Source organism: Enterococcus massiliensis, assembly GCF_001050095.1.
Lineage (GTDB): Bacteria > Bacillota > Bacilli > Lactobacillales > Enterococcaceae > Enterococcus_C > Enterococcus_C songbeiensis.
In genome coordinates this window covers 56,064-171,406 of the sequence record NZ_CVRN01000007.1, presented here as the reverse complement: position 1 = coordinate 171,406, position 115,343 = coordinate 56,064, and the positions used below count along the sequence as shown (strand labels likewise).

Annotated in this window: 106 protein-coding genes, 4 pseudogenes and 1 riboswitch (2 of these 111 cut by a window edge); of the genes and pseudogenes, 87 read left to right on the top strand and 23 right to left on the bottom strand. The window is 37.4% G+C overall.

All coding sequences use genetic code 11. The annotated features are described in order from the left end of the window. Positions 1-729, bottom strand: partial view of a tyrosine-type recombinase/integrase gene (locus BN1875_RS08075; protein WP_002301919.1) — the 5' portion only. Its footprint begins 414 nt before the window's first position; only the first 729 of its 1,143 coding nucleotides appear in the window; the start codon lies at positions 727-729; its stop codon lies beyond the left edge, outside the window. A gap of 38 nt (positions 730-767) precedes the next feature. Next, positions 768-1,502, bottom strand: coding sequence for a helix-turn-helix transcriptional regulator (locus BN1875_RS08070; protein ID WP_002301918.1), 735 nt, complete (start codon positions 1,500-1,502; stop codon positions 768-770). A 231-nt stretch (positions 1,503-1,733) separates the two neighbouring features. Here BN1875_RS08070 and BN1875_RS08065 point away from each other — a divergent pair, with 231 nt between their 5' ends. Together BN1875_RS08065 and BN1875_RS08060 are read left to right on the top strand one after the other, a co-directional pair. Then, a complete protein-coding gene (locus BN1875_RS08065; RefSeq protein WP_002287723.1) occupies positions 1,734-2,009 on the top strand; it encodes a helix-turn-helix domain-containing protein in 276 nt (91 codons plus the stop codon). Positions 2,010-2,106: 97 nt separating this feature from the next. Continuing rightward, complete coding sequence (locus tag BN1875_RS08060) at positions 2,107-4,092, top strand: hypothetical protein (RefSeq protein WP_048604343.1); 1,986 nt, start codon at positions 2,107-2,109, stop codon at positions 4,090-4,092. 75 nt (positions 4,093-4,167) lie between these two features. On the opposite strand, the gene BN1875_RS08055 is transcribed toward BN1875_RS08060, so the two are convergent. Continuing rightward, a complete protein-coding gene (locus BN1875_RS08055; RefSeq protein WP_048604342.1) occupies positions 4,168-4,503 on the bottom strand; it encodes a helix-turn-helix domain-containing protein in 336 nt (111 codons plus the stop codon). A 126-nt stretch (positions 4,504-4,629) separates the two neighbouring features. Here BN1875_RS08055 and BN1875_RS08050 point away from each other — a divergent pair, with 126 nt between their 5' ends. The 18 genes from BN1875_RS08050 to ytpR all read left to right on the top strand — a co-directional run bounded on the left by BN1875_RS08050 (position 4,630) and on the right by ytpR (position 21,813). Next, on the top strand, positions 4,630-4,845 hold the full coding sequence (locus tag BN1875_RS08050) for a helix-turn-helix transcriptional regulator (protein WP_002324259.1): 216 nt from the start codon (positions 4,630-4,632) through the stop codon (positions 4,843-4,845). A gap of 36 nt (positions 4,846-4,881) precedes the next feature. Next, a complete protein-coding gene (locus BN1875_RS08045; RefSeq protein WP_048604341.1) occupies positions 4,882-5,244 on the top strand; it encodes a zinc ribbon domain-containing protein in 363 nt (120 codons plus the stop codon). 45 nt (positions 5,245-5,289) lie between these two features. Continuing rightward, complete coding sequence (locus BN1875_RS08040) at positions 5,290-5,616, top strand: hypothetical protein (protein ID WP_048604340.1); 327 nt, start codon at positions 5,290-5,292, stop codon at positions 5,614-5,616. Between the two features lie 153 nt (positions 5,617-5,769). After that, positions 5,770-6,495, top strand: coding sequence for a hypothetical protein (locus BN1875_RS08035; RefSeq protein WP_048604339.1), 726 nt, complete (start codon positions 5,770-5,772; stop codon positions 6,493-6,495). 506 nt (positions 6,496-7,001) lie between these two features. Beyond that, a complete protein-coding gene (locus BN1875_RS08030; protein ID WP_048604338.1) occupies positions 7,002-8,597 on the top strand; it encodes a type I restriction-modification system subunit M in 1,596 nt (531 codons plus the stop codon). Next, positions 8,587-9,792 (top strand): restriction endonuclease subunit S, encoded by a 1,206-nt coding sequence (locus BN1875_RS08025; RefSeq protein ID WP_048604337.1) that lies wholly within the window; start codon positions 8,587-8,589, stop codon positions 9,790-9,792. Before BN1875_RS08030 ends, BN1875_RS08025 begins: the two co-directional genes overlap by 11 nt. Positions 9,793-9,805: 13 nt before the next feature. Next, entirely contained in the window at positions 9,806-12,955 is a 3,150-nt protein-coding gene (locus tag BN1875_RS08020) for a type I restriction endonuclease subunit R (RefSeq protein ID WP_048604336.1), read from the top strand. Positions 12,956-14,394: 1,439 nt separating this feature from the next. Beyond that, on the top strand, positions 14,395-14,769 hold the full coding sequence (locus tag BN1875_RS08015; protein WP_048604335.1) for a YxeA family protein: 375 nt from the start codon (positions 14,395-14,397) through the stop codon (positions 14,767-14,769). A 102-nt stretch (positions 14,770-14,871) separates the two neighbouring features. Next, entirely contained in the window at positions 14,872-15,237 is a 366-nt protein-coding gene (locus tag BN1875_RS08010) for a YccF domain-containing protein (protein ID WP_048604334.1), read from the top strand. Positions 15,238-15,463: 226 nt separating this feature from the next. Beyond that, on the top strand, positions 15,464-16,153 hold the full coding sequence (locus BN1875_RS08005; RefSeq protein WP_048604333.1) for a Crp/Fnr family transcriptional regulator: 690 nt from the start codon (positions 15,464-15,466) through the stop codon (positions 16,151-16,153). 167 nt (positions 16,154-16,320) lie between these two features. Further along, positions 16,321-17,454 carry a helix-turn-helix domain-containing protein gene (locus BN1875_RS08000; protein ID WP_048604332.1) on the top strand — a complete coding sequence of 378 codons (1,134 nt, stop codon included), beginning with the start codon at positions 16,321-16,323 and terminating at the stop codon, positions 17,452-17,454. Then, on the top strand, positions 17,441-17,653 hold the full coding sequence (locus BN1875_RS07995; RefSeq protein WP_048604331.1) for a PLD nuclease N-terminal domain-containing protein: 213 nt from the start codon (positions 17,441-17,443) through the stop codon (positions 17,651-17,653). Before BN1875_RS08000 ends, BN1875_RS07995 begins: the two co-directional genes overlap by 14 nt. Continuing rightward, positions 17,650-18,573 (top strand): ABC transporter ATP-binding protein, encoded by a 924-nt coding sequence (locus BN1875_RS07990; protein WP_048604330.1) that lies wholly within the window; start codon positions 17,650-17,652, stop codon positions 18,571-18,573. The genes BN1875_RS07995 and BN1875_RS07990 overlap by 4 nt, the downstream gene beginning before the upstream one ends. After that, positions 18,570-19,328, top strand: coding sequence for an ABC transporter permease (locus BN1875_RS07985; RefSeq protein WP_048604329.1), 759 nt, complete (start codon positions 18,570-18,572; stop codon positions 19,326-19,328). Before BN1875_RS07990 ends, BN1875_RS07985 begins: the two co-directional genes overlap by 4 nt. A 148-nt stretch (positions 19,329-19,476) precedes the next feature. Next, positions 19,477-20,196 (top strand): VOC family protein, encoded by a 720-nt coding sequence (locus BN1875_RS07980; RefSeq protein WP_069959639.1) that lies wholly within the window; start codon positions 19,477-19,479, stop codon positions 20,194-20,196. Positions 20,197-20,258: 62 nt separating this feature from the next. Further along, complete coding sequence (locus BN1875_RS07975; RefSeq protein WP_048604328.1) at positions 20,259-20,576, top strand: thioredoxin family protein; 318 nt, start codon at positions 20,259-20,261, stop codon at positions 20,574-20,576. 45 nt (positions 20,577-20,621) lie between these two features. Then, complete coding sequence (locus BN1875_RS07970) at positions 20,622-21,077, top strand: universal stress protein (protein WP_048604327.1); 456 nt, start codon at positions 20,622-20,624, stop codon at positions 21,075-21,077. A 124-nt stretch (positions 21,078-21,201) separates the two neighbouring features. Then, positions 21,202-21,813, top strand: coding sequence for a YtpR family tRNA-binding protein (gene ytpR, locus BN1875_RS07965; protein ID WP_048604326.1), 612 nt, complete (start codon positions 21,202-21,204; stop codon positions 21,811-21,813). Between the two features lie 194 nt (positions 21,814-22,007). On the opposite strand, the gene BN1875_RS13725 is transcribed toward ytpR, so the two are convergent. From BN1875_RS13725 to BN1875_RS07950, 5 genes and pseudogenes are all read right to left on the bottom strand, one after another. Continuing rightward, a complete protein-coding gene (locus tag BN1875_RS13725; protein WP_197076051.1) occupies positions 22,008-22,199 on the bottom strand; it encodes an IS3 family transposase in 192 nt (63 codons plus the stop codon). Next, a pseudogene (locus tag BN1875_RS13920) lies at positions 22,141-22,473 on the bottom strand (transposase); the annotation flags it as partial. The gene BN1875_RS13725 and the pseudogene BN1875_RS13920, both read right to left, overlap by 59 nt. A gap of 18 nt (positions 22,474-22,491) precedes the next feature. Beyond that, entirely contained in the window at positions 22,492-22,917 is a 426-nt protein-coding gene (locus BN1875_RS13715; protein WP_197076049.1) for an IS3 family transposase, read from the bottom strand. Beyond that, positions 22,908-23,591 (bottom strand): helix-turn-helix domain-containing protein, encoded by a 684-nt coding sequence (locus BN1875_RS13710; protein WP_048604325.1) that lies wholly within the window; start codon positions 23,589-23,591, stop codon positions 22,908-22,910. Before BN1875_RS13710 ends, BN1875_RS13715 begins: the two co-directional genes overlap by 10 nt. A gap of 88 nt (positions 23,592-23,679) precedes the next feature. Further along, positions 23,680-24,987, bottom strand: coding sequence for a S1C family serine protease (locus tag BN1875_RS07950; protein WP_048604324.1), 1,308 nt, complete (start codon positions 24,985-24,987; stop codon positions 23,680-23,682). A gap of 362 nt (positions 24,988-25,349) precedes the next feature. Here BN1875_RS07950 and rlmH point away from each other — a divergent pair, with 362 nt between their 5' ends. The 5 genes from rlmH (at position 25,350) to lgt (ending at position 30,034) form a co-directional block, all read left to right on the top strand. Beyond that, positions 25,350-25,829: a 23S rRNA (pseudouridine(1915)-N(3))-methyltransferase RlmH gene (rlmH, locus tag BN1875_RS07945; RefSeq protein ID WP_048604323.1), complete on the top strand. Its 480-nt coding sequence runs from the start codon at positions 25,350-25,352 to the stop codon at positions 25,827-25,829. Positions 25,830-25,995: 166 nt separating this feature from the next. After that, positions 25,996-26,955, top strand: coding sequence for a restriction endonuclease (locus BN1875_RS07940; protein ID WP_048604322.1), 960 nt, complete (start codon positions 25,996-25,998; stop codon positions 26,953-26,955). 272 nt (positions 26,956-27,227) lie between these two features. Further along, complete coding sequence (locus BN1875_RS07935) at positions 27,228-28,349, top strand: IS4 family transposase (protein ID WP_048603023.1); 1,122 nt, start codon at positions 27,228-27,230, stop codon at positions 28,347-28,349. 527 nt (positions 28,350-28,876) lie between these two features. Further along, positions 28,877-29,071: a hypothetical protein gene (locus BN1875_RS07930; protein WP_082147264.1), complete on the top strand. Its 195-nt coding sequence runs from the start codon at positions 28,877-28,879 to the stop codon at positions 29,069-29,071. A 138-nt stretch (positions 29,072-29,209) separates the two neighbouring features. Next, entirely contained in the window at positions 29,210-30,034 is an 825-nt protein-coding gene (gene lgt, locus BN1875_RS07925) for a prolipoprotein diacylglyceryl transferase (protein ID WP_048605301.1), read from the top strand. A gap of 156 nt (positions 30,035-30,190) precedes the next feature. On the opposite strand, the pseudogene BN1875_RS07920 reads toward lgt, so the two are convergent. Continuing rightward, positions 30,191-30,784 (bottom strand): annotated as a pseudogene (locus BN1875_RS07920) (aminotransferase class I/II-fold pyridoxal phosphate-dependent enzyme); the annotation flags it as partial. Then, a pseudogene (locus BN1875_RS07915) lies at positions 30,775-31,980 on the bottom strand (ABC transporter substrate-binding protein/permease); the annotation flags it as partial. The pseudogenes BN1875_RS07920 and BN1875_RS07915, both read right to left, overlap by 10 nt. A 192-nt stretch (positions 31,981-32,172) precedes the next feature. Between BN1875_RS07915 and BN1875_RS07910 the strand changes: the two are divergent. The 3 genes from BN1875_RS07910 (at position 32,173) to BN1875_RS07900 (ending at position 34,563) form a co-directional block, all read left to right on the top strand. After that, on the top strand, positions 32,173-33,246 hold the full coding sequence (locus BN1875_RS07910; protein ID WP_048604320.1) for an iron-containing alcohol dehydrogenase family protein: 1,074 nt from the start codon (positions 32,173-32,175) through the stop codon (positions 33,244-33,246). Positions 33,247-33,586: 340 nt separating this feature from the next. Then, complete coding sequence (locus BN1875_RS07905) at positions 33,587-33,988, top strand: hypothetical protein (RefSeq protein WP_048604319.1); 402 nt, start codon at positions 33,587-33,589, stop codon at positions 33,986-33,988. A gap of 65 nt (positions 33,989-34,053) precedes the next feature. Continuing rightward, positions 34,054-34,563 carry a DinB family protein gene (locus tag BN1875_RS07900; RefSeq protein WP_048604318.1) on the top strand — a complete coding sequence of 170 codons (510 nt, stop codon included), beginning with the start codon at positions 34,054-34,056 and terminating at the stop codon, positions 34,561-34,563. A gap of 115 nt (positions 34,564-34,678) precedes the next feature. On the opposite strand, the gene BN1875_RS07895 is transcribed toward BN1875_RS07900, so the two are convergent. Then, positions 34,679-35,287: a hypothetical protein gene (locus BN1875_RS07895; protein WP_048604317.1), complete on the bottom strand. Its 609-nt coding sequence runs from the start codon at positions 35,285-35,287 to the stop codon at positions 34,679-34,681. Between the two features lie 519 nt (positions 35,288-35,806). Between BN1875_RS07895 and msrA the strand changes: the two genes are divergently transcribed. Continuing rightward, on the top strand, positions 35,807-36,640 hold the full coding sequence (gene msrA / locus BN1875_RS07890; RefSeq protein WP_048604316.1) for a peptide-methionine (S)-S-oxide reductase MsrA: 834 nt from the start codon (positions 35,807-35,809) through the stop codon (positions 36,638-36,640). 30 nt (positions 36,641-36,670) lie between these two features. On the opposite strand, the gene BN1875_RS07885 is transcribed toward msrA, so the two are convergent. Continuing rightward, a complete protein-coding gene (locus BN1875_RS07885) occupies positions 36,671-37,297 on the bottom strand; it encodes an HAD family hydrolase (RefSeq protein ID WP_048604315.1) in 627 nt (208 codons plus the stop codon). A 279-nt stretch (positions 37,298-37,576) separates the two neighbouring features. Here BN1875_RS07885 and BN1875_RS07880 point away from each other — a divergent pair, with 279 nt between their 5' ends. The 11 genes from BN1875_RS07880 (at position 37,577) to BN1875_RS07830 (ending at position 47,367) form a co-directional block, all read left to right on the top strand. Then, complete coding sequence (locus BN1875_RS07880; protein WP_048604314.1) at positions 37,577-37,945, top strand: pyridoxamine 5'-phosphate oxidase family protein; 369 nt, start codon at positions 37,577-37,579, stop codon at positions 37,943-37,945. Positions 37,946-38,274: 329 nt separating this feature from the next. Next, on the top strand, positions 38,275-39,177 hold the full coding sequence (locus BN1875_RS07875) for an FAD:protein FMN transferase (protein ID WP_082147286.1): 903 nt from the start codon (positions 38,275-38,277) through the stop codon (positions 39,175-39,177). Between the two features lie 62 nt (positions 39,178-39,239). After that, positions 39,240-39,848 carry an NADPH-dependent FMN reductase gene (locus BN1875_RS07870; RefSeq protein WP_048604312.1) on the top strand — a complete coding sequence of 203 codons (609 nt, stop codon included), beginning with the start codon at positions 39,240-39,242 and terminating at the stop codon, positions 39,846-39,848. A 14-nt stretch (positions 39,849-39,862) separates the two neighbouring features. Beyond that, a complete protein-coding gene (locus tag BN1875_RS07865; RefSeq protein ID WP_048604311.1) occupies positions 39,863-41,134 on the top strand; it encodes an NAD(P)H-dependent oxidoreductase in 1,272 nt (423 codons plus the stop codon). 143 nt (positions 41,135-41,277) lie between these two features. Beyond that, a complete protein-coding gene (locus tag BN1875_RS07860) occupies positions 41,278-41,988 on the top strand; it encodes a serine hydrolase (RefSeq protein WP_053082154.1) in 711 nt (236 codons plus the stop codon). A gap of 178 nt (positions 41,989-42,166) precedes the next feature. Further along, on the top strand, positions 42,167-43,477 hold the full coding sequence (locus BN1875_RS07855; protein WP_048604310.1) for an NCS2 family permease: 1,311 nt from the start codon (positions 42,167-42,169) through the stop codon (positions 43,475-43,477). A 424-nt stretch (positions 43,478-43,901) separates the two neighbouring features. Then, positions 43,902-44,876 (top strand): SIS domain-containing protein, encoded by a 975-nt coding sequence (locus BN1875_RS07850; protein WP_048604309.1) that lies wholly within the window; start codon positions 43,902-43,904, stop codon positions 44,874-44,876. Continuing rightward, the gene (locus tag BN1875_RS07845) at positions 44,858-45,316 is read left to right on the top strand and encodes a PTS sugar transporter subunit IIA (RefSeq protein ID WP_048604308.1); all 459 of its coding nucleotides are present in this window, start codon (positions 44,858-44,860) and stop codon (positions 45,314-45,316) included. Before BN1875_RS07850 ends, BN1875_RS07845 begins: the two co-directional genes overlap by 19 nt. A 1-nt stretch (position 45,317) precedes the next feature. Further along, positions 45,318-45,782, top strand: coding sequence for a PTS sugar transporter subunit IIB (locus tag BN1875_RS07840; protein WP_048604307.1), 465 nt, complete (start codon positions 45,318-45,320; stop codon positions 45,780-45,782). Between the two features lie 10 nt (positions 45,783-45,792). After that, the gene (locus tag BN1875_RS07835) at positions 45,793-46,539 is read left to right on the top strand and encodes a PTS mannose/fructose/sorbose/N-acetylgalactosamine transporter subunit IIC (RefSeq protein ID WP_048604306.1); all 747 of its coding nucleotides are present in this window, start codon (positions 45,793-45,795) and stop codon (positions 46,537-46,539) included. Further along, positions 46,540-47,367 carry a PTS system mannose/fructose/sorbose family transporter subunit IID gene (locus BN1875_RS07830; RefSeq protein ID WP_082147261.1) on the top strand — a complete coding sequence of 276 codons (828 nt, stop codon included), beginning with the start codon at positions 46,540-46,542 and terminating at the stop codon, positions 47,365-47,367. A gap of 71 nt (positions 47,368-47,438) precedes the next feature. Here the strand turns inward: BN1875_RS07830 and BN1875_RS07825 are convergent, their stop codons facing one another. Then, positions 47,439-48,191 carry a GntR family transcriptional regulator gene (locus BN1875_RS07825; protein WP_048604305.1) on the bottom strand — a complete coding sequence of 251 codons (753 nt, stop codon included), beginning with the start codon at positions 48,189-48,191 and terminating at the stop codon, positions 47,439-47,441. Positions 48,192-48,416: 225 nt separating this feature from the next. Between BN1875_RS07825 and BN1875_RS07820 the strand changes: the two genes are divergently transcribed. The 4 genes from BN1875_RS07820 to BN1875_RS07805 all read left to right on the top strand — a co-directional run bounded on the left by BN1875_RS07820 (position 48,417) and on the right by BN1875_RS07805 (position 53,180). Further along, the gene (locus BN1875_RS07820; protein WP_048604304.1) at positions 48,417-49,430 is read left to right on the top strand and encodes a LacI family DNA-binding transcriptional regulator; all 1,014 of its coding nucleotides are present in this window, start codon (positions 48,417-48,419) and stop codon (positions 49,428-49,430) included. Positions 49,431-49,558: 128 nt separating this feature from the next. Continuing rightward, positions 49,559-50,869 carry a PTS sugar transporter subunit IIC gene (locus tag BN1875_RS07815; RefSeq protein ID WP_048604303.1) on the top strand — a complete coding sequence of 437 codons (1,311 nt, stop codon included), beginning with the start codon at positions 49,559-49,561 and terminating at the stop codon, positions 50,867-50,869. 20 nt (positions 50,870-50,889) lie between these two features. Continuing rightward, complete coding sequence (locus tag BN1875_RS07810) at positions 50,890-52,845, top strand: heparinase II/III family protein (RefSeq protein ID WP_048604302.1); 1,956 nt, start codon at positions 50,890-50,892, stop codon at positions 52,843-52,845. An 8-nt stretch (positions 52,846-52,853) separates the two neighbouring features. After that, positions 52,854-53,180: a cupin domain-containing protein gene (locus tag BN1875_RS07805; protein ID WP_048604301.1), complete on the top strand. Its 327-nt coding sequence runs from the start codon at positions 52,854-52,856 to the stop codon at positions 53,178-53,180. Positions 53,181-53,303: 123 nt separating this feature from the next. Here the strand turns inward: BN1875_RS07805 and BN1875_RS07800 are convergent, their stop codons facing one another. The 4 genes from BN1875_RS07800 to BN1875_RS07785 form a co-directional block, all read right to left on the bottom strand. After that, the gene (locus BN1875_RS07800) at positions 53,304-53,516 is read right to left on the bottom strand and encodes a hypothetical protein (protein WP_048604300.1); all 213 of its coding nucleotides are present in this window, start codon (positions 53,514-53,516) and stop codon (positions 53,304-53,306) included. 28 nt (positions 53,517-53,544) lie between these two features. Beyond that, positions 53,545-54,111 (bottom strand): hypothetical protein, encoded by a 567-nt coding sequence (locus tag BN1875_RS07795; RefSeq protein ID WP_048604299.1) that lies wholly within the window; start codon positions 54,109-54,111, stop codon positions 53,545-53,547. A 14-nt stretch (positions 54,112-54,125) separates the two neighbouring features. Beyond that, on the bottom strand, positions 54,126-54,542 hold the full coding sequence (locus BN1875_RS07790; RefSeq protein ID WP_048604298.1) for a MarR family winged helix-turn-helix transcriptional regulator: 417 nt from the start codon (positions 54,540-54,542) through the stop codon (positions 54,126-54,128). Between the two features lie 120 nt (positions 54,543-54,662). Then, entirely contained in the window at positions 54,663-56,270 is a 1,608-nt protein-coding gene (locus BN1875_RS07785; protein ID WP_048604297.1) for a glycoside hydrolase family 13 protein, read from the bottom strand. Between the two features lie 237 nt (positions 56,271-56,507). Here BN1875_RS07785 and BN1875_RS07780 point away from each other — a divergent pair, with 237 nt between their 5' ends. The 7 genes from BN1875_RS07780 (at position 56,508) to BN1875_RS07750 (ending at position 66,777) form a co-directional block, all read left to right on the top strand. Next, on the top strand, positions 56,508-57,749 hold the full coding sequence (locus BN1875_RS07780; RefSeq protein ID WP_048604296.1) for a sugar ABC transporter substrate-binding protein: 1,242 nt from the start codon (positions 56,508-56,510) through the stop codon (positions 57,747-57,749). Between the two features lie 70 nt (positions 57,750-57,819). Continuing rightward, positions 57,820-58,710 (top strand): carbohydrate ABC transporter permease, encoded by an 891-nt coding sequence (locus tag BN1875_RS07775; RefSeq protein ID WP_048604295.1) that lies wholly within the window; start codon positions 57,820-57,822, stop codon positions 58,708-58,710. Between the two features lie 14 nt (positions 58,711-58,724). Next, the gene (locus BN1875_RS07770; RefSeq protein ID WP_048604294.1) at positions 58,725-59,555 is read left to right on the top strand and encodes a carbohydrate ABC transporter permease; all 831 of its coding nucleotides are present in this window, start codon (positions 58,725-58,727) and stop codon (positions 59,553-59,555) included. A 15-nt stretch (positions 59,556-59,570) separates the two neighbouring features. Continuing rightward, entirely contained in the window at positions 59,571-61,718 is a 2,148-nt protein-coding gene (locus BN1875_RS07765; protein WP_048604293.1) for a glycoside hydrolase family 3 N-terminal domain-containing protein, read from the top strand. A 21-nt stretch (positions 61,719-61,739) separates the two neighbouring features. Then, the gene (locus BN1875_RS07760) at positions 61,740-65,039 is read left to right on the top strand and encodes a GH36-type glycosyl hydrolase domain-containing protein (RefSeq protein ID WP_048604292.1); all 3,300 of its coding nucleotides are present in this window, start codon (positions 61,740-61,742) and stop codon (positions 65,037-65,039) included. 13 nt (positions 65,040-65,052) lie between these two features. After that, a complete protein-coding gene (locus BN1875_RS07755; protein WP_048604291.1) occupies positions 65,053-66,009 on the top strand; it encodes a LacI family DNA-binding transcriptional regulator in 957 nt (318 codons plus the stop codon). A gap of 18 nt (positions 66,010-66,027) precedes the next feature. Beyond that, positions 66,028-66,777: an alpha/beta hydrolase gene (locus BN1875_RS07750; RefSeq protein ID WP_048604290.1), complete on the top strand. Its 750-nt coding sequence runs from the start codon at positions 66,028-66,030 to the stop codon at positions 66,775-66,777. 278 nt (positions 66,778-67,055) lie between these two features. On the opposite strand, the pseudogene BN1875_RS07745 reads toward BN1875_RS07750, so the two are convergent. Next, positions 67,056-67,889 (bottom strand): annotated as a pseudogene (locus BN1875_RS07745) (metallophosphoesterase); the annotation flags it as partial. 195 nt (positions 67,890-68,084) lie between these two features. Further along, a complete protein-coding gene (locus BN1875_RS07740) occupies positions 68,085-68,684 on the bottom strand; it encodes a hypothetical protein (protein WP_069959638.1) in 600 nt (199 codons plus the stop codon). A gap of 248 nt (positions 68,685-68,932) precedes the next feature. Between BN1875_RS07740 and BN1875_RS07735 the strand changes: the two genes are divergently transcribed. From BN1875_RS07735 to BN1875_RS07640, 19 genes are all read left to right on the top strand, one after another. Next, positions 68,933-69,700 (top strand): TatD family hydrolase, encoded by a 768-nt coding sequence (locus tag BN1875_RS07735; protein ID WP_048604289.1) that lies wholly within the window; start codon positions 68,933-68,935, stop codon positions 69,698-69,700. Continuing rightward, on the top strand, positions 69,700-70,278 hold the full coding sequence (rnmV, locus tag BN1875_RS07730) for a ribonuclease M5 (RefSeq protein ID WP_048604288.1): 579 nt from the start codon (positions 69,700-69,702) through the stop codon (positions 70,276-70,278). Before BN1875_RS07735 ends, rnmV begins: the two co-directional genes overlap by 1 nt. 25 nt (positions 70,279-70,303) lie before the next feature. Next, entirely contained in the window at positions 70,304-71,188 is an 885-nt protein-coding gene (gene rsmA / locus BN1875_RS07725) for a 16S rRNA (adenine(1518)-N(6)/adenine(1519)-N(6))-dimethyltransferase RsmA (RefSeq protein WP_048604287.1), read from the top strand. 254 nt (positions 71,189-71,442) lie between these two features. Beyond that, entirely contained in the window at positions 71,443-72,936 is a 1,494-nt protein-coding gene (gene glpK, locus BN1875_RS07720; RefSeq protein WP_048604286.1) for a glycerol kinase GlpK, read from the top strand. A gap of 172 nt (positions 72,937-73,108) precedes the next feature. After that, positions 73,109-73,723 carry a hypothetical protein gene (locus tag BN1875_RS07715; protein ID WP_048604285.1) on the top strand — a complete coding sequence of 205 codons (615 nt, stop codon included), beginning with the start codon at positions 73,109-73,111 and terminating at the stop codon, positions 73,721-73,723. 122 nt (positions 73,724-73,845) lie between these two features. Then, entirely contained in the window at positions 73,846-74,580 is a 735-nt protein-coding gene (locus BN1875_RS07710; RefSeq protein ID WP_048604284.1) for a C39 family peptidase, read from the top strand. A 126-nt stretch (positions 74,581-74,706) separates the two neighbouring features. Continuing rightward, positions 74,707-74,804: riboswitch (THF riboswitch) on the top strand. Between the two features lie 30 nt (positions 74,805-74,834). Then, on the top strand, positions 74,835-75,365 hold the full coding sequence (locus BN1875_RS07705) for a folate family ECF transporter S component (RefSeq protein ID WP_171000760.1): 531 nt from the start codon (positions 74,835-74,837) through the stop codon (positions 75,363-75,365). Between the two features lie 363 nt (positions 75,366-75,728). Next, positions 75,729-77,249, top strand: a complete 1,521-nt coding sequence (locus tag BN1875_RS07700) for an AcpB/EbpR/MafR family transcriptional regulator (protein ID WP_187115926.1) — start codon at positions 75,729-75,731, stop codon at positions 77,247-77,249. Then, on the top strand, positions 77,246-78,604 hold the full coding sequence (locus BN1875_RS07695) for an NAD(P)/FAD-dependent oxidoreductase (protein WP_048604281.1): 1,359 nt from the start codon (positions 77,246-77,248) through the stop codon (positions 78,602-78,604). Before BN1875_RS07700 ends, BN1875_RS07695 begins: the two co-directional genes overlap by 4 nt. A 297-nt stretch (positions 78,605-78,901) precedes the next feature. Beyond that, the gene (locus BN1875_RS07690; protein ID WP_048604280.1) at positions 78,902-79,819 is read left to right on the top strand and encodes a class C sortase; all 918 of its coding nucleotides are present in this window, start codon (positions 78,902-78,904) and stop codon (positions 79,817-79,819) included. Next, entirely contained in the window at positions 79,812-80,693 is an 882-nt protein-coding gene (locus BN1875_RS07685) for a class A sortase (RefSeq protein WP_048604279.1), read from the top strand. The genes BN1875_RS07690 and BN1875_RS07685 overlap by 8 nt, the downstream gene beginning before the upstream one ends. A 74-nt stretch (positions 80,694-80,767) precedes the next feature. Beyond that, positions 80,768-82,324: a SpaH/EbpB family LPXTG-anchored major pilin gene (locus BN1875_RS07680; RefSeq protein ID WP_048604278.1), complete on the top strand. Its 1,557-nt coding sequence runs from the start codon at positions 80,768-80,770 to the stop codon at positions 82,322-82,324. 66 nt (positions 82,325-82,390) lie between these two features. Then, a complete protein-coding gene (locus tag BN1875_RS07675; protein WP_048604277.1) occupies positions 82,391-83,065 on the top strand; it encodes an isopeptide-forming domain-containing protein in 675 nt (224 codons plus the stop codon). Beyond that, a complete protein-coding gene (locus BN1875_RS07670) occupies positions 83,058-89,102 on the top strand; it encodes a BspA family leucine-rich repeat surface protein (RefSeq protein ID WP_048604276.1) in 6,045 nt (2,014 codons plus the stop codon). Before BN1875_RS07675 ends, BN1875_RS07670 begins: the two co-directional genes overlap by 8 nt. A 45-nt stretch (positions 89,103-89,147) precedes the next feature. Next, positions 89,148-89,327, top strand: a complete 180-nt coding sequence (locus BN1875_RS07665) for a hypothetical protein (protein ID WP_048604275.1) — start codon at positions 89,148-89,150, stop codon at positions 89,325-89,327. A 517-nt stretch (positions 89,328-89,844) separates the two neighbouring features. Continuing rightward, complete coding sequence (locus BN1875_RS07660) at positions 89,845-90,222, top strand: hypothetical protein (protein ID WP_048604274.1); 378 nt, start codon at positions 89,845-89,847, stop codon at positions 90,220-90,222. A gap of 242 nt (positions 90,223-90,464) precedes the next feature. Next, positions 90,465-90,857 carry a type II toxin-antitoxin system RelE/ParE family toxin gene (locus BN1875_RS07655; RefSeq protein WP_187115925.1) on the top strand — a complete coding sequence of 131 codons (393 nt, stop codon included), beginning with the start codon at positions 90,465-90,467 and terminating at the stop codon, positions 90,855-90,857. Positions 90,858-90,861: 4 nt separating this feature from the next. Continuing rightward, positions 90,862-91,182: a helix-turn-helix domain-containing protein gene (locus BN1875_RS07650; RefSeq protein WP_048604272.1), complete on the top strand. Its 321-nt coding sequence runs from the start codon at positions 90,862-90,864 to the stop codon at positions 91,180-91,182. Between the two features lie 423 nt (positions 91,183-91,605). Beyond that, positions 91,606-92,784, top strand: a complete 1,179-nt coding sequence (locus BN1875_RS07640; RefSeq protein ID WP_048604271.1) for a glycoside hydrolase family 3 protein — start codon at positions 91,606-91,608, stop codon at positions 92,782-92,784. 49 nt (positions 92,785-92,833) lie between these two features. Here the strand turns inward: BN1875_RS07640 and BN1875_RS07635 are convergent, their stop codons facing one another. Continuing rightward, positions 92,834-94,585, bottom strand: coding sequence for an ABC transporter ATP-binding protein (locus BN1875_RS07635; RefSeq protein WP_048604270.1), 1,752 nt, complete (start codon positions 94,583-94,585; stop codon positions 92,834-92,836). Next, positions 94,578-96,293 (bottom strand): ABC transporter ATP-binding protein, encoded by a 1,716-nt coding sequence (locus BN1875_RS07630; RefSeq protein WP_048604269.1) that lies wholly within the window; start codon positions 96,291-96,293, stop codon positions 94,578-94,580. The genes BN1875_RS07635 and BN1875_RS07630 overlap by 8 nt, the downstream gene beginning before the upstream one ends. Positions 96,294-96,482: 189 nt before the next feature. On the opposite strand from BN1875_RS07630, the gene BN1875_RS07625 reads away from it, so the two are divergent. The 16 genes from BN1875_RS07625 (at position 96,483) to BN1875_RS07550 (ending at position 113,340) form a co-directional block, all read left to right on the top strand. Continuing rightward, positions 96,483-97,253: a putative ABC transporter permease gene (locus BN1875_RS07625; protein WP_048604268.1), complete on the top strand. Its 771-nt coding sequence runs from the start codon at positions 96,483-96,485 to the stop codon at positions 97,251-97,253. Between the two features lie 206 nt (positions 97,254-97,459). Beyond that, positions 97,460-98,623, top strand: a complete 1,164-nt coding sequence (locus tag BN1875_RS07620; protein WP_048604267.1) for a 3D domain-containing protein — start codon at positions 97,460-97,462, stop codon at positions 98,621-98,623. Between the two features lie 304 nt (positions 98,624-98,927). Continuing rightward, on the top strand, positions 98,928-99,818 hold the full coding sequence (locus BN1875_RS07615; RefSeq protein WP_048604266.1) for a hypothetical protein: 891 nt from the start codon (positions 98,928-98,930) through the stop codon (positions 99,816-99,818). Positions 99,819-99,846: 28 nt separating this feature from the next. Beyond that, entirely contained in the window at positions 99,847-100,773 is a 927-nt protein-coding gene (locus BN1875_RS07610; protein WP_048604265.1) for an LCP family glycopolymer transferase, read from the top strand. A 32-nt stretch (positions 100,774-100,805) separates the two neighbouring features. Further along, the gene (locus BN1875_RS07605; protein ID WP_048604264.1) at positions 100,806-101,582 is read left to right on the top strand and encodes a YveK family protein; all 777 of its coding nucleotides are present in this window, start codon (positions 100,806-100,808) and stop codon (positions 101,580-101,582) included. 433 nt (positions 101,583-102,015) lie between these two features. Further along, complete coding sequence (locus BN1875_RS07600) at positions 102,016-102,723, top strand: CpsD/CapB family tyrosine-protein kinase (protein WP_048604263.1); 708 nt, start codon at positions 102,016-102,018, stop codon at positions 102,721-102,723. Between the two features lie 20 nt (positions 102,724-102,743). After that, complete coding sequence (locus BN1875_RS07595; RefSeq protein ID WP_048604262.1) at positions 102,744-103,508, top strand: tyrosine-protein phosphatase; 765 nt, start codon at positions 102,744-102,746, stop codon at positions 103,506-103,508. A 12-nt stretch (positions 103,509-103,520) separates the two neighbouring features. Beyond that, positions 103,521-105,338, top strand: a complete 1,818-nt coding sequence (locus BN1875_RS07590; RefSeq protein ID WP_048604261.1) for a polysaccharide biosynthesis protein — start codon at positions 103,521-103,523, stop codon at positions 105,336-105,338. Positions 105,339-105,349: 11 nt separating this feature from the next. Next, positions 105,350-105,967 carry a sugar transferase gene (locus BN1875_RS07585; RefSeq protein ID WP_048604260.1) on the top strand — a complete coding sequence of 206 codons (618 nt, stop codon included), beginning with the start codon at positions 105,350-105,352 and terminating at the stop codon, positions 105,965-105,967. Next, positions 105,964-106,812 carry an NAD-dependent epimerase/dehydratase family protein gene (locus tag BN1875_RS07580; protein WP_048604259.1) on the top strand — a complete coding sequence of 283 codons (849 nt, stop codon included), beginning with the start codon at positions 105,964-105,966 and terminating at the stop codon, positions 106,810-106,812. Before BN1875_RS07585 ends, BN1875_RS07580 begins: the two co-directional genes overlap by 4 nt. Continuing rightward, on the top strand, positions 106,805-107,644 hold the full coding sequence (locus tag BN1875_RS07575) for a glycosyltransferase (RefSeq protein WP_048604258.1): 840 nt from the start codon (positions 106,805-106,807) through the stop codon (positions 107,642-107,644). The genes BN1875_RS07580 and BN1875_RS07575 overlap by 8 nt, the downstream gene beginning before the upstream one ends. Beyond that, complete coding sequence (locus BN1875_RS07570; protein WP_048604257.1) at positions 107,637-108,740, top strand: polysaccharide pyruvyl transferase family protein; 1,104 nt, start codon at positions 107,637-107,639, stop codon at positions 108,738-108,740. Before BN1875_RS07575 ends, BN1875_RS07570 begins: the two co-directional genes overlap by 8 nt. A 14-nt stretch (positions 108,741-108,754) precedes the next feature. Next, positions 108,755-109,813: an EpsG family protein gene (locus BN1875_RS07565; RefSeq protein WP_048604256.1), complete on the top strand. Its 1,059-nt coding sequence runs from the start codon at positions 108,755-108,757 to the stop codon at positions 109,811-109,813. A 20-nt stretch (positions 109,814-109,833) separates the two neighbouring features. Continuing rightward, positions 109,834-110,952, top strand: coding sequence for a glycosyltransferase (locus BN1875_RS07560; RefSeq protein WP_048604255.1), 1,119 nt, complete (start codon positions 109,834-109,836; stop codon positions 110,950-110,952). Then, on the top strand, positions 110,952-111,947 hold the full coding sequence (locus BN1875_RS07555) for a polysaccharide pyruvyl transferase family protein (RefSeq protein ID WP_048604254.1): 996 nt from the start codon (positions 110,952-110,954) through the stop codon (positions 111,945-111,947). The genes BN1875_RS07560 and BN1875_RS07555 overlap by 1 nt, the downstream gene beginning before the upstream one ends. Beyond that, entirely contained in the window at positions 111,910-113,340 is a 1,431-nt protein-coding gene (locus BN1875_RS07550) for a lipopolysaccharide biosynthesis protein (protein ID WP_048604253.1), read from the top strand. Before BN1875_RS07555 ends, BN1875_RS07550 begins: the two co-directional genes overlap by 38 nt. A 187-nt stretch (positions 113,341-113,527) precedes the next feature. Here BN1875_RS07550 and BN1875_RS07545 read toward each other — a convergent pair whose 3' ends face one another. Together BN1875_RS07545 and BN1875_RS07540 are read right to left on the bottom strand one after the other, a co-directional pair. Continuing rightward, the gene (locus BN1875_RS07545) at positions 113,528-114,205 is read right to left on the bottom strand and encodes a winged helix-turn-helix domain-containing protein (protein WP_048604252.1); all 678 of its coding nucleotides are present in this window, start codon (positions 114,203-114,205) and stop codon (positions 113,528-113,530) included. Next, entirely contained in the window at positions 114,189-114,923 is a 735-nt protein-coding gene (locus tag BN1875_RS07540; protein WP_048604251.1) for a GntR family transcriptional regulator, read from the bottom strand. The genes BN1875_RS07545 and BN1875_RS07540 overlap by 17 nt, the downstream gene beginning before the upstream one ends. Positions 114,924-115,145: 222 nt before the next feature. Between BN1875_RS07540 and BN1875_RS07535 the strand changes: the two genes are divergently transcribed. Then, positions 115,146-115,343, top strand: partial view of an SIS domain-containing protein gene (locus BN1875_RS07535; RefSeq protein WP_048604250.1) — the 5' end (the start) only. Its footprint extends 813 nt past the window's final position; only the first 198 of its 1,011 coding nucleotides appear in the window; the start codon lies at positions 115,146-115,148; the stop codon falls past the right edge of the window.

The window sequence follows — 115,343 nt, the reverse complement described above, 5'->3', positions numbered from 1 at the left end:
TTGAATTATAACGTTACCAAATTCATCTACAGCAAGAGTTTTATTGACATGTAGTTCTTTATTAAACGTATCTATGTCTTTCCACTGTAAAGCGAGTACTTCACTCTTTCTCATACCTGTGTATGCCAATAATCTGAAGAAGGCGTATTGTTTCATGTTACCAAAATCTTTAAAAGCATCCAGTAAATCATTAAGCTCCTCTTTTGAGTAAAATTTACGATTTTTCTCATACTCTTTTTTTCGTGGAAGAAGTGTTTTTTCCATAGGATTATTGTCAATATATTGCATTGCAACCCCGTAGCGTAAAATTTGTGCAGTCTGTTTTCTCATATAGTCGTAACTTTCATATTTACTGTGCCATTCATCTACCACTTTTTGACAATATGGGACAGAGATATTCGATAATTTAAGCTTACCAAATGCTGGAAGTATTTGATTATTTGCGTATCTTACTGAAATTGCGATTGTTGAAGCTTTAACACTGGTACGCTGATGAGCTATCCATTCATTATACAGGTCTTCAAATGTCATATCAGGTGCTTTCTTTTTAACACCGTATAATATTTGATGTCTGTATTCGTCATAATCTTTTTGAGCTTCTTGTTTGCTACTAAAACCTCTTCTCGTAGTATTTATTTTTTCACCAGTTCGTGGATCGGTGGCAATGTGTCCTTTATACATCCACGCCACTTGACCGTTTTTCTTTTTGTACTTTGATATTTTTGCCATGAAATCATCTCCTCTTAGTTTACAAGGAGTACTTACCACTAGATGGTATCACCTCCCTTCATTTTTTTCTTAGTGTATTTTTTCCCAATTGATGAAATCGTTTGTTCTAGCTTGTTTATATTATCAGTAATTTCTCTCACAGCTTCTTCGGGATAAGACATGTCTTTCAATTGAATAGGTAGCCATTCATCTACCATTCTTTCTAGTAGTTCTTCTATACTGCTAGTGAGGAAAAGAATGTTATTGTCAAATTCTTCTATAATAGCATTGATGAATAATTCTTCTATTTTTAAGATATTGAAAAGACTAATTTTTTCAATTTTAACTTTATTACAAGTCTTGTTAGCAATAAATTCTTGCATCTCTGGTTCTAATTTGGAATATCTATCTAGCCATGTATCTAAATTAGAGTGTACTGGCGGGAACTGTTGACGAAGATGCTGGAACAGGTTTTTATCTGGAAATGTTATACCATCTAGTACAATGCTATCTCTATAAAGAATAATTCCCAAAATATATTCTTCTACATTGCCACAAACTAACTCTTCTATACTCATATTTCCCAAATCAGCAATTCGGGATAATCGCTCTGGTATTGGTAAATAGGTTCCCTTTTCCCATTCGTAGATAGTTTTTTTGTCAATCAATTGACCGTTGTTAATCATAAGACCAAATGCTGGTTGTGTTAATTTTTTACTCTTTCTTATAGCTTTTATTTTTGTTCCGAGTATCTTTTTTCGTTCTAAATAATTTATTGGTGGACGCTTTATCATATTGACCACACCTCCTAAAATTAGTATACCTTAAAAAAGGGGTGTTGTAAATAAATTTAACAAAACTATTGACACCCCTTTTTCGTCGAGGTATTATGTGTATGTCGATGAACTGGTAATCATTTTTTGTTTGATTAATCGGTTAATAACAAAATAATTTTATTTTGAGCAAAAAATACGAAGATAATTCTTAGAAAATTTGTTCAAGCAATCACGAAAGGAGGGGGAAATATGTCTCTACAAATCATTGATAGCATTGTTTCTATACAAGTTGAACAACAAGTGAAAGAGATAATTACAGTGCTAAAGCCTATGCTAGAAGACATTATTTCTGGAGTTACTCTAGAGTATATGGACTATCAGCAGGCAAGTGAATATCTAGGTGTATCAGTAGGAACGATTAGAAAATATGTTTCTCAATACGGGTTACCTGTTATAAAAATTGATACGGTCATTAGATTCAAAAAATCTGATATTGATAGTTTCATGGAACGGTATAAAGGTTGAGTAAACAAATAAGACTAAAACATATAGTAATAAAGAGTTTGTTTTTATTATCTGTATGTTTTAGTCTTTAACAGAATTTTATAAGGAGGAAACACCAATGATTAATATTCCAATCAATGTAGATAAAGAAAGACTATTAGAGAAACCAGTTATAGATGATGAAAAAAAGAAAATACGAAAAAGATGTTTAGATAACTACAGAGAAGTTACAAGAGATGAGTTTGTAGAGATACTAAATTCATCACAATCATTTATTCCAAGCAAGACAAAGAATAAAGGCAACAAAAGTGAAGAGTTTTTAGAAACTAGAGTAATTATTCTGGATGTCGATAACACTGTTAAAGATGAGAAGGGGAAGGTAGTAGATTTAAGTAAAGATGATAGTAGATACTTAAGCATAGAAAAGGCTTTATCTATCAATTTAGTTCATAATTCTGCGTTTGCGATACAAAAAAGTATTCGGTACTCTGAAAATCTAGAAAAATTCAAGATTGTCTTTCTATTAAAAGAAGCAATTACTGACTATAGTAAAATGGTTGCTGTTTACGAATACTTGAAAAAAATCATACCCGGGTGTGATGACAATGTAAATGCTTCGAATAGAATGTTTTTTGGAGGATATAAGTCAGATGCAGTGATAATAATTAATGAAGACAACATGTTAGATATTACTGAGCTTCCGATTGATTTTACCATGACATGTTCTAAAAATTGTCAAAGTGATTCAGGGAGAGAGTATGAACTAGTCAATGAAACTGATTTTGTTAAGTTGATAAAAAATGACGACAAAGAAGAAATGAAACAGTGGTTTAAAGACTGCTTGTTTGATTCCTCCGACATGTCTTTCAATGAGATTTATGAAAGATTGTTAACCATTGATATGGATAAATTACTTAAGTCAAGTAAAAACTTAAGATGTTTGTTTCACGACGACCATAATCCCTCTGCTAGTATTTTTACCAGTAAAACTGGGCATTCCATTTTTTATTGTCATTCCAGTAATTGTAGTATCAGTGAAAATTTTATTGGGGTTGTGATGTTAATTCTAAAGAAAGATAGTCGGGTAGAAACATTTAATTGGCTATTAGAGAACCTAGACCTGTATCCTACACATTTTCGAAAATTGAAAGAGGAATCAAAAGTACTTTTTGACACTCTTGAATCAATGGAAGACAAACTTTTCAGGACAATAAGGAATTATCTAGAGGAAATGCGACATGTCTATGATATCTTGCTTTCTGATGTTAATTTTTTTGATGATAGTAAGGAAAGTGTAACTTGTATTTTGTCAGGAGAACAGCTAGCTAAAAAAATGAGTTCTTACTATGGTAAAGCTTATGGCATAGATAAATGTAATAAGTTACTATCATTTATGACATTTATAGGATTGATAAAAAAATTAGATGATGAAGATGTTCCTTTGAAGATGCTCGAATACCTAAATAGGTTAAAGGAAGAGAAAGCGTTAGGAAACTTTAATCATAAGAGAAGCAATGTCTATCGATTAGACGTTTTTAATGCAACTTCTGTGATTCAAAAATTGAACGAAGACATCCTTCCACTTCTGAAAAAATTTCATTTTACATATCAATATTTTTCTTATGATTGGGTTAAGATGTGTTTTAACGAAAAAGAGGCTAAAAGAGTATTTCCTCAAAATTTTCGGTCAGAACTCAGCAAGGAAAAACAATTGATTCTAGATGAGGCACATGAAGTTTTACAGGGCTTATCGTGGCAAGGAACATATATAATGACAGAGAAAGAACTTACTAACACTGTTTGTGAACGTCTACGTAATGTTGGGAATAACAGCGTGGAAAATGCTTTAAAAGAAAACAGAGGCTACTTTGTTAAACAAGGATTCACTCTTGAACGAGCTTCTAAGGATATTAAGAGACTATACAATGTGAAAGCAAGCAGTAGTTTTTTAGTATATCTAGCGAAAGGGGCAGGGATAGATGAAGTAATAAAAGAATTGATATTATCAGGAGTTGGATTAGTTCCTCTTTATCAATTTACAAGTGTAACAAGAGATGATGGACGGAGAGTAAGGAAGAGAAAAGACCCAATTGTATTAAACTAGACAGGTTATCCATAGCTCTTAATCTTATTTCATCTCAATACACCCACCGTTAAAGTTCGGTGGGTTATTTATTTTTCAATCTTTCAATAGCTGATTGCGTTCATTTTCTTGCCTTTTTAATAGCTTCATATAATTAATTGTTCGAACTGCATCTTCAGTGCTAAGAGAGCGATAGAGAGCCAAAAACTCTTCCTCATAATCTACGACAACATTGTCTAGAAAATGGCTTACAGGGGTTCCTAGGGCTCTAGAAAGAGCTGTTAAGCTATCTAAGTTAGGTTCTGTTACAGAATTTTCCCATCTTGCTACTGCCTGTTGTGTAGAGAAGATTTTTTCAACTAATTCTTTTTGTGTCCACCCGAGAGCTTTTCGCTTTTCTCTAATGACCTTTGCATATTGTTTCTGTTTCATTAATACACCCCCTTCTCAGTAGAGAACAACAAGTTGTTGTATTTGTAATGATATTTGAAGTTTTTATGTATTTTATGAGTTGAAATACATCATATTGTTGTATATAACAAAATAGGGGGGAGAATCATGAAAAAAATAAGTAATCTCAGCCGATACAGAAAAGAAAAAGGACTTTCCCAAACTGAGTTAGCCAAAAAAATGAATGTTACACAGCAATGTATAAGTTCATGGCAAACAGGGAGAACGATTCCTAAACCCTATCAAATGAAAATGCTTTCTGAGATATTAAGTGTACCAATAAATGAGCTGTTTTCTGATGTGTTTAATAAAGTAAACAGTTAACTAATAAGCAATTGAATGATTTTAGGAGGAGAAGACATGTATTGTAGAAAATGTGGTAAAGAAATAACAGATGAAAGTAAGTATTGCCAGTTTTGCGGAGCATTACAAGAAACAGATAAGACAACCGGAACAGACACAGTAAAGAAAAGTACTGAGCAGACATTTAGTGAAATGAAGGAACAAATCGTACATGGACAAGAGACAGGGAAGCTGTATTTGATTATTGGTTGGATTTCTATGGTAGTATCGTTAGCATTTATTCCTGTTGTATTTGGTGCAGTTGCTGTTATTATGGGTTACTTATATCGAGAGAAAGATGAACAAATGGGTACGATTTTGATGATAGCAGGGGTAGCTGGAGCCATCTTTGGTGTACTTTTAGGGATGTCAATGTACTGATAATAGGGATAAGAGCAAATTATTTTGGAGATAGGAGATAAAAAGTTGAATAAAGTAAATATGAACAAGAAGTTTGTCATTATAAGTATCGTCGTATTGGCTATTATAGGTATAATTTTTTCAAGAATGACGGGTTCATCTGGACTAGAGAAGTCATCTGTACCATTGGTAACTCAGATTTTACAAGAACAGTACAACTTAAATCGATCATGTGATGATGTGACGATCACTCATGATAATGGTGATAACACGTACCGGGCTAAAGCTACGTTAGACAATGGAAGTGCTATTAATATAAATATAGAATACTACCCAAAGAAAGACCGTGTTTATGTAGAGATACCATATACTGAGGTGTTAATGTTAAATTGATTTAAATATATTATGCATACCGTCCAAACAGAAACTCCTAAAGGTGTAAGCTTACTAAGGAGTTTTTTTGATTCCCTGTAAATAATAGTCTGATGATTGCTGGGAAAATCTTTACATTAGTCACTGTTATAACAGCAGTGTATAGGAGGAAAAATGAAAAAGAAAAAATTATTATGGATTTGTTTGGCAATTTTATTGATGATTGGAGGAATTGAGATATTTACCACATATAGATTAAAAACGAATCAGCCTAAACAATATGTATCAGACATGTTAAATATTATTGAAGAAATAGACTCAGAAATGAAAGCTTTCTCAAAAACTTCTATGGATTTGGGAGAAAGATATGATTTTAAGGGTTTTATGGAAGATAAAATGGACGAGGTATCAAGTAGGGAAATTCCAGAAGGCACACCTAAAGCTGTTAGGGACACCAAAGATACTCTTCTTGAAGCGATTGATAACGTGAACACAGCTTTACTAACTAATGATGTAAAATTATTGGAACAAGGCCAGCTTTATTTTAGTATGGCTCAAGCCATATATATAGAGTTTTTAGATGGAAATATAAAAGAGAAGCCACTTAATGAAAAACTTAATTCATTTGTAGAAACATACACAGCTATACCACCTACTTGGAAACTTGTAAATGAAGATAAAGGAATCACGATAAATACTGATACAGAGATTTCTTCAGATGCTCAATTTTTATCAGATTTATTAGCTAATCTAACAGGTATCAGTAATGCAGTGACAGAGCAAGTTGGTAAAGATATCCCACTTAGGTTACTTGAAAATGGGAAAAAAGATTATTCTGTGGTATTTAAGAACGGACAGGTAACTGATTACAACGAAGTATTTAAAAAAGTTATTGAATAACGGTTTTTCCATCTTTTTATTAATTACCCCACCCCGTTGTTATATGACCGTACTTATACATCTCCAGTAGCTTAGGATAAGCTACTGGGGGTATTTTTTTTTCGGATTTGGAGCCCGACTATATTTATTTGTATCTGAAATGAAACGGAGATAGTTTCATTAAACGTTGATATATAAGTGTTTTAGACTGTTTCAGGTAGTGATTTTAGTGAAAAAATTTTTAAGAAATTTGTATATTTTATACTACTAGACAGTACTGTTTTTTTATGAAAAAATCATATGTAATTGTTTCATATGTATCTGAAATGGTTCTAAAGATAACTATGTAGAAATATAAAAAATAAGTTAACGATCAGTCTAAGTTATATCAAACAACGTTAGACTCCTTTCGCGTAGTTTATTAGCAAGAATAAGTTTCTTTCTTTTTTTTTGCTTTTTCTAAAAGGGAGTATGCTAAAATAAGAGGGTATATAGCAACTTTAAATAAGAGATAGGAGTGTATCTTTTTGGGTGCAGAATTAAATCAGAAGTTATTTAGTGCGGCAGATAATCTCCGTAGTAAAATGGATGCGTCAGAATATAAAAATTATTTATTGGGACTGATTTTCTATAAATATTTATCCGATCGATTGTTGGAACAAGTGGTTCTTTTAGCAGATGAATCCTTAGAGGAATATGATACGGTAAGCAAACAAACGATGTTGTATCGTGAATTACTTTCAGATGAAGAATCAAAAGAAGACCTGATTGCCACAATCGTTGATATTTTGGGGTATTCGATCTCACCAGAGTATCTTTTCAATGTGTTAGCAGATCAAGCAAAACAAGCAATTTTTCAATTGAATGATTTAAATAAAGCATTTGTACAACTTTCAACGACCTATGACCAATTCAATGGGTTATTTGATGATGTGGATCTCCAATCGAAAAAACTTGGGACAGATGAGCAACAACGAAATGTCACGATTACCGAAGTTATCAAGAAATTAAACGACGTAGATGTTTTAGGACATGATGGAGACGTGATCGGGGATGCGTATGAATTTCTGATCAGTCAATTTGCTTCAGAAGCAGGGAAGAAAGCCGGAGAATTTTACACACCTCATATGGTTTCTGATATGATGGCGCAAATCGTAACGCTCGATCAAAAGGAACGACGATTCTTTAGTGTTTTTGATCCAACGATGGGTTCAGGTTCATTGATGTTAAACGTACGTAACTACTTAACACACCCAGATAACGTTAAATATCATGGGCAAGAACTAAATACAACGACATACAATCTAGCAAAAATGAACTTGATTTTACATGGTGTCGACGCCGAAGAAATGAATCTCCGCAATGGGGATACGTTGAATAAGGACTGGCCAACAGATGAACCTTACACATTTGATGCAGTAGTGATGAATCCACCTTATTCGGCTAATTGGTCAGCAGATACGACCTTCTTAGACGATTCTCGATTTAATCGTTATGGAAAATTAGCACCAAAATCCAAAGCAGATTTTGCGTTTCTTCTTCATGGTTTCTATCATTTGAAGGAAACAGGTACCATGGCTATCGTATTGCCACACGGAGTTTTATTCCGTGGCGCTGCAGAAGGGGTCATTCGTCAAAAATTACTAGAAGATGGCAGTATTTATGCTGTGATCGGTATGCCTGCGAACTTGTTCTTTGGTACATCGATTCCAACGACGGTGATTGTATTGAAGAAGAATCGTCAAACTCGAGATGTATTATTCATTGATGCTAGTCGTGAATTTGTTAAAGGGAAAAATCAGAATAAATTATCGGAAGAAAACATTCAAAAAATCCTAGAAACCTACGCTGAAAGAAAAGATGTCGAGAAATACGCTCATTTGGCAACCTTTGATGAAATCAAAGAAAATGACTATAACTTAAATATCCCACGCTATGTAGATACGTTTGAAGAAGAAGAACCAATTGATATGGTTCATGTCGGAAATGACATCAAGAAGATACGACAAGAACAGCAAGTGCTAGAAAAAGAACTTTTAGAAGCTATCTCTTCCCTGCAAACAACACCTGAAAATGAAGCGTGGTTACAAGGTGCGCTGGAGGTGTTCAAACATGAGCAATGATATACAACCAGAAATTCGTTTCCCAGGATTTACGGAAGATTGGGAAGAGCGTAAGCTATCGGAAATGGCAAACTTCTCAAAAGGGAATGGCTATTCTAAGGCTGATTTAGCAGAAGAAGGACATCCTGTCATTTTGTATGGTCGGCTTTATACGAAATACGAGACTATTATTGAAAACGTTGATACCTTTGCAGAATTGAAAGAAAAGTCGGTTATAAGTAATGGTGGAGAAGTCATTGTTCCAGCATCTGGTGAAACCCCAGAAGACATTTCAAGAGCCTCAGTCGTTGATGTTTCAGGTGTTGCTCTAGGTGGAGACTTGAATATCATCAAAACAAAGTCAGAACTTGACCCAATTTTCTTAGCTCTCACAATCTCAAATGGAAGTCAGCAAAAAGAAATGACGAAGCGAGCACAAGGAAAATCCGTTGTTCATTTACACAATTCTGACCTCAAAGAAGTCAACCTACTCTATCCAAAACTTGATGAGCAAGTTAAGATTGGCTCGTTTTTCAAGAAGTTAGACGTATCCATCGCCCTCCATCAACGTAAGCTAGATTTGCTGAAGGAAACGAAAAAAGGATTTTTACAAAAAATGTTCCCTAAAAACGGAGCAAAAGTGCCAGAAATTCGGTTTCCTGGATTTACGAAAGATTGGGAAGAGCGGAAATTGGGAGATGTTTTCTCTGAACGATCAGAACGTAGTAGTGAGGGAGAGCTTATCTCGGTTACAATTAACTCAGGAGTTATAAAGGCAAGTGAACTTGATAGAAAAGATAATTCTAGTGATAATAAATCAAATTACAAGAAAGTTGAAGTTGGTGATATTGCGTATAATTCAATGCGGATGTGGCAAGGCGCAAGCGGATATTCTTCTTATGAGGGGATTCTAAGCCCTGCATATACTGTTATTATTCCTAAAGAAGGAACTGATTCAAAATTCTTTGCGTATGATTTTAAGCGATATGACATGATTCAAACATTCAAGAGAAATTCACAAGGCCTGACATCTGACACATGGAATTTGAAATTTCCAACACTAAAATTAGTCAAGATAATGGTTCCTAGCATTGAGGAACAGAAACAGATTGCTGCATTTTTTGAGAGGCTTGATAATACTATTGCCCTTCATGAGCGCGAATTAGATGTACTAAAAGAAACGAAAAAAGGCTTCTTACAAAAGATGTTTGTTTAGGGAGGGAAGAAGAATGAAAATTAGTCACCGTGAGGAAGCGGAAGTCGAAGAACAGTTGATTCGTGTCCTCGGGGAAGGACATAATCAGTGGACGTATCGTCCGGATCTAAAATCAGAAGAAGATCTTTGGGTTAATTTACGTCAAAAAATCATCTCAAACAATCAAGCGGAACTGAATGATTCTCCTTTGACCGATAAAGAGTTTGAAACGATCAAAACCGAATTATTGCTACGGACGAAAACCCCATTTGATGCTGCGAAATGGTTAAAAGGTGAAAATGGGATGGCTCGGATCACGATTGAACGGGAAGATTCGCAATTAGGTTCTGTCTCACTTATCCTTTATTCCAATCAAGACATTGGTGGAGGAATCTCTACTTATGAAGTGGTCCATCAAATTGCAAAACGTGGAAGTAACATAGAAGCACGGGATCGACGTTTTGACGTCACCTTATTGATCAATGGATTACCGATTGTTCAAATCGAGTTGAAACAAGTAACCGCAAAAGATGGTTTTCATCAGGCCTTTAACCAAATCAAAAAATATGCAGAAGAAGGCATGTTTCGGAACAATATCTTTTCGACCTTACAGTTGTTTGTGGTTTCTAATGAACAAACGACTCGGTATTTTGCAAATGCCTTACCGAAGGATTTACATCCTAAGTTTTTATTTAGTTGGCGAACGAAAGATAATAAAAAGGTAGAAAACTTATATGAGTTTTGCAAACAAGTGCTAAATATCCCGGATGCCCATCGCTTGATTGCGGATTATACGATTGTCAGTGAAGATCAAGACAATAAAACCCTCATGGTGTTACATCCTTATCAAGTGCATGCGATTCAAGCCTTGTTTATTGCCGCAAATAAACATCAATCAGGGTATGTGTGGCATGCGACTGGTTCAGGAAAGACGTTGACTAGTTTTGTATCTACTAAGCTTTTAGCACGAAAATCGGGGATCGATCGAACGATCATGTTAGTGGACCGCAAAGATTTAGATAATCAGACCACCACAGAGTTTACGAAATTTGCTTCGGAATTTAATACGGGGATTTCTTCTGGGAATGCCAAAGCAAATAGCTTGATTGTTGGAACGGGAAGTGCCAAAGAATTAAGTGAAACCCTGTTGGCGGATGCCAATGCGAATGTTGTGATCATTACAACCCGTCAAAAGCTGGATGCCGCATTGAAATATGCAAAGAAACAAGAAGAGAAAAAAGGAACCAATCGCTTCCAAAAATTAATGGGGCAACATATCGTGTTTGTAGTAGATGAGTGTCATCGAGCGTTAAGTGCTGAAAATATGGAAGAAATCAAAAAAATGTTTCCGAAATCCACTTGGTTTGGCTTTACAGGTACACCGATTTTCCCTGAGAATCGGAAACAAGCCAAAGGGCAATTGGCACGTACGACCCATGATCAGTATGGGGAAGTCTTGCACACCTATACCATCAAGAATGCGCTAGAAGATGGCTCTGTTTTAGGATTTCAAGTAGAGCATGAAAACACCGTGGAGCCGACTTCACTAGAGAATAAAATCTATCGGAAATTAAAAGAAGTAGAAACATATGCAGAGTATTCACCGGAACAGATCAATCGTATGATTGATCAAATGGAGCCTGTCAAAAAAGAAAGTTATTTGGACCCTACTGTTTTTGAAGCAGATGAACATATCCAAAAAGTCATTCATAAAATGTTCCGTCCAGACAATGCCTATACAAAATTTGATTTTCGAAATGGCCGTCCAACGAAGTCTGCGATCTTAACCACGAGTTCCATTGACATGGCCAAAAAGTATTATCGAGCGATCAAAGAAATGACGAAAGAGCCCGATTGGTTAACAAAAGAGTTTCCCAATCAGCCCATTCGTGAAGGACGAACGATGGAGGATCCTGATTTCCCACGAATCGCTATTACCTATTCATTAGAAGAAAATAGCCGAGATTCAAGTGCCCAACAAGAAGAAATGCAAAAAATTATTGAGGAATATAATCAGTATTATGATACTGCCTGGTCATTAGCAGACATTGAGCGTTATAACGGAGACATCAATAATCGTTTGGCACGAAAAAGAGCGGAATTCAAACAATTTGGGAAACAAATTGATTTAGTGATCGTAGTGGATCGTCTGTTGACAGGTTTTGATGCCCCTACGATTCAAACGCTATTTGTGGATCGTAATCTAGAGTATGCAGGATTGATCCAAGCTTTTTCACGTACGAATCGTACGTATCCTGATAAGACAAAAGGATTGATTGTGACGTTTCGTAAGCCAGCCACAATGGAGAAGAATGTCGAGGATGCGACAAAACTGTATTCAGAAGCAAAAGAAGAATCGGGTTTGATTTATCCAAGTTATCAGGAATCCAAAAAAAGATTCAAACAAGCATATGGTAAGTTAAAAGAGGTTTCATCCATGGAATCCATTGATGAACATACTCCTCTTGAAACTCGTATCGAATATATCAAAGCATTTCAAGAATTGAATCGTGCGTATGAATCGTTAGTGACTTATGACGATTACAATGATGACATGGTGAAATCTCCAACTTTGAACAATCAAATTCAACTTTTGGAAGAACAAATTGGCGTGTACGAGACCGTGAAGGGTTCCTTAATAGAGGAAGAACCAGAAAAAGAGGGAGAAGATTTTTCAACGATCGAATTTTATAGTGAAAATACCACTAAGTTGTATGATATTGATTCTACTTATATTGATCAATTACTAGGAACTTATGCTGCAAATAGTTCAGATGCACGAGAAGAAATTGAAAAAGCTTTGGCTAAATTGAATAAAACAGAAGGAGTCAAAGAAGTTTACCGACAAATTCTAAATGCATTTGATGTGGGGACTTTAGATAGTAATGAAGATATCTTTGTCATTAAACGTCGCTATTTTACACAAGCAAGTGATGATTTGATTCATGCCTTTTCCAATGAGTGGTTTGTTTCTGAGAAAGAATTACATGCTTCTAATCTGCAATATCTACCAGGTGAAGATCCAATTCCTAATATGAAAGCAATTATCTACAGTAAGGATTACGAAGGATATAAAGCCAAACATCCAGAAGCGAAGCCATTTAAATACACACAAGAAATGAAGCGAGCATGGCGTAAAATGTTAGATGATGAGTTGATTCCCCTTGAAAATGAATTGAGGTAAACGAGAAGAGTTAAGAAAATTGTACGATTCAAAGATGGTAGTAAAGTGGAAGTGTAGAAAATAGGGATAGTTGTCTTTTATTTGTTCATATTTTATAACGAAGTATTTAAGACAGCTATTGAATAATGTTTCCTCCACCTTTTTCATTCATTTACCCCACCCCGTTGTTATATGACCGTGTTTCGAGAGGAATCTATAAAAAGCATAGGCTAACTAGGGGTTCCTTTTTCTTTTGTTTTTTTGGAATCCGCTTAAGTGAAATGTATCTGAAATGAAACGGAGATAAAGTGATTTTTTGCTGTAATGACAAGGTTTTAGCTGTTTCAGATACCATGTAACCCAAAATAGTTTATTGAGAAAATAGGGGAGTATTTGATACTAACTAGTAGGAAAAAATGAGATAAAAATTAAATGGAATCATTTCAGGTAATCTGAAATAAAAAATATACAGCCCTGCGGTACTTTACCTATAGGGCTGTATATATTTTTTTACTCTCAGCGTTTTTGACTCCGTGTCTGACTCCGTTTTATTGATTTTAAATGTTATTCAATGACCATTTAACAGGTCAAATTTGATGTTTTTGACTCCGTATGACGCCGTTTGATATCTAGTGATATAGTGATTTGAGTCTATATCGAACAAGGGAATAATCCAATAAAAAATGATTTAGAATATCAAAATAACAAAAAAGAGGACTACCTGTATTCGTCCTCTTTTTTGACCAGATTTTGACCAGTCTAATTTACATTCTAATATATTCATATGAGCTAATTTTTTGATTAAATGGTAAGTTTTTCCTTGTTTGTTTTAGTTTAAACTAGTGTGTAATTTAAAAATCTATATGGAAGGATTGGTCGGTAATATATTTTATTTTGGTAGTTTATTTAGTTTTGCTATCAAAAACACGCCACGCAACTTGAATACGTTTTTGAATACGATTAGAAAACCAATCAAGATGAATTATCATCAATAAAGAGATTGGCTTTATTCAACAATCGTTGAAATACCAACTATCGTCAATTATCTTTAATGAACTTAACTTTATGACTGAAACAGAATAACTTGATTCCCCAAATAACTTCTCTACCTGCTATTTTGGCTACGGTATTGGCTACGTTCCCGATGATAGTATCTACCGATATATACCGTCAGTCTATAGTAATTTGTTAAATCAAATATTTCTACAAAGCCTATTCCTTTCCTCTGATTCCCAAAAGAGTCATTGTAAGGGTCAGTAGGCTAACATAATATTATATCTAAGCTGAAAATACTGTTTCACAGGTATCTCCAGCTTTTTTACATAACTTAAAAACCCCCGCAGAAACTCACTTTCTCCTTACAAAAACCTTTCAATATTGTTACCGCAGTTTAGGTCTTAAGCCTGATTAGTTAAGAAGCATATTTGTTAATATAGTTATATATTCGAAAGGAGAGAGAGATGAAAACAATCGTAAAAGTAATCGTATCAGTCGGGATTTTTCTTTTGCTTCTATGCGGAGGAAGTTTGTTCTACACCAAAAATTCATCAGGAGAGATGGCTGCTCTTTTAGATCAATTAAATCCGCTTGTACCGGAGAGCGAAGTGTATGTTAAAACGCAGGATCCTGAATCGGTCAATGGATATGGGACCGCAGCTTATAAACAAACAGCTGCGGCTTCTGATGGCACAACGAGAACGTTGGAATTTAATGGGCTCCAAGTATTGAAGAAGGACCGGTATTTAAAATTGATCAATAAAGGTGCTCACGTGGAGACTTATGAAGAGATACCAGAAAAAGAGGTTCCTCAAAAAGCATTAGAAAAAATCAAGTAAAAAATGGGATTAGAGATTTCCTTTCACTCGGTCAAAAGAAGGATGTCTTTCATTTAAAGATATGGTATCTTTAGCATAATCAAAAGAAAAGAGGTTCACGAAATGAGTTGTTTGGGAAATATTATTTGGTTGATTTTTGGTGGCTTGGGAGGCGCAATCAGCTGGTTTTTGGCTGGATGTTTATGGTCGATCACGATTATTGGGATTCCCATAGGAAAGCAATGTTTTAAATTGGCTTCGATGTCCTTGGCGCCTTTTGGTAAAACAGTTGTTTATGAAGGAAATGGCGTTTCCTTTATTTTAAATATCATTTGGTTGTTGGTATCCGGCATTCCATTAGCTTTGGCTCATGTGGCGAGTGCAATTTTATTGGCAATCACAATTATCGGGATTCCCTTTGCAAGTCAGTCATTAAAAATGGCTCGCTTGGCGTTAATGCCATTTGGTGCAAGGATTGTTTCTGAATAAGGGTGAAAATTTAGTCCGGACCATGAAAAGTACGTTGCAAAATAGTAGAAATGGGAAAAAATTGTACACAGTCAAGCTAGTTTTGGCTGTGTTTTTTTGTAAAAAATGGTCTAGCAACAATTAAAATACAAATGTGATTTTATCACCGATAGTTTTTTTAAAATTAGCTATTCTTAAACCAAGAATAGTTTTTTTTTTGAAAAATTAAAAAGACGGGGGAGGCATTATGGAGGACATGAAAGTGCGTCAAAAGGAAGTTAGTGAGAAACTGCCAGTATTAAAAGAAATCAATGAAGCGTTCTTGACACTTGTTTGGGAAAATGCTCTTTGCATCAATGTTCCTAAAGGCGGGAAAGTTATTTACCAAGAAGATTCCTGTCAAGTCGTTCCGTTTTTGATTCGAGGAAATATCCGGAAGTATAAGATTTCTAATGATGGCAAAGAGTTTACTTTGTTTCATATTGAACCGGGGGAATTTTGTTTTTTTAGTGCGGCCTGCAGTATGTATCAAAAGGATTTTCCGGTATTTTCCGAGATTGAAGAAGGAAGTCTGATCTTTTCGTTGCCTCGAGAAATATTTAAGAAATTACTGGCAGACGAAGCATGGCAAAAATATGTAAGTCAGATTTTTTCGAAAAAAATCTTTGAGCTCATGACAACTGTGAGTGAAGTAGTTTTTGATTCTATGCCGCAACGAATCGCCAAGTATTTGCTGCATAATAACAAAAAGAATTTCGTTCAGACAACTCACGAGCGGATTGCTCTTGAACTTGGTTCTGCACGGGAGGTAGTAACTCGTATTTTACGGGATTTTCAGAAAATAGGTGTTTTAGCATTATCTAGAGGTAAAATTCAGGTTATTGAAGTTACTGGTCTGGAAAGAATTGCCCAAGGAGAAAAGCTTTCTTTGCACTAATTAAAAAATTCATCCTACGCATGGAAACCCTTCAAGAGAGTTTCTATGCGTTTTTTTGACTAAACAGTTTCTTGTATCCCATTAGTTGATAAAAAATACTAAAAGTTAACAACTGCTCCATTGTACTACCGTAGAAAACAACGTAAAATTTATGTGAGGTGAGGGAAATGAAGATTAGTTTAGGTGCGGTGATTACAGAAAAGCGAAAAGAAAAAAAGGTAACACAACAGGAATTAGCAGATTTTGTCGGGGTATCTAAGGCGGCCGTTTCAAAATGGGAAACTGGGCAAACGTATCCGGACATCACGTTACTACCGCTGTTGGCTGCGTATTTTGATGTGTCCATCGATTCTTTATTGGATTATGAACCGGAATTGAATCAACAGGAGATTCAACGGATTTATCTTTCTTTACAGAAATCTTTTCAAACCAAATCAGCAGAAGAAGTATTGCAGTCAATCGAAAGCTTCATTCATCGGTATTATTCCTGTTACCCGTTTCTTTTGCAGATGGGCAATTTATTGCTGAATCACTATGATCTGCTTCCTGGAGAAAATCCATTAGAAAAACAGCAGCGCTATATTCCGAAAGCCTTAGATTTATTTATTCGGGTTCGCAGTAATAGTAAAGAGGTTGCGGTGATGGATGAAGCAATGAAAATGCAGGCCTATTGTCTGTTGATTTTGAATCGTCCAGACGATGTGCTGGCGATTTTGGGAGAGTATGTTCCGCCGTATTTGCCGTCAGACAGCTTGATTGCCGGTGCTTTTCAATTAAAAGGAGCGACAGATCAAGCGTTGGCGACAACCCAAAACGGTATTTTTCAGAATCTTTTTGTTTTGTTGAGTGGCTTGACGAATTATCTGCCTTTATTAGTAAAGGAGCCAATTCGTTTTACCGAAACCTACCAGCGAGGAGCAGGACTGATTACTCTTTTTCAAGCCGAAAAAATAAATCCGGCGGCGTTACTGAATTTTTATTTGTCGGGGGCAGTAGGGTATGCGCAAATTGGGGACAAAGCGGCGTTGTTTGCGATTTTGGAAAAAGTCTGTCAGCTGCTAGAAATAAATCCAGTATTACAATTTATGCCGAATGATTATTTTGATCGCATTCAAGAGTGGCTAAACACACAGGCATTGGCTGGACAAACGCCACGGGAAGCCAATACGGTCGTGGAGTCGGTGATTGCCTTTATTTTAACGAATCCATTATTGCTGCCTTATAGGGAAGAAGAAAAAATGCGTGAAATTTTTCAACGAATCGAAGAAGTGAAGGAGGAAAGAAAAAATGAACGGAAGTAAACTTTTTTTAGAAAATTTACCATTGTTGATTCCTGTCATCCTTTTAGAAGTAGGGTTGATGGTCACAGCTTTGCTTCATGTGTTGAAGCATCCAACCTATCGTTTTGGGAACAAAACCATGTGGATTTTGATTGTAGTTTTTCTACAAATCATTGGACCAGTCGTCTATTTTGTTTTTGGAAAAGGAGAAAATGAATGAATCTGCTGGAAATCAAAAATGTCGAGAAAAAATTTGGCGGTAAAACGGTGTTAGATGGTTTGAATTTGGCCGTTCCAGAAGGCAGTATTTTCGGATTTGTCGGAGAAAATGGTGCGGGAAAAACAACGACCATGAAATTGATTTTAGGCTTAGAAGAAGTAACAACTGGTGAAATCACCATCAATAAGGAACCGGTGATTTTTGGGCATACAAAAACAAATCATTATACTGGTTATTTACCGGATGTTCCGGAATTTTATGGGTATATGCGGGGACGGGAATATTTGCAGTTATGTGGTGAAATCACAGGAATACCAAAACAAAAACTTGCTACTAAAATGGAAGAAATGCTGGAATTGGTCGGACTGGCTGCGGAAAAAAAGTTTATTCGCAGCTATTCCCGTGGTATGAAGCAGCGGCTGGGTATCGCGCAAGCCCTATTGAATGAGCCGCGGCTATTGATTTGTGATGAGCCGACTTCGGCACTAGATCCCAGTGGGCGCCAAGAATTTCTTGCATTGTTGGCTTCCTTAAGAGGCAAAGTGACGATCCTTTTTTCTACCCATATTTTAAGTGATGTCGAACGAATCTGTGATTATGTCGGTATTTTGCATCAAGGAAAATTAGCGGTCAGTTCCCCTTTAGCTACACTCAAGGAACTTCATGCGCATCGGCAAATCGAAATTCTTGTAGAAAAACAGCAGGATAAACTGATTGAGCTTTTGCAAACTTTACAGCAGCAGCACCTGATTCAATCTTTTTCTCAAAAAGAGGAAGCAGTTGTTGTCCGTTACGAAGGCTCTTACGAGGAATTATTGCCTCATCTATTTCGTGGATTTATGGAAAAGAAAATTACTCCAGAAATGTTGCGAAAGGTTGAACCTTCATTGGAACAAATCTTTTTGGAGGTCATCAAATGAAAAAGTGTTATTTCTTTACGAAAAAAGAATTATTGGAAAGCTGGCGTACTAAACGAGTTCTGTTGCTTGTTATTATTTTTCTGATATTCGGCTTGATGAATCCTTTGCTGGCAAAGCTCACGCCTGAAATCATGAAATCCGCCTTTGGCTCAACGCTGGTTACGATCCCCGAGCCTACCTCGTTGGATTCATGGACACAATTTTATAAAAATATTACACAGATGGGTATTTATTTGGTGGCGGTTCTTTTCAGCGGCAGTGTCAGTCGAGAGGTTGCCAGTGGTAGTTTGGTGAATTTGGTGACGAAGGGATTGGATCGCTGGCAAATCATTCTTAGCAAATATCTGGTGATGCTTGTGCAATGGATTGGTGCCCTTTTGTTATGTTTTAGCGTTACAGCCGGATATACCCACTACTATTTTCCAGATAATCAAAGCCCGCATATTTTCGCAGGTTTCTTCCCGTTGTTGCTTTTTGGTTGTTTTTTTGTTGCGGTGATTTTATTCGGTTCGACCCTTGCAAAATCCAGCTATGAAGGCTTGTTGTTTACGATTATCGTTACCGCTTTGCTGTATCTCTTACAGCTTTTTGACCGCTTCAAAGCCTACAATCCAATTTCTTTGATCAGTGAGAATATGGCGTGGCTTAAGGGGGACACACTTAGCGATTTTCGTGGTAGCATGATACTTAGTGTTTTGTTTGCCGGCGTGCTTTTAAGCCTGTCTATTCTAGTTTTTAATCGCAAAAAATTATGAAAAGAAACGCTGTTTGCTGCAAAGCAAGCCGCGTTTTTTTGTGGCGACTTTCTGCTCAATTCTTGCCAATATGGTACAATAAACTTTTAACATTGCTAATTTATGCGTAATCAGTTTAAAAAAATTTTAACACAAAAGGAGAAAACGGATGACTTTTCAAATTTCGGCAACGCTCCCTGTCTTTCCCGCAAAAGATTTTAAAGCTACAGTCCAATTTTTTAGAAATCTCGGCTTTAAGAATCAGTATGAAGAAAAACGATCTGGCGGGTATGCAGTCTTACGGTACCATGAATTGGTCTTTCATTTATTTGCTTATAAAAAATTACCCGTTCCTACACCAACGAATATATTATTAGTGATGGTGGAAAATGTGGATGCTTTGCACGATGCGCTGCAGGCGAATTTCAAAGAAAATACGGGGAAAAAGTTAAGCCGTTCGGGTCTTCCAAAAATGAGTTTACCACGAGATCTTAATTCGGATCGTCGTTTTACTCTGACAGATCCTAATGGCAATTATTTTATTTTTGCCCAGAGTTATGAGAAAAAGACAGCTGATGGAATGACGCGACTGGAAAAACTATACAGAGAAAGCAATACCTTGGCTTATTCTCACGAAAGTCCGCAAGAAGCAATCAAGATGATGACACGAGGATTAGAAAGAAGCAATCTGGCTGAAGAGAATGACTGGGTGATTTTTCAAGCCTACGTTTTGCTGGCGGACATGTACGCGTTAGAGGAAAATTTTCAAGAATCTCATGCTTACCTGCAAAAGGCGACAGAGCAGGCAGCAATACTTTCTACATTTGATGAAGCAAGTGACAGTTATCAGTACTACCAAAAATTGCTAAAAAATGCAGAAGAGCAATGAGTTTATCGGACCAAAGGAAAGGTGTATAATTTAACTAGAAAGTAAAGAAAGTAGGCAGATAAATGATTATTCCAAAAAATTTAGAAGAACTAGCAGGATATGTAGAAAAAGGGCAAAACGTCTTTTTCTTTACCGCCGGCTGGTGTGGAGATTGTAATTTTATTAAACCTTATATGCCGGAAATCGAACAAGATTTTCCGGAATGGCAATTTATTGAAGTCGATCGGGATCAATTCATCGATGTAGCGGCAGAATGGAATATCTTTGGCATTCCAAGTTTTGTCGTGATTAAAGATGGCAAAGAAGTTGGTCGTTTAGTAAATAAAGATCGTAAGACAAAAGCAGAAATCGAAACTTTTTTGAACAGTCTTCAAGCATAACCGTATTTCTTGAAAAATGTTTATCAGAATGAGGAGGGAATTGAAATGGAAACACAAGCGTATAAGAATATTTTAGTGGGGATCGACGGCTCGGAACAGGCAAAAGAGGCATTTCGGAAAGCGATCGAGGTGGCTCGCCGAAACGAGGGCAAGGTATATGTTGCAAACGTTATCGATCAACAGCTTTATACGATGATGGGTTATAGTTCTCTCAATCAAAATATTATCGATCAAGAAACAGAAGCAGCAAAAGAAATGATCGAAGAATACAAGGCATACGGTGCATCCGTTCATTTCAAAAATATCGAAGGTATTATTGCTTATGGATCCGCAAAAGAAGCAATGGCAAAGCAGCTGCCGGAAAAATATCAAATCGATTTAGTCATGGTGGGGCAATCTGGACTGAACGCAGTTGAACGATTTATGACAGGTAGTGTAGCAAGCCACGTCATTCGTGAAGCGCCCTGCGATGTGCTGGTGATAACAAACGAAAAAGAATAAAAAAGACTTCATTAATAAGAATTTGAATTTACTCATGCCTTTCTAAGAAGCTGCTGGAAATTTTCATGACGAGTAGTGAAAAGTTTGTTATGATAAGCAGAGAAAATTTTAGGAGGAACAACACGTGATTTTTGCATACAATAAAGAACATGTGGGAGATACTTTGTTGGTGATCACTGAAAACGATCATGGCTTGGAGCAAACAGTGACTCGTAAACTGAATGTTGCCCGCATCCAAACCACTGATGGGACAATCATCGGCTGGAATTTCTTTCATATTTCCAATCATTTAACAATCGACGGCAAGGGACAAGTCGAATTAACAGAAGAACAAGTGACCCGCTTGAATGAATTGATTAATGAAGCAGGTTTTGCTGAAACCTTAATTTATGATTCAGAACCAAAATTTGTTGTAGGTTATGTGAAAACCTGTGAAAAACATCCAGACAGTGACCATTTGTCAATTACAGAAACTCAAATTGATGGCGGAAAAACCTTACAAATTGTTTGCGGTGCGCCAAATATCAAAGCGGGGTTGAAAGTTGTAGTTGCCAAGCCAGGTGCAATGATGCCAGACGGGTTATTGATTTGGCCCGGTATGTTACGGGGAGTTGAAAGCTACGGAATGATCTGTTCCGCACGGGAATTGCACTTACCCAATGCGCCAGAAAAAAAAGGCATCTTAGAATTACCAGAAGATGCTGTTGTAGGTGAAGTTTTTCCAGTAAACAAATAAAAAAAGTTGTGGGCTATGGTTGGCTCCCCGTCAAGTGGACACGGAAATATAATAAAATTTTTAGAGAGCTGTTTGCTAATTTTGTGGCAAACAGTTCTTTTGTTTTTCTTTTTTTAAACCTCGGCTGCGCTCGGTTGCGTATCTCTTAGCTGTGCGAAACAAAGGACATTTCACACAGCTAAGAGATACGATTATTACGCTGCCATTAAAAGCTGTTGGTGAACTTGTAATGGAGTTTTGGATTTCAAGCATCGTTGGTAACGACCATTGTTATAGTAGTTGATGTAATCTTCGATCATCGATACGAGTTCTTCGCGTCTTGTAAATTTATGACGATAGTATTTTTCTCGTTTCAATGTTCCCCAGAACCCCTTCCATTGGCCCATTATCAATACAATGGGCAACACGAGACATGCTTTGTTTCATCCCTTGATTTTTGATTTTAGTTCTCATGTTTTTACTGGTGTACTGAAACCCTCGATCGCTATGAAATAGCGGATGAGCCTCAGGCTCAAGTCGAATCGCTTCGTCAAAGGTATCAAAAGCCAACTTATTATCATTTCTATCGCTAATGATGAATGAAACAATACGCCGATCTGCTAAGTCTAGAATGGCACTAAGGTAAATTTTCTTTACTTGGTTTTTTAGAGTGTACTTGAATTCACTGACATCAGTTAGCTATTTTTCATTTGGTTTATCTGCATGGAAATTTCTATTTAGATAGTTCTTGGCAATATGATAAGGATTATTGGAAGCTTTTGTAATTCCGTTTGGATGGTGTTTGACGGTAGATTTAATTTGAAGACTACGACAAATCCGCAATACTCTTTTGTCATTGACGTGCAAACCAAAGTCTTGGACCAAATCGTCGCGGATTCTCCGATACCCCTTGTCGTTATCTGCTTCATAGATATATCTTACTAGGTCTGCCAAGTGCTCGTTAAAGATAGTTTGAGCTGGTTTTGGTTGCTTTAACCAACGGTAATACGCTGATCTGGAGACGTGTAAAAAATCACACATTCGTTTTATCGAATAACTTTTGAGATCATGGAGTTCCTTAATTGCTTGGTATTCAAAGATATGACGGATGAGTTCTAGTCCCACTTCCTTTCTAACTCCCTGACTTTTTTTAAGAGATCATTTTCCATTTCTAACCGTTTGATTTTGCGTTCTTGTTCAGCCAGTCGATCACGCATTTCTTCTTCAGGTGTCCGACTGGGTTCTGTTCCAGCTCGATGTCCTCGGCGATCTTTTAGGCCGGCTTCGCCCATTTCCTCATATTTTAGTACCCAATTACGTACCTGTTGGTACGATACCTGATACTTGATAGCCGTTTTACCATAGTTATGATCATGCACAATACAATAGTGGACAATTTCCACTCGTTCTTTGAAGGTTGTTTTTCTTGATTGACTCATTTGACTTCCACCGCTTTCTGTTTTGAAGTTTCCATGAGTATTATATATCTTTATCCAATCTCGTAGTTGGTTAAGATGTCTTAGTCCATATTTCTTAGTAATTTCCGACAAACTCCCTAAACCATTTAGGTAATCATTTACAGCCTGAATCTTTGTTTCAATCGTATAGTGTGTATTCTTCCGTCTTGCTAATAAGCCAGTAGGTCCCCCATTCTCATAAAGCATAATCCAGTTACTTAAAGCAGCCCGACTAATGCCTGCAGTGCGAGCTAGGCTGGTCATACTGTCTTCACCATTCAAATAGCTCTCTACTAGTTCTACTCGTTTTTCTGGAGTGAGTTTCATCTTTCTTTGTGGCATACAAAATCCCCCCTATACAGGACTTTTATATTTCAGTGTCCTATATAGGGGGGAGCATATCACTAACCGCAACTTTTTTTATTTGGTATTAATTGTTTCCTTCACTCTGAGAATTTTGTAACGTTGTTTGATCGATGGAAAGTTCGACATCTACGGTTTGTTTTTTTGATTCTCGATAGAAGGTAATTTTTACAGAATCTCCCACTTTTTTCTTGTACAGTGCAGATTGCAATTCTGTTGTTGAAGTCACTTCTTTACCATCAATTTCTGTGATTACATCGTATTGTTTCAAGCCGGCTTTTTCAGCAGGTGTTGCATTTACAACCGAGAGAACGACGACACCATTAGTCAATGAATTAGGAACTTTCAAGATTTGTTCTTGTTGTCCAGAAGAAATCGTTGAAAGGTCGCGCATCGTGATTCCTAGAGCGGGACGAGTTACTTTTCCGTCTTTTTCTAATTGATTGATGATTGTTACTACATCGTTACTTGGAATCGCAAAGCCCATTCCTTCCACACTGACATCAGAAGAAGAGCTGGCAGTGCTGGCGATTTTACTGGAGTTGATCCCGATAACTTGTCCTTCAACATTTACCAGAGGACCACCGGAATTTCCTGGGTTGATTGCCGCATCTGTTTGAATGGCATTGATATTGACTGTTTGTCCAGATTCGGTCGTGTTGGTTACTTGACGATTCATTGACGAAACAATACCGGAAGTCACAGAGTTTGCGTATTGGGAACCTAATGGTGAGCCAATTGCAATCGCAGGTTCGCCGACCTTCAGTTCGCTGGAATCACCAAATGTTGCGACTGTATCAACTTTGTCAGAAGCGATTTTTAAAACCGCCAAGTCTGTGTAAGCGTCGGTACCGACTAATTCAGCTGTTACTTTTGTGCCATCCTTTAAAACGACTTCCAATCCATCTTGTCCTTCTACTACGTGATTGTTCGTCACGACATAAGCATTTTTACCATCTTTTTTATAAATTACTCCACTGCCTTCACTGGTTTCTTCCAAATCTCCAGAAGAGTTGGAGTCAGAAGATTCTTCGGTTCCTTCTTCTTGTCCGAACATTCCGCCCCATGGACTCAATTCAGAGCTTTGGGATTGTTTTTGCAGATTAATTACGGAAACCACCGCATCTTGTACTTTATCCACGGCAGAAGTAATGTCGCTGTCCACATTGACCTTCACGTTGCTGACTACTGTTTCGCCGGCATTATTTGTTGTCCCAGAACTATTGGTGGGATTGCTTCCCGAACCGTTAAGTAGGTAAAAAGCACCAACGATAATCAAAGACCCGACGACACCACCTAACACACCAACGGCAAACCGTTTTAGAAAACCGCCGGAAGTTTTTTTGGATTCAGGATTTACTTCTTTTCTTTGCATCTGTATTCCTCCTAAGAAATTATTCTTATTAATAGTATAGTATCTATTGCTGATTTTAGTCTAATGAAAGAATTTGAAAAAATTATGAAAAAGGTTCGATGAAAAAAGTGTAAAAATGAGGAGATATTTTCCACAAATCATGTGGAAAAGGCTAAAATAAGTAAGAGGATAAGTTCACTAGTTTTATCCACAGGTCTGTGGATAAAGGGGATAAATCTAACCGAAACATACGTTTGCTTTAGAAATACTTAAATAATAGGCTTTTTTATGGTTGTTTCTGTGGATAAACCTGTGACTAATGTGTATAACTTTGTGTGTATCTCAAAGAATAACAAGGCTCGATAAAAAATAAGGAGTAGATTATGAACATAAAAATTATTTCTGTTGGAAAATTGAAGGAAAAATATTTGGTACAAGGAATTGCCGAGTACGTCAAACGCTTGGGCGCCTATGCCAAAATCGAATTGGTAGAAGTCGCCGACGAAAAAGCTCCGGAAAATCTCAGTGAGGCAGAGATGCAGCAGGTCAAAGAAAAAGAAGGGGAACGAATTTTGGCAAAAATTAAAGACACTGAATATGTCTATGCCCTTGCTATTAATGGCAAGAACCCCTCCAGTGAAGCCTTTGCCAAACAAATCGATCAGCTGGGGATTCAGGGGAAAAGCCATTTAACTTTTGTCATCGGCGGCTCCCTTGGTCTGGCAGACAGTGTGTTGACCCGCTGTGATACTCAAATCTCTTTTGGAAAAATGACCTATCCCCATCAATTGATGCGTTTGATTTTGGTGGAACAAATTTATCGCGCATTTCGGATAAATCGGGGAGAACCGTATCATAAGTAGGGAGAAAAAAATTATAAATTATTAGAGATTTTAGAGTAAGAGAATATATCAGTTGTTACTGAAAAATAATATGTGAAAACTAAAATGAAAGGGTACTTGATCATGTCTTATCAGATTTATTTTTTAGTATAAACATGAAAAGAGTAAAAATAATAGGAGGCACATAATGAACCGAGATTGGCAAAAGTTAAAACAATCAGCAAATGGTATTCCAACTCATGATGCATTAATTCCGTATATACTTGAAGTAATTCAGGACGGAGAAGAAGTGACAAAGAATGTAATCCAAGAAAGTGTAACTAACTATCTTCAAATCCCTCCGCATATACTTGAGATAAACTATCCTAACCAACATAATAGTATGAGTATCTTTATTGATAGAATTGGTTGGGCAATCAGTAGCTTATACATTGCAGACTTAGTCGAACGTCCAAGACGTGGTGTATACAAAATCATCGATGATGGTATATCGATACTAAATAAATACGGAGACACGCTTACTAAGAAAGTCCTGGAGGAGCTTCCGGCATTCAAGAATTATAAACAGGAGTTGGCCATTAGAAATGAACGTACTGGTAATACAGCACCTATTCCTGAAACTAATCAGGAAGATGTAAAAGTAGAAGTGGAAAGCTTGATTACGAATCAGAATAATGAGATAGCTATTGAACTTTTAGATAGAGTACGGCAGGTAGAGCCTTCTTTCTTCGAAAAGCTGGTTGTTGATTTGCTTGTAGCAATGGGATACAGCGGCAAAAATGGGGATGCCAAAGTAACAAATCGGATAAATGATGGCGGAATTGATGGAATCATCAACCAAGATCCGTTGGGAACAAGTACAGTTTATATCCAGGCGAAACGATACATGGAAGGAAATACAATTGGTCGCCCTGCTATTCAGTCTTTTTATGGTGCTTTGGCAGGTGTGAATGCTGATCGTGGTGTGTTTATTACTACATCCGGTTTTTCTGGTGGTGCACAGGAATTTGCTAAAAATCAGGGAATTGTGTTAATTGATGGAATCAAGTTAACTGAACTGATGATGCAATATGGTGTAGGAATAGAAGTAGCCAAAGTCTATAAGCAGTTTCGTATAGATAATGATTACTTTGAAAATGAGCTTTGAAAATCTATGTTTACAACTAGTATAAGTGAGTATCAGTCATTTTTTCTAAAATTAATTTGGCTTAATGCAAGTCTAAGATTGTTATTATAAGCTTCCTAAATATCCTTTCTTTACGCTGTTTTTGGTTGGCTAATGTAAGTTCATATTTTTCCACTAGTGTTGCAAAGAAATACTAACTTGTAAAATCCTTGATTTAAAGCTATTCACGCACAAAAAAATCCTTTATACTACTCTTGGATGACTTATCCAAGACCAATAAAAAGGACCTACGTATGGATAAGTATAACTTAAAAACATCATTTCAGAAATGGCTTTCTTCAATAAATCTTGATAATTTATCTGAGAATGCCAAAAATTCAATTCAAACATTCGATTATTACAGTAAGAAACTAGATTTTAGATCAGCTTTAAAGATCCTTCTTCACGCAGTTTATGAGGACTTACCCAGCTATCGAGAAATCAATCGTGCTTTTTTAGATCAACGATTATGCAAAGAAGTGGGCATTGAGTCACTATGCTACAGCTCGCTGTCTCGTAAAACTGCAAAAATTGATCAAAACGTTTTGATGGAGATTTTCACGCAATTGGTAAAAAAAATATCCCAACAAAGACCCAGTTCAAAGACAACAAGCCTACAAATCATTGATTCAACAACAATTCCACTAAACAAAGCATGGTTTCCCTGGGCTAAGTTTCGCCAGACGAAGTCTGGAATCAAACTTCATCTGAATCTCTGTTACCTCGATGAGAACAATCAATATCCAGAAAGCTTCACCATCACAAACGCTAGTGAACACGATCGTACACAGTTCGAAGTGTTAGCTGATAAGACAGAAGCAACTTATGTCGTTGACCGGGGTTACTTCGATTACAAATTACTGGATAAACTGCATGGAGATGGCTATTTCTTTGTGACAAGAATAAAGGGTAATACTAAAATCACTATTCTAGATCAAATTGATGTGACTAAACCTGAAACAACGGATGGTAAAATTATTAGTGATCAGCACGTCATTCTAGGTGGTGGTGTCAATCATGTCACTGAACGATTCAGATTAGTCACTGTACTAACAAACGGGCAAAAACTATTACGAATTGTAACCAATCGGTTTGATGTCACGCCAAATGAAGTAGCAGACATGTATCAGGCACGCTGGCATATTGAACTTTTCTTTAAGCATTTGAAACAGAATCTAACCATCAAACATCTTTATTCACGAAGTGAACAAGGTGCAATAAATCAAGTGATACTTACCCTTATTGCATCCCTTCTAACCTATATGGTGAAGATTGAACTTGAAACGACAGCGACACTCTTTCAGTTGAAAAGATCCTTTCATTATCTGATGTTCGAGCCAGCTGAAAGTTGGTTGGAACTTCATAGATCAGGTTGATTCTCATTGTTTTATCGTCGTCTCTCTTAGTTTTCATTTGAATAAACGTGTAATTTCTGGAAAAATAGTCATCCGTTGCGTAAGCACTCGACTTTTTGGCAATTTTTAACGAGAATTAATTTTCAGACTATTCTGATATTATCTATGCAACACTAGTAATATTTTTCATAGTATACATTTTTAGAAACGGAGAATAATCTTACGGGAACTCGTTATTTTATATGGTCGAGAAATCAACTCTATTTTATTTATTGGGTGCAAAAAAGATGGTAAAAATTGACTGTTTGAATGCTATTAAACTTGAGCCGCAAGTTATCCGTAAGAAACTGATTAGTTATTTTGGCGTTTAATTCTTCCGACAACAAATTTCAATTGTAAGTTAGCTGTTTTTCAAACCGACGATTCGTTCGATTGGATCTAAAAGTAGTGTTTTTCAATGAATTTCCACATTATAAAATTACTTGATACAAATCAATTCACCTTTGTTTGAGATCGGTTATGATTTCACAAAGGAAAGGAGGATGGATATGAAACAAACGGTGAAAATCAAGCAGATGATTTGTACATGTAAAGCAAAAGAGGTCTTTTTCAAATTGATCTCACTGGAGGATGTCGGAAAGGTAAGTTTGGATGTACCTTCTCAAAGTGTCATTATCGAGGTAAAAAAACCTATATCAACCGTTTCGTTGCGAGCGGCACTACAACCAATTCGACTAGACTGACAGTTGTATAGATAAAAGACGGTAAAAAATTCCGAAACTCTTAGAAAGTTGATACTTATCAATTTTGCTGAGAGTTTTTTTGTGTAAACTGACGCTAAGTTGTTTAACGAGCAACAAAATTTAAATGGGGTGGAAATTTTGCTACTTGCAATCGAATCAATTGCGTTGCAGCTAGGACCAATTCATATTCACTGGTATGGGATTATTATTGGTTTTGGCGTGATTATGGCGTATATTCTCAGTGAGAGAGAAGGAAAAAGACGAGGGATTCCAGCAGACTATTTTTCATCGATTGTCATTTGGTTATTGCCAATCGGTATTTTAGGTGCACGGCTGTACTATGTTCTGTTTCGATGGTCCTATTACAGTGCCCATCTTGGAGAAATCCTTCAAATTTGGAATGGTGGTCTAGCGATTTATGGTGGTTTAATTGCGGGCGGGTTAACACTTTTGATTTATAATCGTCTGCATTGGTATTCCTCTTGGACATTTTTAGATATTTTGGCTCCCGGTGTATTACTGGCACAAGCAATTGGCCGTTGGGGAAATTTTATGAATCAGGAAGCTTACGGGCCTAAAACAACGTTGTCTTTTCTGCAATCGTTGCATTTACCTGACTTTATCATAAAAAATATGTTTATTGCTGGTGCTTATCACCAACCGACGTTTTTATATGAATCACTTTGGAGTCTTGCGGGCGTTATTTTGATTTTAGTACTACGTCATCGGAAAAATTTGTTTAAAAATGGAGAGATCTTTTTGACCTATATCATGTGGTACTCAATGGGTCGCTTTTTTATCGAAGGTTTGCGAATGGACAGTTTGTATTTGACCGGGAATCTGCGGGTTTCACAACTACTGTCGGTTCTACTATTTATCGTGGCTGCGCATCTTGTCTTTTTCCGCAGAATCAAGAAACAAGGAACGTGGTATTTGGAGCATCAAAGTGTAAATCTTCTCTAATAGTTTAAGGTCAATGGCGAACATCATTGACCTTGTTTTTGTATTTCATGGGAGCTTGTTTACAGTGAATTTATCGGTGGACTTCAATTATCGAAAAGTCATTGCCAACCATTTTGCACAAGCTCCTGATTATTTATTAAATAGGTAGGATAACAATTACTCTGCTAAATTAGCCGAGAATTCGCGAGTTTCTGATAAAAATGTTAGAGCTTCAATTCGATCAAAGGCTTCTTTTAATGTTGCCATGTCTTGTGTGGCTGCAAGTCTGACGTAGGAATCACCAGTAGTTTCTCCGAAGGCTTTTCCGGGAATTAAAAGGACCTTGGTTTCTTTTAACACCTTTTCGACAAAGGGAACAGAGGTTAGACCTGTTTTCTCGATGTTGATAAATGCGTACATACTCCCTTTGATTGGATGTAAGGAAAGAAATGGGATTTTTTCAACCCGCTGACCGACATATTCTAGCCGTTCTTTAAATACACTTACAATGGGAGGAACCAATTCTTCGTAGTGGGTTAATCCATAGATTCCTGCTTGCTGAGAAGGTGTTGGGGCGGAATAAGTCAGACTTTCATTAATCAATTTGGCAACATCATTAATATAGCTGGGTGCAATCATATAGCCGATTCGCCAGCCTGTCATTGCAAATGCTTTTGAAAAACTGCTAAAAGTAATAGTATTTTCTGGTGCAAATGTTGCCATGGGAACAAAATTATCATAAAAACAAAAAGCTTCATAAACTTCATCTGTCCTTTATTCACAGCATTGATTCCTGCACGAATGATTTCAGCTACATAAGCACCGCTGTTTAGAGAAAGTGCGATACAGCCAGCTGCAACTTTTGACAGATCTAAATTTACGGTGCCTAATCCAATCGGCTCTGTAAGGGTAGAGATACCTTGAAATAAAATTGGTATCCCAAAGTAAACAATAAAAATTTGTACCAACAGAGGTGTGCCGCGGACGTATTCGATATAAACAATCGCTATTCCGCGAAGAATTTTTGATTTCGCTAATTTCATTAATGCAAGGATACCACCTAAAACAGCGCCGAAGGATACACCGATAAATGTCAAAAACAAGGTATAGCCAGCCCCACTTAGATAAAATTTACCATATTTTTGTAAGAAACTTTGGTCATCAGTAAACATGAGAGCAGCAGCATCTTTTTTATATCCATCTAACAAGTGATTGTCATTGATTGTTTTAATTGAAGCATTGACTTTTTCTGCTAAAACGGGGGCTTCTTTTGAAATTGCGATGGCTGTTTCTTTTTCACCTTTAGTAAAGGAAACATCAGTAAAAGCCAGCTCTTTATTTTGTTCAATATAAACATCGGCAACCGGACCTTCTAAAATAGCGGCATCGACTTTATTATTGGTAAGATTCATAACGACATCGGGTACTTTCTGTAACGAAGTCGGGATGGAATTTATCAACTCATTTTGTGCTAACGCTTCTTGTGTCGTTTGTTTTTGAACTGCGACTTTGACACCATCAAAATCATTGACGGATTTGAATTTTTTCTGATCCTCTTTTCTAACAACGACCCGCTGTTGAACCAATTGATAGGAATCAGAAAAGGCAACTTCTTTTTTTCGTTCAGGTGTTGGAGCCATGCCGGAAATAATTAAGTCGATTTTTTCAGTTTTTAAAGCACCAAGTAGCGCATCGAATCCAAATTCTTCAATTTTCAATTCTACGCCAAGATCATCAGCAATCTTTTGCGCGATAGATACGTCAAATCCAACGATCGTATCCTTTCCGTCAATGTCAGTGTGAAATTCGTAGGGTGCATAATCAGCCGAAAGACCTACTACGAGTTCCCCCTTTTTTAAAATGTCTTCATAGATTGGGTCGGTCTCTTCCGCGGATGCGATAGATACTGGAATAACGGTGGATATAGCAAAAAATAGAGAAAGTATTATGGCGTAAATTTTTTTCATTAATGAATCTCCTCCTTAATTCTAAAAATACATAAATATCCTTAAAAACAAAAATAATGAATAAATATTTATTGTTTTTGGATGAGAGTTATCATATCATAGATTAAGTGAGAGGGAAAGAGCTTTTCATAAGTAAACCAAAAAAATTGGAATGTCACGAAAGTATAAGGAGGAGAATGTACGACATTATCATTGATCGTTCGAGGAGCACCGCAAGAATATGAATGCAAGACCCATGCATGGGATGAATTAGAAAATCATTTAATTAGAAGAAATCTAAAAAAGGTAATGGTTCTTCATGGGAAAAAATCTTGGAAAGCCGCCCAGCCCTATTTTCCTAAGTTACAAACGATACAGACACATTTTGTCTATTATGGTGGAGAATGCACTGATGAGTGTACCCAAGAATTAGCCGAAATGGTAAAAAAAGATGAATGGGAGGCAATTATCGCAGTAGGAGGCGGGAAAGTTGCTGATTTAGGAAAGGCTACTGCACATGTTTCCGGTATTCCAATTCTTATTCTACCGACTCTGGCCGCAACATGTGCTGCCTATACACCACTAAGCGTTATGTATCATCCCGATGGTTCGACGAAACGCTTTGATGTATTCCCAATAAGTAATGCCTTGGTGTTAATTGAGCCGGAAGTTATTTTACATGTGCCAAAAGAATTGATGGTTGCAGGAATCGATGACACTTTAGCGAAATGGTACGAAGCAGATGCAATTATTTCTCAATTAACCGTAAAGCCAATTGAGATTCAAGTTGCCGAATTTGCTGCTAAAAAATGTCGGGATATTTTGTTGGAAAATAGCAAAAATGCTTTACTGGCAATGGATCAGTTAACAGTGAATCAAGCATTTCTAAATGTGATTGAAACAAATATACTGGTTGGCGGAATGGTGGGCGGTTTTGGGGATGAGTATGGGCGAACATCGGGTGCTCATGCGATTCATGATGCTTTGACGATTCTTCCCGAAAGTCATACCCAATTACATGGCAATAAAGTGGCGTATGGTGTATTCGTTCAATTAGTCATCCAGCAAAAAATGTCTGAGGTTGATTTTTTATTTCCTTTTTATCGTGAGTTAGGCTTACCCACCTGTTTAAAAGATATGAACATGGAGTTAACAGAGGAAGAGTACGATAAAGTCGCTGAACGGGCAGTAGCAGATGAAACCCTCCATTTTATGAAGGAAACAATCACAACCGAAAGGATTAAACAAGCTATTCTGGACTTAGAAGCGTGGGTAGGAACAAAATAACGTTAGTGTTGTTCACTTCAAAAAATAAAGGTGAAGTGATTTTTTTGTTGATGAAATGTCTAAAATTTTTATCCATAAAGTCATCTGAGAGTTATTTTATCTTCCATCACTTGAATAAAAATCAGTTGTTTACTATAATCAAAGAAAACCACCCTATACTGAATATATAATTGGTAAGAAAAGTTATTCCAATAGTAATCGTAGGTAAATGAGTGGGAATAATAAAGAAACAAGAAAAGCACCTGATTTTTTATTGTTTTGAAAATTTTTTACGCATGAATGAGGCTCTTTTATTAAAAAGGTATCTATATTCGACATTCAACTATTGGAGGAATCTGTAATGAAATGGGATTATTTATGGGAAGGCACATTGGATGAAAAAATCATTGATGCTGGAGAACGATGGTCAGGCGAGGAATTTTTAGCGGAAGATGAACGGGAGGAAATTCCGAAAGAATACTATGAATATTTCAGTTTTTTACAGGAAAGAATGCGCAAAACGTTAGACTTGGAAGCAGAGAATAAGTTGGAATATATTAAAGAAGTCATGTATTTAGATGCGCGGATGGCTTTTTTAGTACGTGAACTGGCGTCCGGGATCAAGGTACCTTTTAGTGATTACATGGAACACGAAAAGAAATTTTATTGGCGAGATTACATTATGAATACCAATTATGGCAAGCACACCATTATTCATCAGTTGTTGATTCTAAGTAAAAATGAACCTAGCGATTATTTTTAAGAACTATTCTTTTTAGGCGAATAAATACGTAAGGCAGTCATTTTCAAAAAAATGGGAGGTGCACAATGAAAATCACGCAATTAACAATCGATATGTTAAAACGAGGGCAAGAGCGGCTGGAGGAGACATTGGGGCAGATGAGTGTGTCTGAGGCAAATACCATGCCGGCACCCTTGATTAAATCGGTCACATGGCTTGTTTGGCATACTGCGCGGGAATTGGATTTTCAAATTTCAGAGCTGAATGGAAGTAGTCCGCTGTGGGTAAGTGCTGGTTGGAGTGAAAAATTTGCGTTGGATCTGCCTGATGATACAGAAGATTGGCGTCATACACCGGAGGAAGCAGCGAAAGTAGTGGTAACGGATAAAAAGTTATTGCTTGATTATTTGACTGCCAGTGTGGATTTTGTGACATCTTATTTTGAAACTGTCAAAGAAGATGAACTTGCAGAGGTGATAGATACGAATTGGACACCAGTAGTTACTCGACAAATCCGATTGGTTTCTGCAATCGATGATGCCGTGATGCATTCTGGTCAGGCAGTTTATACAAGAAGATTGGTTATCGGAAAATAAATAGTCTTCGAAAAAGTAAAAATTAGTGGATTCTTTAAATAAATTTAGATAACATGCAAAAAGTCGCGTTCCTGTAGAGGAAAGCGGCTTTTTTTACGACTGTATCTAGAAAAAATTATTCAACTACCTTTAATAGCTGTTGCGTGTACGTAGGTGTCTGACTGCCAGCTAACTTGTTTATCGAAGCCAAGGCCAAATTTTGTTGCAATTGACCACAGGTGCCTTCAAAAATTAATTCTAATTCCGGCAACTGTAAAAAGTCGGCAGGGTGCATGAGGGAAGGACGCTTTGGCAACGTGATTGCTTGGGAATTTTCTAAAATTTCACTCACGAACTGTGAGCAGAAGAAATGCCAAGGTCGTTTGTTTTCAATATTCAACTTGCATAAAAAAAGACCAAGTAGATTGTAGCGATATTTGTTGCGCATCGTAAGCATGGCGAAAATTTGTTGACGTGCCAATTGCAGAGAGCGTTGATTTACCGGCAATCGAAGCAACAGACAAGGGGTATCAGGATGATTTTTATAAAAACCAACGGCAATATTTTCATCAATAAAGCCAGCGGGTAAAGGGAAAAGGGGTTGCGTACGGGCAAAGCTGTACATTTTTGATAGGCTAGGATCAAAGGATAAAGCAACGTGGGTAAATGTTTCAGCCGTGGTGAAACGGATCGCTTTTGAAGTATAGGTTTCTGTTGCACTTAAAAAAAGATAAATATAAGGCATAGTGTGCTCCTTGTTCGTAATGATGTAATAAATTTTCTTAACAGAAAATTTAATCTGATTCTCACGCCGTATATCATTCCACTAGATAACCTGGAAAAAGAGGAAGTGACATCCTTGTTCGTAATGATGTAATAAATTTTCTTAACAGAAAATTTAATCTGATTCACACGCCCTATCCTCATTCCACTAGATAACCTGAAAAAAGAGGAAGTGACATCCTTGTTCGTAATGATGTAATAAATTTTCATATTCGAGACAATCGTTTGTTAGTATTCTTCCATTTCACAAGTTAAGCAGATGCAGGAATTAAAACGATTGTTTTATAAAAAGTAGCTCAAGCATAGCAAATTAAAGGGAAAAAGCATAGACTTTTCGGAAAATTTAATCTTCTCATGGAGTTCTACGTTCTACGACAAAAAACAATCATTTAATTGGTCACCTTTTAGCCTGATAACGTATAGTAATAGTAAAAGAAAGCAACCATTCAGCAAAACCGGATTTTTACGAGGAGGTGTAGAAATGAAAGATGAGCAAAAAGTAACAAATATACTTTATAATCTGATCCTCAATCCCAATACCCGCGAGTGGGAGCGCAAGGTATTAGTGGAAACGAAAAATGACTTGGAGGACAAAGAGAATTTTTGGGATAAAATCGCAGCTCTCGAAGCAGTTTTGCGACCCCTTGCCCTTAGAAATAATTTGACGCCGGATGTCGCTGATTTTTATTTACAAATCACCAACGACCCTGTTGGTGAAAAAAACTTTGACTGGTCAAAGCATACATTGTCAAACCTTGATTATCAGGAACGGGCAATTTTTGCCGGTGGCTGTTTTTGGTGCATGGTGGAACCTTTTGAAACCCAAAGTGGCATTGTCTCTGTTTTATCCGGCTATACCGGAGGGGACACGACTTCTCCCAACTATGATCAGGTCAGTAGTGGGCTGACAGGACATGTTGAGGCTGTGGAAATTATTTTTGACAGACGGATTATCAGCTATGAAGAATTGGTGGAACTGTATTGGCAGCTGACGGACCCAACGGATGCTTTTGGACAATTTCAAGATCGTGGCGAGCAATACCAACCGATTATTTTTGTTCAAAATGAGAAACAAAGACAAGTGGCGGAAAAATCAAAAAACAAGTTGATCGAATCAGAAAAATACAAGCAGCCCATCGTGACCCAAATCAAAAAAGCCGACACATTTTGGCCGGCAGAAAACTATCATCAACAATTCTATAAAAAGCAACCTAAAAGATACAAACAAATCAAACGAGTCCGACACCAGCTTTTGCTTTACCAGCAGCTAAAAAGCAAACTACGGCAAATTTTCAAGAGGCGCGCAAAAAAGTAAGGTAGTGACAACTAAGATTGTTTTTTCTGATTAAGGAACAGCCAGTAAGTCATTTGGTTGAGAAAGAATCCTCTCAAGGGTCGAAAATTCTTCTGCCGGTTGGGCACCCCAGCCAGCCAAGGCAAACGCCACCTGACTATTTTGCGCACAACGCAGGTCATAAACCGAATCGCCGATGTAAATCGTTTCTTCTGGACGAGCGTGTAATTCTTCCAGCGCTTTTAAAATTGGTTCCGGGTTTGGTTTGTGTTTTTTTGTATCGGAAGCAGTGACAACAACTTCAAAAAAATCCGTCAATTCAAAAGAAGCGAATTCCTTTATCAACTCGTTGCGTAATTTGGAGGTCACAACCCCCAATTGGTACCCGGTATTTTTTAATTTTGTCAAAAGAGGAACAATACCGTCAAAAAGCCGAACATCCGTTGAATGAGCCGCCAGTTTTTCGACCCAAATCGTTAACAAACGTGCCCGTTCCGCTGGAGAATCACTATATCTTTCCAAGGCTTTTTCACCGGGAATTCCTAAAACAAAAGTCAGTTCTGCTTCTGGAACAATTAAGTGCAATTCTTCGTTCAATAGCTCTTTAAGGGAATGCAAAATCGCCTGTTCGGTGTCGATAAGAGTGCCATCAACATCAAATAAAATCGTCTTGATCATTTTATCTCTCCTCGTTTCTGTCCTCGTCAAGTGGTCGTTAACATTCAACTAGTTTTCATTCCTGCAAGTTGTAAAAAGTATAGCAGATTTAGCAGAAATAACAAAACAGCTCTTTGTTTACAGCAAAGAACTGTGCAGAAATAAAATAGGAAATAGGTATATAAAAGAAGTATGTCAGGAAAAACATTCTATTTTTGGTGGCTTTCAAGGGGAGATATTTTACATTTTATATAAAATATGATATCAGTAAGATACATTAATTAGATGGGAGATTTTAGGATGTTTACTGAAACATTTCTAGCAGTTTTAGAGCATGAAGGCGTGGTTACGATTATTTCAAATAACGCAAGTGATTATCATGCAGTCAATACTTGGAATTCGTATGTCAAAGTAGAAGGAAACAAATTATTGATTCCTGCCGCAGGAATGCATAGTGTTGAAGAAGATTTAGCGGTGAACGATCAGGTTTTAGTAACTCTTGGTAGTCGAGAAGTGGAAGGACTGGTTGGACCCGGCACAGGATTTCATGTATCAGGAAAAGCCAGCTTTTTAACTTCCGGAGAAATCGTGGAGCGTATGAAGGAAGAGTTTCCTTTTTTGTCCCGCGTACTTGTGATTGAGGCAACCGGAGTAGAGCAAAAAATTTAGCACTAAAGACAGAAACAGTCGTTGAAACCAACGGCTGTTTTTTTATAATATATATTTTTTTACATATTCCATTGACATAAATATTGGTGAATAGTATTATCGGGTTGTAGAAAATGTGAAAGATAACACAATTATCATCTCTGTCTTCGTTTGTTTTTTGTGAGGAGAGTGCTTTTTTTGCAACTAGAAGTGCTATCCTTTCACAAAAAATGAAATCGATTTCGATTGTTGTGAAAAGGGAACGTTTGTGTAGTTAGAAATGAGTGAAGGCGGTAAAATGCTGAAGGAAAGAAGGGAAAAAGGTGAAGCAAAATCGAAGAGTTCGGCTGATGGGAACGGTAATTGACATCGAGATCGAACATGAGGCTCCGGAAGCTATTTTGGATGAAGTTGTTGCTCGTTTAAAAAATTATGAACAGCGCTTCAGTGCAAATGATTCGGATTCAGAGCTGATGGTGGTTAATAAAAATGCCGGTATTCAAGCGGTGAAGGTGCATCCCGACTTGTATGAGCTGATCAAAATCGGAAAATACCACAGTTGTGCGCCGGCTAGTAATTTAAATATCGCCATCGGTCCCTTAGTCCAAACTTGGCGAATCGGCTTTGATGATGCGAAGGTGCCTTCTCCGAAAACGATTCAGCGCTTATTGGAGGAAACAGATCCGCATAATATTTTGCTAAATGATGACGAGCAATCGGTTTTTTTGACCCATCCAGGAATGCTGATTGATTTAGGGGCGCTGGCGAAGGGCTTTATTGCCGATTTGATTATTGCATATTTAAAAAAGCAGGAGGTTTTCTCTGCATTGATTAATTTAGGGGGCAATATTGTTGTCTTGGGACCCTCTATTCATGGCGATCATTATTGGCGAATTGGTATTCAAAATCCAAAATTGTCCCGTAATCATTCGCTGCTTGCGATAAAAGCATTGAATCAATCAATCGTAACCTCAGGGATTTATGAACGAAGCTTGGAAAGCAACGGACACACGTACCACCATATTTTAGATCCTCATACTGGTTATCCGGCAACGACAGATGTCGCCAGTTTGACGATTTTATCGGAGAAATCCATCGATGGAGAAATTTGGACGACACGTTTGTTTGGCAAGTCCTCTAAAGAAATTCTCACCACGTTAAATCAGTTGGAAAAAATTGACGGGTTACTGATTACCAAGGATGAGCAATTTGCTTATTCAAATGGATTAAAGGAACGGATTGTAAGCGTCTGAGGGTCGGAAAAATCCGGAGGTAGGATGTTTTTGCAAGAAAACAATTGAAAGGAAGTAATAAAATGAAAAAATTTATCGGATTAGTAGGAACCAACTCAGACAATTCGACAAATCGGACGTTGTTGAAATTTATTAAAAAGCATTTTTCAGATAAAGCACAGGTTGAATTAATTGAAATCAAGGATATTCCAATGTTCAATAAACCAGCGGATAAACAATTACCGGATGTCGTCAAAGAAATCGCTGAAAAAATTGATGCCGCAGATGGCGTAATCATCAGCACGCCAGAATACGATCATGCGGTGACCGCTTCGCTGATCAATGCACTAAACTGGTTGTCTTATGGCATTTTTCCTTTTGTTGACAAACCCGTTATGATTACCGGAGCATCTTACGGTACCTTAGGTTCTTCCCGGGCACAGGCCCATTTACGTCAAATTCTTGATGCTCCTGAATTAAAAGCGCGAATCATGCCAAGCTCAGAATATCTTTTGGGACACTCGCTGCAAGCTTTTGATAGTGAAGACAAGTTATTGGATCAAGAACAAGTGGAAAAACTGGAAGAACTGTTTGAAGACTTCTTAACTTTTGTGGCGATCACGGCGCAACTTAATCATGCGCATGAAAGCAACAAAAAAGAAGCGGAAAACTTTAACTGGGAAAAAATTTAAAGGAGTGAAGTAAGATGAAATTTATCGGTATCGTAGGATCAGCAGCAGAAGTGTCTTACAATCGGCTGTTGTTAAAATATATCAAAAAGCAATTTAGCGGACTCTTTGATTTAGAAATCGTTGAAATCAAAGATATTCCGATGTTCAATCAAAGTGACGATCAAACCAATACGCAAGTAATCCAACGATTGAACAATAAAATCAAAGCAGCAGACGGCGTGATTATTGCCACACCAGAACATAACCACACCATTCCTGCGGCCTTGAAGAGTGTCCTAGAATGGCTTTCTTTCAAAGTTCATCCATTAGAAAACAAACCCGTTATGATCGTGGGGGCTTCTTACTATGATCAAGGTTCTTCGCGGGCACAGTTGCACTTGCGCCAAATTTTGGATGCTCCCGGTGTGAATGCCATGGTTTTTCCAGGAAATGAATTTTTGCTGGGTAAGGTCAAAGAAGCCTTTGATGAAAACGAAGAATTAAAAGATCCAGGAACGGTGAAATTCCTTGGCAGTACCTTAGGGAAATTTGTGCAGTTCGTAAAAGTTGTTGCCGTTTTGGAAGGACCAAAACCAAAAGCTGCACCAGAAGACCTTTATGCGACTGGAAAAATCGACACCACGATCGAAGGCGTTGACATGACTGCAGACGATTGGGTGGAACAAGCAGCCAAAGCAGTTAATGCGGTAGAAGGAAAGACCTATGTGAAATTGGATCGCGGAATTTTGACGGTGGATCAATTGAATTATTTTCTGAAATCTATGCCGATGGAATTGACCTATGCCGACAGCAACAACCAATTCTTATATTATAATAAAACCAAACCAGCAGAAGAAATGTTAGCACCACGGGTACCTGCGCAACCAGGGAACCCTCTTGCGAAATGCCATCCGGAAAAATCATACAAAAATGTTAGCTGGGTTATCTCCCAACTACGCTCCGGTGCACAAGATGTCGTGCGGGTACACGTACCAAAACATGTTCCTGAAAAATATATCGTTCACAATTACCAAGCAATGCACGACGAAGAAGGTAACTATGCGGGAATCAACGAATACATTTTAGATTTCAAACCAATTATTGAATGGTACTTGAAACAAACCGGACAAAAATTGGTGGGAGACGTGGACGCTGTATCTGGTGCTTCCAAACAAGAAAAGAAAACCGATGCCGTATCTGGCGCCAGTGAAAAACAAGAAGTAGATGCCGTATCCAGTGCCTCTACGAAGGAAGAAACACCACAACCAGCAGTAGACAGCGTGTCTAGTGCTTCGGTGAAAGAATAAGATAGAAAGACGAAAAACGGACTCTCCTTGAGGGTTCGTTTTTTTCTCTTTACCATAGATTATGTTAAAATAAAGAGGATTTTTTCAATTAGTCTTAATTACTAATCCAAATGACTGAAAAATTGGAAGAAAAGAGGCGGACGATGGCTACTCATGACTCAATTTCACAACCAGCAAGGCCCTTGCTTGATGGATCGGTGATCGAATCAAAGGCAAAACAAGTTGCTTATGGCATTTATTATTTTGCAAGAAAAGAATATCTCTCCAATGCGTATTCGGCACCAATGATTTCAGCAAGTATAATCAAAGTTTTCATTATGGAATATATTTTTGCAAACCAGTTGAATCTGCAAAGGAGCATAAATGGGGAGCCGTTGAACAGCTTGTTACAGCGGATGATTCAAATCAGTGACAACGAGGCGACCAATGCGATTATTGATCAAGTCGGGATGGATGCCCTTAATCAGTATTTTTTACAGGCGGGATACACCGATACAAAAATACAGCGAAAGATGTTGGACACTCAAGCACAGAGCCAAGGAATTGAAAATTACACTTCTTTACCTGATACGATGGAATTTTTGAAAAGAATATATAGTCAGAAAGCAAGATTCCCTTATGGAGAAATGCTGAAGATTTTATTGGGACAGCAAATCGGAACAAAACTGCGAAGTAAATTGCCTGAGAATATTTCCGTTGCCAATAAGACTGGTGAACTATCTGGTGTTGAAAATGATATTGGTTTGGTTTTTGCACCGAATAATCCCTTTGCCATCGTAGTACTGTCAAACGGTGTTTATGACCAGAGTAAGATGAGAGAAGCAATCGGCAAGCTTGCTCTGGCAGCAATGTAAAGAAGTACAAATTATTGAGGCATTTTAATAGCCAATTTTTTGAAACGTTCGGATTCTTCGCTAATTCTCAATTCAATATTTACTTATTATTCCGAATAATATATGATTAAATACGTTCTTTAAGAGAAATATGCACTTATTACGAACAATATTAATTAGTTGATTAGGGGGAAATCAAATGAAGGAAAAAATTCTTTCCTACTTTGAGATCGAGAAATTACATACAACGGTAAAACGAGAAATTTTGGCGGGTTTTACGACATTTATTTCGATGGCGTATATTTTATTTGTCAATCCTACGGTGTTGGGTGCTTCGGGGATGGATGAAGGGGCGGTTTTTACTGCTACCGCCTTAGCTAGTGCAATCGGCTGTATTTTAATGGGGGTACTTGCTCGGTATCCCATCGCCACCGCACCCGCTTTGGGCATCAATGCATTCTTTGCCTATTCTGTCTGTGTCGGAATGGGTATTCCATGGGAAACGGCATTGGCCGGAGTTTTTGTCGCTTCACTGATTTTTATTTTGATTACGATTTTTAAATTGCGGGAGCTGATTATTGATGCGATTCCCACCGATTTAAAATACGCCATTTCTGGCGGTATTGGTTTGTTTATCGCCTTCTTAGGATTAAGCGAAGGTGGGATCATCGTTGCGAATGAATCAACACTGGTTGGTTTAGGCTCCTTTTCTGTTGGAACGACTTGGCTGACTATTTTTGGATTGGTTATTACGGCGATTTTGATGGTTCGTCGGGTACCAGGTGGGATATTTATCGGAATGGTAGCAACTACTGTCCTAGGCTTGATTACAGGCTTGATTTCAATGCCTGAAAAAATTATTTCCGGTGCCCCCAGCTTAGCACCTACCTTTTTAGTTGCAGTCAAACACATTGGCGACATCAATTCCCTGCAACTATGGGTCGTTGTTTTGACCTTTTTATTGGTGACTTTTTTTGATACTGCTGGAACATTGGTGGGATTAGCCAATCAAGCAGGTTTTATGAAAGACAATAAAATGCCTCGTGTCGGAAAAGCATTGGCTTCTGATTCAACTGCGATGCTGGCGGGTTCGCTTTTAGGAACCTCTCCGGTGGGTGCTTATGTGGAATCTTCAGCGGGAATTGCTGTAGGAGGACGTTCAGGATTGACAGCAATCACGACAGGGCTGTTCTTTATCCTAGGCTTGTTCTTCTCGCCACTATTATCGGTCGTTACATCACAAGTCACGGCACCAGCGTTAATCGTTGTGGGTGTTTTGATGGCACAATCTTTACGAGAAATTAAATGGCACGAGATGGAAATTGCCATTCCTTCGTTTCTGATTCTTTTGGGCATGCCGCTAACTTACAGCATTTCAGACGGAATTGCCTTGGGCTTCATTTTCTACCCAATCACCATGATCGCTGCAAAACGAGGCAAAGAAGTTTCACCAATCATGTATGTATTGTTTTTTGTATTTATCGGATTTATGTGGATTCTGAATGTGTAAATGATGGAAAAAATCAGTCTTTGGCTGATTTTTTTTTTGCGAAAAATTTTGTTTGGTTTCTTGAGCTTTTGCTGAAATGGAAGAAACAGCGTCAGGGGATACAATGATTTCTTTTTTACGAAATGTTTTTTGTTTACAGAAAGCGGTCGCTTGAAGCAGACGTTCCCAATAAATGAAATTTGTACTCTAGCTGTATAAGAGTGAATGTATTGTAAAAAAATTGTGGACATAGAAGTGGAAAGAGTAATCAATATCAAAAAAGTAATTGTGTGAATTATTTTTCTGATATTGATTACTTTTTTTGCGTACTTGTTTTTAGAGGAGGAAAAAAAGTATTTTAAGCTTGCAAAATGAATCATAATAAATATAATTAGTATTATAAAGTTATATAACTTTATAATACTAATTGGGAAAGAGTGAGAGTATGAGAAAAGAACACCAGAATCAGATACAGCGCATTATAATTGGTTTGAAGGAAAGAGAAATTGAACAGATTTATTTTGTTGCATGTGGGGGGTCACAAGCTTTATTAATGGCTGGTCAGTATCTTTTTGATAAAGAATTAAGCATTCCGGCTAGTGTTTATACTGCTAATGAATTCATCTACGATCAACCAAAACGATTGAATGAGAAGTCAATGGTTATTTCTTGTTCTCATTCTGGAACAACACCTGAGACGATAAATGCAACAAAATTAGCACGTAATATGGGAGCAATGACAATTTCTTTGTCAAATGAAGAAGAGTCCCCATTATGGAAAGCAGCTGAATTTCCATTACACTATGACTGGGGAGTAGAGGCGGATGTTAGTGACCTAAATAAAGGAATTTTTTATGGCCTACTTTTTAGTATTCTAAATTTCTTTACGAAATCTGATAAATGGGATTCTTGTTTGACTGCTCTAAGTAATTTGAATGACCTGTCAACGAAGGCGAAAGAAAAATATGAAGTATGTGCAAAAAACTGGGGAATAGCCTCAAAAAGAAATAAACTCATTTATACCATTGGTAGTGGAATAAATTTTGGAGAGATTTATTCTACCTCAGCTTGTTGGTTCATGGAGATGCAGTGGATTCATTCAAATGCTATTCATTCTGGAGAATATTTCCATGGACCATTTGAGATCACTGATTATGATGTGCCGTTTATTTTAGTCAAAAGTATTGGTAAAACACGTCACTTAGATCAAAGAGTACATGATTTTATAGAAAAATATACAAAGAGTGTACTTATACTTGATCAAAAGGATTTTGATTTGAGTACAATTGATGAGTCTGCCAAAGAGTACATTGCTGCCATTTTGTCCGGAATTGTCATTCGTCAAATGGTAGAGGAGCTTGCTTTCCAACGAGGGCATTCATTAGAGGTGAGACGATATATGTGGCAAGTAAATTATTAGAAAGTATAGGATTAAAAATGACACTAGCCAAATTTCAAATAATTATTATTTCTCATGCTACTTTATGTAAGGGCTATCTTGATGCGGTCAGACTAGTTCTGAATAGTGAGTGTAAGAATATTGACACTTTGAGCTTCACTGAAAATATGGCAATTGAAGAATTTGAGAGGAGTTTAAGGAAAGCAATAGCCGGAAATGAAACAAAAAAAGTTGTAATTCTCTCAGATATTGTTGGCGGAACGCCTACTAATGTCGCTACAAAATTTATTATAAACGATGAAATCTTGACTGTAGCCGGAGTGAATTTTCCATTACTCCTAGAATTAGTATTGCTACAAGAATCAGGTGATGAAATTTCACAAGAGAGTTTAAGAAAAGTAATCATAGATGCAAGAAGCAGTTTATTTTGTATTAATGATTTTTTGGAAGGGGAGAAATAAGATGATTAAGTTAGTAAGGGTTGATCATCGATTATTGCATGGCCAAGTAATTTTTTCATGGACCAGACAGCTGGAAATCAATCATATTATTATCGCAGACGATAATATTGTCAAAGATTCATTAAGTAAAATGGCACTTACAATGGCAAAGCCGACCGACTGTAAATTAGATATTGTGAAGATTACTGAGGTATCCTCTGTACTTTCTAAATGTTTAGATAATAATATTATGATTCTTGTAAAAGGTCCTAAAGAAGCAAATGAGTTAACTAAATTTGTTCCAGAAGTACAAGCAATAAATTTTGGTGGAATAGCTAAAAAGGAGAATTCTATTTCTTATGGAAAAGCGATTTATTTAAATGAATCAGAATTAGCGGCGACTCAAGAAATGATAAAAAAGGGAATCAACATCTTCATTCAACAAGTACCTTCTGCGGCCATTGAAACAACAAATTTTATGAAATAGGAGAACGTCTATGTTACTTAAAGCAATTTTATTAGGCTTAGTCGGTGTAGTTGCTGTGGTAGATTCGCGGCTAATTGGACGGCAAAATATTGGACGGCCTTTAATATTGAGTACCTTGGCTGGATTTGTACTTGGAGATATAAAAACAGGTATTACTTTAGGTGCTTCGCTTGAATTGATTTCTATGGGATTTGTTTCAATTGGTGCTGCAGGGCCTCCAAACATGCAGTTGGGAAGTATTATTGCAACGGCATTTGCAATTTTGACAGGAAGTTCAACAGAAGCAGCTTTGACGTTAGCTATTCCTGTAGCTGTGGCTGGGGAATTTATGAGTGTGATTATGCGGATGATTATTGCACAATTTGCACATATAGCGGATAAAGCAATAAACAAGGGAAACTTTAATTTAGCGAAAAATATCCATCTTTACTGGTCGTTTACATTCAATGCGCTCGTTTATTTCCTTCCTATTTTCTTAACCGTTTTTTTCGGAGCAGATTTAGTTAAAGAAATTGTCAACCAAATTCCTTCAATTATTTCGAATGGCTTGACGGTTTCAGGAAACTTATTATCTGCATTAGGATTTGCCATGTTGTTAAGCACGATGTTGAATAGAACCCTTTGGCCGTATTTTATCTTTGGTTTTTTTCTTGTTGCCTATTCAGATTTAGATTTAATTGGAGTTACGATTTTTAGTGCCTTGATTGCCTTTATTATGGATCAAGTAAATTATGCAAGAAAGGAGGCAAATTTATAAATGACTAATCAAATGATACTGGAGAAAAATATTACAAAAAAAGATCTGAGAAAAATATTTTTTCGCTCGATGACGATTATGTGTTCTTGGAACTACGAAAGGCAAATGCATATGGGATTTATGTATGGACTAGCCCCCGCTTTGGATAAACTTTATGCAGATGATGATCGTGCAAGGAAAGAAGCCTATGAACGACATATGGAATTTTTTAATTGTACACCACAAATGACATCCTTTATCATGGGGCTTGTTGTTTCCATGGAAGAGCAAAATGCTAACAAGATATCTGATTTTGATGTGGAGTCTATATCTATGATTAAGACCAGTTTGATGGGACCTTTCGCAGGAATTGGTGATTCTTTTTTCCAAGGAACATTAAGAATCATTACTTTTGGAATAGGATTGTCATTTGCTACGCATGGAAGCATTCTTGGTCCGATTTTAGCTGTTGGATTATTTGCAATCCCCTCCTTAGCCACATTATATTATGGAACTGTACTAGGTTATCGTTCGGGAAATAAATACCTTGCTAAACTTTATCAAGAGGGATTAATGGATCGAGTAATGCAATTTGCTTCAATTATTGGACTATCAGTTGTTGGAGGGATGATTGCCAGCATGGTTCCACTCAGTACCCCAATTACTTTTACAACTGGTGGGACAGAGTTAGTCTTACAAGAAATGCTGGATTCAGTACTGCCTAAGTTGCTACCGTTGATTAGTACCCTATTTATTTTTAAATTAATAAAAAAACAAATAAATACCAACATCTTACTTATTGGAGTGATTATTGCTGGTATGGTATTGAGTATTTTAGGAATCTTGTAAAATATTCAAGTTATAAGAAAGTTAATCAGGATAAAAAGGACGGTGCCAATTTATAAGGTACCGTCCTTTTTTTAGAATTTATTTTTCTTTTTAATGAATGTTTTGTCTGAGATATCTATGACATAGGATACTCTATCACAGCGAATAATAGAAGTAGAGTAGTGAATTATTTGATCCTGCTGATCAACACTTGTTTTATCAATTACAAAAAGTGGATCACCGATAAAAGACTGTAAAGATTTAGCGGTTTCTTCATCAGCAGTTATTCCGTTGATTTCTAAAGAAGATCGAGAGACAGTGACATTATATTGGTTAGATAATAATTGGTACAAAGAGGTATCTCCACTGAGATTATCTAATAAGTTAGGATATTTTTTTGAAGAGGTGAAAAAATCATCTATACCAATCGGAACATCATCTTCTAACATTAATCGTTTGATATTAATAACCGAGTCGCCAATACTTACTTGAAGTTTTTTTGCCAGAAGATTATCAGCAGGAAGAAATTGTGTATGAATTAGGCTGTTCTTGATTATATGACCATTATTTCCTAATGAATCATTGAATCCTTTCTCAACCCCAAGTAAAATTTGTTTTTTTCTCTGTTTAACAAAGGTTCCTTTTCCTCTTGAACGTTCGACCAAACCACTAGTGGTAAGCAACTGAAATGCTTTGCGTACAGTGACTTTACTTACGCCATAAATTTTGCACAGTTCTTCTTCGGTAGGCAATTGTTCGCCAGGAAGATATTTTTTTTGAAGAATATCGTTGCGAATTGCAGATTCAACTTGGATATAAAGGGGACGATTGCTTTCGGCTTTCATTATCTACACCTCGTAATAATTGTTTGTGTGTATAGTATAGCACAAGCAAATTCTAGAATTACATTAGGTGTATTCAATTATCTTTATATATAAATCGAGACTAAAAAAATATTAGTGGGATTACTGTTAAAGAATGAATTATGCTATGATTACTAACGAAAGATATATATTTCTCAATCGATAACTTTTAATAAAAAACTTATTTACACAAATGGAGGATACTATATGGTTGTGACCATGAAAGATGTTGCTAATCATGCTGGAGTTTCAAAAAGTACTGTTTCTCAGTATTTAAATAATAGATTTCAATATATGAGTGAACAAACTAAAAAGAAGATTGAAAATAGTATTAAAGAACTAAATTATACACCAAACCAAATTGCCAGAAGTCTTAAGCAAAAGAAAACAAATGTGATAGCAATTGTTGCGGCCACTTTATCATCGAGATTTACAACTGAACTAATTAGTACAATTGAAAAATTTTTTAGTGACAAAGGAATCGATGTCATTGTTGCAAGCACCGATGATAATCCGTCTAAAGAAAAAAAATATGTTGAAGCTCTAAAAGCTCGTCAGGTAGATGGGCTCATTGTTTTTCCAACTGTGGCAAACCGGAGCTACTATCAACAGCTATTCGACGAAGGATATCCAATAGTATTCATGGATCGGAAGATTGATGATTTGAATATTGACTCAATTACGTTAGATAATTTTGCTGCAGGATTTATGGCTGCTGAGTATCTAGTTAAAAAAAATCATCGAAATATCGCTATTCTAACATTTCCTCTGGGAGAAAAGGAGAGCATTACGAATAGAAGAGATCGTCTAAATGGTTACCTCAGTGTTTTGAAAAAAAATAATATTTCAGTAGAAAAAAAATACATCGTTCAGACAAATAGGAAGGACATTGCTACTCATCTGGACGGACTGATGAAATTAATAACACCACCTTCTGCGCTTATTCTAACAAATGATATGTTACTGGAAGATACCCTTGTTTGGGCAAAAGAAAATGAAATTGATTTACCGGACAGACTTTCTCTTATCAGTATTGATGATGTCTCTTTTGCTCATTTCTTTACTCCGGCAATCACGACGATTGCACAGCCGGTTGCAGAGATGGGGACGATGGCTGCAGCTTTATTATTGAAAAAAACGTATTTTCCTGAGAGAAAACTAAAAATAAGGAATATTTATGATCCGCAAATTAAAATTCGTGAATCAGTAAAAAAAATCTGAAAAGGGTTGCAAAGATTTCTAGTTTCGAGTATTATTATCACGAACAAAGGATAAACCGGTTTAGTAACCCGGTTTATTCTTTGGATAATTACTAAACCGGTTTAGTAAAACTTAGGAGGTTACTAGAGATGAAGGAAAATACTGGAGATAATTTTGGTAATAAATTTGCTGAAATTGCTGGAAAAATTGGTGGAGAAATTCACTTACAGGCTTTAAGAGATACTTTTGCAATATTAATGCCATTTTTTGTTCTTGCTGGTTTAGGAACGTTGCTGAATAGCGTTCTTTTCCCGTATGTTTTTTCTGGATCGACCTTAGAAAAGATACAGATTTGGGGGAATTTACTGAATAATGCTACTTTAAATATCTGTGGATTGCTTGTTGCGCCAATTAGTGCATATACATTAGCACGACACAAAAATTTTACGAATGCGATTGGTGCAGCAGCAGTCTCAATTGCAGCATTAATTACTTTCATGCCTGTAACGAATTCGGTCATTCCAATTGAAATGGAAAAAGCAGTCGTGATTCCTGGAGCTATTTTATTTAAAAATTTGGGAACACAAAGTATGTTTGCAGGGGTAATCGTTGGGTTATTAGTTACTGAAATATTTATGAAATTAGCAAATAATAAGAAAATTCAAATTCCTATGGGAGAAAATGTACCACCGCAAGTTGGAAAATCTTTCGAAGCAATGATTCCTACGATACTTACAATTGCAGGTTGTGCTGTGGTGTCAGCACTGCTAATTGTTTTTGCAGATAAAGATTTAATAACTTTGATAGCTACATTAATTCAAGAGCCACTAAGAAAAATAAATACAAGTCTTCCGGGATTTCTATTCATTTTTACTTTGGGAAATTTACTTTTTACATTTGGGATTCATCAAGCTGTGATTTTTGGTACTGTATTGGAACCTTTATTAATCGCCAATATAAATGACAATGCACTGGCATTCTCAAACGGGACGACACCACCGCATATTTTAACAAAACCATTTGTTACAGTGTTTACTCAAATGGGAGGAACTGGGTGTACAATTTCTTTATTAATAGCTATTCTTGTGTTTTCAAAATATCAAGCAAGCAAGAGAGTTGGACAATTGGCTCTGGCTCCGGGACTATTTAATATCAATGAACCGTTGATTTATGGTTTTCCAATTGTTTTTAATTTGCCAATGATGGTTCCTTTTGTAGGAATACCATTTCTATTTTCAATCATTGGTTATATACTGACCGCTATTGGCTTTGTATCAAAGACCGTTGTTTTTATTCCTTGGATGACTCCTCCTTTGGTCAGTGGTTACTTAGCTACTGGAGGAGACTGGCGAGCAGTAGTTATTCAAATAATTCTGATTGCCTTAGGAACAATTATATATCTTCCGTTTTTGAAAATTAGTGATAAAATTGCTCAAAATCAAGCACTTGAAGAAAATTGAACAGCAGATGAGGAGAAATGATGGGTAATAAGTTTAATGCAAAAAGAAATATCAGCCATAAATTGTTCGATGAAGAGAAAATGAAAGAACAAGTGGACGTGTTTATTGATACCTGGAAGGATGATCCAAAGTGGCTTTCTGGATGGAGACACCATTACTTTTGTGATGAAGATGGTAGTTACTTAATCTACGATGCTCATTCCCCAGAAAGACACGTTTGTCCTACTTGTGGAAAAACGTATACTGATGAGAAGAAAAAAGCTGCTTGGGTAACTATTATGAGAAACAAAACAATCTCCATGTTGAGATATGCAACAATAGTATTCTTAAAAACAGAAGATGAAAAATATCTTAAGTTTGTTAGGCAGGTTATTTTATTCTACGCACAACATTATGGAGAGTTTCAGATTCATATCAAAAATAAAATCTTACCTAATATGGATGAATACGATCGCGTTCAAAGAGACATTAAAGAGAAAAAAATATATTTTGATCCGCAAAAAACGGACTGGAACTTTGGCGACTATGAAATAAATTTCCAAGGTCCAGGAAAAATAATGGCTCAAGGACTTTCCGAAGCCGTGGCTCTCATACGGATTCTGTTTTGTTATTCGATAGTAGATTCGTATTTCACTGAGAATGAAAAACAGCAGATTAAGGAAAAACTATTAATACCAGCAATAGAATTTTTAAAAAAGCAACAATTTATTGAACATAATATTACACTATGGCGTGAAGTTGCTATCCAGGTTATGGAACTCACTCTTGATAAATTTAAATCAGAAAATCTGAGCAAACCATATGGTATTTACGAGCATTTAGAAAATGGATTAACGCGAGATGGTTTCTGGTATGAAGGGTCTATTCATTATCATCACTATGTACTAGAAGCACTAGGATATTTGTCCTACTTTTTAACAAAATATAACGAACAAAATCAATTATTAGAAGACAAAGTTGAAAAAATGATGACGTTTAGCTTTAATATAGCCTTTAGAAATGGTGTATTTCCCAATCCTAACGATGGTTGGCCAAATGTTAATTTGAAGACCTATCTTAATGTTTTTGAATTGATTGCTTCTAGCTATCCCGAAAATCTAGCGATTCAACAATACTTTCAGAATATTGTAGCGTTGCCAATTATAAGAAAACCTCTTCCCATAGAAGATGAAACGTATTTTGGAGATTACTCTACGATAGGGTTACTCACATTAGATGAGCAAACAAATTTACCAGCGATTGCAAAAAAAGAAACTAAACATTTTGCTGATTCACAGTTGTCTGTGTTGAGAAATGATAAATATGAAGTGTTTTTAAAATATGGTGTTAATTCATTATCTCATGCACATTTTGATTCGTTTAATCTAGAGTTTACTGTGAAAGATAAGCTTCTTTCAAAAGATTTGTCAAATGTTGGCTATGGTAGTAATCTCGTTCATAAATGGTATAACACTCCTCTAGGACATAATTCTGTAATTGTTAATGAGCAGAACAATAATATTTTATATCATTCTGAAATTTTAGCAAAAGCGCCTCATCGTCTTAAAGTATATAGTGGAGATATTTATCCAAATAGCAAAATCAGCAAAGAGATAGTATTAGTGAAAAAAGAAATGATCAGTCGAACAGAAGTAGAATTAGAAGAAGAAGGGACAATTGATGTAGTGCAGCACTTGGATACTCCTCTATTAACGATACCGTCAGAATTTACTTTTGTAAGAAATAGACATATAGATATCTACAAAGGACGTTTAGATGAGAGTGTAGTTCGTTCTAGTTTGTATAAAGCAAATTGTCAAGAATTCACAGTGATGGAGCCAGAAACCGAAGCAAAGATTATCTTTTCAACCGATGAACCGTGTGAATTGTTCTTGCTCGATACAGTAGGAAATCCAAGTAGTGAAAACAGATTTAGTTTGATTTTTCGGTTTAAAGATAAAAAAAAAATAAACTTAAATATGACTATAAGTTTGTGAGGGATAAAATGTTAATTTTAAAAAAAAATCAAAAGTTTAGTAAAGTAGATGAAAATACTGACCGATGTGTAGTAACCTATGGAGAAAATATCATGTCGGTCTTGGTTCGCTTTAAAAATACTACAAAAGCAGTAGAATTACACAGTCATCCAGAAGAGCAAGTTACTTATATTTTAAAAGGAAAGTTAAAATTTTTTGAAGGAACGCAAGAATATTTAGTTGAAGCTGGGGATGTTCTAAAATTTGCACCAAATGTTCCTCATGGGTGCATTGTTTTAGAAAATGAATCTGAGGTATTGGATACGTTTACTCCAATTAGAAAAGATTTTTTGTAGGAAGCTTATTTAAAAAGAATAACAATTTTAAAGAAAGAGACAATTGGCACTCCGAGTGTAATTGTCTCTTTTCATATGAAAAGTATCAGTGGACCCAAGCGAATCATCAGAAGCGACTTAATTCTATTGTAACTCCTCATCCTCCAAATACCGTTCAATCTCCAAAATCTGTTCTGTCAGTTCCACAGTTGCTTCTTGAATTTCAGCCAAGGTCATGCCGCTGGCGCTGTAACCTTTGTAATAGGCAGTGATATAATCGGTTTCTTCCAATCGTCGTAATTTTTCCCGCAATTGTCCCAATAACGTCAAGGTCGTATCGTAGTCTATTTCATTCATTGACAAACTTCCTCTCGTGGCTTTTTCATTAAGCTAGTGCTTGTGGTGCTGGTAATTGAGGACCATTTCCTTCATGGGCAAGGACCCAATCATCATTATCCCACATCTCTGTTTTTCGCCGTCCACGAAAATAATCCCACCGTGAATCGATTTCCATTTCAATCAGCGTACCATCGCCTCCTAGAGTGACCCAGTTGTAGCTGCCATTACTGTGGGCAAATTTGACCCATTCCACCGGAAAAGTGACAGCCGTTCCCTCGCTGAGATAACTCCGTTGTTGTTTTTCTATGCGAAGAAAAGAAAGATGCTTGGCATATGTTGGGTTGATTTTTTCAAAGAGTTCTTCACCAAACGTTTTTGCACGGGGGAAATCGAACAGTGTGCCTGTTGGAAGCGAAGAGAAATTTTTTAAACTTACTAAGGTGTCTTTCTGGAAAATTGCGATGATTCGAGGACCATTCAACATAAATTCGCCATTCTTTTGATAGCGGAAAATATCTACCTTTCGATTGTTTCTTTTTTCATTTGTTTGTTCCGTCAACTGATAGTCTGATGGAAATGTGATAAATTGTTGGATGAGTGTAAGTTTATCCATAATTACGTTACCTCCTAATGGGATCGTAATAAGCTAAGGGACTGGACAAAAATGTCTTTTTGTTGTGGGGAAAGTGGTGCCAAGAAATCTGCCGTAACTTTTTCCAAAGAATCTAGAATCTGCGGATAAAGGGTTCTTCCTTCTGTCGTTAGTGAAAGTAAAAAGCCGCGGCGATCGTCAGGGTTTTCTTTTTTTGTCACTAAGCCAGAGTGAATCAACTTTTGAACCGCACGGGTAACGTTGCTAGCATTGATTCCTGTAAGTCGGACCAATTTTTCTTGAGGCAAATCGCCAAACTCATATAATTTGATCACGTAGTAATATAGGCTGGAATTCAAGCCGATTTTTAGCAATTGCTGATCAAGGGTCATTGTGTAATTGCGGGAAATAATTGGGAGCCACTCTAATAAATCAATTTCAGTTTCTTTCATAGACTTCTCCTTACTTGAAAATAATTTACTTGCGCAAGCAAATAATAACTGATTTTCACGATGCTGTCAAGTGACTGAATTGATGAAAAAAAATACTCGCCAAAAGCGAATATCTTTTTTTTAAATCCTTACCACAAAAGTTTCGTAGGGTAAGAGAGTAAGGCTAGTTAGGTCATTGTATCGCTTGTCATAGTTGCTAAGTATTGTCTCTTTAGCAGTCTGTGGAAAAGAAATTTTGTTTGTATGATTGGAAAAATTGGCACAAACCAACCAAGCTTCATTTTTATATTCACGTTTGTATGCAAAAATCGAATCGGAGGTTTCAAGCAATTGATAGGTTCCCCAAACAATAATCGGGTTCTCTTTTCTTAATTTAATTAGTTTTTGATAGGTGTAAAACAAAGAATTCTTATCTTGTAAATTAGCTTCTGCATTTATTTTATCGTAGTTGGAATTGACAGGATACCATGGTTGCTTTGTTGAAAAACCTGCATAAATGGAAGGGGACCATTGCATAGGAGTTCGCGCGTTGTCTCGCCCTTTAACGTTGATAGAAGCAAGAATATTCTCTTTAGTAGCTCCTTTTTGTAGCTGATCATGGTAATAATTGATGCTTTCAATATCTGCTGCTTCGTCGATAGAACGAATTATCTGATTGGTCATGCCAATTTCTTCTCCTTGGTAAACAAAAGGTGTTCCACGCATAAGATGAAGGATCATAGCCAACATTTTTCCGCTTTCCAGACTAAAATTTTGGGTATTTCCCCAGCGAGATAAAATTCGTGGCTGATCATGATTACTCCAAAATAAACTATTCCAAGCATTATCAGGTAATTCTGTTTGCCATTTTGAAAGAACTTCTTTTAATTCAGGGATGGAGAGCTCTCTTAAGTCCCATTTTGTTTTTCCTAATTGTTCATCAAGTGCCATATGCTGAAACTGAAAAACCATGGAAAGTTCTTCTCGATCTGCTTGTGTATAAAGTGGCGCTGTTTCTGGTGTGACGCTACCAGTTTCTCCGATAGTCACAACATCATAGTTTTTCAACACGTTTTGGTACATTTCATGAAGATAATCATGAAGATGAGGACCATTTCCGAGAATTTGTTTATCAGGATCTTTTCCAATTAAATCAATAACATCTAAACGAAAACCGCCGATTCCTTTTTTAAGCCAAAAGTGCATCATTTTCCAGATTTCTTTTCGGAGTTCAGGGTTGGCCCAATTCAAGTCGGGTTGTTGAGAAGCGAATAGGTGAAAATAGTATTTTTGTAAAGTATTGTCTAATTGCCATGCTGAACCACCAAAGAAAGATTGAATTTTGTTGATATTTTCTTTGTCTCTAAAGATATAATAATCCTGGTATTTCTTTTCGCCATTTTGGGCTGCAAGAAACCATGGGTGTTGATTGGAAGTGTGATTCACAACCAGATCCATGATAATTCGAATATTTCTGTTTTTGGCCTGTGTGATAAGTTCTTCTAAATCTTTCATTGTGCCAAATTCCGGCATAACTTCATAGTAGTTACTGATATCATACCCGTTATCTACATTTGGAGATGCATATACAGGGGAAAGCCAGATCGCTGTGATCCCCAACTTTTGTAAATAATCGAGTTTTGAAGTAATCCCGCAGATATCACCGATACCATCGTTATTACTATCTTTAAAGCTTCGTGGATAGACTTGATAAATCACAGCTGTCTGCCACCATTTTGGTGTGTGCATAACTTTCTCCTCTCTTAGTGAAACGTTTTTATTTTGACTAATATTATTTTTTCTCCTTTTTTTAAATGTCCAGGCACATTACAAGTCTATTATAGTAAAAAAGACTGATAAATCAATAGTTTTTCGGAATTTTGTTATTAATAAAAAATATTCGGAAAACGCTTGCTTTATTAAAGCTGTCGTTGTATACTCCTTTTGTAGAAACGTTTCACTAAAAAATATTTGGAGGATCACGAAATGAAATTATCAAAAAAGCTTCTGTTATTAGGGTTGACATCGGTTTTATCGCTTGGGACTTTAGCAGCCTGCGGTTCAGGCGGCAATGACGATAAAAAAGACGAAGTACTAAATATCTGGGGTATGGGTGAGGAAGTAAAGCAATTATCAAAAATGACAGATAAATTCACTGAAGAAACAGGTATTGAAGTAAAAATCCAATCTCTGCCTTGGTCAAATGCACATGATAAATTATTAACAGCAGTTGCTTCAAAAAGTGGACCTGATGTTTTGCAAATGGGAACGACATGGATGCCTGAATTTCAAAAGGCTGGAGCTTTATCAGACATGACAAAATATATTGAAAAATACGATAACTTGAAATCAGATAATTTTTACCATGGTTCTGTAGAAACAACACAATTTGACGGAAAATCATACGGGATTCCATGGGCAGCTGAAACACGCGTGCTGTTTTATCGAACAGATGTATTGGAATCTGTTGGTTATAGTGAAGCACCTAAGACTTGGGATGAGTTAGAAGATGCTGCGAAGAAATTATCTGAACGCGGTGATGATAAATATGGTATTAACATTGATGCAAAAGAACAAACATTAGGCTTCATGTTTGCACGTCAAAATGGATCAGAATTACTTGATGGAGATAAACCACTTTTTAACGAGGCACCATTTACAGAGGCTGTGGAATACCTCAATAACTTCATTCAAAAGGGATATGCACCAAAAGAAGATTTAGGTCTAGATGTGTCACAAACCTTCTCTGGAGATGCAATGGTACCAATGTTTATCAGTGGACCTTGGATGGCTAAAGCAGTGAAAGATACAGTTCCAGATGTAGAAGGGAAATGGGCAATTGCACCTCTTCCTGCAAAAGAAAATAATATCTCTTCTATGGGTGGTTCAAATCTAACAATTTTTGAATACTCAAAGAAAAAAGATGATGCAGCTAAATTTATTGATTTTATGGCAGAACCAGACAATCAACTAGAATGGATGGAATTAACTGACGCACTTCCAACTGCAACAAAAGCTTGGGAAGATGACAAGTTAAAAAATGATCCAATTTATAGCGTGTTCAATGAACAACTTAATAACTCTGAACCAATGCCATTGATTCCTGAATTTGAAGAAATCGCACAAAATTATTTAAAACACTTTGAACAAATTTACTTAGGTGGAAATGACGTTCAAACGGAAATGGATTCGTTTAATAAAGAAACGGAAACATTGCTAAATAAATAACTATTTGTGAAAGAGATTATCTTTGAGATAGTCTCTTTCAACATTTTAATTAGGAAAGGGAGTATCAAAATTGAAGAAAAAAGCCACTAAAGCCCCCTATTTTTTTATTTCACCTGCGTTGATATTATTATTACTCTTTTCGATCATTCCAATATTTGTCGCTTTTTTTATTAGTTTTACTGATATGAGTCTAACTGGGCTCGCCGACTGGTCTCAAATTAAATTTATTTCTTTTACCAACTATAAAGACATTCTTACAGATCCAGTATTTTTGAAAAGTATTAAAAATACTATTTTCTATGTAGTCTTTGGTGTTCCTGTCGTTATTGTTTTATCCCTTGGATTGGCATTAATAATTAATTTTGGGAAAAATAAGATTTTTTCAATTTTTCGAATGATTTTTTATACGCCAGCAATTACGAATGTCGTTGCTGTTGCGGTTGTATTTAGTTATCTGTACAATCCAAGTTTTGGTTTTTTGAATTACATCTTATCCCTATTTCATATATCTGCTGTTCCCTGGCTAACAAATCCAGTCATGGCAAAAGTATCTTTGATTATTCTAGGTGTTTGGCGGGCAGTTGGTGCAAACATGCTAATTTTTCTAGCCGCCCTCCAAGGGATACCAAAAGAATATTATGAAGCCGCATCACTAGATGGGGCTACCAAATTTCAACAGGTGCGCTATATCACGATTCCTTCTCTACGATTTTCAACATTTTTCGTTACAGTAACAACACTTATTGGGTGGTTACAATTTTTTGAAGAACCATTTGTAATGACGAATGGTGGGCCGCTAGACAGTACGACTTCAGTTGCGTTATTCATTTACAGAAATGGGTTCCAATTTAGTAAATTCGGTTACGCAGCAGCAGGATCATTCATTTTATTTGCAGCAATCATCATTGTGACGTTAGTACAATTTAGAATGCAACGAAAAAATGATGAAAATCAACTATAAGAGGTGTTACTACTATGAATAAAGAATTACAAAACAATCGACGTGTCAAGATTGTTCTTGGAATAGCTCTAGCTCTTGGTGCAATTGTTTGGATGCTTCCTTTTGTTTGGATGCTTTTATCCTCATTTAAAACGGACATGGAAATCATGAAGTTTCCTCCAAAAATTTTACCTGAACATGCATCTTGGGACAATTTTAAAGAATTATTTAGTGCATTTGATTTTGCCGTTTATTTTAAAAATACCATGGTTGTTGTAGTTTTTTCATTTCTTGGAATGTTTTTCAACGCAATGGCTGGTTTTGGTTTTGCTAAGTACAAATTTAAAGGTCGTGAACCATTGTTCTACTTGGTTCTTGCTACGATGATGATTCCAGGTCAAGTAACAATGATTCCAGTGTACTTGATCATGAATTCAATGAAACTTACAAATTCAATGGCTGGAATCATTTTGCCGGGATTAGTAGGGGCATACGGAATCTTTTTGTTCCGTCAATTTATTTCAACCGTTTCAAATGAATTGTTGGAAGCGGCACGGCTGGATGGTGCGAGTGAATGGTATATCTTTTCAAGAATCATTCTTCCAATTTCAAAACCGGTATTGGCGGTACAAGGAATTGCAACATTTATCGGAGGCTGGAATTCATTCTTATGGCCTTTAATCATGGCAAATGATGAAAAATATTATACCTTATCTGTAGGTCTTCAATTATTGAAAGGGCAATATGCCAACAATTATTCATTACAGATGGCAGGTTCAACATTCATGGTCGTACCGATTATCATCATTTTTATGTTTTTACAAAAATATATTTTAGAAGGATATAACGTATCCGGACATAAATAAGGAGGTCGTGTAAAAATGAAGCAAGAAAAATTAATCCAATTAATTGATCAAATGACCTTAGATGAAAAGGTCGATCAATTACTCCAACTAGCTGCCGATTTTTATACTAAAGCCGCTGAAGAAAAAACGGGACCAATGAGTGATTTAGGTCTTACAGATGAGAACATAAAAAATGCAGGTTCTACTTTAGGGCTTGCAGGAGCAAAAGAAGCTATCCATGTACAAAAACAATATATGAAAAGAAATCGCTTAGGAATACCAACATTAATTATGGCCGATATCATTCATGGTTTTCGAACGATTTTTCCAATACCTTTAGGCCTAGGAAGTAGTTGGGATTTAGCAGCTGCTGAAAAGATGGCAGAAATTTCTGCGAAAGAGGCAGCAGTTTCAGGTGTTCACGTTACCTTTTCACCGATGGTTGATTTGGTAAGGGACCCACGTTGGGGAAGAGTGATGGAATCCACAGGTGAGGACCCTTATTTAAATAGTCGATTTGCAGCGGCTTTTGTTAAAGGGTATCAAGGCGATGATCTTAAGCATGATTTTTCTAGAGTAGCTGCTTGTGTCAAACACTTTGCTGCATATGGTGCAGCTATTGCTGGTCGAGACTACAATACTGTCGATATGTCCGAAAGAAAATTACGTGAAAGTTATTTACCAAGCTACAAAGCAGCTTTAGATGCAGGGGCAAAATTAGTAATGACCTCTTTTAATACTGTTGATGGAATTCCGGCAACGGGAAATAAATGGTTATTTCGCGATGTTTTGCGGAAGGAATTTGGTTTTGATGGAGTGGTTATTTCTGACTGGGGTGCGGTAAAGGAATTGATTCCGCACGGTGTAGCTGAAGATGAAAAAGCCGCTGCTAAGCTAGCGATTGAAGCGGGTGTGGACATTGAAATGATGACCACTTGCTATACAAAATATTTGGCAGAGTTGATTGAAGAAAAGACGATAAAAGAAGATTTATTAGATGAAGCGGTACTAAGAATTTTAGAGCTGAAAAATGATTTGGGGCTATTTGAACATCCTCATCGTGGGGCGAGTGAAAAAAAGGAATCTATTATTCTATCAAAAGAGCATCGTGAAGCTGCTCAAGAAATCGCTAAAAAATCAGTTGTTTTGCTGAAAAATGAAGACATTCTTCCATTAAAAAAAGAAGAAAAAATTGCAATCGTTGGTCCTGCCGCCGCCTCGAAAGATGTTCTAGGTGCTTGGTCATGGCAAGGGAAGATGACTGAAGCAGTTTCGTTAATTGATGGAGCGAAAGAAAAAAGTAAAAATATATTAGTTGGAACAAAATTTTTTGATTATTTCAACCCTAGTCTTGAAGCAGTCAATGAAGCTGCTGAACTTGCAAGACAGGCAGATAAAGTTGTTTTAGCTTTAGGTGAAGCAGAGTGGATGAGTGGAGAAGCCGCTAGTCGTAGTGATATTCGTTTGCCACAAGCACAAATTGACCTTTTTGAAAAAATTAAAGAAGTAAACCCACAACTTGTCGTTACATTATATAATGGACGACCTTTAGATCTTCGAGCAATTGATGGTGCAAAGGGAATCGTAGAAGCTTGGTTTCCTGGAACGGAAGCTGGTAATGCACTTGCGTCTATTCTATGGGGAGATTATAACCCGAGTGGTCGTCTAAGCATGTCCTTCCCAGAAAGTGTGGGTCAAGTGCCAATTTACTATAATTGTGATAGTACAGGGCGACCATTAGAAACGACTCAGGATGAGAAATATGTTTCTAAATATTTGGATGTCTCTAATTATGCAAAATATCCTTTTGGATTTGGTTTAGGTTATAGCACATTTGAATATGGAGAACTTTACTTAGATAAATCGAGGATAACTCATGGCGATACGTTGACTGTATCAATAGATGTGACGAATCAATCAACTATTTCTGGGGTAGAAACTGTTCAGTTGTATATTCATGATCTTTTTGGACAGGTTATTCGTCCCGTAAAAGAGCTGAAAGATTTTAAACAAGTATATCTAAATGCTGGCGAAACACAAACCATTCACTTTTTTGTAAATGAATCAATGCTTCGCTATGTACACAGTGATAATCAAAAATACAGTGATTCAGGAGTTTTTGAAATCATGGTTGGTCCAAACAGTCGTGATTTACAGAAAGCAAAATTTAAATTGACGAATTAAGTAGGGAGTAGGAATTTTTCAATGAAACAAAAACAGTATATTCAAAATGGCGTAAGAGCTACTTTTTTACCAACTGGTGATCTCTATGAAATAACCAAAAATGACATCATGATTAACCAATTGAATGGAAATCCTTTAGATGGAAGCTGCAATCAACTGTATTTGCGAGTTTTTGAAAATGACACTATTTTCTCTACGCCTTTGATTGGCTCAAATAGTGAGAGTACCGTATCTTTTCAAAAAGATGGAATCTTGTGGCAAGGGGAGTACAGAGGGATAACTTATTATGTGTCATTTGCTCTATCAGAAGCAGGAATATGGTTTTGGACAGTTGAGCTAATCGGAGACGGAAAAGTTGTTGATGTAATTTCCGGTCAAGATCTTGGAAATGCATCCAAAGGTGCAGTCCAATCAAATGAAGCTTACATGTCACAATATGTAGATCATAAAGTTATGCACAATGAGAACGGATATATTGTCACATCAAGACAAAATCAACCGCAAGACGGATTATTTCCAGTCGTAGAGTTAGGAAGTTTATCTAAAACTGTAGGATTTTCAACCGATGGGTATCAATTTTTTGGTAGATCCTATAAAAAAACAAATAAACCTGAAGCTTTAGTCAAAGAAAGTTTAGAAAATGAAGTATATCAATATGAATTTGCGTATATTGCTCTGCAATCAGAAAAAGCTGAACTAACAAATAATGAAAAAAGAGAGATTATTTTTTACGGTGGAACGAAAGAAAACCTAAGTACATCAGTAGAAGTACCAATTTTTAACAGCTCATTAGTGCAAGCCATTTATCAAAAATTAACTCCTCTAGAAAAAGATAAAACAGGTATATCTTTCTCAAAAAAAATTGGGAAAACACTAATCGGTGAAACATTCTCAGATCAAGAAATTGAAACATTGTTCCCAATCAGAACTCTTGTTGAAAAGAGTTCCAGCAATCAGTTACTGTCTTTCTTTACAGAGAAATATCGACATGTTGTTTTGCAAGAAAAAGAGACAGCAATGGAACGGGCACATGGACACATTTTATTAAGTGGTACGGATCTCACTGTAGATAAACCACCATTAAGTACCACTTTGTATATGTATGGAATTTTTAATTCTCAGATTGTTTTAGGGAATACTTCGATGAATAAGCTGATGAGTAATAGTCGCAATTCCCTTAATGTATTTAAGCAATCAGGACAACGAATTTATTTAAAACGAGAAGATGACTGGGTATTGTTGACGATGCCTTCTGCATTTGAAATGGGATTGAATGAAGCAACGTGGTATTATAAACTAACGGACGATTTAATCAAAATTACAACCTACACATTAGCCGACTCTCGTGAAGTCAGAACGGTATTCAGCAGTGAGAAAAAGAAAGAGTACACGTTAGCTATTAGTAACCATTTATTAATGAATGATGCAGAGATCCCTAAGTATCTGGTGAAAAAAGAGGATCATTCTTTAAAGATTACTGCGGCAACGGATTCTGTGATTCATACAGAGTATCCGAATTTAGTTTATTATTTGAATTTAAATAAAGATTTTCAAGTTACAGATGAGCGAATATTCGGTGTACAGACAGATGATCCCAATTTACAGATTTTATTACCTGTTCCTACAGCAGAATTCACTATGACAATTCAAGGAAGCTTGACGGGAGAAAAATTTGTGCACACTGCTACAACTCAAGTAGCCGAAGAAACAAAATTTAGTTCATTTATTGATGGACTATTGAATAATTTTCAATTAAAGCATGACGATGCTGAGGTGGAAAGTACCAATGTATTAGCACGCTGGTACACACATAACATGTTGGTTCATTATCTTTCACCACATGGGTTAGAACAATATGGTGGTGCTGCTTGGGGAACTCGTGACGTTTCGCAAGGACCGACTGAATTTTTCTTTGCCGTTAATCGACCAGAGATTGTAGGAAGTATTATCAAAACGATTTATGCAAATCAATTTGATAATGATGGAAATTGGCCTCAGTGGTTCATGTTTGATCGTTATGAAACTGTAAAAGCAGACGAAAGTCATGGAGATGTTATCGTCTGGCCTATGAAAGTAGTAGCAGATTATCTTGAAAAAACAGAAGACTTTGAATTATTAAAAGTAAGCATACCTTTTACTGATCGAAAAACGTTCAAAAAAACAAAAGATCAGTATTCATTGTTTGAACATTTGAAAAAAGAAATTGCTTATATTGAGAAAAATTTCCTAGAAGAAACGTACCTTTCATGCTATGGTGATGGTGACTGGGACGATACGTTACAACCGTATGACAACAAACTGAAAAAACATATGGCAAGTAGTTGGACAGTTGCTTTGACTTATCAGGTCATCAATAAATTAAGTATTGTTCTAAAAAACGAAGAACCTGAGTTTGCAACTCATTTGTCTCAATTAAAAGACGGGATTAAAGCAGACTTCGAAAAATATATGCTAGGGAATGATACGATTCCAGGATTTGTTTATATGGAAAAAAAGGATCAACCAGAAATGATGATCCATCCGACGGATAAGAAAACAGGAATCCAGTATAGATTGTTGCCAATGACTCGAAGTATGATTGCAGAACTTTTGACACCGGAACAGGTAGCTGCTCATTTAGCGATTATCAAAAAATACCTACAGTTTCCAGATGGCGTACGGTTGATGAATCGACCAGCACATTACCATGGTGGTGTCAGCACTAACTTTAAACGAGCAGAACAAGCCGCTAACTTTGGTAGAGAAATTGGGTTGCAATATGTTCATGCACATATTCGTTTTACAGAAGCAATGGCCAAAATTGGTGAAGCAGAAGAAACCTGGAAAGCATTGCAAACGATTAATCCAATCCAAATTACAAAGAGAGTTCCTCATGCAGAGCTGCGACAATCGAATGTATACTTTAGTAGTTCAGACGGGGATTTCAAAACTCGGTATGAAGCACAAGAAAATTTTGATAAACTTAGACAAGGTCAAGTAGGTGTAAAAGGTGGTTGGCGCATTTATTCAAGCGGTCCTGGAATTTACATGAATCAGTTACTTACAAGTGTTTTAGGTATTCGTGAAACGACAAAGCATGTAACGTTTGATCCAATTTTACCTAAAGAATTAAATGGTTTAACTATGGATTACAAGCTTTTGAAAAAAAATGTTGAAATCGTTTTTCATAATGATCATTTAGAGAAAAAGATAGTAATTAATGGAACCTCTGTAGAATATACAGTTAATGAAAATCCTTATCGCGAGGGTGGTTTAACAGTAAACGTAACGGATATGGAGCAGTTGCTGAAAGATACAAATACGATTGAAATTTTTTATTAGGAGATGAGGGCAAGTGGTAGGAATCAAAGATATTGCAAAGGCAGCTGGTGTGTCGATTTCGACTGTTTCTTATGCATTGAATGGTAGTCCAAAAGTAACAGAAGAGACACGGGAAAGAATAACCGCCATTGCTAAAAAATTAAATTATGTTCCTAACATGGCTGCCCGAACCCTAAAACGACAACAAACAAAAATTATTGGTGTGTTTCTAGCTGATTATGGCGGTAGTTTCTATGGAGAATTGCTTGAGGGGATAAAAAAAGGGTTAGAAACCTATGATTATGAAATGATTGTTTGCAGTGGTCAAAAATCACATCTTTTCATTCCCGAACGGATGATTGATGGAGCGATTATTTTAGATTGGACCTTCAAGACAGATGAAATTACGAATTTTGCTGATCGAGGACATACTTTAGTTGTTCTCGATCGGGAGATTCAGCATGAAAATATTCGCAAAGTATTGCTGGATAATACAGGGGGGGCCACATTAGCAATCGAAAAAATGGTTGCTTCTAATAGTCAAAAAGTATTCGTTCTAACCGGACCATTCGGCTACGATAGTGAGAAGCGTTTGGAAGCAAGTACAAGAGAGCTAGAACGCTTCGGAATAGAATTTGAGATTATTAAAGGAGAATTTACTGAACCATCTGGTTATCGGGCGGCTGAAGAAATCTTACGAAAAGAACCTCAAATTCCAATTGATATTTTTTCATTTAATGATGAAATGGCTGTTGGTTTCTACAAATATTGTAAAAAAACGAATTTACATATTGGACGAGACGTCAGAATCATTGGGTTTGATAATATTGAGATCGGTAGTTTTCTACAACCGAAATTGGCAACGATTTCTTATTCAAAACATCGTTGGGGAATGGTTGCGGCTGAAAAGATTGTTCAATTAATCAATGGGGAAAAAGTTGAGGATGAACGGATTTATACGACTTATATTTCTGGAGATTCGTTTCCATAAAGGAAAAGGAGAAAAAAGATGGCAATTAACCAAATGAATTTTCGTTCAGAGGTTCTAGGAATGATGGTCTCAGTAGCTATGTACATACCAGATAATTTTCAGAGTGACTACCCAGTTATTTATTTGCTGCGTGGTCGATCAGATGATTGTAACACATGGTTGAATGCAACTTCCCTAGCAAGATATGCCACAGAGTATCCATTCATCATCGTCATGCCAGAGGTTGGTCTGAGTTATTATACAGATATGGTTCATGGACAAAATTATTGGAAGTACTTGACACAAGAGCTGCCTCAAAAAATAAAACAATGGTACTGCATAACCACTGAACCAAAGGAAACCTTTGTTGCTGGGTTATCAATGGGCGGTTATGGAGCGTTTAAATGGTCCATGCAAAAACCTGAATCATTTGGTGGGGCAGCTTCTTTATCCGGTGCGCTTGATGTTGTTTCATTATGGGAAAGAGACACTTCTCGCAATAAGGAATTCACTACTATTTTTGGTAATCTGAATCAGCTAAAAGAGAGTACTGATAATTTATTCAATCTGTTTGAGAACGAAAAAAGATTGAATTTCCCTCATTTTTTACAGATATGTGGCACAGAAGATTTTTTGTACCAAGACAATCAAAAATTTCGAAGACAAGCTGAAAAGTATTTTGAAAATTTTGATTATATTGAAGCTGAAGGAACACATGATTGGCTTTTTTGGGATACGATGATTCAAAAAGTTTTGATCTATTTTTCGCAATTATTAACGAATAAATAAAGAAGCATTTTCGAGAAACAGGAGGTCCGTTCATCCATGTTTTAAGAAAATGCTTCTTTTTCTCACAAAACTTCACGTTCCAACTGCTCTTTTTTTATTCGTCGATACGGAGCGAGGGAAACAATCTTACCAGACTGTTTTGCCACGGTTTCAGGAGGATTCTCCTTTTTCTCGGTATCTTGTGGAGGCGTTGGATTTATTGGTGAAAGGTTTGTTTTTTGTTTGATTTTATTTTTTATGTCGGTGAAATCGGTGCTGAAAGCTTCCGTTTTATTAGACAAATGATAGTAAAGAATTTCTGGTGGAACGCGAAAACGTGCAGGCAGCATTGTTGTACCGATTCCTGTACTCACGGATAGGATGGTTTGCTTCGTTGGTAAATACAAGCTATGGGTGTAACGGGTCGCACCCGCATTTTTGACCTGATAAAAAGGTAGGCGAATCTGTCCGCCGTGGCTGTGTCCAGCTAAAACTAAATCATAGATTGCCAGATTTTTGACGTGTTGAATACTGTCAGGTTGATGGACGAGTAAGATGTGCCATTCTGCCAATGTACTCTCATAGTTGTACCGAGCTTGCCCTGAAGAAGGATCTTCAATTCCAGCAATCGTCATAGATACCTGAGCATCTGACCCGAAAACCGATTCGTTGGTCAAAACGGTGAAACCAGCTTCGTGCAGGATTTCCAGTACAAAATGCTTTCCGTCACTTTTGTAGTCGTGGTTTCCCAGAACGGCGATTTTTCCCATCGGTGCATGCAATTTTTTTAATTTTTCAATCAGTCGGTTTGTCTGCTTCACCGGCCAATGTTTGTAATCGTCTAATAAATCGCCGGTAAAAACAATCAAATCCGGTTGGTTTTCCATGATTGAGCGAATGATTTTATTGATACGTTTTGGTTTGTACCAGTGAGAAAAATGAAAATCGCTGAGGTGGGCGATAACGACATCCGAATCGGCGGTGAAAAGATCATAAGCATTGGAAATATCTAAAACCCGCGCTTTATTTTTGCGAATGAGATAATGTTTGGCTTTCAGCCTGCGGGGTTCAATGAAGACCGCGTAGAAAGCTATGCCTAAAAATACTGCTAGAATCCCTAAAAAGATCAGCATATGGAAGGTCTCCTTTGTTTGTCTGCTAAAGTATAGAATAGAGGATAAAAGCAAAAAAAGCAATCGAACATCCCGTGAAATTCTTGTGGAAAAAGGGAATAGAAAACAGATTATTTTTTATTGAAGTGAAGAAGAATCGTCATAAAACAGAGTGAAATAACAACAAAAAATGAAACCTTTCTTAAAAGAAAAGTTTCATTTAAACGTTCGATTTCGAGGACCTTTGGAAACAGGAATTTTTTTTGCTTTTTTCGGAATGAAAAAGACGAGGCAATCGTAAGGGACTAAAAGTAATGACCAGGCGACACTGCGGCTGGCACCATAGCGATGATACAACTGTGTCAGCAGAAAATGACTAGTGAAGATTCCCACACCTGCCAATAATGTGACCACCCAAAAAGAGTCCCAATCAGTAAAAAACTTAAAAGCCGTCAAAGCAAAGGGATAAAGATAAAAGAAACTTGCCACCAAACCAAAACGCCAATTTCGAGTAATTTGGCGGATCGAAAGCAAAAAGAAAAGCAGAGACAGGACAATACCTAATGGTGGAAAAAGACCAATTAAAAAAGAATAGACAGCGCCATAAAGCAGCATAGCTGGTCCTTTGATCAACGCCGCCGCACCGATAAGAAGGAACAGACAGAAAAGTTGTGTGGAGAAACCAGAGACAGTCAGTAGGCTGAAGACACCTAAAAGCAGCCAATGCAATCGGGACAATCCCGATTCATGCTGAGACAGTTGTTGGTTGCGCAAATACGCAGCCACTCGTGGAAAAGATCGCTGAAAATGATCCACAGGAAAACCTCCTTTAATAGATAGCTTCAGTATACAAGCTGGTGAGAAGAAAAACATCCAACTCCAGACGGATGTTTTTTACTTCCAATTTTATAAAATTGCTTGTAAGAATCGGGGCGCGACAGGTTTCATTTTTTTGAAAATATGCTAAAGTTAGAGAGGAAAAGAAGACAGTACTTCCAACAAGTGTTTGGGAAAACGAAGATTTAGTATAGAAAGTTTATTACGAAAACAAAGGAGGAGTAGAGATGATTTTTGATTCTCATACTCATTTAAATGCCGAACAATTCAATGAGGATATCCCAGAAACTATCCAGCGAGCAAAAGAACTGGGGGTTTCAGAAATGGCTGTTGTCGGCTTTGATACCCCGACGATTGAAAAAAGTCTAACCCTCAGCAAAAAATATCCTTTCATTTACAGCATAATCGGTTGGCATCCAACTGAAGCAGGCAGTTACAGCAAAGAAATCGAAGAAGACCTGCAACAAAAACTAAGCTTGCCAAAAGTAGTTGCTTTAGGGGAAATCGGCTTGGATTATCATTGGATGGAAGATCCGAAAGAAGTTCAAGACAAGGTTTTTCGCCGTCAAATCGCCATTGCTAAAGAAATGAATCTGCCAATCAGTATCCACATGCGGGAAGCTATTGAGGATACTTATCAAATTTTGAAGGAAGAAGATGTCCGAGATATCGGTGGAATCATGCACAGCTACAGTGGTGATGCCGAATGGGCGAAACGCTTTTTAGAACTGGGAATGCACCTTTCTTTCAGTGGCGTGGTCACCTTTAAAAAAGCAACGGATGTTCAGGAGGCAGCACAAATCGTGCCGTTGGATAAATTATTGGTTGAAACAGATGCGCCTTATCTGGCGCCGGTTCCTTATCGCGGCAAACGCAATGAGCCCGGCTATACTCGGTATGTTGTCGAAAAAATTGCTGAGCTTCGTGGGGTACCTTTTGAAGAACTTGCCAATCAGACGCGTGACAACGCCCATCGGTTGTTTAGGATTGATTAATGAGTAAATTAAAAATTGAAGAAATCATTGTCGTTGAAGGAAAAGACGATACCCGCAGAATTCAAGAAGTTGTTGATGCAGATACCATCGAAACAATTGGCTCTGCAATTAATGAAGAAATTTTGGCACAAATCGAACTGGCGCAAGAAACACGTGGTGTGATCGTATTCACCGATCCCGATTTTTCCGGTGAAAAAATTCGTAAAAAAATTATGGAAGTTGTGCCGGATGCTAAGCACGCATTCTTGCCCCGCAGTGAAGCAGCACCGCAAAAACGTGGCAATAGTCTCGGCGTTGAGCATGCCAGTGATGCTTCCATCTTGCAGGCATTGGACAAAATCGTGACACCGGCTAGCGATACCGTCTCTGAAATCAGTAGACAACGCCTGATGGAATATGGTTTAATAGCGGGTACGAATGCCAAACAGCGACGAGAAAAACTCGGAGACGAGCTGCGTATCGGTTATACCAACAGCAAACAACTGGAAAAACGACTGCAGATGTTTCGAATCACAGAAGAAGAATTTCTTGCGGCAATGGCAAAAGTTGAGGAGCAACTAGCTGAAGCAAGGAAATAGCGGGGAAAAAGGAAGGAGAATCTTTTTGAAAGATACTCGAGAAATTGCAGCACCATCAAAAACACGAGATATTTTAGCCAAGCATGGGTTCACATTTAAGAAAAGTCTCGGTCAAAATTTTTTGACGGAGCCGAATATTTTACGAAAAATCGTGGAAACAGCTGGAATTGATACTACGACCAATGTAATTGAGGTCGGACCGGGAATCGGTGCATTAACAGAACAGTTGGCAAAAAACGCGGCGGAAGTTTTGGCTTTTGAGATTGATGATCGGTTGATTCCGGTATTGGAAGATACATTGTCAGCCTACAACAATGTCACGATTCTCCATCAAGACGTACTAAAAGCTGATCTAGAAACGGTGGCGGATCATTTTCAGGAAGAATACCCCATCAAAGTTGTGGCAAATCTGCCTTATTACATCACTACCCCCATTATGATGCACTTTTTGGAATCAAAGTTGCCGGTTGCTGAAATGGTGGTTATGATGCAAAAAGAAGTAGCAGATCGAATTTCTGCAAAACCAGGAACTAAAGCATACGGCTCGTTGTCCATCGCAGTGCAATATTTTATGGAAGCAAAATTGGCTTTTATTGTTCCTAAAACGGTTTTTGTACCACAGCCAAATGTGGATTCCGCTATTTTAAAATTGACCCGCCGAACAACACCGGCAGTGACCGTCACCAGTGAAAAAGAATTCTTCAAATTGACGAAGGCTTCGTTTCAATTACGGCGAAAAACGTTGTGGAACAACCTCTTGCATAGCTATGGCAAAGATGATGCCACCAAAGAATGGTTGACTAACAGTCTTGCCACAGCAGAAATTGATCCGAAACGACGGGGCGAAACTCTTTCCTTAGAAGAATTTGCCCGTTTGAGCAATGCACTGGAAAACAGCCGACCTTCATAAAAATAGGTAGGAAACAAAAAAATGGTAGAGTAGCATAATCGCTCCTACCATTTTTTTAGTTATATTTTTTTAAGAGTGCTTCTGGGGAATAGACGATCAGCCCATTTTTTTCGTCATTCATAGACGTTTGTTAACTAGTTATAAAAAGTATAACTATCTGCTGATAAACCAACCACAAATTCCCAAAAAAGTTGCCTCGCGCTAAATAAACGTAGTAAGATACAAACAGAGAAAATAGTTTTAGGAGAGAAAAAATGGCGAATAACTATATTATGGCAATCGATCAGGGAACGACCAGCTCCCGAGCAATTATTTTTGATAAAAAAGGACAGCATGTCGGCAGCTCCCAAAAAGAATTCACCCAATATTTTCCACAGGATGGTTGGGTCGAACACGATGCCAATGAAATCTGGAATTCTGTTCAATCAGTGATTGCCGGAGCTTTCATTGAGTCCGGTGTAAAACCTGATCAAATCGAAGGTATTGGTATCACCAATCAACGCGAAACAACGGTAGTATGGGATAAAAAGACTGGACTGCCGATTTATCATGCAATTGTTTGGCAATCCCGACAATCGGCAGAGATAGCCGATAAGTTGAAAGCGGATGGGTACGAAGAATTCTTTCACGAAAAGACCGGATTAGTGATCGATGCCTATTTTTCAGCCACCAAGGTTCGTTGGATTTTGGATCATGTAGATGGTGCGCAAGAGCGGGCGGAAAAAGGAGAATTATTGTTTGGGACGATTGATTCTTGGTTGGTATGGAAATTAACCGACGGGCAAGCCCATGTAACCGATTATTCCAACGCCAGTCGAACGATGTTGTTCAATATCAAGTCATTGGATTGGGATCAAGAAATTTTAACACTGCTTAATATTCCTCGGGAGATGTTGCCCAAGGTTGCTTCAAATTCTGAAATTTATGGATACACCCAAGGTTACCATTTTTATGGGGGAGAAGCACCAATCTCTGGTATGGCAGGTGATCAGCAGGCAGCGCTGTTTGGACAAATGGCCTTTGAACCCGGCATGGTAAAAAATACTTATGGCACAGGTTCCTTCATCGTAATGAATACCGGAGAAAAACCACAGATTTCCAAAAATAATTTATTGACGACAATCGGTTATGGAATCAACGGTAAAATCTATTATGCGTTGGAAGGATCGATTTTTGTTGCCGGTTCTTCTATCCAATGGTTAAGAGATGGATTGAAAATGTTGGAAAAAGCCAGCGATTCAGAGGAAGCTGCCCGTCGTTCCACGAGTGAGGACGAAGTGTACGTTGTTCCGGCTTTTGTTGGTTTGGGGGCACCTTATTGGGACCAGGATGCCAGAGGAGCAATGTTTGGCTTGACTAGAGGCACCACCAAAGAAGATATCATCAAGGCCACCTTACAATCCATTGCCTATCAAGTTCGCGACATCGTGGATACGATGCAGGCAGATACCGGCATCACGATTCCTGTTTTAAAAGTTGATGGGGGTGCGGCAAATAATGAATACTTGATGCAGTTTCAGTCAGATATTTTAAATGTACCAATTCAACGGGCAGAAAATTTAGAAACAACGGCATTAGGTGCTGCCTTTTTAGCCGGATTGGCTGTCGGCTACTGGAAGGATACGGACGAAATTAGTGAATTTTACGAAGCCGGCAAACGTTTTGAACCCCAAATGAGCGCAGAGCAGCGGGAAAAATTGTATACCGGTTGGAAAAAAGCCGTCAAAGCAACGCAAGCATTTGAATAAAACCATTAATCCTCGAAGAATTTTCGGGGATTTTTTTTGAAAGAAAACCAGACAAGTGTCTTGACACATTTAAGATTTCCATCTAAAATAAATGACATTCAGGTGTCTTGACAGTTGGAAGAAAAAATAAAAAATGTTTGTCAGGAAATTCACTAGTAAAAAGGAGAAAAAAATGAAAAAAAATTCTGTACGCCACTTAACAATCAGTGCCTTGTTGATCGGATTGGGTATTATGATTCCGATGGTCATGCCAAAAATCGTCATCGGTCCGGCATCATTTACGTTAGCAAGTCATGTGCCTTTGTTTATCGCCATGTTCTTTTCACCAGGCATTGCAGTGGCAGTTGCTTTAGGTACGACATTTGGGTTTTTGATCTCAGGTTTGCCAATTATTATCACGCTGCGGGCGTTGAGCCATCTTGTTTTTGCTATTGCCGGAGCGATTTATTTACAAAAACATCCGGGCATCGTCATGCAAAACGGCAAGGTCAGTTTATTCAATTTGCGTTTTCAAACCTTCAATTTAGTTATTGGTGTACTGCATGCGTTTGTAGAGATGCTGGTTGTCATGGCCTTTAACTTTGTCGGTAATGTTCCCGCAAGCTCAATTGAGGGCGGTGCCTTTTATTTCTTCTTTGTCCTCATGGGAATCGGTGGTCTAATCCACAGTATGATCGACTATTCACTGGCCTATTTTGTGGCAGGAGTGCTAAGCAAACAATTTACGTTGCCGATTTTTTCCAAAGCAAAACAAACCCAGATACAATCGATGAAGCCAATCGCATAAATGAAAAATAATTTACCTCTGTTATTCTCAGAAATAGCGGAGGTTTTTTATCGCTGAAAAAATGCGCAATTTTACATTAGCTGTTAAAATAAAAAAGTGATATAAGAAAGAGGTGGGACAACATGAAGAAAAAATGGCTTGTGCTCGTGATCGGCGTAGCACTAATAATTACCGGTGGTTTCGTTTTTTCTCAGAAGTCTCAACCAAAAGAAACACCTGTCACTCGTTTAAGTTCTACAGCAACAAGCGAATCCTCACCCTCACCGGAAGCCAGCCTGATGTACGTTCCTTTGGAAAATCAATTTACGGAGCCGGCATTGGAAAATGGCTGTGAGGTGACGGCGTTGTCGATGCTTTTACAATTTTATGGGTATCAAGTTGATAAAAATCAATTAGCAGAACTTCTGGATTACGTGCCTCTTTATGAGGATGAGACACATCGTGGGGATCCTCGAGAAGGATTTGTGGGGAATATTTACGGTGGGGATGAAGCGATGGGCGTCTGGGTAGAACCAATTGCCAAGGTTGCAAAAAAAATCGTTAAAGAAGAAGTTAAAAGCGGATCAGAGGAATCTTTTCAGGAAATTACAGAACGGGTAAGAAAAGGAACACCCGTATGGATTCTTGCAACAGTGGAACTTGAAGTCCCAACCGAAGATGACTTTTGGTATTGGCAAACCACCTCTGGCAGAATTGAAGTAACCCCTTTGATTCATTCTGTAGTGATTACCGGAATCAATCAAGAAACAATGTACGTCAACGATCCCTATGGTCATAAAAATCGAAAAATAGCCAAAAGCGATTTAGAGAAAATTTATGAAAGCATGGGAAGGCAGTCGCTGTATTTGGTGAAGTGAGACAGTAGGCTTACGAATCATCTTCTTTTTTCAGAAAGTTTCAAAAAAAACAGCAAAAGTAGTCTCTTTAAATTGTGTCACGACATATTCCATGCTATAGTATCGGTAGGCAAATTGCCTAATAAAAACAGAGTAGGAAATAAAGCGTTAAGTGCTGAGAGGATGGGATGTTGCCTCTCGGACGAAGGACTATGGTCCGCGGTTTTGTTTTCGCATTCGCTGCATATTTTTTTGTGTAGCAGCTCGTTAAGGAGATGCTAGGTATGAAAAGAAAAATCGACGCACGGATGATCGTAATCATGGCATTATTGATTGCTATGATGGTCGTCTTGTCACAAGTTTTGGGGATTTCCACCCCACTGGTAAAAATCACCTTCACCTTTGTCCCGGAAATGATTATGGCGATTTTATTTGGCCCATTTTGGACGGCAATCGGTGCAGTGCTGGCGGATCTGATCGGCATGGCACTTTTTCCGACAGGGGTATTTTTCATTGGTTTTACCATCAATGCGCTGGTCGGAGGATTGGTTTACGGTTTTTACTTCTATAAAAAGGAGATTACGTGGGTACGGGCATTTTTATGTGTCCTGACAAACACGATTTTGATCAGTTTGATTCTAACCCCAATTTGGTTGGCAATCACAGCAAATCTGCCATTGACCAGTTGGGCAATTTGGTCGGTACGAATCCCGAAAGTTCTCGTGATGCTGCCCATCCAAACAATTCTGGTTTATCTTGTTGGTCGTGCCGTTCCGTTGAAACGGATCGCCAAACGATTTATTTAACAAAATAAGTATAAAATTTATCTACATCCCAAGATAAATTTCTATGAACAGGCAAAGAAATTTTTGCTTGTTCTTCTTTTTGGCTCAATAGTTGTCAGAAAAATGAGAAAATATTCTTCTTAGTCATAAATTCCTTTTTAGAGACTAAAAAATGACCAGTTGCAAACGAAGATTTCAGTTATAATGATTGCGGAATAAGACGTTTTGATTTCGAAATGACAAGGACACTTATAGGCAGATTTTTTTGCTCGTTGCTGGGTCGAATTAAATAAATTGTAGTTTTTTTATAAAAAATTTATTCAGAAGAGGGAGTGTGAGGTATAATCAGATAAACAAAGTAGCTAAGAGCAGGGGATGATTTTTTTGAGAACGACTGATTTTCTAGATGCCGGTGAACAGCGGCAAATACAAATCATACGGGTTCTAATGACGGATTCTGAAGGAATTATGGTGGCAAATTTAGCACGAAAACTTACTATCAATCGAAGCACATTGAAGGAAGATTTAGAAAAATTACAGGTAAATCTTCTTCGATTAGACAATGCAGTAGAAGTGGTAGATGAAGAAAACCTTATCCGATTGGTCATTAATGAACAAATCTCTTTTGCAAAAATCATCTATAGTTTTTTGCAACGCTCGTTGAAATATCAGATCCTGCTTCATCTACTGACGTCAAAACAGGTAAGTTATGGCACCTTGGCTGAAATGATGAACATCAGCTTGTCCACCCTAACGAGAAAGATTCGGGATTTAAATGCCATCTTGAATAAATACCATTTGAAGATTCATCAGGGGAAAATCGAAGGTTCGGAAATTGCGATACGTTACTTTTATTTTCAACTGTTCTGGTTTGGCAATCCTTACCAAGTAAATGTCGATGAATTCGTGAATCCTTCAGTAAAAGACCTGCTGTCCTTTTTAGAGAGTAATCTGGATTATCCTTTTACAGAAGAAGGACAAGTGAAACTTTGTATCTGGCTGTATATCACGAAATGTCGCTTCCGGAATACAAAAGTCAGCCACGAAATCCCTCTGCCGGAACAGCTGTTTACCGACCTTAATCGCTCCGCTTTTGTTGGTCTGCAAGATTTGTTTATTCGCTTTTTCAGTCGGTATGCCTTCCAGTGGAATCAAAGTGAAAGCGAATACCTCTATCTTTTTATGATCGCAAACTATACACTAGAGTTAGACAATCCTCACGTACAGGATTTAATTAAAATTGCAAAATCAAATCAAAAAATTGATCAGATGGACAAAACCTTTTTGGAGGAATTGTATACCCACTTTGACCCAAGCTTATTGAAAGATGAGCTCACAAAAAAAGTCTACTTTACGTTGCTGCAAGTTCATTACAAAGCACTATATTTTCCAAGCTTTTTCTCGATTTGGGGTAATACCAACTTGCAAGAACGACTGGAACAAGTGCCAAATCTTGCCTTGCAGCAATTGGCAGATCGTATGACTGAAAAAACATTTTCCTTGATCCAGTCAAGTAAGCTAGGAAAGAGGAATTTTTATGCTGAAAGTGTCAAAAAAGAACTCCATAATCGTTACACGGTCTTGCTTCATGCCATCTACAATGAGTTGGATATCGTATTGCAGGTAGGCTGTGATTTTCCTTTTGAGGCGTCCATGAACACAATCATTATTGAGAATATTGAAGAACGGATCAATCATCGAATCAAGGCAAATTTTGTCCGATTTCGTCGTGGCGAGACGTATGATGCAATTATTACCTACAAAGATTCTGATGCACTGATGACAGAAATAGTACCGGTTTACACCCTTTTAAGTATCGAACACAATATTGATTTTCCTATTTTAGAAAATTTTCTTTATCAAAACTATCAAAATAAAATAAATTTGAAGGTGAACCTGCAATGAAAACCATCATTATTGGCGCTTCCCACAGTGGGATAACCGCAGCGCTCACGATCAGGCAACTAGACCCGGAGCATGAAGTTGTTTTGATCGACAAACGAACAGAAAAAGAATTAGGATTTATTTCCAATGGTATCAACCTTTTGTTTAACGGTATTATTGATGAGTTAGGACAAGCCACCACCAAAGCCAGTGAGATTACTGCCAATGGCGTGGAATTACTTACGAGAATTGAAGTTACCAAGATAGATAATCAAAAAAAGAAAATCAGCATGCAGTACGTGGAGGATGAAGAAAATCCATTCACGATGACATATGACAAATTAATCGTTGCCACCGGAACCTCCCCTTGGATCGTTGCCCGGGATTTTCCCGGTGTGGATAATATTTATTCCTATAAATCCATCGAAGAATCCTATCGTGTATTAGAAGCGATTGAAAATTCCCAGACGATTGCGATTATTGGTACCGGCTATATTGGCATGGAACTGGCAGACTCCTTGAAACATTCAGGAAAAAAAGTCTACCTATTAGATGGCATTCAAGAGCTCCTTTTCCGCTACTTTGATCAGGAAATGGTCCAAAATCTGCGGGAACGGGTGAATGACTCCGAGATTGAACTGATTCCCTTCGATCAGATGACAGACTATAAAATCGTGAAAAAACATATTGAGGCAGTCAAACTTTCTAACCGTGAATTGCCGGTGGATATGGTGATTTTCCCTGATTCCATTTATACAAATGTGGAGCTGTTGGAAAACATCGTAACCTTGAATATCGACAACACTGTCGCAGATGATGCTGCTTGCCGCACCAGTGATCCCGATATCTTTGCTATTGGCGATATCGTTCCCATTATTTATCCCCATCATGGAACACAAATTTTTATGCCTTTAGTTAATCGTGCCGTGAGAATGGGTCGGGCTGCTGCAATGAATATTTGCGGGGAGCCGGTAAATGGTGATTTAGTGCACAAAACCAGCGCAACTTTTGTCTTTGATCAGTTTTTAGGCAGTGCCGGATTGACGGAAGAAGAGTCGCCGCTGTTTGGTTTCCAAGCGGTAGGATTTCGAGAAACTTTTCCATTAAAAACCAAATTCAGCAAAAATCAAACCTATGTGGATGCAAAAATCGTTTATGAGAAAGCGACATTAAAGGTGTTAGGTTTCCAATTAGTCAGCGATGAATTTATGGCTGATGATTTGAATGTCGCTGCGACATTATTGTCCGAAAAAGTCGACCTCAGACAACTAGCCGTCCATAATTTTACCTTTATGCCGCAGTATACTGCCCCTTTTCATTACTTAAATGATCTGGCATTTAAAGCCTTGATCAAAGAAAGACAAGAAAAAAAGTGAAAAAAGATAAGAAAAAAAGCTCTTTATTTTTGGCGAATAGTCAAAAATAAAGAGCTTTTTTTGTATTGTTGAGTAAAAAACATCAAAAACGTCGAACGGGTCAGAAATTATCCTTGAGGCGTCAAAAGTTGACGTTTTCACTACAAAAAAAGAAGGTATAATAATTTTTGAAAAATGAAATAAGCAAAGAATCACGCCTTTCATTTTCACGATTCGAGTTAGAGAAAAAGTGCACAAGGGAAGTAACCCGCTCTGACTCAAAAACATATTTATCAAAATAGGGGGGATGAATCATCTGTGACAAAGAAAAAAGTCGATAAAAAAAAGCGGAAACGTCGAATGATTTACACTTTTTTCAGCAGTATCATCCTCTTGGGCGTCTTGTTGTTGCTGGCACCAATTCTTTTTGACATGGTGGATCTCGCCCATCGGAAAGAAATGGTGTCACAATATGAGGAGAAAGTTCCTGAAAAAGGGAACGCCACCCTCGAATTGGTCAAGAAATACAACAAAATGATCTATCAGCAACAAAAAGGAGAAGCGGTAGAAGAAGAAGTCAAAATTACGGATATTCAAAGCGATTTGAAAACGCCAATCGGTTTTATCAACATTCCCAGTATTCATCTTATTAATATGGTGATTCACTTCGGAGATTCTGACTGGGCACTCAATCGAGGCATCGGTACCTTGCCCTGGACGACCTTACCGATTGGCGGTAAGAATACTCTCAGCGGCATTACCGGACACTCCGGTTTAGCCAATCAGATTTTGTTTGATAATATTCGTCACCTGAAAAACGGAGATGTCTTTTATGTAAATGCTTTCGGAGAAAATCTAGCGTACCAAGTCTACGATCAAAAAGTAGTCGATCCGAGAGACGAAGATGCAGCAAAAGTTTTTTATGTTCAAGAAGGCAAGGACATCGCCGCATTGATGACCTGTACACCGCTGTTTATCAACAGCCATCGTTTGGTTATTTATGGCAAACGGATTCCGATGAAAGTTGCGAAAAAAGTCAAAACGGCCCGTCGAACGGTTTGGTCATTGGATGCTATCTGGATTGCTACGATGCTACTCTTCCTCTTACTGTTACTTTTGTGGCTAATTTATCGCTACTTCAGAGACAAACGGAAAGAAAAGCAGGAAGAAGAATTGGAAAATTCAGAAAAGACAGAAGAGTCAAAAGAAATAAATGATGTGAAAGCCGATGATTAAACGAATTTTTGCTTACTTTTTCATCCCAGTCCTGCTTTTATTCGCAACGACCCTGTGGCTTTACGACGGCTACCATAAATTATTGACGCCGCCGGATACTACTGTCTTGTTGACAGATGGTAAAAAACAAGTCACGCAGAACCAACCAAAGTCTTCCCCACAAACAGATACTGAGCGGGAAAAAATCGAAGATGCCGACATGGACGTATTGGTGACTGCCCGCCTCAAACGGGAAGACACAATGGCGCAAGCCGGTATTGGACGTCTCGCCATTCCGTCAGAAAATCTTGATTTGCCGATTTTAAATCAAGTGACGGAGCTCAGCTTATCCACCGGTGCAGTAACGTATTTTCCTGAACGTCCATTAGGTGAAGGAAACGTCGTCTTAGCCAGTCATAATTTTTCAGATGCAGATGTCTTATTGCATCGGATAAAAAATGTGACCACCGGAACAAAAATTTATGTAACGGATTTTACGACCGTCTGGATTTATCGCGTGACTGTCAATCAGAAGATTCATGAGAACCAGACAGAGGTCTTAGATCAACCTAAAGATGACCAGCCAATCGTCACTTTGCTTCGCTGTGAAGGCGGCATCGGCACCGAATACCGGCGGGTCGTTCAAGGAACATTGCAACAAACGCAAAAATTTTCTACCCTGACTACCAAAGAACAACACTCTCTCGGGGTCATGGAAGAAAAAACAGAAAAAGAACGAACCCAACAATCCGAAAAACAATCAGAAAACTGGATGAGCCACCAATTGGCCCTCAGCATTCAACAAAGCCGACCAACAATTTGGTTGGTGGGACTTGCGTTGATTAATCTGCTGGCTTTAGTGATTCAAGGAATAATGTTCGTTCGCAATGATTAAACGCTGAACCTAGAGACGAAGAAAACTTCAACTCTATTCAGAAATATATACTCAACTTAGAGGAGGAAATGAATATGAAAAGCAATACGGTTAAAAAATCCCGCAAATTATTGAGTACCTTACTTGTTTGCGGAACATTGTTGGGCACGATGAGCGCAGCTGCACTCGTGACAGTTGGATTAGATAATGGACACGTGGTATACGCTGCGGCAGAAACACCAGATACTACATCACCACGGGTACTGAATATCCACAAATATTCGCATACAGCAGATGCAGAAGCAGCAACTGGTTTAGCCGGGGATGCAGCTAATATTGATACTGCTGTCAATAAACCATTAGAAAATATCTCATTCAAAGTAGAAAAAGTAAATCTGCCAGCAGATTGGGCAGGGGATACAGCTCCAGCAGCGGCTGACTATGTGGCTGACGCTTCATTTACGGCGGTGACTAAAAAAACAGATGCAGACGGCTTAGCATCATTTGCTTTAGGCACAGCCAATGGGTACTACCGTGTAACTGAATTACCTAACGCGGCAGTCGCAACACCGGCTGCTCCATTTATCGTAACGTTGCCACTGACAAAAGATCAAGGCACAGAAACAACATCTGATGATACATTGTCTTACACTGTTGATGTTTATCCAAAAAATGATTTAAAAGAGATCAACCTTAATCCAGTGAAAACACTTGAAAATGAACCTATCAAAACATCGGTTAAAGCCGGCGAAGATGTGACTTGGAAATTAGCGATGGATATTCCTGCTGGTTTGTACACACCAGAAACTTCAGCTGGAGCTGACGACGCAGTTTACGCGAAGAGCTTGACGCTAACTGACCCAATTGATGCCGCTTCTCTTGGAAAACCAGAAGATGCTGATATTACAGGTACATTCGTTGATAAAGATGGCGCAAACCAAGATTTGGTACAAGGCACAGATTACACAATTGCTACAACTTCTGATGATACAACACATAACGTGGTAATTTCATTAACTGAAGCTGGTATGTTAAAAGTTTATGAAGGTTCAAAACTTGAATTCCACATAACAACTGAAGTTTTAGAAAATAAAACTGACGGAGAAATCGTCAATAACTTCGTAACAAAATATGTTGGACCTGACGGCGGCGAAACAGAAACAGAAACGCCAGTCGACCCAACTGATCCATTAACACCAACCATCAAAATGGGGAATGTTACCGTAGAAAAAGTTGATGAAGCAGGTCAACCATTGGCAAACGCGAAATTTAAACTTGCTACAGATGCAGCAGGAACTGTTTTTGTAACGAAAGCAGACGGCACAGACTATGAATTAACAACAGACTCAACTGGTAAAATCGACTTTACTGGTTTGGAAGTTGATCCAACATCTGGCGTACAAGATTACTACTTAGTCGAAACATCTGCACCAGTTGGTTTCGATAAAGATGATACAGTCTTTTCAGTTACTGCTGCTAACGATGATACAGTGGACCAAACAGTTGTCAATAAAGATAACCAATGGATCCCTAACTTGCCTGCAACCGGGGATGACGCTCGTTTGATCTTAATGGTCGCAGCAAGCACATTGATCGTTGCCGGTGGAGTAGCAGTTATTCACTACCGTCGTAAAGAACAAGCAAATAGCTAAACGTCACGGCAAGAAAAGTGTACCTCGGAAACGAGGTACCTCTTTTCTTAGGAAGGAGGATTTTGCATGAAGAACATACGATTGTTTAGTGTGCTGATTATCAGCCTTGCTGGACTTGCACTCGGTCAAACTGTCTACGCTTCTGATGTAATGAATAGTCCTTCGGTTACCGTCGTGAAGCGCGAGACTGCAAGTTCTTCCACAGTGACGCAAGCAACTACACCCGTAGCAGGCGTGCATTATCGGTTGACACGAATTTTACCCATTAATGGAAAAGAAATCGTGCCGACAGATTCTGCCACCTACACGATTGCTTCAAAGGAACAAGCTTTTTCCAGCGAATTGATTACCGATACCAACGGTCAAGCGACCTATGGCGGTGATTTATTGGGAGAAGGCTACTATTTATTGGAAGAATTAGCCGGTGAGGAAAGCAACAAGCCTGCCGAACCGATCGTTTTTCAATTGCCTTATACCGATGCAACGGGAAAAGTGACCGATGATTTTACCTACGAACCAAAATCTGGATTGACCGAAGATCCTGTAACGATCAAACCCGGAAATTCAGTAACAAACAATGTGACTGGTCAAAAGAAATCTTCCACCATCATGCAGACAAGCGGTGACGTGTGGCAAATTTCTTTGACAAAGACCTTATTTGGCACAAGTATTTTATTAAGCACCATTATCGGAGGAACCGTTCTGATGCGGAAACGTTGGGAGGAGAAAAAATATGAATAGACCAAAACATTTTTTCTCCAAACAAATGGCAGAAAAAAAATCAGCAAAAACAAAAAGCTATCGCCTGATGCATCTATTTGCAGTCGGTGTGCTGAGTGTTCAATTGTTGGCTTCTTCTTTGATACCGGTTTATCAAGTAGCTGCTGCAACAGCGGCAACGACTCAAACCACAGAAACTGCCCAATCAGCACAATCCGAACCAAAAACCGAAACGACAAAAGAATCAACCGCAAGTTCATCCACTCCGGCTGAATCTGCACCGGCAGAATCAGAACCCGCCAGCGAACCTGCAGCGGCACCGACAGAAGAAACGGTTGATCCAGCCAAAGTCCGCGCTGAGTTGCTTAAAACGATCGCACAATTCGGCGATACCGCAGGGACGACCGTGACTGTTGCTGACAAAGCAATCAAGATCGAATTATCTCCGCAACTAAGTAAGAAAGCCGAAGAAATCAAAAAAGCGATCACTCCGCTAGTACCTGACGGGTACAAAGCAGAGATCACAGCAAAACAAGGCGACCTGCAATCAATTACAAATCTGGACCAACTGACTACTGCGGATATCAAATCCCTTACGATGACTTGGTCACAGACTGAAGGTGCGGCAACAACTACGGGTACAGCAGTTTATCCAACTGGTTTTGTACTTACCTTCAACACTTTCGAGAATGGCCGGACAGCAACTTGGAAACCTGGCGATAAAATCACGATTCCTAATTTAACCTATACCGGAGCGTATGGGGATGTTTCATTAGAACCAAATTTTGTCAGAACTACGATTGCTGGTCTCGGTTATATTGAAGGAAACACGATTACAGTAACAAACGAAGATATTGGAAAAGAATTAGCGATTAATTTTGGTAATTTAAAGAAATCAGATTTTGCATCTTTTACAACAGATGTAAAACTACCGGCTAAAGCGGATGTCACCGCATCTTTCTTAGGCCAAGAATTGAAATTTACCGCTATCGATGAAAGTGCTAGTTGGACTGGACAGATTGGTGAAGTGGTCAAAGATGGCGAGGTACCTGGGGATCGCGACTTTAGTTTCAAATATAGCGGCAGTTTCTTTACTGGTGATAAGAGTCGAGATCTTTCTTATGGTGCTGCTTATCATGATGCGGCAGATTTTAGTGCCTATGTCAATAAGGTGAACGATGAAACAAAGGATTATCAAGGGATATACCCGCTTGAACCTACCATGAAGAAATTAGCAGAAACACCGGGAAATCTCTTCATGGTCAATACTTATCCGGCGACTGAAGCCAACAAAAAAATTCTGACCGTGATTGGCAGTAATCTGTTTACCAAATCAACTGTCGGCGCGATATCTGGATTGACTAATGATGGACTGCATCCAATGGTTGGCGGTAAAGGCAGTTCGCTCTTTCTCGTGAATACCACGACACGTTACTTTGAACCGGGTACGACAAAAGCAGAGATGAAAGCGGCTTTGGCCGTTGGTGAAACGGGTTATTCCAAACAAGCGGATGGTTCGTTTATCTCACTGGTCAACATGGGGAATTATAGCTCCGATGGCGACCATATCAGTTATGCAGATATTTCGTATCCTAATTCACTTTGGCCGGCGATGATCAGAAATCAACAAACGCAACCAGCTGATAGTTTTAACGCAGCCGATTATCATGCCAAAATGGTTGCTGCGGATGGAGCAGAGACACCACCGTTGTTTGCTGCACAATATTTATCTACGATTACTGTAGAAGATCCATCTGATGGAACCACAACGTATGATCTTAATTCAACGATTGAAGGAATGGATGACGCGCCTGTCAACGGAACTTCATCCGTATATACACCAATGAAAATGGATCCGGCAACAATTAGTACAGAAGGTTTAGCAGCAATCAAGATTAGCTACAAATCTGGCGATACGATTGTTGGTCAATCGAAGACGATCTATGCAGAACCTGGCACGACCTTTGATGCATACAAACAAAGTAGTCCGAATGAAGTATTTTTCCCTGATGAATTTAAAGTTGATCCATTTACTTATCGTAAGACAGCAGAACCAACGATCAAAGATTTTGGCGCAGTAGGGACTACAACAAATATAGTAGTCGAATACGAGCCGCTGGCTACGCTTCAGTTGAACTATAAAGCTGGAGACAAAACGATTGCGGGTTCTAAATTGATTTATGATGTGGGAGATACTAATCTGAAAGATTATCTTACTGCTAATGCAGATTCAGAAACCAATTCAGAAGCTAAACTGTTTCCTAAAGAAATAAAAAATGGTACAACGACTTATCGATTGAAAGATTCCTTCGATCCAGCAGCTCATACCTTTGGCGCAGGAGGAAGTATGACATCAGTTGATGTAGAGTATGAAAAATTATCAGATATTGGTTTTTGGACTAAAGGAGCCAACAATGATGCAATAGATGCGACAGGAAAGAATATTGGAACATATGGTAACGTAGATTCTGAAACTCCTGACGCTGATCTGACAAAATATGTCTATACTGCTGATCCTTGGCAAGATAGAATCATTGGAGATCCGACACTTGCTGAGAACAAAACTGAAGTTAAGGCAAAGGGGATTTTTGGTAATAATGTTGATGTAGGTGCGAAGTGGTACATCAGCATGGATGGAGTACTGCATATTGGGCCGGGGGAAACGTTTTGGGTTTATGCATCGAATTTCCCATCTACGGACATAACCCCACCGACTGGTGATTATAAAGCCGGTGCGGTTTCACCTTGGTATCAATATAAGGACAAATTTACGAAAGTAAGTATCGATGGAAAGGTTACTTTAAATCCCGGCTCATCTTATTTATTCAGTACATTAGATCAAGTAACTAGTTATTCCGGTTTAGAAAATCTTGATTTTACACTGGACAATGATTATCTTAAAGAAAATGCTTCTCAGTATACAACTGTGAACGTTCAAGGCATGTTCCAAAGTAACTATGCTCTAACAGAGATGACAGGTGAAGAAAATTGGGATTTATCTAAAGTAGAAAATGCTTCTGTCATGTTCTCGAATACAGTAATTAGTTCGTTAGATGCAACGAATTGGGGCATGGATAGTTTAACTAATGCATATGCGATGTTTTATCATGCAAAAGGATTAACTGAAATCAACGGAACAGAAAACTGGAGCATGGCAAAAGTAACAAGAATGGATGATATGTTCAACGGAGCATCTAGCTTAAAGACGTTAGATGCATCTGGTTGGAAAACAGGCAATGTCACAACGATGCTTGGGATGTTTAGCGGTACATCTGCTCTTACAAGTGTAGAAACAAGTAATTGGAATACTAGTAATGTTACTACAATGAGTGGGATGTTTAATGGTGCCAAAGTTCTTACGAATGTAGATACATCAAACTGGGATACAAGCAAAGTAACTAGCATGAGCGTAATGTTTCAGAATGCAAGTTCATTACCTCAGCTAGATACAAGTGGTTGGAATACCAGCAGTGTTACAAATATGAGTTATATGTTTAATGGTGCTTCATCATTAACAGCTCTAGATACATCTGGCTGGAAAACACCGAAAGTAACAACTATGCGAACAATGTTTCAGAATACTGCTGCATTAACAAAGGTGGATTTTTCAAGTGCAAGTACTAGCTCAGTAACAGATATGAAATATATGTTTGGTGGTACTTCGGGGCTACGAGAAATTACTTTTGGCACAGAATTTAAAACTACCCAGTTAACAACAGATTCACAAGCTGGGCAGCTTGAATTGCCAAATGATACTGCTACGCTTAAATGGCGTGATGTTGCTGGCGGTACCGTGACTGCTCCTTTAGGTAGTCAACAAATTGGTGCCTACAACAGTGATACCGCAACACCGGATACTTTTGTCTTGGTTGATACGGTAAGCGATGCGAAAATTCGCTACAATGATGTTAATGAGACTGATCCACTTACTACTACAAAAGCAACACAAACAGTAAACGGAAAAGTTGGCGAACCTGAATTAGTTACGTTGTATGATCCATGGACTTCTCCTGAATTAAAGGATCAACCATATGTCTTTGCGGTTGAAAATGGTACAACGACAGGTTTACCTGATCCAATGACTGCCTTTTATCGCGACCCATTATCAGTTACGATTGTAAATGGAGCGACAGCCACTGGTGATGACAAAGTTGTTAGCTTACAAGAAGTTAAAGCAAAAGGAATTTTTGGCGATGTGAAGTGGTATATCGATATGGAAGGAACCTTGCATATCGGATCAGGAACGTTTGGCGAACCAGTTCCAGCTCCGGGGATGCTTGCACCATATGAGCCGGGAGAAATGGGTTCACCTTGGACGGTCTACAACGATATAATAGATGATGTCATCATTGATGGTTCAGTTATTGCAAATACTGATTCAACTGCGTTGTTTGGTAGATTAGATGCAGAAAGTATCTCAGGATTAGAGAACATAGATGTTTCTAATGTTACTGATATGGGCTATATGTTCAGTCAAATGACTAATTTGAGTAATTTAGATCTTTCAAGTTGGGATACCTCGTCAGTAACAAATATGACCGTTATGTTTGCACAGAACAATTTTAGTAATGTCGATCTTGGAACATGGGAAACTGAAAATGTCACGGACATGTATGCAATGTTTGCTATGACACCAAATCTAACAAGTCTAGCAACGCCAAATTGGAATACGGAAAAAGTAACTACAATGCAAGGGATGTTCATGGGTGCTTCGGCATTGACGGAATTAGATTTCACTGGTTGGAATACATCTAATGTGACAGATATGACGATGATGTTAGAACCGATGGATCCGTCAATGCCAATGGCTCTGAAAAAAGTTACTTTTGATTCAACTTTTGCAACAAGTCAGTTAACGACTGCTAAAGCTGTCGAATTACCTAACACCACAGACTCACTTAAATGGCAGAATCTTGCGGGTGGAACAGTTGATGCACCTAAGGGAACTGAATTTCTAACGGCTTATGCAAGTGTCGTACCGGATACCTATGTCTTAGTCGATACAATAACCGATGCGAAGATTCTCTATAATGATCCAACTGATCCTAATGTTGCAACAAAAACAAAAGCGACACAGGCATTAAGCGGAAAAATTGGAGAAACTGAAACGGTTGATCTATATGATCCGTGGACTTCCCCAGAATTGAAGGATCAAAAATATGTCTTTGCAGTTGAAAAGAATGCAACGACCGGCTTACCTGATCCAATGACTGCCTTTTCTCGTGATCCATTATCAGTTACATTCCAAACAACTACTGATGACGATGAAATTGTTAACTTACAACCAGTTAAAGCCAAAGGAATCTTTGGTGATGTGAAGTGGTATATCGATACTGACGGAACATTGCACATTGGTTCCGGAACATTTGGCGAACCTGTTTTGAAAAATGGTAGTGCAGTTTCTCCATGGGTTGGATTAAAGGATTATGATGGTAAGAATATTGTTATCACTAAAATCAGTGTCGATGGCGACGTGACTGCGAATGAAGATTCAAGCGCGTTGTTCCAAAATTTAAGCGGAGTTACTAAAATTTCAGGATTAGATAAGCTGGATGTGTCTAACGTCACAAACATGGATAGTATGTTTAACGACATGCAGAAGTTGACTGAGTTAGATATTTCAAGCTGGGATACAACAAATGTTACAGATATGAGTAAAATGTTTAGTTATACAATGGTATTACCAGAAATAACATTTGGGGACGGTTGGGATACGACAAACGTCACTGAGATGGATTACATGTTTGCGATGATGCCTACATTAAGTAAGATCAATCTTGAAGGCTGGAATACAAGCAATGTAACTACGATGGAAGGTATGTTTATTGCCGATCAGACTCTAACTGTTTTGGATTTATCTAGTTTCGATACCAATCAGGTTACAGATATGACTGCGATGTTCACTTATATGCTAAGTTTGAAGGAAGTAACTTTTGGTGAAAATTTCAAAACTGAGAATGTAGCATTCAGTTCAAATGAAATTGGAGTTGTTGAAGATTCCAATGGTCAAGTGGTCTTACCTAATACTACGGATGAACCAACTGTTACAAGATGGTAAAATGTCGGAGATGGAACAGTAGCTGCACCAACAGGTGATCAACATTTGAGTGCCTATGCAGGAGCTGTACCAGATACTTACGTTTTAACTTCCGGAACAATTAAACCAATCTTACCTGATACTGGTAGTGATCAACGTCTGATTGCTTTGATCAGCGCAAGTGCCTTGATTATCATCGGTATGGTAAGTATCGCTTGGATGACTTTGAAGAAAAGCAAAGAATAATTCTTTACCCTGACAAATGATTTGCCCTTGACTTGAAAAAGTTGAGGGAATCATTTGTCCTACATAGAAAAACTGCGTTCATTAAGCAACGTGCGGGAATGAGGCTGATCGTTTCCTTTTGACTCGCTGATTGATACGTTGGGAGATTTTCCCTTGTACTCAGTCGATCCTTGTAAAATGAACGAAATACCTTTCCTTTTGATTCTTCTTGTTTCTCCTATAATCGATTGTGCCTAAGAGGCATCAAAGAGGCTCAAGACCAATCCACTTGAGTCTTTTTTGTTTGGTCGTTTTTCTATATCCATCAAGAATTTTATTGAAAATTATTTTAAAAAAAAAGAGCGGATTATTTTTCAAAAAAAGAAAATTATTTGAATAATCGTCATAAATTCTCTCAGACAGATTAAAAGATGACGGTTTCATCCCATAGAAACTTGCTATAATTAAAACATAAGTAAGAGTGGGATAAATTTATACTAGACAATAAAATGGAAAGAACAAATGAGGGAATTTAGGTATGTCAACGAAACTAGAAAAACAAAATTATGTCATTCATTTTCCGTATAAGGACCATGCAAAACCGGAATTAAGTCAGACAATCAAGCGAATTGCCGATGTCATTTTTTTAAGAGATTCGGCGTGGCTTTATATTTCTAATGAGCCAAGACAGGTGCAGTTGAAAGTCATTGTTCAAAAAGTAGGCGCTGCACGAAAATTGACCGATATTATTAAAGAGTACGGGCTATCTGCGGAACAAAAAAGTGAAGATATCGAAAAAATGATTGAAGAAGGAAACAGAAAAAAGGGGCATCAAGTAGTGGAACTTCGGCGAGGCATGACGGCTGATTATATTCACTATCTGCTGAATGCAAATTGCTTCTTTCCGGCAAAATAGAAAATGGGTTGTTTTATTTTGACACGAATAGAGCGTCAACTGCGAAGTTGCTACGGTCTATTTTTTTGCTTTTAATCGAGTTAAGATGTTAGCAATTTTCAAATAAAAATAAAAAAATCACTCCATTGTTCGTAATTATTTGTAGAGAAATGTGAAAACTGCTTTTGAGTAAAGCAATAAAGCGAGAATACTAGACAAGTACTAATTTTATATATAAAATAATATACGCAAGATGCGTATGGTTGGGAGAAAAAATGGGAGAACAAATAATTTTTCACTACTCAAATGCATTTATGAAAGAATGGAAAAAACTTGGTTTGACAGAGGTAGATCAGGAGTATATGGAGAAATTACTACAAAATTTTTTTACTGAACGTGAAAACCACGTTGGTAAAAGTTTTCTGGGTGACCTCATTCAAGGAACCGGCGGAGCAATTAAATGGCGTTTTTCTCCTGAAAAAGTTCCTCATGGAAAGAGTGGCTCTGCAAGGATTATTTATCTAATTCTCGTAGAAAATCAGTATTTCTTTTTGGATGTTTTCAGTAAATCTAAACAGGAGAATTTGAGTGATTCTGAGAAAAAAGAAATAAAAAAATTAATACACCGACTAAAATATAATCAGAAAAGGGAATGAGAAAATGAGTGAGACATTGAAGAAATCTATTGAAGAATTTACTGCTTTTGCAAATGGTGATAGGACCAATATTGAAGTAAGAACCTATGATGTGACAAAAGCACCAAACTTTAATGGAGCTGAGATTAAAGCTGTACGAAAAAAATTGAATCTTTCACGAGCTGTTTTTGCAGATATTTTAGATGTTTCGCCTAGAACAGTAGAACGATGGGAGGTAGATGGAGCGAAGCCGAGTGGAAGCGCAAACCGACTCATTCAATTATTGGACAAGAAACCAGCCATCCTTGTTCAAATCATTAAAGAAGTGAGTGCCAATGAAAATTAAATTTAGTTAGCAATGAAAAATCGCTATTCGGTATTTCTCCACGATAGTAAGGGCAAGACTTGTCAAAAGTTAGAGCGATTTATTTTTTTGCTCTTTTTTGAATTTCAACTAATCTAAAATGGCGTCACTGGCTTTCGCCGTTGCGGTCATAATACCCGCAACTATTCCAATAATAGCAATGATTTTATCCAGAGAGAACAAAATCAGGCAGCACCTTTCTTTAGACTTTGAATCACAAGTGAAATTGCTCATAGGCACCACATCCTTCAAATGGAGTTGCTAGCCGCCATAAATTTTCTCCACGAATCGTTTACCATACGTTAATTTCATTAGAAATGGGAACAGAGGACTTTCCAAGCTTTCGTGTCACATTATTTTTCTAGCTGTGGCATAATAGAAGGAGCATAATCGTAGGAGGAATCCATGAAAAAAATTGTTATTTTCGGAGGTATCATCATTTTATTATTGGTGGCTGGTTTTTTCTTTTTCCAGTCTTTTAGCCAAGAAAACAAGGAACAAGAAGAAGCATCCTCCACAAAAGTATCGGAAGCTACAACTACTGCAATATCAACCACAGAACCCGAAAAAATTCGAACAGAAAAATTGCTGGAATCCATGAGTTTGGAAGAAAAAGTTGGGCAACTGTTTTTTGTTCGGGTGCCGGAAAGCAATCAAGTGGAAGACATTCAATCCTATCATTTAGGTGGCTATGTTTTGTTTGGTCGGGATACCGAAAATGAAACGGCAGATAGTTTGAAGCAAAAAATCCAAAGTTATCAAGAAGCAAGTGAAATTCCGCTGTTGATTGGTGCAGACGAAGAGGGTGGCACTGTGACACGAATCAGCCGCAACAGCAATTTAGTGGCTTCGCCTTTTCTTTCTCCACAGGAATTGTATGCACAGGGTGGTTGGGATGCCATCACTCAAGATGTTCAGGATAAAGCGGCAATTTTTAAAAATTACGGTATCCAAACCGGGTTGTTTCCGGTAGCCGATGTTTCTACCGATCCGCAATCATTCATCTATGATCGGACGATTGGCATGGATGCGGAAGGAACCAGTCACTATGTGGAAACGGCTATAACGGCGATGAAAGCGGCGGGCATCGGTTCAACCATGAAGCATTTTCCTGGCTATGGCGACAATCGGGATTCCCATGTGGAAATCGTGACCGACCAACGACCATTAGAAGACTTGCGAAAAAATGATTTTCTGCCTTTTCAAGCGGGCATCAAAGCCGGAGCGGACAGCGTGCTGGTATCTCATAATATTATAGCCAGTATCGATCCGGATCGCCCTGCTTCTATTTCAAAAGAGGTTCATAAGCTGTTGCGGCAGGAATTGCATTTTCAAGGAGTCGTCATGACAGATGACATGGATATGGCGGGCTTGGCGAATTTTATTTCTCAAGAAGAAGCCGGATTGGCAGCATTGCAGGCGGGAAATGATTTGGTGATGTCCTCCACATATGCGCAACAAATTCCGGTTATTATCCAAGCTGTAAAAGACGGAACCTATTCAGAAAGTGCATTGGATCAATCTGTGATGCGGGTTTTGAAGTGGAAGGAATCGCTAGGCTTACTTTCAGAATCCAGCAAATAAAAAAAACGAACATCTTGTGAGAGCAATCTCCAGATGTTCGTTTTGCTTTTTAAGCTTCAAATTGAGCGTGATACAACTGGGCATAGTAGCCATTTTGTGCAAGCAGAGTTTCATGAGTTCCTTGTTCGACAATTTGTCCAGCATCCATCACTAAAATATGGTCTGCGGCTTGGATCGTTGCCAAACGGTGAGCGATGACAAAACTGGTTCGTCCTTCCATCATAGCCAGAAAAGCCTGCTGGATTTTACGTTCTGTCAAGGTATCAACAGAACTTGTTGCTTCATCAAGAATCAACATTGAGGGCTTACTAATCATGGTTCGGGCAATCGTCAATAATTGTCGTTGCCCATCAGAAATTTTGATGCCGGATGCTCCAATCAACGTATCCAACTGGTGGGGAAGGCGTTCCACAAATTCCAGCATATAAGTTTGCTTCAAGGCAGAAAAAATTTCCTCATCGGTAGCTAGTTCGTTACCGTAGCGCAGATTTTCCCGCAATGTACTATCAAATAACCAAGTATCTTGCAATACCATACCAAAACTTTTGCGGAGGGTATTGCGTTTGAGTTGGCGAATGTCGATGCCGTCAATCGTGATTTTTCCGCTATCTACCTCGTAAAAACGCATCAGCAGATTGACCAGTGTTGATTTTCCCGCCCCGGTTTTTCCCACGATGGCAACTGTTTCGCCGGGATTTGCAGAAAAAGTGAAATTCTCAATCAACGGCGTCTGCGGATCATAGGTAAAGGAAACTTCTTGGAAAGCAACCGCCCCTTCGATTTTCGCTAAGGAAACTGCATCGGGAGCATCTGGTATCTCCGGCAATTGATCGATTAATTGAAAGGCTCGAGACAAGCCCGCCATTGCTGTTTGAATCTGGGTGGTGATGCCGGAAATCTCGATAAAAGGCTTGGTAAATTGGCTGGCATAAATCGTAAAGCTGGAAATAATTCCTACCGTAATTTGGGTATCTCCTGCCAAAAGCAGCCAACCGCCAACAAAACCAACTGCTAAATAGGCAAGGTGATCGACAAAACGGGAGATAGGATTTGTCAAAGAAGAGGAGAACTGAGCTTTTTGTCCACGAAGGTTCAACTCTTGGTTGATTGCTTCAAATTGCGTCTGATTGACTGCTTCTCGTTGAAAAGCTTTGACAATTTTTTGGTTGCCAATCATTTCAGTAACAAAACTCGAAATATCACCAACGATTGCCTGTTGTTTGGCAAAGTTCGTTTGAGAACTGCGAGCCACCCAAAAGTTAACGAGAAAAATAATCGGTGTGGCTAGTAAAACCACTAGCGTTAAGGAAAAACTCAACCGCAGCATGACGACAAAAGCTACCAACACGACCGTTAAACCGGAAAATAATTGGTTAAAAATCGCAGCCACCGCAATCGAAATCGCATCCATGTCATTGGTGAAGCGACTGATGATATCACCATGAGGCGTTTGGTCATAAAAACGCAGGGGCAATCGGTTCAACTGTGCAAAGGCATCTTTTCGCAATTCCGTCACAGAAAGATACGCCACTCGGTTGCCTAATCGTTGAATGAACCATTGACTGACCACTGTAAGAAGCACCACACTGGCGAATAAAAAGAGAATATGGGAAAACGCCGCAAAATCGACAGCATTTTTGCCAATCAAGACATCAACCGCCTGTCCGATTTGAAAAGTCATATAAACACTGGTTCCACCGGCAACGATTCCCAGCAGTACAGCAAGGAACAGCTCCAAGGGATAGCGCAGCAGATAGGGAAGAAACCGCCGCAAAACTGCCGTATTAAAGGTTTTATTCATTTTCTGATTCCTCCTGTGAGGCAACAATTTCTTGGTATTCCCGCGAACCTTTGAGTAATTCATGGTGGGTTCCTTTTGCCGCAAGAATTCCTTGATCAAAAACGAGAATTTGATCTGCTGATTGAATGGAGCGGATGCGTTGGGAAATAATAAACAGCGTGCTGGCAGTTTCTTCCTTCAAAGCTTGCCGCAAATTCCGATCTGTTTGATAATCCAAAGCACTCAAGGAGTCGTCCAAAATCAAAATCTCCGGTTTTGCAATCAAAGCACGGGCGATGGTCAAGCGTTGTTTTTGTCCGCCGGAAAAGTTTTTCCCGCCTTCGAAAATCTTGGTGTCTAACTGATTAGGCAATGCTGCAACAAATTCTTTGCATTGCGCAATTCTCAGCGCCTCCCAACAGTCCTCGTCTGTGGCGTCTTTTTTCCCCCATTGCAAATTTTCACGAATCGTTCCGGTGAAAAGCACGGCAGTTTGAGGAACGAGAGCGATTTTTTTTCGCAATGCATCAAGCTGCCACTTGCGAACATCAAGTCCTCCCACTGTTACTGATCCAGCAGACACGTCATAAAATCGGGGAATCAACTGAGTGACAGCAGATTTTCCCCCACCGGTTGGTCCGGTGATGCCGACGACCGAACCAGCAGGAACAGTGAAGGAAACATTCTGCAACGCTAAACCAAAGGTAGGAGCAAACCGAAAATCAACGTGCTGAAAGATGATAAAGGCCGGTTCCTCACTGACTGTACCTGTTTGTGCATTGATTGTCGGTTCAACATCCAAAACTTCATTGATCCGTTGTGCCGAAGCTGCAGCACGGGTAAAAATAATCACCAGATTTGAGACAACAATCAGCGCCAGCAACATTTGATTCATGTAATTGACCAGAGCCAAAATTTCTCCTTGTGCCAAATGACCAAGATTGACTTTGATTCCCCCCAGATAAAACACCAGCAAAATGCCAAGGTTCATAATCAAGGTGGTAGCAGGCGTCAACAAAGCGGACAAATTCGTTACCTTGACGGAAATATCCGCCAATTCATCGGAGGCTTCTGCAAAACGAGTCGTTTCTTTTTTTGTTTGAACAAAGGCGCGAATCACGCGGATTCCACTAAGATTTTGGGTAATCCATTCGTTTAGACGGTCTAATTTTTTTTGTACCTGCTGATACAAAGGCACGGTTTTGCGAATGATCCAAAACAAAACGAGACAAAATAAGGGCAGAACCAATAAAAAAATCAACCCGATTTGCCAATCAATGGTGAAGGCCATAATGACTGCCCCCACGCTTAGAAAAGGTGCTCGAACGACTAAACGAATCAGCATAGCCAACGCCAACTGCATTTGGTTGATATCGTTAGTCATTCGAGTGATCAGCGTGTCGGTGCCGAATTTGTTCAGCTCTGTATGGGAAAGAGTATTGATTTTCTTCATTAATTGATTTCGCAGTTCCGTCCCAAAGCCTTGAGAGGCAATCGAAGAATAATATTGACAAATCACCGCACAAATCAAGCCGACAAGGGACATCACAATCATCCAGCCAGTCATTGACCAAACTGTTCGTGGATCGTTTGCCCGAATCCCATGATCCACTAAACGGGCCATCAATAGGGGCAAAATCAATTCAAAGACGGCCTCTAAGAATTTAAAAAAAGGACCAAGCACGATTTGCTTGCGATAATTTTTTGCGTAGGTAAGTAATTGAAGCATTTTTTCACCTTTACTTTCTCAAAAAGTTATCTTTATTTTAGCATGTAGAAAATAAAAAAAGGATTTTTCTCGAAAAAAAAGACAGAGGAACGGTTGTCCTTTTTTGATCTAGCAGGTTCCTCCGCTTCTATTCTACAATAGTCCAACCACATACGGTATAATAGAAGAAAACTCAGAAAGGAGAGCACAATGGAAGAATTTATTCGTGTAGTGCTTTTATTTTTTTGTTACTCATTTATTGGTTGGTTGTGGGAAACCGTCTACTGTTCGATCAAAGCAAAACGGTTCGTGTATCGTGGATTTTTGGTGGGACCCATCACACCAATCTACGGGTTTGGCATTTTAGCTGTTTTATACTTTTTACAACCGTTTCATGATAATTTGTTCTTATTATATATCTTTGCGACGGTACTGGTGACGGTATTAGAATATGTGACCAGCTTTGGATTGGAAAAATTGTTTCATGCTTCTTGGTGGGATTATCGCGACGTTCCTTTGAATCTCAATGGACGCGTGGCATTGCCGGTTTCACTGTTTTGGGGAATCGGGTGCGTGGTGATTGTCAAATTTGTTCATCCGCAAGTTGCGCAAATGGAAAGCTGGTTGGCCGCCCATTTTGGTTTTTATCTCCCGGTGATTTTGATTGCCATCATTATGTTTGATTTGGGCTATACGTTGGCGAACCTTGCTGCCTTTCAAGCGGCTACGAAGAAACTGAATGCGGCAGTCGAGCAGCGAAAGACTGAGTTGAGAGAAAGTTTCGACCAACAAAAGCAGGAAGTTCAACAGCGTTTTGAATGGCTGAATTACTTCAAGGACCATCCTGAATTAAAAGAAGCTTTGCCAAAATTGAATTTTAATCAACGAAGACTCTTAAAAAACTTTTCGCAGTTAAAAATCGAAAATGTGAAAAGTCTGGAAGATATTCGTCAATTAGTCGAAAATCTTCGGAAAAAATAGACCCAATATTACAAAATGATGACAAAGATAAAGTGGAGAAAACAGGTTCATTCTCCACTTTTTTGCGTTTTTCTGAAAAAATTTACGAAATACTCCCCACTTTCAGGTGAAAATGTAACAAATTGTAAAAGAAATGAAACAATATTCGCCAACAAAATTTGTATAATAAGTAGCATTGAGGATAGAAACGAAAGGTGTTGGATTCAGTGAAAGCAAAGAAACTAATGACAGTCTTCACTGCTGTATTAGTAGCAAATTTTGTCGTCCCAGTATTTGCTAGTGCAGAATCTCTTGATTCGTTAAATGAAAAAGAAAGCGCGATTACACAGCAAAGTGATAAAATCAGCGCAGAAGTCCAATTGGCGTTAAATGATGTGAACGATAAATATGCGGAAGTCGAAGCGACGAAAACCGAAATCGCTAAAAACGAAGCAGCATTGACAGATGCCCAAGAGGAAATCAAGGTAACAGAACAAAACATTGAAAAGCGCAAAACTGCGGCTGCCCAACGATTGAAGGATATTCAAGTCAACGGGGGTGCCGAACGGGATTGGACCGCATTATTGGATTCGTCCAATCTACAAGAATTGATTAACCGTGCCTATGCAATGAGTGTTCTGCAAAATGCGGAAAAAGAGAAGATTACCAGTTTAACTTCTGAAAAGGAAAAACTTGAAACGTTAAAAGACAAGGTGGAAAACACCCAAGAAACGTTGAAAGAAAATGAGGCCAGTTTAGAAGCAGATGCAAAAGAATTAGATGATAAAATCGCAAATCTACAAGAACAATTGGCAGAAAATAAAAATATCCTGCAAGAAATCGCCAACAGCAAAGAAGCAGAAGAGTCTCGCTTAGCGGCTGAAAAAGCGGCTGCCGAAAAAGCAGCAGCAGAAAAGGCAGAGCAGGAGAAAGCGGCAGCTGAGAAAGCAGCGGCAGAAAAGACAGCACAGAAGGAAAGCAGCGCAAGTTCAACTAGTGAACCAAGCAGCAGCTCAACCAGTGCCAGCTCAGAAACAAGCACTAGTGAAACCGAAGAGAGTTCATCGAATAATAATTCAAGTAACAATACCGGAAGTACAACTGGTGGTAAGACTATGATGATGGAATCAACGGCCTATTCTTACGCAGAAGCTGGCGCCAGCTATTTCACTGCCAGCGGAACAGATTTGCGGAAAAATCCGCAAGCTGTCGCAGTCGATCCAAGTGTGATCCCGCTAGGAACCGTTGTGGAAGTTCAAGGATACGGAGTTGCCTTAGCGCTCGACACAGGTGGTGCCATCAAAGGAAATATTATTGACGTGCATTTTCCGACCGTTGACCAATGTACAAGCTGGGGACGTCGTCAAGTGAAGGTCACAATTCGCGGATAATCAAGAGAAATCAAGGAAAGCAGTCTATGCCTCGCACGGACTGCTTTTTTCGTGGGAAAACAAAAATGAGAAAAATCTTATTTATTTTTTAAGAATCTATGTTTTTACTGTAAAAAACGACTACATTCATAATTTTTCACTAAATTTTTTTAGAATAATGAATAATTATATCGAATAAAGCTTTTAGAAACATTGATAATCGTAAAGTTACCCTTTTTTTTCAGTGAATTCTTGATTATAATATACACTAGTGACTTTGCACATATTATTTATGGAATAAATAAATGGAATAGGAGTGCGTTAAATGGGGAAACCATTGTTAAAAGCTGCTGCCGTTGTAATCGTTGGTATTGGTGCGGTTGCGGTTTGTTTTGTTGGGTACAAGGTAAATGCAAGCCGACAGTATGATCAACGTGTCAGCTATGCAGAAACAGCCGTAAAGAAAGAAAAAACAACATTAAAAGAGATTGAAGAGGAGATTGCCTCTTTATACAGTGATAAAACTCAGGTGTTCCTGAAAAATGGATTGAAAGAAGCAGATGTAACGAAGACCGCAACCAAATTAGATACTGTTAAAGTTTCAGCAGATGAATTTGGAATCAATGAAAAAGATTTACCGGAAAATGTGAAATCTGTGGAAGAAGAAAAAGAAAAATTAAATCAAAAGATGGATGACGTGGATTTGAAATTCCGTATTCAAGAAAACGTCAATGACTTGTTTACAAAACCAGTCAGCAATTGGCAAACCGCAAAGAATGATGTCATCATCAAGGAAAAGCTAGCAGAAACCTCAATTGGCGATGTTCGTGAACGACTAAAATTGATTGAAGACAGTAAATGGAAAGAATTAGTCATTCAATACCTCGATTATGCTACAGCACAGGTTACTCGAGTGACGGATATTCAAAAAGAAATCGATAAAATGCTGAAGGATGGCAAAGCAACAGATGCTGCCACATATGATGCCTACTTAAATCTTGTGAATAGTATCTCACAAGTTCGCAATGAAGCATTAAAAGAAAAATTTGAAAAATCTGCGGATACTTTAAGTAAACAAATTGGTGTCGGAACTTCTGTGGAAAGTTCAGATACTTGGTCTGAAACAGAGAATACTACACAATACTATGAAGAAGATACCCAAACAGATGAAAGCACAGAATATGATACTAGTACGGAAGACGGAAGCTATTACTAATTTACCAAAGTGAGATTGGAGTAATCGTATGTCAAAAGGGAAAAAAATTATACTGATTGTTTTAGGTGTGATTGTTGCATTAACGGCGGTTATTGTAGGTGTTGGGGCAAAAGTTTATCTTGATTTGAGCGGTTCCGTACAAAAAACCTATGAATCCGTTGAACGACAAAAAAATGATAATGGTAAAACTCAAACGGTTGATTTAAGCCAAAAAGAACCATTCTCCGTTTTGTTACTAGGAATCGATACGGGTGATTTGGGTCGAACAGAAGTAGGCCGTTCTGATACGATGATGGTGGCTGCAGTTAATCCTGAAAACAAGAAAACAACGATTGTTAGTATCGCTCGGGATACCTATGTTGAAATTGTAGGACACGGCACGGAAGATAAAATCAACCATGCGTATGCCTTTGGTGGTGCAGGGATGTCAATGGATACAGTAGAAAATTATCTGGATATTCCGGTGAATCATTATGTTGCCATCAACATGAAGGGGCTGAAAGAATTAGTAGATGCAGTTGGCGGTGTTGAAGTAGCCAATGAGCAAAAATTTACACAAGACAGTTACACTTTTGACTACGGTAAAATTACTATAGATGGCGATCAAGCACTTGCCTATTCTCGGATGCGTCATGAAGATCCTCGTGGGGACTATGGTCGACAAGAACGACAACGACAAATTGTTGCCGGCGTTGCCAAAAAAATATTGTCACTCGATGGTGTCACAAAATATCGAGAAGTGCTAGATGCTATGGAAGACAATGTGAAGACAGACATGAGCTTTGACGATATGAAGAAAATCGCATTGGATTATCGGGATGCGTTTGGAACGGTTGAGCAAGACCAGCTGCAAGGTGACGGGTTCATGCAAGATGGGATTTCCTATCAACGAGTTAGTGAAGACGAATTAACACGGGTTCAAACAAAACTACAAGCTCAGCTTGAAGCGAATTAAGAAGTCAATCAACTAGAGAAAGTGGAGAAAAAATGGAAGAAACAATCAGCTTAAAAGAGATTTTTGAAATTCTAAAAAAACACATTACTTCAATCATCATCAGTATGTTTGCTGGATTAGCATTGGCGGGACTTATCACTTTTTTCATCATAACACCTAAGTACAGCTCCCAAGCACAGTTGATCGTTACCCTGCCGCAAACAGAAAATGCAAATGTTAACGACGTAAACACCAACTTGCAAATGATTAATACCTATAAAGATTTGATTACCAGTGACCTTGTAATGAATCAAGTAAAAGACACATTGGAATCTGAATACAGCTTAGAGTTGACTATGGGTGAAATCAAAGACTCGATTGAAGTCACCCAATCACAAAATTCACAAATGTTCTCTATCAAAGCAACAAGTACCAAAGCCATTGATGCCGAGCACATTGCGAATACCACTTCACAAGTGTTCCAAGAAAATGCGAAAGACACGATGACCATTGATAAAATCTCAATCATCTCAAAAGCTTCCGCAAGTATGACACCTGTTTCGCCAAACAATAAATTGAATCTGGCAATCGGTATTGTATTGGGATTGATGGTTGGGGTCGGATTAGCCTTCTTGTTAGAATTATTGGATCGGACAGTGAAGGACGACAAATTCATCACAGACAATCTTGGGTTCACGATTCTGGGTACCGTACCACAAATGACAGCCAAAGAATTAGCAGCAACAACCTTACAAAAGAAACCAATTTTACCTTCAATCAAAAAATCAGATGATAACCAATCCTCCCGTCGAAGCCGTTCCAGAGTATAAGACGGATGCCAGTTCCACTTTTTCCAAAAAATCAAGTGGAATGGGGATAGGGCACGACAAACAAACTAATCTTTCTGAAAGAAAAAATAATACATCAATAGGAATAAGGATGCCAGTTCCACTTTTACTAAGAAGCCTAGTGGAATGGGGATAGGGCGTGACAAACAAACTAATTTTTCTGAAAGAAAAAATAATACATCAATAGGAGTAAGAATGCCAGTTCCACTTTTTCCAAGAAGCCTAGTGGAATGGGGATAGGGCGTGACAAACAAACTAATTTTTCTGAAAGAAAAAATAATACATCAATAGGAATAAGGATGCCAGTTCCACTTTTTCCAAGAAACCTAGTGGAATAGTATACGGCACGACAATCAAACTAATTTTTCTGAAAGAAAAAATAATACATCAATAGGAGTAAGGAGAAAAAAATCAAATGGCGAAAAAACAGAATGAACGCAAAGGTACTCAAACCAATGCGGTAAGTTTGATTACATTAGTAGATAAATCCTCACCGGTATCTGAACAATATCGGACGATTCGAACCAATATCCAATTTGCTTCTTCCGCAGACAAGCAAATCAAAACCATCGTAATCACCTCTTCTGGACCAGGAGAAGGAAAATCAACCATCTCTGCCAACTTAGCGGTAGTATTTGCAAACTCTGGTCAACGAGTATTATTAGTAGATTCTGATATGCGGAAACCAACTGTTTATAAAACCTTCCGTTTAAATAATGCAGTTGGCTTGAGTACTGTGTTAAGTACCACGCAAAGTGTCTTAGAAGCGGCACAAAAAACCGATATCGATAATCTTTCAGTGTTGACCAGTGGGCCTAAGCCACCAAACCCTTCTGAATTGCTGGGCTCTGTGCGGATGGAGCAAGTAATTGCTGAAGCACGAAATTTATACGATATCATTATTTTCGATATGCCCCCAGTGGTTGCGGTAACGGATGCCCAAATCATGGCATCAAAAGCGGACGGGACGATTTTAGTGGTTCGGGAAAATGTCTCTCGTAAAGAATCATTAACAAAAGCAAAAGAATTATTACACATGGTTCAAGCAAGAATGATAGGTGTCGTATATAACGGTGCAGCAAATGCAAAAGACCAAGGATACTACTACTACTACGGAAACTAATCAGGAAAGGAACGAGCGGAATGATTGATTTACATTGCCACATTCTACCGGGAATCGATGACGGTGCCCAAACAATAGAGGATAGCATTGCTATGGCGGAAAAAGCTATCAGCCAAGGTATCACTCACATTCTTTGTACACCTCATCATAATAATGGAAAATACACCAATCCCAAGCAATCAGTTGTTCCCCGTGTTCTTCACCTGCAAGAAGAATTAGATCGTCGCCAATTGCCTTTGACGGTATTAGAAGGACAAGAGGTGCGTATCACTGGCGATTTGCTTGAGGATATAAGTCGCGGTGAGATTCTTTTCACAGACTTAGAAGACACTTATATCTTGATCGAATTTCCAACAATGGATATTCCAGCTTATACGGAGCAATTATTTTTTGAATTGATTGGAATGGGAAAGACACCCGTCATTGTTCACCCAGAGCGAAACGCAAAATTTCGGGAAGAACCAAATCGTTTGGTACCGTTTCTAGATATGGGGGTATTGGCGCAATTGACCGCTCCCAGTTATGTGGGAACCTTTGGCAAGTCGATCCAAAAGACCGCAAAAGAAATGGTGAAGCACAATTTGGTTCAAATGGTGGCTTCAGACGCTCATGGAGTTAATAAGCGCAATTTCTATATGAAGGAAGCCTACGAACAAATCGCCAAAGATTTTGGACAAGAGAAAGTCACGGCGATGCAACAAGTAGCGAAGGATTTACTGAATGGGGATCCAATTACTTTTGCTGCCTATTCAGAAGTGAAAAAGAAGAAATTTGGATTGTTTTAGGGGATGATGGGGTTGTTCGAGTTAACAAGGAGAAGGAAAGTAATTATTTTAGTGATCGTAGATAGCTTATTGATCGCTTTTGCAAATATCGCGACGTATTATTTCATGCGGCCGTTTTTGCCGGTGTCGGTAGATTTTATTCAAAAAACGATTCTTATATCGATAGGATTGTATTGGCTGTATGGCTATATATTTAAAGTGTTCACTCGTATCAATCGTTACACAAATTTGCGGGAAATGATTGCTATTTTTGCTGCGACAACCTGTCAGCTTGTGACAATCATGGCGTTTCTGTTTGTATCCGGAAATCGATATAGCCGTAGAGTAGAGGTCTTTGCCTATATCTTGTCTACCTTTTTGATTGTAGCCAGCCGGTTAGCGTGGCGTTTGTTCGTAGAGCATCGAAATATGAATGGCGTCAGTGATGTTGAAGCTAAACGAACATTAATTATCGGTGCAGGTGAAGGCGGACGAATTCTTTACAACAGTCTGCTAGGTTCAAAAACCGCCGGCGAAATCGATGTGATCGGATTTGTAGATGATGATCCCAATAAAGTAAAAACGTATCTTAGCGGAGTCAAAGTGCTGGGGAAAATCAAAGATTTACCGGATTTAATTCAAGCCCATGATATTGATATGGTGACAATCGCCATCCCATCCATGTCACGAAAAAAACTACGAGAAATTTTTAATACTCTTGAAAATTTAAAAGTAAAAGTAAATGCGATGCCATCTATGGAAGAGATGGCATCTGGTAAAATCAGCATGTCTCGTCTAAAAACCATTGATGTCGTAGATTTATTAGGACGAGAGGAAGTTGCCTTAGATATTGATTCTATCAAAGATCAGTTGACGGATAAAGTGATTTTAGTCACAGGAGCTGGTGGTTCGATTGGTTCTGAAATTTGTCGTCAAGTGATCCAATTTAATCCCAAGCAATTATTATTGCTAGGTCATGGAGAAAACTCCATCTATCTAATTGATCGTGAATTGAAAATAAACTATAGCGACAAGCTAACCGAAATCGTACCAATCATTGCTGACGTCCAAGACAGAGAGAAAATTTTCGAAGTCATGGCACACTATCAGCCAGATATCGTCTACCACGCTGCAGCTCATAAACATGTGCCGATGATGGAGTACAACCCACGAGAAGCAGTAAAAAACAATGTGTATGGTACAAAAAATGTGGCAGAAGCCGCAAAAGCTACTAACGTCAAAAATTTCGTGATGATCTCTACCGATAAAGCCAATAATCCGCCAAACGTCATGGGTTCTACTAAGCGAATCGCAGAAATGATCGTGACGGGATTAAATGAAACAGGAAAAACCAAATTTTCTGCTGTCCGTTTTGGAAATGTCTTAGGTTCACGAGGCAGTGTAATCCCAGTTTTTCGGGAACAAATCGCCAAAGGTGGACCCATTACAGTGACAGATTTTCGCATGACTCGTTACTTTATGACAATACCCGAAGCTAGCCGATTGGTAATTCAATCTGGGGCCCTTGCAAAAGGGGGCGAAATCTTCGTATTGGATATGAGCGAACCGGTCAAAATTTTGGATCTTGCTAAAAATATGGTCCGTCTCAGCGGCTATTCCGAAGATGAAATTGAAATCGTCGAAACTGGTATTCGTCCTGGAGAAAAATTGTATGAAGAATTATTGTTGGACAAAGAACGCAACGATGAAGAAGTTTATGAAAAAATCTTTGTTGGAAATATCAAAGGGTATTCCATCCAAAAAGTGATGGATTTTGTCGATCATCTACCAAAGGATGATCATGAATTAGCCAAAGAAGTCGTTCGTTTTGCGAATGCTTCGAATAAATAGGAGTTGGAAACGTGTATAGGAACGGACTTAAACGAGGCATTGATTTCTTGCTTTCATTGATTGGCATCATTGTTTTGTCGCCAATTTTTCTGCTTTTGTTTTTAGCAATCAAGCTAGATTCAAAAGGTCCAATCATTTTTAAACAAAAGCGGGTAGGAAAGAACAAACGCTACTTTAATATTTATAAATTTCGGACGATGCGGGTGGATACTCCTAAAGAAATGCCGACCCATTTGTTGGAAAATCCAGACTATTTTATTACAAAAGTCGGGAAATTCTTGCGGAAAACCAGCTTGGATGAATTGCCTCAATTGTGGAACATTCTAAAAGGGGATATGGCAATCATTGGACCTCGTCCTTGCTTATGGAATCAGTATGATTTGATTGAAGCAAGAGACCTTTACGGCGCAAACGACATCCGTCCGGGACTAACTGGATTGGCACAAATCAGTGGACGTGACGAATTGGAAATACCAATCAAAGCAAAACTAGATGGCACCTATACAAAGGAAATGTCTTTTGGGTTAGATGTCAAATGTTTCTTTGGCACAATTGGTGCAGTCTTTAAAAGTGATGGTGTGGTAGAAGGCGGAACCGGGTCGTTGAAGGATAAAGGAGAGAAAGAATGAAGCGAATTTTGATTACTGGCGCTAATAGTTACATTGGCACTTCTTTTGAAACCTATATGCAACAATTCGGGGATGCCTATCAGATTGACACGATTGATTTAAAGGATGGTTCGTGGAAAGAAAAGGATTTTTCGGGGTATGATTCGATCTTTCATGTTGCTGGGATCGCTCATGCGGATGTTTCAAACGTGAGTGAGGAAACCAAACAACTTTATTATCAAGTGAATACGCATCTTTCTATCGAAACAGCCCAAAAATATAAACAGGATTTAAATGGGAAATCCGGACAATTCATTTACATGAGTTCAATCATCATTTATGGGGAAGAAACAAATATCAATAAAAAGCGTGTGATTACACCAACAACGAAACCAAATCCCTCAAATTTTTATGGTGATAGCAAATTACAAGCTGAAATTGGGTTAAATCCGCTTAATTCAGAGAATTTTCATGTGGCAATTTTACGACCACCGATGATTTATGGACCGGGAAGCAAAGGAAATTACCAGCAATTAGTCAAAATAGCCAATAAACTACCAATTTTCCCCGATATTAAAAATGAGCGTTCGATGTTGTACGTCGGAAATCTTTGTCAGTTTGTCAAAGAACGTATAGATCATCAAGATAGCGGTGTATTTTTTCCACAAAACAACGAGTATGTGCGGACAAGCTATATGGTTCGAGATATTGCAAAGGAAAATGGAAAAAATATTTACCTCTTTTCTTGGATGAATTGGTTCATTCGCTTGTTAGGTTATGTACCAGGAAAAATAGGTCGATTGACGAATAAGGCGTTTGGAAATTTGGTTATTACTTTTGATGAGAAGGAGATAAAAAATGAATAAATTTGCTACCTACTCAGTATTAATGTCCGTGTACTATAAAGAAAAGCCGGAATATCTAATGGAAAGTATTGAGAGCATTCTAAATCAGTCTATTCTAACGGATGATTTTATTATTGTTAAAGACGGACCATTAACAGAAGAATTAGATTCTATGTTAAAAAGTTATTCGGAAAAATTTCCCTTCATATCCTTGGTTTCATTAAAGGAGAATGTAGGACTCGGTTTAGCCTTGAATGCGGGATTAGATATATGTAAAAATGAATTAGTCGCTCGAATGGATAGTGACGATATTAGTTTGCCGAATAGATGTGAGCACCAACTTAATATGTTCAATCTAAAGAGCAAGTTGACTATTTTAGGTACACAAATTGCTGAATTTTACACTACACCAAAAGATATCATAAGCATCCGACAAGTTCCAACGAAGTTTGATGAAATAATTACATTTTCAAGAAGGAGAAGTCCATTTAATCATCCTACCGTTATGTATAAAAAATCTGAAATTATTAAATTAGGTGGGTATAAAGATGTTCGGAGAAAAGAAGATCTAGAATTATTTCTTAATGCATTAAATAATGGATATTACTCAGAAAATTTAGATGAAATAGGATTGTTTTTTAGATCAAATGAGGATAATTATCTGAGAAGAAAAGATAAGATAAATTGTATCAGTTATATTAAAACCATCTACACATATTATCAAGAAGGGTATTGTAAATTTTCTGATTTATTATATGTAGTTACTAGCCAAATTTTTTTTATGATAGCCCCAAAAAAATTAATGCAATTTGTTTCGGATAAATATTTGAGGAGAAAAATTACTGATGAGTAAAAGATATAGGATAATTGAGAAACTAAAAAAAAGAATCCCTCTCGGTTTAAAGCTAGAATTAATCAAGTTTACTTTGCGAACAAAAAAGATAAATTCAATTCAGATTAAATTAGATGATGAAAGACCTAAAATGTTTGTTATGCTTGGTACAGATTATCCTAATTTAGGAGATCATGCACTGACTTTAGCTCACAGAGAATTTTTAGAAACACACTTTCCTGAGTATAAAATTATTGAATTTAGCGTTGATTCAACATTGGATTCGATCGAGTTTCTAAAGGAGAAGATATCTAAAAAAGATATTTTAACAATCAAAGGTGGCGGAAATATCGGAATTGAGTATTTCCGTGAAGAATTATTAAGAAGAAAAATACTGAATACATTCACATCTAATCCTGTAATTCTATTTCCACAAACAGTCTATTTTCCAAATTCAAAAATTGGAAATAAGGAATTTAAAAATACAGTAGATATATTTAAACAAAGAAATAATATTCATATTTTTTTAAGAGATAAAAAGTCATATTCTGTACTGAAAAAAAATGATGTTAAAAATATCTATTTAGTTCCTGATATAGTATTTTCGATGAAGACAACGCCCGGTAATTTATCAACAAATAATAAGAAAGCTTTATTATGTCTGAGAGATGATAGAGAAAAATCTAAAGATAGGTTAGAAGTTACTTGGATTTCAAATCAACTAAAGGAGAGGGGATATGAGGTAAGTATTACCGATACAGTGGTTGATTTTAATGTGGACAAGGAGAATAGAGAAGATGTACTAATATCTAAGTTATCAAGTTTCTCAGAGTCTAGTCTAGTTGTGACGGACAGATTGCATGGTATGATATTTTCTTATATAAGTAAGACTCCATGTTTAGTATTAGAAACATATAATCACAAAGTAACAGGTCAGTATGAGTGGATTAGTGAGAGTAATGCTGTTAATCTTCTTAAAGATAAGAAAGATTTTATAAATTCGTTGAAGGAAATAGAAAGAATATATCAAAAAGATAAATTTAGCTATATCGCTATTGATTATAAACATAGATTATTGGCAGATGTTATTGAAAATTCTATTAGAAGCTTAAGCTAATTGAGGGAGAACTTATGTGGCTATTCTTTGCTTTAACAATATATTTACTATTATTGAAGGCTTTTTTTGAAAAAAGAGAAAAAGCATATTTGTTTTTTTCATTTGTAGCTTTTTTTAGTTTATCAGCGTTTAGATCTATAAATGTTGGAAATGATACACTCGACTATAAGTTATTATTTGAAAGTCTAAAAACAGTGCCAGTTTCAAATTTCACTTGGAGATATGAAAGTGGATATCTGTATTTCAATAAATTTATTCAGTTTTTTTCTGATAATAGTCAAGCACTGTTTATAGTATCTGCTGCCATCATCTGTTTAGGTTATGCTTTATTCATTAATAAATTTTCCGATACAGTATGGGTTAGTGTCTATCTTTTCTTTATGTTAAGATATTTTGATTTGAGTATGAACGTATTGAGACAAAGTTTGGCAATGGTAATATTATTTTTTGGTTTCAATCTTTTGATAAAAGAAAAAAAAATAAGATATTTTGTTTTAACAGTTTTGTTGGCCTCATTATTTCATAAGACAGCACTAATATTCTTAGTATTGATTTTTCTTAATAAAATTAAATTCAGGAAAAGATATGTTTTATTTTTATTTTCTTCAACAGTTTTAGGTTTATTGTTTTTTAATCCTATATTTAACACGGTTCTAAAAATATTTCCAACTTACACCTATTATATTAATTCGTCATATATGGATGGGACAGCTAGACTAGCTACTTTTTTTAACATTGCGGTGAATCTCGTGATTTTGTTATTTCTTTATATTAATAAATTTGAAAATAATAGAATTAATAATCTAATGTTTAATACCTTTATTTTTGGGTTGGCGATTACTGTAATATCGTTACGCTTTAGTTTATTAGATCGAGTAGGCGACTTTTTCACTATTTATGCAATAATATTGATACCAAATTCATTGGACTATATGAAAAGATTCAAGCAGAGTAAACTATTTTGGACATATATTCTATTAATTTGTTTTTTTATCTATTATTTGGTAATTGTTGTTTACAGACCAGATTGGAATAGGGTTTATCCGTACGAATTTTTCTGGAGTCTTAATTAGAAATAGATAAGGAGATTAGCATGTTACGAGTATTAAATGTGATCGGACGGCGACCAACTGGGGGAATTGGGGCTGTGGTTAAAAATTATCAGAGTAATTTCTCAGAAAAAATTATTTTTGATTATCTTCTATTCTCTGATGAACCTAGTGGTGAGTTTGACGTATTTGTTCAGGATATGGGATCTAAAGTATATGTATTGCCAGCACTAAAAATGGAAAGAATATTTTTACTTAAATCAAGTATAAAAAAATTTTTTTCTCTCCATAGTAAAGAGTATGATATTTTACATATTCATACCGTGAACATAGCTTTCTTAGTCGCAAAGTACGCTAAGTATTTTGGTATACAACATATAATTGCGCATAGTCATGCAACGAAATTTTCTGATAAAAAAATCAATGCCATTCGAAATAAAATATTATGTGCAAATCTAGCTAAAATATGTAATGAATTTATTGCTTGTTCTAATGAGGCAGGGTATTTTTTATTTGGGAAAAAACTTATGGATTCTGGAAAAGTTAAAATTTTAAAAAATGCGATAGATATTAATAAATATAAATTTTCAACAAAAAAAAGATCTGAATTTAGAAATGAGTTTAATCTAAAAGACGAGATATTATTAGCCAATATTGGTCGGTTATCATTACAAAAAAATCAAGAATTTTTAATAAGTATTTTTCAAAAATTTCAGGTAAAGGTTCCTAACAGTAGACTATTTATTGTAGGATCTGGTGAAGAATTATCAAAATTACAACAAAAAGTAAAAAAATTGAAACTTGAAGAATATGTCGTTTTTACAGGTAAACGAAGTGATATTGATAAAATTCTATCTGGAATTGATGTATTCGTTATGCCGTCGTTATATGAGGGACTTCCAGTTATTGGAGTCGAAGCTCTATCATCAGGGCTCCCGTGCATTTTTAGCAATGAAATTTCAAAAGAATTTTATTCAACAAAAAGTTTCTATATGCCATTAGAAGTGGGAAGTTCTAAATGGTCAGAAAAAGTCATTGATGTCTTACATGGAGATATTGATAGAAATTATTCACAAACAAAGGAAATGGGCTATGATATCAAAGAAGAAGCCCCTAAATTGCTTGAATATTATAGAATCATCTTAAATAGGAGTGAAAATTAATGAGAAAAGTACTGTTCTTTGATACATCTATAGGGACGTTAAATGTGGGTGACGAGATAATAAATAAATCTATAGCAAACGAGTCAATAGAACTTTTTAAGAATGATTATTTATTGCGATTACCATCAAGAACGAATACCTTAAATCATTTTCAACTTGCGTATAATAAAAGTTTTAGGAAAAATTTTGCAAAAGCAGATTTAAAGTTTATCTGTGGTACAAATTTATTGTATAAAAATATGTTGCGCCCGATGCCAAATTGGAATATTAATATTCTCAATACCTCATTGCAGAAAGAAAGTATCTTGTTCGGTGTTGGAAGTGGGAATAATTCTGATAAAACAACCTTATATACGAAGAAATTATATAAAAAAATTTTATCAAAAAAATATATTCATAGTGTTAGAGATCAAGCCACAAAAATGATGCTGGAGGAAATGGGATTACAGGCAATCGTTACTGGATGTCCAACACTATGGGAAATTACTCCAGAACGTTGCAAATTGATACCAAAAGAAAAAAGTCATAGTTCGACAGTCATCTTTACTTTGACTCACTATTCAAGTTTCAGAAACGTTGATGAAGATAAAAAAATGATTGATATTATTAAAAAAAACTATGAAAATATCTTTTTTTGGCCACAAAGCCTTGGAGATTTAGATTATCTAAACGAACTCACTGAAATAGAGAACATCAATGTTTTACCCCCAAATTTAAGAAGTTTTGATGACTTTTTAACAAAAAATGATTGTGATTATATTGGATCACGATTACATGGTGGAATTTTTGCACTGCAGCATGGAAGGAGATCGATAATCCTTGCTATTGATAATAGGGCAAGAGAAATCAAAAAGAATAATTATATACCTTGTATTGAACGGGATAGAGTTTCTATTGAACTAGAAGATTTAGTGAATGATACATGGGAAACTAATATTATACTTGAGGTAGAGAAGATTGAAAAATGGAAAAAACAATTTTTTGAAGAGAATTAGTATCGATTCGAGATTTAAAACTTTAGGAATTAATACTATAATTTTTGGAATAGGCAATGTTTTATCAAAATTAATATTGTTCTTTTTGATGCCTCTATATACAAGTTTTTTAACACCCACACAGTACGGAACTGCAGAATTATTAAATAACAGTGTGGATTTAATAATGCCATTTGTAACTCTATGTCTATATGAAGCAGTTTTTAGATTTAGTATTGATAATACAGAATACTCAAATATATCTGTATTCAGTAATAGCTTACAATTATTGATTAAGTTACTAACCGTGACTTCTATTATCTGTATTATAGGAGCATGGGGATCAGGTAATATGTATCCATTATTATTTTTATTAATGATATTGCCATATAGTTTAAGACAGTTGTTCGCACAATTTTCTAGAGGTGTGGGTTATTCTAAAGAATTTGCTTTTAGTGGAGTCATCAATGCATTTTCTTTAGGTTCTCTTAATATCCTTTTTGTTGGAGTACTAAAGTATGGAGTATTTGGATATATTTTATCCATTGCAATCGGGAATTCTATCTCTGCTCTGTATCTTTTTTTTCGACTAAAGCTATTTAAATATATAAATTTTGGGAATCGTGATACGCAATTAATCAGGTTAATGTTAAAGTATAGTTTGCCAATGATACCTAATTCTGTTTCTTGGTGGTTTGCGAATATCTCCACTAGATATATCTTGATGTTTTTCGAAGGATTAAGTATTGCTGGAATATTTACCGCTATAAGTAAACTTCCATCAATAATAAATATGCTATCTTCTATTTTTCAACAGTCATGGCAATTCTCTGCTTCTAAGGAAATTAAGAAAAAGAAATCAAATGAATTTTTTTCCAATGTTTTTTCTATCTATTATATACTGATTATATTGTCGTGTAGTTATTTAATTACAGTTATCCCTTATGTTGCAAAAATTGTTCTACAAGGTGAATTTTTTTCTTATTGGATATATGTTCCTTTTCTACTGGTATCTGCAGTATTAAATTGTTTTTCTGTTTATTTTGGTTCGATTTATACTGCTGCAATGAATAATAAAATGATTATGATTTCAACCATTACGGGAGCGCTAGTAAGTGTGTCATCTTCGTTTCTTCTTATACCTTCTATGGGAATTATGGGTGCGATAATTTCTTCAAATTTAAGTTATATTGTTATTAATTTGATGAGATATTTTGATACCAAAAGAATTATTAAGTTAGAAATTAATTTTAAATTACTTATATTCCTATTGGTCTCAATCTATTTACAATCATTTGGATATATTGTATTTAAAGGTGATTTTGTATTTATTTCTTTATTTATTTCTCTCTTAATAAGTGCAGTTAGCTTAATAAATAGACGAAATACAAAAATTAAATTAGGTAATAAGTAGACTATATTTTTATAATTCTAAAATATTTTGTTCTATCCATTTAGTATTTTGCTGTATCCTTAGGTATACTTGATAAGAAGCCAGTGGCCAACCAGTCAGGTATTCATGTTGTTAGTCCCTTATTGAAAAAAACAAATAAGCCTTCGCTAGACTCTTTTGAGAATCTAGCGAGGGCTTTTTTGCGTTGTCAATCATCGAGAACTTCTGTTTTAACATCTACCTGAATCGTGCATTTCTTCCCAGCAGTGTAGGCTTGTGCTACTGCAATCAATTCATCTTCTTCAAATACTTTCTCTTCCACGAATAACAGATCATCTTCATCTGATTCCAGCATTTCATAAATAAAACTAGGCGAATTTTTCGTTGTAATTGTCTGAACTCGTAATAGATTATCTGGCATAGTGTCTGAATAAAGTTTCGGATAATTGTTTACAGCAGAATCCGCTTTAAAAATACTGAAGATACTGATTGGTCTATCATCAATTTTTTCGAGATAGAATTCTTTCAGGTATTTTGTTTCATCATCAATTAATTCATCTATGGGAAGATCGTGTTTATTCATTTGTTGTAATTCAACAGAATGGTCAACTAATAATTTATCTTTTTGGGGAATAAAAAAATAATCACTACTTTTTGAAATCTTGGGTTCTGCAAGAAAGTAGCCACTATTTGCATATCGGAGCAAAACGCCATCATCAACAAGTTTTTGAAGGGCTCTGCGTAAGGTCAATCGATTGACCTCAAAAAAATGCGCTAGATCACGTTCAGAAGGAATTTTTTGCCCGGGTAATATATTCTTTTCGGCAATAAGTTGAAAAAGTTTGTCAATTAGGTCGTAGGAAATTAGATTAATCAATCTGGGCATAAATTTTTGTGTTCAGTCCCTTCTGAAAATTTTTGGTATAAATAGATGCATATTCTGCAAGTACAGTAACTGTCGTATACTCAACAATCAGTCCAGTGGTTGTTTTAGCAGAAATACAAAGACTAATTCCACTTGTACCTTCATCCACATCTAGTAGACTTGCTTCGTTATTTCTCACCTTTGTATTGGAGATAGTTTGAAAAATCTGGTCAATTTGATAGTTGTGGGCTGCTAAAATTGAATAGAGAGAAAACAGCTGAAAGTTATAATTTTCAATGTTTTTGACCAAGCTATAAGGAATATACGTATTTTCAAGAGATATCGGGATATTGTCCCCACTTCTAAGACGAAGCAAGTGAAAAACCATCTCTGATTCTTTTATTTGAAGTAATTTTCCCACGTGATATCCAGCTTGTTTAACTTCCAAAGCAATAATTCGACTAGATGGGTGGATGCCTTCTTGTTCGAGTAAGTCAGACAAACCTTTGAATTTAATTTGAAGGTTTTTATTGTCGTTTTTTATTACATAGGTACCACTTCCACGAATTTTATAAAGATATCCCTCATACACAAGGGTATCAATCGCTGTTTTAACAGAAGCACGATTTATCTCATAGCGTGTAGCGAGTTCTCTTTCAGAAGGGATTGTTTCACCAAATGAATATATGTTGTTATCGATATCTTCTCGTACTTTAAATGCTAATTCTTTTGTATTCAATATGAATCACGCCTCCTTCTATACTAAATTCATTATACATGAGAACAAAAAAATTGTTATAAAAAAATAAAATATTGAAAATAATTGACATAAAAAGTCGTTATTGATATATTATATTCGTGAATAGGTGGTTCGATATAAAATCAAAGTGGTTGAAAATATCCGGAGTTTTCAATCAATCCATTCGAAGCTCTGTTTACAAAAAACTTTGGAGGTAAGAAGATGATAGGATTTAGTGAGGAACGTTTCTTAAAGGTATTGAATGGTGCAGTGTCACAAATTGACCGCATAATTAAGATTGCAGATTTGGTTAGTGAGGGGTATGAAAATCTTTATTTAGTAGGATCTGGTGGGACTTTTGCAACAATCAGTCCATTAGCGTATATGCTGAAAAGCAATTCTACAATAACGTATTACCAT

What these genes read in the sequence shown, in the direction of transcription:
- BN1875_RS07705 (WP_171000760.1), top strand. Translation starts at nt 74,835, where the DNA reads ATGCTAGGTATGAAAAGAAAAATCGACGCACGGATGATCGTAATCATG.
- BN1875_RS08045 (WP_048604341.1), top strand. Translation starts at nt 4,882, where the DNA reads ATGTATTGTAGAAAATGTGGTAAAGAAATAACAGATGAAAGTAAGTAT.
- BN1875_RS07870 (WP_048604312.1), top strand. Translation starts at nt 39,240, where the DNA reads ATGAAAAAATTTATCGGATTAGTAGGAACCAACTCAGACAATTCGACA.
- BN1875_RS07715 (WP_048604285.1), top strand. Translation starts at nt 73,109, where the DNA reads ATGAAAAAAAATTCTGTACGCCACTTAACAATCAGTGCCTTGTTGATC.
- BN1875_RS07780 (WP_048604296.1), top strand. Translation starts at nt 56,508, where the DNA reads ATGAAATTATCAAAAAAGCTTCTGTTATTAGGGTTGACATCGGTTTTA.
- BN1875_RS07950 (WP_048604324.1), bottom strand. Translation starts at nt 24,987, where the DNA reads ATGCAAAGAAAAGAAGTAAATCCTGAATCCAAAAAAACTTCCGGCGGT.
- BN1875_RS07905 (WP_048604319.1), top strand. Translation starts at nt 33,587, where the DNA reads ATGAAATGGGATTATTTATGGGAAGGCACATTGGATGAAAAAATCATT.
- BN1875_RS07710 (WP_048604284.1), top strand. Translation starts at nt 73,846, where the DNA reads ATGAAGAAAAAATGGCTTGTGCTCGTGATCGGCGTAGCACTAATAATT.
- BN1875_RS07815 (WP_048604303.1), top strand. Translation starts at nt 49,559, where the DNA reads ATGAAGGAAAATACTGGAGATAATTTTGGTAATAAATTTGCTGAAATT.
- BN1875_RS07625 (WP_048604268.1), top strand. Translation starts at nt 96,483, where the DNA reads ATGGAAGAATTTATTCGTGTAGTGCTTTTATTTTTTTGTTACTCATTT.
- BN1875_RS07875 (WP_082147286.1), top strand. Translation starts at nt 38,275, where the DNA reads ATGGGAACGGTAATTGACATCGAGATCGAACATGAGGCTCCGGAAGCT.
- BN1875_RS13710 (WP_048604325.1), bottom strand. Translation starts at nt 23,591, where the DNA reads ATGCCACAAAGAAAGATGAAACTCACTCCAGAAAAACGAGTAGAACTA.
- BN1875_RS07850 (WP_048604309.1), top strand. Translation starts at nt 43,902, where the DNA reads ATGAGAAAAGAACACCAGAATCAGATACAGCGCATTATAATTGGTTTG.
- BN1875_RS07685 (WP_048604279.1), top strand. Translation starts at nt 79,812, where the DNA reads ATGATTAAACGAATTTTTGCTTACTTTTTCATCCCAGTCCTGCTTTTA.
- BN1875_RS07640 (WP_048604271.1), top strand. Translation starts at nt 91,606, where the DNA reads ATGAAAAAAATTGTTATTTTCGGAGGTATCATCATTTTATTATTGGTG.
- BN1875_RS07895 (WP_048604317.1), bottom strand. Translation starts at nt 35,287, where the DNA reads ATGCCTTATATTTATCTTTTTTTAAGTGCAACAGAAACCTATACTTCA.
- BN1875_RS07595 (WP_048604262.1), top strand. Translation starts at nt 102,744, where the DNA reads ATGATTGATTTACATTGCCACATTCTACCGGGAATCGATGACGGTGCC.
- BN1875_RS07865 (WP_048604311.1), top strand. Translation starts at nt 39,863, where the DNA reads ATGAAATTTATCGGTATCGTAGGATCAGCAGCAGAAGTGTCTTACAAT.
- BN1875_RS08020 (WP_048604336.1), top strand. Translation starts at nt 9,806, where the DNA reads ATGAAAATTAGTCACCGTGAGGAAGCGGAAGTCGAAGAACAGTTGATT.
- BN1875_RS07985 (WP_048604329.1), top strand. Translation starts at nt 18,570, where the DNA reads ATGAAAAAGTGTTATTTCTTTACGAAAAAAGAATTATTGGAAAGCTGG.
- BN1875_RS07840 (WP_048604307.1), top strand. Translation starts at nt 45,318, where the DNA reads ATGATTAAGTTAGTAAGGGTTGATCATCGATTATTGCATGGCCAAGTA.
- BN1875_RS07630 (WP_048604269.1), bottom strand. Translation starts at nt 96,293, where the DNA reads ATGCTTCAATTACTTACCTACGCAAAAAATTATCGCAAGCAAATCGTG.
- BN1875_RS08060 (WP_048604343.1), top strand. Translation starts at nt 2,107, where the DNA reads ATGATTAATATTCCAATCAATGTAGATAAAGAAAGACTATTAGAGAAA.
- msrA (WP_048604316.1), top strand. Translation starts at nt 35,807, where the DNA reads ATGAAAGATGAGCAAAAAGTAACAAATATACTTTATAATCTGATCCTC.
- BN1875_RS07805 (WP_048604301.1), top strand. Translation starts at nt 52,854, where the DNA reads ATGTTAATTTTAAAAAAAAATCAAAAGTTTAGTAAAGTAGATGAAAAT.
- BN1875_RS07980 (WP_069959639.1), top strand. Translation starts at nt 19,477, where the DNA reads ATGACTTTTCAAATTTCGGCAACGCTCCCTGTCTTTCCCGCAAAAGAT.
- BN1875_RS07860 (WP_053082154.1), top strand. Translation starts at nt 41,278, where the DNA reads ATGGCTACTCATGACTCAATTTCACAACCAGCAAGGCCCTTGCTTGAT.
- BN1875_RS07660 (WP_048604274.1), top strand. Translation starts at nt 89,845, where the DNA reads ATGTCAACGAAACTAGAAAAACAAAATTATGTCATTCATTTTCCGTAT.
- BN1875_RS08055 (WP_048604342.1), bottom strand. Translation starts at nt 4,503, where the DNA reads ATGAAACAGAAACAATATGCAAAGGTCATTAGAGAAAAGCGAAAAGCT.
- BN1875_RS07545 (WP_048604252.1), bottom strand. Translation starts at nt 114,205, where the DNA reads ATGCCCAGATTGATTAATCTAATTTCCTACGACCTAATTGACAAACTT.
- BN1875_RS07570 (WP_048604257.1), top strand. Translation starts at nt 107,637, where the DNA reads ATGAGTAAAAGATATAGGATAATTGAGAAACTAAAAAAAAGAATCCCT.
- BN1875_RS07635 (WP_048604270.1), bottom strand. Translation starts at nt 94,585, where the DNA reads ATGAATAAAACCTTTAATACGGCAGTTTTGCGGCGGTTTCTTCCCTAT.
- BN1875_RS07615 (WP_048604266.1), top strand. Translation starts at nt 98,928, where the DNA reads ATGGGGAAACCATTGTTAAAAGCTGCTGCCGTTGTAATCGTTGGTATT.
- BN1875_RS07785 (WP_048604297.1), bottom strand. Translation starts at nt 56,270, where the DNA reads ATGCACACACCAAAATGGTGGCAGACAGCTGTGATTTATCAAGTCTAT.
- BN1875_RS07565 (WP_048604256.1), top strand. Translation starts at nt 108,755, where the DNA reads ATGTGGCTATTCTTTGCTTTAACAATATATTTACTATTATTGAAGGCT.
- BN1875_RS08005 (WP_048604333.1), top strand. Translation starts at nt 15,464, where the DNA reads ATGGAGGACATGAAAGTGCGTCAAAAGGAAGTTAGTGAGAAACTGCCA.
- BN1875_RS07560 (WP_048604255.1), top strand. Translation starts at nt 109,834, where the DNA reads ATGTTACGAGTATTAAATGTGATCGGACGGCGACCAACTGGGGGAATT.
- rlmH (WP_048604323.1), top strand. Translation starts at nt 25,350, where the DNA reads ATGAACATAAAAATTATTTCTGTTGGAAAATTGAAGGAAAAATATTTG.
- BN1875_RS07735 (WP_048604289.1), top strand. Translation starts at nt 68,933, where the DNA reads ATGATTTTTGATTCTCATACTCATTTAAATGCCGAACAATTCAATGAG.
- BN1875_RS07940 (WP_048604322.1), top strand. Translation starts at nt 25,996, where the DNA reads ATGAACCGAGATTGGCAAAAGTTAAAACAATCAGCAAATGGTATTCCA.
- BN1875_RS07820 (WP_048604304.1), top strand. Translation starts at nt 48,417, where the DNA reads ATGGTTGTGACCATGAAAGATGTTGCTAATCATGCTGGAGTTTCAAAA.
- BN1875_RS07555 (WP_048604254.1), top strand. Translation starts at nt 110,952, where the DNA reads ATGAGAAAAGTACTGTTCTTTGATACATCTATAGGGACGTTAAATGTG.
- BN1875_RS07825 (WP_048604305.1), bottom strand. Translation starts at nt 48,191, where the DNA reads ATGAAAGCCGAAAGCAATCGTCCCCTTTATATCCAAGTTGAATCTGCA.
- BN1875_RS07790 (WP_048604298.1), bottom strand. Translation starts at nt 54,542, where the DNA reads ATGAAAGAAACTGAAATTGATTTATTAGAGTGGCTCCCAATTATTTCC.
- BN1875_RS07675 (WP_048604277.1), top strand. Translation starts at nt 82,391, where the DNA reads ATGAAGAACATACGATTGTTTAGTGTGCTGATTATCAGCCTTGCTGGA.
- rnmV (WP_048604288.1), top strand. Translation starts at nt 69,700, where the DNA reads ATGAGTAAATTAAAAATTGAAGAAATCATTGTCGTTGAAGGAAAAGAC.
- BN1875_RS07765 (WP_048604293.1), top strand. Translation starts at nt 59,571, where the DNA reads ATGAAGCAAGAAAAATTAATCCAATTAATTGATCAAATGACCTTAGAT.
- BN1875_RS07995 (WP_048604331.1), top strand. Translation starts at nt 17,441, where the DNA reads ATGAACGGAAGTAAACTTTTTTTAGAAAATTTACCATTGTTGATTCCT.
- BN1875_RS07855 (WP_048604310.1), top strand. Translation starts at nt 42,167, where the DNA reads ATGAAGGAAAAAATTCTTTCCTACTTTGAGATCGAGAAATTACATACA.
- BN1875_RS07575 (WP_048604258.1), top strand. Translation starts at nt 106,805, where the DNA reads ATGAATAAATTTGCTACCTACTCAGTATTAATGTCCGTGTACTATAAA.
- BN1875_RS07935 (WP_048603023.1), top strand. Translation starts at nt 27,228, where the DNA reads ATGGATAAGTATAACTTAAAAACATCATTTCAGAAATGGCTTTCTTCA.
- BN1875_RS07760 (WP_048604292.1), top strand. Translation starts at nt 61,740, where the DNA reads ATGAAACAAAAACAGTATATTCAAAATGGCGTAAGAGCTACTTTTTTA.
- BN1875_RS07605 (WP_048604264.1), top strand. Translation starts at nt 100,806, where the DNA reads ATGGAAGAAACAATCAGCTTAAAAGAGATTTTTGAAATTCTAAAAAAA.
- BN1875_RS07610 (WP_048604265.1), top strand. Translation starts at nt 99,847, where the DNA reads ATGTCAAAAGGGAAAAAAATTATACTGATTGTTTTAGGTGTGATTGTT.
- BN1875_RS13725 (WP_197076051.1), bottom strand. Translation starts at nt 22,199, where the DNA reads ATGGGCCAATGGAAGGGGTTCTGGGGAACATTGAAACGAGAAAAATAC.
- BN1875_RS07650 (WP_048604272.1), top strand. Translation starts at nt 90,862, where the DNA reads ATGAGTGAGACATTGAAGAAATCTATTGAAGAATTTACTGCTTTTGCA.
- BN1875_RS07970 (WP_048604327.1), top strand. Translation starts at nt 20,622, where the DNA reads ATGGAAACACAAGCGTATAAGAATATTTTAGTGGGGATCGACGGCTCG.
- BN1875_RS08065 (WP_002287723.1), top strand. Translation starts at nt 1,734, where the DNA reads ATGTCTCTACAAATCATTGATAGCATTGTTTCTATACAAGTTGAACAA.
- BN1875_RS08070 (WP_002301918.1), bottom strand. Translation starts at nt 1,502, where the DNA reads ATGATAAAGCGTCCACCAATAAATTATTTAGAACGAAAAAAGATACTC.
- BN1875_RS07770 (WP_048604294.1), top strand. Translation starts at nt 58,725, where the DNA reads ATGAATAAAGAATTACAAAACAATCGACGTGTCAAGATTGTTCTTGGA.
- BN1875_RS07830 (WP_082147261.1), top strand. Translation starts at nt 46,540, where the DNA reads ATGACTAATCAAATGATACTGGAGAAAAATATTACAAAAAAAGATCTG.
- BN1875_RS07810 (WP_048604302.1), top strand. Translation starts at nt 50,890, where the DNA reads ATGGGTAATAAGTTTAATGCAAAAAGAAATATCAGCCATAAATTGTTC.
- BN1875_RS08015 (WP_048604335.1), top strand. Translation starts at nt 14,395, where the DNA reads ATGAAAACAATCGTAAAAGTAATCGTATCAGTCGGGATTTTTCTTTTG.
- BN1875_RS07750 (WP_048604290.1), top strand. Translation starts at nt 66,028, where the DNA reads ATGGCAATTAACCAAATGAATTTTCGTTCAGAGGTTCTAGGAATGATG.
- BN1875_RS07580 (WP_048604259.1), top strand. Translation starts at nt 105,964, where the DNA reads ATGAAGCGAATTTTGATTACTGGCGCTAATAGTTACATTGGCACTTCT.
- BN1875_RS07885 (WP_048604315.1), bottom strand. Translation starts at nt 37,297, where the DNA reads ATGATCAAGACGATTTTATTTGATGTTGATGGCACTCTTATCGACACC.
- BN1875_RS08010 (WP_048604334.1), top strand. Translation starts at nt 14,872, where the DNA reads ATGAGTTGTTTGGGAAATATTATTTGGTTGATTTTTGGTGGCTTGGGA.
- BN1875_RS08000 (WP_048604332.1), top strand. Translation starts at nt 16,321, where the DNA reads ATGAAGATTAGTTTAGGTGCGGTGATTACAGAAAAGCGAAAAGAAAAA.
- BN1875_RS07600 (WP_048604263.1), top strand. Translation starts at nt 102,016, where the DNA reads ATGGCGAAAAAACAGAATGAACGCAAAGGTACTCAAACCAATGCGGTA.
- BN1875_RS07990 (WP_048604330.1), top strand. Translation starts at nt 17,650, where the DNA reads ATGAATCTGCTGGAAATCAAAAATGTCGAGAAAAAATTTGGCGGTAAA.
- BN1875_RS07680 (WP_048604278.1), top strand. Translation starts at nt 80,768, where the DNA reads ATGAAAAGCAATACGGTTAAAAAATCCCGCAAATTATTGAGTACCTTA.
- BN1875_RS07800 (WP_048604300.1), bottom strand. Translation starts at nt 53,516, where the DNA reads ATGAATGAAATAGACTACGATACGACCTTGACGTTATTGGGACAATTG.
- BN1875_RS07695 (WP_048604281.1), top strand. Translation starts at nt 77,246, where the DNA reads ATGAAAACCATCATTATTGGCGCTTCCCACAGTGGGATAACCGCAGCG.
- BN1875_RS07975 (WP_048604328.1), top strand. Translation starts at nt 20,259, where the DNA reads ATGATTATTCCAAAAAATTTAGAAGAACTAGCAGGATATGTAGAAAAA.
- BN1875_RS07835 (WP_048604306.1), top strand. Translation starts at nt 45,793, where the DNA reads ATGTTACTTAAAGCAATTTTATTAGGCTTAGTCGGTGTAGTTGCTGTG.
- BN1875_RS08050 (WP_002324259.1), top strand. Translation starts at nt 4,630, where the DNA reads ATGAAAAAAATAAGTAATCTCAGCCGATACAGAAAAGAAAAAGGACTT.
- BN1875_RS07670 (WP_048604276.1), top strand. Translation starts at nt 83,058, where the DNA reads ATGAATAGACCAAAACATTTTTTCTCCAAACAAATGGCAGAAAAAAAA.
- BN1875_RS07795 (WP_048604299.1), bottom strand. Translation starts at nt 54,111, where the DNA reads ATGGATAAACTTACACTCATCCAACAATTTATCACATTTCCATCAGAC.
- BN1875_RS07900 (WP_048604318.1), top strand. Translation starts at nt 34,054, where the DNA reads ATGAAAATCACGCAATTAACAATCGATATGTTAAAACGAGGGCAAGAG.
- glpK (WP_048604286.1), top strand. Translation starts at nt 71,443, where the DNA reads ATGGCGAATAACTATATTATGGCAATCGATCAGGGAACGACCAGCTCC.
- BN1875_RS07930 (WP_082147264.1), top strand. Translation starts at nt 28,877, where the DNA reads ATGAAACAAACGGTGAAAATCAAGCAGATGATTTGTACATGTAAAGCA.
- BN1875_RS08025 (WP_048604337.1), top strand. Translation starts at nt 8,587, where the DNA reads ATGAGCAATGATATACAACCAGAAATTCGTTTCCCAGGATTTACGGAA.
- BN1875_RS07880 (WP_048604314.1), top strand. Translation starts at nt 37,577, where the DNA reads ATGTTTACTGAAACATTTCTAGCAGTTTTAGAGCATGAAGGCGTGGTT.
- BN1875_RS08035 (WP_048604339.1), top strand. Translation starts at nt 5,770, where the DNA reads ATGAAAAAGAAAAAATTATTATGGATTTGTTTGGCAATTTTATTGATG.